Raw genomic sequence first — 115343 nt, forward strand, 5'->3', positions numbered from 1 at the left:
CGAAGGACCTGAGAAGGGGGAGGCCTCGCGGCCTCCCCCTTTTTTGCGCTATATACAGGCTGTGCCTTGTGAACGGACTCTTCCTTTGACTCTCTTACTGTTTGGCTTTTTTTGAACCGTCGCTTTGTATTTGCGCGATAATTACTCGCATTGACGTTAGGGAGGGCTTGATGTTTACCGTTTTCGTTTTGGGCAATATTGCTTCGGGTAAATCGACTGCCTGCCGCTTTCTGGAATCTCGCGGAGCCCTGCTTATCGATTTAGATGTTCTTGCCAAATCGCTGTACGTACCGGGGTCGGATATCGTCAATGCTCTTGCTGAAGAGTTTGGCTGGGATATTTTGGACGAGGATGGCGGTGTTCGACGTAACGTTCTCGCTTCTCGAGCTTTTGTTTCTCCCGATACGGTTGCAAGGCTCAATAGTATTGTTCACCCCGCTCTCATTGAGCAGCTTTCGCTGAGGATTCTCGATCCTGCTTGCTGTACGGTTTCGTCCCCCCGCTATCCCTTTGCGGCGGTCGAAGTATCTGCTCCGACTGGCTTTGAGGACGCCTTTGGCCTTGCGGATGAAATTATGGTTGTTAGCGCTCCTTTAGCGGTCCGTCGCGAACGCGCTATTCACCGTGGTATGGAGCCATCCGATTTTGATGCTCGCTGTGCTTGCCAACCCGATGAGTCTTCGCTTTGCAGTCTCGCCACGACCGTGATTGATAACGCAGCGGGCGACAGATCGCTCTTTGAACAACTGGACGCGTGGCTTGCTCGCCATGGCCTTATGGATGCTATGGATAAGGAGACGACAGATGCCTAAGACGCGTTTCTTTACGTGGTATCGCCTTGTGCCGCTGGTTGTCGTTTTCGTCTTTGGCCTTATCTCGCTCGTTTACTCGTGTGCTCCCGCCGCTTTCTTTAAACCGTTCTATCCGATTGACTATGAGGCGTATGTAAAGCAGTCCAGTATTTCGCATAATCTCGATCCGTATCTGGTGTGTGCCGTCATCAAGTCGGAATCAAACTGGGATCCCGAGGCGGAATCAAATCAGGGCGCCCAAGGTCTCATGCAACTTATGCCCGAAACCGCTCAGGATATGATCGCTAAGGGCCTTGTCGACGGGGACGAGTATTCAGCCGATGACCTGAATGACCCCGCTTCGAATATCGAATTTGGGTGCGCGTACCTCTCATACCTGTTGACGTATTTCAATGGGTCGACGGATAGCGCTATTGCTGCTTACAATGCCGGAATGGGCAATGTCGATGGGTGGGCGCAGCAAAACACATCGTTCCATAACGCGATTGCCTTTCCCGAGACGCAAGCCTATTTGATTCGTGTCAATAATGCCTGGGTTCGCTATAAGACCCTCTATCCCGACCGGTTCGTATAGGACTATGCCTGCCGCCTGCGTATACTGCAGATGTATGAGTTAGGAGTATCCATGGCGGATTTTGAAGTTGAGCGTGTTGGCGGAGAGCTCAAACGTTTTGGCGTTGAGGGCTCCGAGGTACCGTTTGAGGTCGTGTCTCCCTATGAGCCTGCAGGTTCACAGCCTAAGGCCATTGAGTCGCTTGTGCAGGGTGTGAGGGACGGAGACCGCTATCAGGTTTTGCTTGGCGTGACCGGCTCGGGCAAGACCTTTACCATGGCCAAGACCATCGAAGCTCTCGGTAAGCCAACGCTGGTCATGGCCCCCAACAAAACCCTCGCCGCCCAGCTTGCGAGCGAGCTCAAAGAATTCTTTCCCAACAACGCCGTGGTCTACTTCGTCTCGTACTACGATTACTATCAACCCGAAGCGTATGTGCCGCAAAGCGATACGTATATCGAGAAGGATGCTTCGATTAACGAAGAAGTCGAGATGCTTCGACATCAGGCGACCGCCTCGTTGCTTTCTCGACGCGATGTGATCGTCGTTGCTTCGGTGTCCTGCATCTATGGCATCGGCTCTCCTGAGGACTATGCGGGGCTGGCGCCGAATGTCGACAAGAAAGTACCGCTCGAGCGCGATGACTTTATCCATGCGCTCATCGACATTCAGTACGACCGGAACGACTATGACTTGGCGCGTGGCACCTTCCGCGTGCGCGGTGATGTTGTCGATGTGTATCCGCCCTATGCCGAGCATCCGTTGCGATTTGAGTTCTTTGGCGATGAGGTCGAGCTTATCGCCGAAATCGATGAGGTTACCGGTGAGATGCTTCGTGAGTATGAGGCTATTCCCGTGTGGCCGGCATCGCACTATGTGACCGAGAAGCCCAAGGTCAAGGCGGCCTTGAAGTCAATCAGTGAAGAATGCGAAAAACGCGTCGCGGAGCTTAAGGCAACCAATAAGTTGCTCGAGGCGCAACGTCTACAGCAACGGACCGATTATGACCTCGAGATGCTCGAGACCATGGGCTTTTGCAACGGCATCGAGAACTACTCTCGCCATTTGGACGGGCGTAAGCCGGGTGAACCGCCGTTTACCCTAATCGATTACTTTCCCAAGGACATGCTCTGCATCATAGACGAGAGCCATGTGACGGTGCCGCAAATTCGTGGCATGCATGAAGGCGACCGTTCGCGTAAAGTGACCCTGGTGGAGCACGGCTTTCGCCTGCCCTCGGCGCTCGACAATCGCCCGCTTCGTTTCGATGAGTTTGAGGCGAGAATCCCCCAGTTCATCTATGTTTCGGCAACGCCGGGCGACTACGAGCTGCGGGTGAGCCAAAACGACGTGGAGCAGATTATTCGTCCGACCGGCCTGCTCGATCCCAAGATCGACGTGCGTCCCGTTCGCGGTCAGATTGACGATCTTGAGGATGAGATTCGCGAGCGTGTTGCCCGCAAGGAGCGCGTGCTGGTGACCACGTTGACCAAGCGCATGGCCGAGGACCTGACCGACCATCTACTTGATGCGGGCATTAAGGTCAATTACATGCACTCTGATACGGCGACAATGGACCGTGTCGAGATCCTGCGAACGCTGCGCGAGGGCAAGATCGATGTTCTCGTTGGCATCAACCTGCTTCGCGAGGGCTTGGATCTTCCCGAGGTCTCACTGGTGGCAATTCTCGATGCCGATAAGGAAGGCTTCTTGCGCAACCGTCGTTCGCTGATTCAGACGATTGGCCGTGCGGCCCGTAACGCCGATGGCGAAGTCATCATGTATGCAGACGTTGTGACCGATTCGATGAAAGCGGCCATCGAGGAGACGCAGCGTCGTCGCGAGATTCAGATGGCATATAACGAAGAACATGGCATTGTGCCCAAGACAGTGCGCAAGGCCATCAACGACATCTCAAGTTTTATTGCCGAGGCCGAAAAAACTGTGGGCTCCAAGGGACGCTCGAAGGGCGACTCTCTTGGCCATGGCGCATTCTATACGCCCGATGAGTCGGGCGAGGGCGGTGTGCCGGAAACGGTGGCGCCCGAGCAGACACTTGCGGAACAGTTGGAAGAACTACCGCATGACGAGCTTGTGCGGATCGTCGAAACCATGGAAGAGGATATGCGTAACGCTTCTGCCGCCATGGACTTTGAGGAGGCGGCGCGCCTGCGTGATGCTGTCGTTCAGATTCGGGCGATGCTCGAGGGTGCGTCTGAGGACGAGACGATCGAGCGTTTGCGTTCGCAGGCCCGCAAGGGTTCCACGTTCGCATCGGGTAGAAAACGCCAGGGTGCACGGTTTAAGAAATAGCGAACAGGCCCCGAGCTCCATAGGGAGCTCGGGGCCTGTGTCTTTTGCGCGCTGGAATTCGTTCGCTAGAGGTCTGCGATCAGGGCTTCGGCACAACGGATACCGTCGGTGGCCGCGCTCATGATGCCTCCAGCATATCCAGCTCCCTCACCACAAGGGTAGAGGCCCGGGGTCGACACGGCATGGCACGTTCGGTCTCGGGTGACAGTGACCGGTGAGCTCGAACGAGTCTCCACGCCGGTAAGAACGGCATCGGGGCGGTCGTAGCCCCGTAGCTTTTTTCCGAGTAGGGGAAGTCCCAGGCGGAGCGACTCGACGATATGCTGCGGCAGGGCTTCGTCAATTGCCGTCCAGGTCACACCGAGCGGATAGGTGGGCTTTACCTTTCCGGGCGCCTTGCTGGCGCGTCCTGCGAGGAAATCTCCGACGAGTTGTGCCGGTGCGTTCCAGTTGGAACCGCCCAGGCGATAGGCGGCCGCCTCGCAGGCGCGCTGGAGCTCGATGCCGGCGAGCGGGTCATCGTCGGGAAGGTCCTCGGGCGTGACGTTAACGAGCAGGGCGGCATTTGCGTTACGGCCGTCGCGGGCATTGAGGCTGGCGCCGTTGACGCACAGGTGGCCCTGCTCGGAAGAGGCGGCGACAACCTGCCCGCCGGGGCACATGCAAAACGAGAACACACTGCGGCCGTTGGGAAGATGGGCGACGAGTTTGTAGGGGGCTGCTCCGAGGGCAGGATGTCCCGCCGAGGCTCCATATTGGGCTCGGTCGATGTCGCGCTGCGGATGCTCGATGCGAACGCCCATGGCAAAGGTCTTTTGTGCGAGGGCCACGTCGTGGTCCTTAAGGAGTTCAAAAATATCGCGAGCAGAATGCCCGCAGGCGAGGATGAGGTGCTTTGTCTCAATTGGCTCGTAAGCGGCGTCTTGGGATGATTGGACATCAATACCGGTGATGGCGCCAGACGCGTCGATGCGAATGTCGACGAGTTTTGTTCGATAACGGACGACACCTCCGAGTTGCTCGATGCGCTGGGATATAGCGGTAACAACCGTGGGAAGGATGTCGGAGCCAATGTGCGGCTTGGCATCCCACAGAATATCGCGGGGCGCACCTGCCTCGACGAAGGTTTCGAGGATAAGGCGATGGGCGGGATTTTTGGTTCCTGTATTGAGCTTGCCGTCCGAGAAGGTCCCCGCGCCGCCCAGGCCAAACTGAATATTGCTCTCGGGGTCGAGGATGCGCTCCTTTAGAAAGAGGTCGATCGCCTGCGAGCGGCGAAATGCCGGGTCGCCGCGCTCGATGAGCAAGGGCTTCAGACCTGCTTCGGCAAGGGTGAGTGCGGCGAAAAGGCCGGCACATCCGGCACCGACGACGACGGGGCGCTCTTTGGGTGCGCCGGAAACGGGGGAGGGGAATGAAGGCTCATCGTCTTCTATCGCGCGTACGCGCGAGCGGTCACGCTCGGCAACGCTGTCGACCGCTTCTCGCTCGAGGTGGGGACTAGTCAGCTCAACACGAAAGCTCAGGATAAAATGGACGTCTCGTTTTTTGCGAGCGTCGATTGACTTGCGGTGGAGCTCGATGGACTTGATCTCGGAGTCCTTGCAACGCAGGACGCGCTTGGCGAATCGCTTGCCAACAATGAGGCAGGCATTTTCATCGCCGGCTTCATCGAGTGACGCGTTGACTTGGGTGATTTCGATCATCGAGGTCTCCTTAGAGGCAAGAAAGAGGCCGTCCGGTATCCCAGACGGCCCGAATGCGTTTTTGATTATAGACTGTGCGGCTACAGGCTGCTTGCAGCGCGAATGCCCGAGATCCAGGCCCACGCAAGGTTAAAGCCTCCGCAATCGGCGTCGATGTCGAGCGCTTCGCCGCAGACGTAAAGCGGGGCGTCGACAACGCTGCACGCGTGTAGACTGGGTGTTGAGATGCTCTCGACAGATACGCCACCACGCGTGACCTGCGCCGAGCGCTCCTCGGCTGTTCCCTCGACGAGCAACTTAAAGTGCTTGAGGATCGAGACCAGGTGGACGACATCGTTGGAGCCTGGATGGCACTGCTCGAACGCTGTGCAGACGACGCGGGAGAGTTGCGGGGCGAGCATGCCGTCGAGCCAACGGGGATCGCGGGGCGAAAAGCCGCCGAGCAGCTCAACGCGCCGGTTAAGCATATCGAGCAACTCGTCTTTAGAGAGGTCGGGGAAAACGTCGAGCAGGATCGTATCGCCGCGCTGGATACGACGGGAGAGGTTGAAGACAGCGACGCCCGAGATACCGAAGGTTCGAAACAGTACTTCACCGTCTTCGTGCCAGAGCTCACTATGGTTACGGGTGAGCGTCAAGCGGGCGCGGACGCGCAGACCATCCAACGTCTTGAGTGCCGCCCGATCGCCGACGACCGTTGCCGATACGGGGCAGAGGATGGGGCGCAGCGAAGTGAGGGGGAGGCTAAACGTATCGGCGATACCGGTGGGGTTGCCACCCGTGGCGATAATTACGGCATGTGCCTCCAGGGCCTCGTTCTTGCGAGGGACATCGGCGAGTGCTTTCCGAAGCGAGCGGAGCTCCGATTTTCGGTCGTCGTGCTTTTTTGCCTTGAGCGCCCGCGCTGGACGGTTTATTTGGAGTGCCCAGCCTTCGGAAGCTTTGTGCGCCGAGGCAACGTTGGCCCCGCAGATTAAGGTGATACCCAGGCGGTCGCAAACGTTGAGAAGCGCGTCGCGTACCGATTCGGCGCGAAGGGAGCGCGGGTACAGCCGGCCTTCCTCGGAGGTTGTCATGATGCCCAGCGAGGAGAAGAAACCCATAAGCTCTTGCTCGGGCTGGGGGCCCATGACGGATTCGACGAATGCGGGGTGGTTATACCGCTGAGGATCAATCGATTCGTTGGAGAGGTTGCAGCGACCGTTGCCGGTCGCAAGCAGCTTAAGGCCGCAGGCGACATCGCGCTCAACGATGCAGACGCTTTTACCCGCGCGTGCGGCCGTAATGGCGGCGGCGAGGCCTGAAGCCCCGCCGCCGATTACCAGGACGTCATAGAAGGCGCTCGTGTTCACTTAGGCCTCGTCGGTCTCGTGCGGGGCAATGGCCTCGACGGCAGAGACGGCCTGGGGCAACATGCCGTCGGGCAACGCGGTCTCGACCTCGCCCTTATCGCAGGCCTCGGCGAGTGCCGGATTAATGGGAATCGTGCCCAAGATGTCGAGGTTATAGCGCTCTGCGACCTCGGGAAGCTTGCTCTTGCCAAAGACCTCGATCTTCTTGCCGCAGTCGGGGCACTCAATATAGCTCATGTTCTCGACAATGCCCAGAATGGGGACGTTCATCTTCTCGGCCATGTTGACCGCCTTGGCGACGATCATCGAGACCAGATCCTGCGGGCTCGTGACGATGACGATGCCGTCGACGGGCAGCGACTGGAAGACGGTGAGCGCGACGTCGCCTGTTCCCGGAGGCATGTCGACCAGCAGGTAGTCGATGGGGCCCCACGAGGTCTCGCTCCAGAACTGCCTAATGGCGCCTGCGATGACCGGACCGCGCCAAAGGACGGGGTCGGTCTCGTTTTGGAGCAGCAGGTTGGAGCTCATGACCTTAACGCCGTGCTCGGAGATTTCGGGCAGCATAAGGTTGCCAAGGGCATGGACGTGGCGTCCGCTCATACCGAACATCTTGGGGATAGAGGGACCGGTGATGTCGGCATCGAGGACGCCGACCTTGTGGCCGTGACGGGCGAGCTCGGTGGCGATGGCACCGGTGACAAACGACTTGCCGACACCGCCCTTGCCGGAAAGCACGGCGATGACGCGTTTGACCTCGGACAGCGTGTTCTCCTCAAATTGCGACGGCGACGTTTGTCCGCCGGCGGCCTGTGCGTGCTCGCAACCCATGTATGACTCCTTTGTATATGTTGGGGCCGGGGCCCCGTGATGTGACACGAGCGTCATTGTACCCTCGTTTGCGAGCGGGAGTCATTTGTGATGCATTTGGGCCGAGCGTGCTTGCAATGCGATGGGCCCAAGCGAATGAGCGGGCTTACTGAACTTTGCTGGCGAACTCGAGGTATTGCATGCGCTGCAGCTTGTCGATCGTCGAGGCGTATGGGCTGTCTTCAGATTCCAAATCGTAGCGCAGCCCGTCGGCACCAAGATAGCCGGCGACATTGATGGTGGGCACATCTGACCTTGTTGCAAGCAGAGCCTTTTGATAGTCGGTGAGCGGGGCGCCGATCTTATTAAGGGTAATGGCTGCAATCTCGTTTGCCCCGACGGTGTCGTAGACGTTGAGCTCGGTATTGCCGGCGATTTCATAGTTAGCCCAGACGAAATAGGTCGACTGATAGATACGGAAAGCGTGGCTTGCCGTATCTTCCTGAGGGTACAGCTCGTCGTTGAGAGTCGCTGCGGCGCTCGGCTGATGGTCGCCAAAAAAGACAAGAACAACCGGTCTGCCGATATTGCGGAGCTCGTTGATAAAGTACTCGAGGTCCCGGTCGGATGCGTTGATGCAGGTAAGATAGGTGTTGAGCGCGCTATTGGCGCCCTCGCTGGCTCCCTCGACCCAATAGTTTGTCAGCTCTTCGGCGGGAACGGTGCCATAGTCGTAGCCGCCGTGATTTTGCATCGTGACGTCAAAGATGAACTGCGGGGCTTCGTCGGTTCTAAGCAGGTCGAGTATCTTGTCGTAGGTGGCGTAGTCGCATACGCCGGCATGGTAGCAGGGCGCACCTTCGAAATCGCCGATTGAAAGAAAGTCTCCAAAGCCCAGCTGCTGATAGATTTTATCTCGATGGTAGTTGACGGGGTTTTGCGGGTGCATAGCGGTAGCGGTATACCCAAGCTCTTTAAGGTCCTTTGCCAGGCTGTTGACGTCATTCATCTGATACAGCTGATAGGGGATTTTGCCTAATCCGACAAAGGCCGTTGTCGCTCCGGTCAAAAATTCGAATTCGGAGTTCGCCGTTCCGCCACCGGCGACCGAAGCGAACATGGTGCCGCGAACAAGCGTGTCGGGAAGCGAGTTGTAGAATGCGGGGCCGGTGTACCCGGCCGCCTGGAGCTGCTCAAAGCACGAAAGGTCGCTAAAACTCTCGTTCATGACGGCAACAATCGTCGGCTTGATTTCATTGAACTGGGCAACGGCCGCCGCGCGCTGCTCGCTCGAGCCATACGTGCTGTCGTAGGTGGCGGCGAGCTCCTGCTCGATGCTCTGCGCCTCATCGGGCGTATAGTCTTCGGGCTTCTCAATGGGCAACTCGTTGACCATTTCGGTGAACGAAGTGATAAAACCCTGAGACGCATACGTGGTGATGGGCTGCCAACGGTCAAATCCAAAATTCAGCGCCTGCTCCAAGTCGATGCTGGAAAAGCCCGAGAGCCCCACAACGGTCACTAGCAGAAAAGCGCAGAGGTTAGCGGCGATTGCGGGGAAGACATGGGTGGGCGTACGGAGCTTTCTCGGTCGGATAAGCGAAAGAAGCCCCAGGGAAATCTCTAACAGGGCTAGAGAGGTTACGATTCCGGCGGTAAAGGTAAACTCGTATCCCTCGCTCACTTCCATTGCGGTGCCAAGGGCCAAGATATCGCTTGGCAGGATGGCCTCGCCTTTAAACGTTATGACGAAGTGCTCGGCAATGCCAAGGATGCAACAGACGACGGGCACGAGGGCCATGACGCCTCCATGACGCTGTCCCAGCAAATAAAGGGAGAGCAGAACCGTCGCGAGCAGCCCAACGGAAAACCCGAATGAGTTGGCGGGAATGCGATAGAACGTTTCGTTGCAGGCAATTTCGAGTGAAACGAACGAGAGCGCTGAAACAGCGGCGATGACAAGGATGTCACGGCAAATACAGGCAACCGTTCCCGTTGCAAGATCGGTTTGGTCGATAAGTCCCGAAACCAAGGGCTCGACAAGAAGTATGACGGCGGCAGCACCGAGCGCCGAATAAGAAAGGGCCCATAGGGAACTGTCCTCATTTACGAGCAATTGATTCGTAATCCATGCAGCTACCATGCCGAGCGGGATGAGGAGCGTCGCGCACCAAAAGACGCGGGCAATGGGCGGCTTTTCATTGTGTTTGATTGAAAAATACACGCGCACGACGACGGTGGCCACGATAAGGACGGCGATGAATATGGGCAGATTGGCCATGTCGCTCGAAGTGATTTCAAGGGGGATATCTTCGGTCATGGACGTTCCTCTGTTACAGCAAATTAAGCTCAGTATTAGATTACTGTAACCTTTCCACGGCATTTCGAGAAACAAAGCGCCCGATACGCAAAGCTAAAGGTCTGCGAATCTTGTATTACGAACATCTGTGCGCGTCGAGTGCGCTAAACTCATCGGCAGTATGATTCGATGCAATAGGAGGCAAGGAGCTTCCATGTCTGATTCTTCTATCGTTATTCGCGGCGCTCGTGAGCACAACCTCCGTGATATCGATGTTTCCATTCCGCGTGACCAACTCGTGGTCATTACCGGTCTTTCTGGCTCGGGCAAGAGCTCGCTGGCATTTGACACTATCTATGCCGAGGGCCAGCGTCGATACGTCGAGAGCCTTTCGAGCTATGCGCGCCAGTTCTTGGGCCAGATGGACAAACCCGACTTGGATTCAATCGACGGCCTTTCGCCGGCGGTGTCGATCGACCAAAAGACGACGTCTAAAAACCCTCGCTCGACGGTTGGCACCGTAACCGAGATTTATGACTATCTGCGCCTGCTGTTCGCCCGTGTGGGCACCCCGCACTGTCCCGAATGCGGCCGCGTCATTGAGCGCCAGACGACCGACCAGGTTGCCGACAAGGTCTTGGCGGCGGGGGAGGGTCGCCGCGCGTTTGTGCTGGCACCGGTGGTGCGCGGGCGAAAAGGCGAGTACACCAAACTGTTTGAGGACCTTCGCGCCGAGGGCTTTAGCCGCGTGCGTGTTGACGGTGAAGTGCGCTCGCTCGACGATCCAATCGATCTGGACAAGAAGTTCAAGCACGATATCGAGGTCGTGGTCGATCGCATCGTGATCCGTGAGAACTCTCTGGGCCGTATCGCCGAGTCTGTTGAGCAGGCGACCGCGCTGGCTCACGGCAATGTAAATGTGTACATGCTGCCCGATCGTGATGCTCCCGAGGGGACCGAGGGCGAGCTGCTGGAGTATTCGTTGGCCTTGGCGTGCCCGGAGCATGGACACTCCATCGACGATCTTCAGCCGCGTGATTTTTCGTTTAACGCTCCCTATGGCGCATGTCCTGAGTGCGACGGCCTGGGCTTTAAGAAAACCGTTGATGCCGAGGCGCTGATCGAGGACCCCTCGAAGTCCATTGCCGACGGAGTCTTTGGTAGCCTGTTTGGCAATTCGAACTACTACCCGCAGATTTTTGCTGCGGTCTGTAAACACTTTAAGGTAAGCGCCGATACGCCGTGGGAGGACTTGCCCCCTCGCGTGCGTCGTGCATTCTTGGATGGCCTGGGCGATACGAAGATCTCGGTTGACTACCAAAAGCTCGACGGACGTCGTAGCCAGTGGGATACCAAGTTTTCGGGCGTTCGCAACATCCTGTACGAACGCTATACCGAGACGACGAACGAGAACACCAAGGCGCGCTTGGAGAAGTACATTCGCGAGGAACCGTGCTCGAGCTGCCACGGCGCTCGTTTGCGCCCTGAGATGCTCGCCGTCACCGTGGGCGGCAAGTCCATTTACGAGGTTTGTTGCCTGTCGTGCCGTGAGTCGCTCGAGTTTTTTGAGGGCCTGGAGCTCACCGAGCGCCAACAGTTTATCGGCGGGCGCATCGTCAAGGAAATCCTGGAGCGCTTGCGTTTTCTGGTCGATGTTGGACTCGACTATCTGACGCTCGATCGTGCCTCGGCGACGCTTTCTGGTGGCGAGGCGCAGCGTATTCGCCTGGCAACGCAGATCGGCGCGGGTCTCATGGGCGTGCTCTATATTCTAGACGAGCCATCGATCGGCCTTCATCAGCGCGATAACGAGCGCCTGATCAAGACCCTTGAGCGTCTGCGCGATATCGGCAATACCGTCATCGTCGTCGAACACGACGAGGACACGATCCGTGCCGCCGACTACGTGATCGACATGGGGCCCGGCGCCGGCGTCAACGGCGGACACGTAGTCGCGGCGGGAACGCCTGCCGATATCATGGCGTGTCCTGAGTCGATGACGGGCGCTTATCTGACCGGCAAACGAATGATCCGGGTGCCTGATGAACGGCGCAAGCCCGGTCGCGGCTGCCTTAAAATTACGGGCGCTCGAGCTAACAACCTCAAAAACGTTACTGCCAAGATCGAGTTTGGTACGCTTACGGTTGTTACCGGCGTGTCGGGATCGGGCAAGAGCTCCCTGGTTACCGACACCATTGCGCCTGCCCTTACGAATGCTATTCACCGTTCGACGCGCCCTGTGGGTCCGTATAAGAAAATCGAGGGCATCGAGTGTATCGATAAGGTTATCGATATCGACCAGTCGCCGATTGGCCGCACACCGCGTTCCAACCCTGCTACCTATATTGGCCTGTGGGATGATCTTCGCGCGCTGTTTGCGAGTACGCCGGAGTCGAAGGCGCGCGGCTACTCGCCGGGTCGTTTCTCCTTTAATGTGAGTGGCGGGCGCTGTGAGGCGTGCAAGGGCGACGGACAGATCAAGATCGAGATGCACTTCCTTCCCGATATCTACGTTCCCTGCGAAGTTTGCGGCGGTAAACGCTACAACCGCGAGACACTCGAGGTCACCTACCGTGGCAAGACCATCTCGGACGTGCTCGACATGAGCGTCACCGAGGCGCTGGCCTTCTTTGGGAATATCCCGCAGATTAAGCGCAAGCTTCAGACTTTGTATGACGTTGGCTTGGGCTATGTGAGTTTGGGGCAGCCTGCCACGACGCTTTCGGGCGGCGAGGCGCAGCGTGTGAAACTCGCCAAGGAGCTTCATCGACGCCAGACGGGCAAGACGTTCTATATTTTGGACGAGCCGACGACCGGCCTTCATTTTGAGGACGTCCGCCAGCTGCTCGATGTGCTGCAGCGCTTGGTCGATGCGGGCAACACGGTGCTGGTGATTGAACACAACCTTGATGTCATCAAGGTTGCCGACCGCCTGATCGATATGGGTCCCGAGGGCGGCAATGGCGGCGGAACCGTCGTGGTCTCGGGTACGCCGGAGCAGGTCGCGGCATGTTCGCAGAGTTACACGGGCAAGTTCTTGGCACCGCTGCTCAAGCGCGACCGCGAGCGTCAGGCACAACTCGACGCCCAGTAAAGAGACGCCGTCGTACGAGAAGCGCCACCGATTCCTTTCGATTCGGTGGCGCTTCTGTGTGTCGAGATGACGTATGCGGCTAAATTGGACATATACTTAGGCGTTACGTTCGAATGCGAGGGAAGGGACATGCCATGGCAAAGGCTGCAAAGACGCCGAAAACCAATGCGATGCGCGAGCTGGAAAACGCCGGCATCTCCTATATTCTCCATACGTATGAAGACGATGGCGATGAGTCGGTGGGTTTAGGCGTCGCAATTTTGGAACAACTTGGCGAGGAGCCTGGCCAGGGGTTTAAGACCTTGGTTTGCGTGACGCCGTCCAACGAACACGTTGTGTGCTGTATTCCCGTTGCCGACGAGCTTGACCTAAAGGCCGCAGCGCGCGCCGCTGGTGAAAAGTCGCTGACCATGATGCATGTCAAGGACTTGCTTGCCGCGACGGGGTATGTCCGGGGCGGCTGCAGTCCAGTCGGCATGAAAAAACGCTTTCGGACGCTGATCGATGAGACATGCGTCCTTTGGGATACCATTTTTATCTCAGGCGGTAAGCGTGGCTATCAACTTGAGCTTGCCCCCGACGACTTAGTTGCATTTTGCGGGGCGACGGTTGCCCCGATCACGAGAGAGGACTGAGCGATGCCGCAGGAAGAATCGAAGCGCGGAGCTCACTTTGCAAAGGGTTCGGCTTCTCAGACGCCCGCGCCTGAGGCTTCTTCGGTCGATGACCAGATTCGAAACGCTTGGTCCGTTGCTGCAGATCCAGGGGAGACGGCTGTGTATTTGCGTGCCGCCGGTGCCGGTACGGTGCCTCCCCGTACGATTCTCTCTTCGGCTCGCCCCGATGAGACGGCGGTGTTTTTGGCCGCGGCTCAATCCCGTGCCGGACGGATGCCTGACGCCGGGGCGTCTCGTGCGCCGCGTCCCGATGAGACGGCGGTGTTTTTGATGGCGGCTCAGGGAAAGGGCGCACTGCAGGGTGTCCCAGCCGATCGTCCCGCGAGGCCTGCAACCGACGGTGATGGCGAGCAGTTGCTTTTGGATGACGAGTGGTCACCGCTCGGCTCGACCGATCCGGTCGAGGGCGTTGCTGTTGAGGACGATGATTGGGATCTATTGTCGTTTTCTGGTCGAACCGCTGCCGCCAGGGAAGTTGACACGGTGTTTGGTAATAATGCCGTAGCTAACGATGACGCTTCGTTTGACAACGATGTCACGCCTGTTGACGGAGCTTTTTCTGCCGATGATGCCGTTTTGGTCGACGACCCCTTCGCGATAATCGATGAGCCTGATATCGAGGTTGATTCTCGACAACACACTGAAGTCAGCCCCCAATCACAGGACGACGTAGATGATATGGGCTCGTCGGACTACTCTACGGTTGGCCGTTCTGCCGGCCTCATGACTGCACTGACCATTGTGTCGCGCGTCACCGGGTTTATCCGTACTTGGGCTATGGCTGCCGCCATCGGCATGTCGCTGCTTTCGTCTTCCTATCAGGTCGCCAACAACCTGCCCAATATGCTCTATGAGCTCGTGATGGGCGGTATGTTGGTTACCGCCTTTTTGCCGGTGTACATGGGCGTGCGTCGTGAGCAGGGTCGCGACGCCTCAAACGAATACGTAGGTAATCTGCTCGGCATCCTGCTTTTGCTGCTGGGCGGCATTTCGGTGTTGGGCACCGTGTTTGCTCCGGGCTTTATCTGGACGCAGTCGTTCCTTTCGGGCGATGGCGGAAGCATGGATACCGCTGCATTCATGTTCCGTTTCTTTGCCATTCAGATTTTGTTCTACGGCTTGGGCTCGGTGTTCTCGGGCGTTCTTAACGCGCATCGTGACTACTTTTGGTCGACGTTCGCCCCGGTACTCAACAATGTGATTGTCATTGCGAGTTTTATGGGCTTCGCTCCCGTATCTGACTGCTTTGGTGAGCAGGCGGGCGTCGTTTTAATTTCGCTCGGCACGACGCTTGGCGTTTTTGTCCAGATGGCGTGCCAGATTCCCGCACTCGGTAAGCATGGTGTCCGGCCTCATATTCATATCGACTTTAAGGATCCTGCACTGCGACAGACGCTCGCGCTCGGCGTCCCGACGTTGCTCGCTACGGTATGCATGTTCGTGTCGACTTCCATTACCAACGCAGCCGCGCTGGTGGTGCAGCCCGAGACCGGTCCTTCTGTAATTGCCTATGCGCGCCTTTGGTACACACTGCCTTATGCCTTGATAGCCGCCTCGCTCTCGACGGCGCTTTATACCGAGCTTTCGCACGATGCCCAGGAAAAGGATTATGACAGCGTGCGCGTTGGTATCTCGCGCGGCGTGGCCCAGATGCTCTTCTTCCTGATTCCTTTCGCGCTATATCTCATTGTGTTTGCCCGTCCGCTCAACATGATTTATTGCGCCGGCAAGTTCGACGAGTCGGGTGTGGCGCTTGTGTCCGAGTTTCTGGTTTATCTGGCGCTCTCCCTGCCGCTCTACGGCGTGGTCGTGTTGATGCAGAAGAGCTTCTCGGCGCTGCTCGACATGAAGCCCTATAGCCGCTATTGCCTATACTCTGCCATCGGTCAGGCTGGTTCGGTTCTGCTGTTTGGTGTGGTGCTGGGCTATGGCATGCCTGCGATTGCGATGTCGTATGTTGTCGACTATGTGATTCTGGTCGGCTGTTCGCTGTGGTGGCTGCGTCGTCGTCTGCAGGGTCTTCAGGTTAAATCTATTCTGCACGGCTGCTTCTATGGCCTTTTGCTCGGCGGCCTGGGTGCCGCAGCGGGTGCCGGCGTTTTGTGGGCGCTCGAGAGTTTTGTCGGAGCGCTTGGCGGATCGATTCTTATTACCTTGGGCTATGTTTGCATCGCGGGCATGGTTTCACTTGCCGTGACTTTTGGCCTTGCCGTCCTTCTAAAGATGCCTGAGGTCTCCGCGCTTCTTCGCCGCAGGTAGGCAGTCGTGGCAGGTCATGACAACATTCCAACGCTTGCCGAACAGGTTTCGCGTGTGCCCATGCAGCCTGGCTGCTACCTTTGGAAAGATGCCAAGGGCGATGTCATTTACGTTGGCAAGGCTAAAAATCTGCGCTCGCGCATGCGTCAATATGTGACGCTGCAGGACGAGCGCCAAAAGATTCCACTGATGATGCAGCTGGTTGCGAGCTTTGACTATATCGTTGTCGAGAACGAGCACGAGGCGCTGGTGCTCGAGCGCAACCTGATCGGTCAATACCATCCGTACTTTAATGTCGACCTTAAGGACGATAAGAGCTATCCCTTTATCGCTATCACCAAGAGTGATCTGTTCCCAGCTATTAAATATACTCGTGAGCGTCATAAGCCGGGAACGCGTTATTTTGGTCCCTACACCGACAGCCGCGCGGCGCGCGAGACCATTGATACGCTGCGCAAGGTAATCCCGATCTGCTCGGCTTCTTGTGCGGAATGGCGTCGATGCCGCCGTATCGTCGAGTCCCACAAGGGCGAAGAAGATATCGTCAATATGATTTGCGCTCAAAACGGGCGCCCCTGCTTTGACTTCCATGTTGGCCGCGGCCCGGGGGCATGCGTCGGTGCGATCTCTCCAGCCGACTATGCTAAAAACGTTAAACGCGTCGAGCGATTTTTGTCGGGCCATCGTAAAGATGTCGTTGATGAGCTTACATCCGAGATGACGGACGCCGCCGAAGCGCTCGATTTTGAGCGGGCGGCGCGCGTCAAGCGTCGCTTGGAAGTTATTAGGGGCCTGGACGACCGACAGCAGGTCGTTTTTCCGTCGAGTGTCGATCTCGATGTGATTGGTTTCTATCGAGAAGAGACCATTTCGGCCGCCTGCGTGTTTGTTGTGCGCGAGGGGCGAACGGTTCGAACCTGTGAGTTCATTCTCGATAAGGGCCTGGATGTCGATGAAGAGGAGCTTCAGTCGGGCTTTCTCAAGCGCTATTACGACGAGACGGCTGATATTCCAGCAGAGGTGAACCTTTCCGTCGAGCTTGAGGATGCGGAGGCGCTAGGGGAGTGGCTTTCGGACAAGCGCGAGCGTTCCTGTCATCTCCATAGGCCTCAGCGCGGCGAAAAACACCGGTTGCTCGATATGGCATCTAAAAATGCGCGTCATGCCCTCATGCGTTATATGATGCGCACGGGATACGCCGACGATCGCACCAATCGAGCGCTCCTGGAGCTTGAGAGCGCCTTGGCACTACCTGCGCCGCCAATGCGAATCGAGTGCTTCGATATCTCTACGCTTCATGGCACCTTTACGGTTGCCTCGATGGTGGTGTTTACCAACGGCCACGCCGACAAGAGCCAATACCGCCGCTTTAAAATCCAGGCCGAATTGGACGAGGCGAACGACTTCGTTTCGATGTCCGAGGTTTTGGGGCGTCGCTATGCTCCCGAGCGGATGACCGACGAACGTTTTGGCTCGCGCCCCGATTTGCTCGTTGTCGACGGCGGCAAGCCGCAATTGACGGCTGCAATTAAGCAACTTGAGGCCCTTGGGCTCGATATACCAGTTTGTGGTTTGGCAAAGGCCGATGAGGAGGTTTTCGTGCCTTGGGACGAGACTCCTGTCGTACTTCCGACCGGGTCTGCGTCGCTCTATCTCATCAAGCAGGTGCGCGACGAATCGCACCGTTTTGCCATCACGTTCCATCGCGAATTGCGCGATAAAGCCATGACGGTTTCGGTACTCGATGACGTTCCAGGCGTGGGACCCACTAGAAAACGTGCAATTATGCGCCATTTTGGCTCGATGAAGCGGTTGCGCGCGGCGAGTGAGCAAGAGATCGCGGAAGTTCGCGGCATACCTGCCGATGTTGCCAAGGCGGTCCACGAGGCGCTCGTTGCATGGAATGCCGAGCGCGCCGAGGCCGCGGCTGGCCATTCCGATAGCTAAACACGAGCATAAACAACTGATATACATGATTGCGCGATTTTCAACCATTTATTTCGCCATGATTGCCTGCTGGTTTCGGGTTTTATTAACGCTAAAACGTTTGACTAACCCAAGCGAAAACCCTGCTATCCTGCGGGTTGACGAAGACTGATATCTCACCTCGCCGATACATACTGTCTGCTGTATCGTTTGTCAACGAATTCGGTGAACGGTAGTAAATACCGTTCAAGCGTATGTATGTATCGGTCGCCGAGCGCGGCACCTCAGTTGGGTTTGTCGGTAGGTAAGGTATATATCGTCCGCAAGTTGCGCGGGGGCAAGTTTAGGTGCTCCCGGGTAAGATTCTCTATTGATAGGAGAAGACATGGCCATCATCAATAAGGGTATGTCCAGGCGTTCGTTCCTCGGCCTCACCGGCAGCGTCGCTGCTGTCGCCGGCTTTGGTCTCACTGGCTGCGGTGGCAGCTCTAGCGACGAGGGTTCCGCTCCCGCCGATTCCGCCAACCGTGGCGGCGGCGTGATCACCGCCGGTTCCGCTTACGCTCCGTCCAGCTTCGACCCCGCCAGCACCGGCTCCGCCGTGGGCCTGGGCGCTAACTGGCACGTCGTCGAGGGCCTCTACGGCATCGATTACCACGACTACAGCACTTTCAACGAGCTCGCCACCGATGATCCCAAGTCCGTGGACGACACCACCTTCGAGGTCACCATCCGCAAGGGCGCCAAATTCTCCGATGGCACCGAGGTTACCGCTGACGACGTCGTCGCCTCCTACACCGCTTGCGCCGCTTCTGCCACCTACGCTCCGTTCTTCCAGCCTTTCGAGTCCATCGAGGCCAAGGATGCCAGCACCGTGACGGTCAAGACCAAGGTCCCCAACTTCTCCCTGCTCAAGGATCGTCTGGCCATCATTCGCGTTACTCCTGCCGCCCAGAGCGAGGAGGATCGCGCCAAGCAGCCGATCGGCTCCGGCCCCTGGATGTACGATTCTATCTCCGATACCGAGATCACCCTGGTTCCCAACCCCGAGTACAACGGTGAGTATGCTGCCGAGGATAAGAAGATCCAGTACAGCATCCTGACCGACCCCACCGCTCGCGTCACCGCTCAGCAGGAAGGCTCCACGCTCGTCATGGAGCTCGTTACCGCTGACGCCGTCGACCAGCTCGAGGGCGCCGGCTGCAAGATCGACAACGTCCAGGGCTTCGGCACCCGCTTCATCATGTTCAACGTCGCCAAGGAGCCTTGGAACGACGTCAAGGTCCGTCAGGCTGTCATGTATGCGCTCGACACCGAGAAGATGATCAGCAACACCTTCGCCGGCCTTGCTACCGCTGCCAGCTGCTACCTGCCCAAGAGCTTCACCAACTATCATGAGGCCTCCACGGTGTACAAGACCGACGCCAAGAAGGCCAAGAAGCTTATCGAGGAGTCCGGTATCACCCCGGGCGCCATTACCCTGCGCACCACCGATAACGAGCAGATCAAGGGTATGGCTGCCCAGGTCAAGAACGACCTCGACGCTCTCGGCTTCGATGTGACCATCCAGACCGATACTTCGCCGGCCACCTATGCTGCCATCGACGGCGGCGAGGCCTACGATATCCTCCTTGCCCCTGGCGATCCTTCCTGCTTCGGCGCAGACCCCGACCTGCTGCTCAACTGGTGGTACGGCGACAACGTCTGGATGCAGACCCGTTGCCCGTGGAAGGAGTCCGCTGAGTGGCAGAAGCTCCACGGCCTTATGGACGAGGCTCTTGCCGCCGAGGGCGACGAGCAGCAGAAGAAGTGGAACGAGTGCTTCGACATCATCGCCGACAACGCCGTTCTGTACCCCGTTGTCCACGTTAAGACCGTCTCCGCTTCCTGGAACGACCCGTCCACTGCGCCCAACGGCGAGGCCCTCGATGGCTTCAAGGGCATCGGCACGACGAGCATGTCCTTTAAGGGTGTCGCGACCGTCAAGGCGTAAGACTCGCTTGAGTCTATATGCAGGATGTCGGCCGTTGGGACCGTATCCTCATAGTTGAAACAAAGACCCGGGCGGCAACGATGTCGCTCGGGTCTTGTAATGAGTGTCCGTACTCATATACCAGTTGGTCCTACCGACAAAAGAAAGGGGAGAGAACGTGAACAACTTTCTACGTTTGATTGGAAGGCGTCTCGTGGCGCTGCCGATCATGGCATTGGGCGTCACCGTCCTGGTGTTCTTCCTTATGTCGTTCTCCAAGACCGACCCCGCCTACACGGCGTTGGGTGACGGTGCCTCGCCCGAGGCGGTTGCCGAGTACCATGAGAAGTATGGTCTGGACGACCCCTGGCCCGTGCGCTACGTGCGCTATATGGGCAATTTGATCCATGGCGACATGGGCACCTATGGTGCTGCTCGCAACTCCGTTGCCAAGCGCATCTCCACGGCCCTACCCGTCACGATGCAGCTGACCTTCATCGGTCTTGCCATCGGTGCGGTCGTATCGTTTTTGCTCGGCGTCATCGCGGCCCTGTATCGCGATAAATGGCCGGACCAAGTGATCCGCGTCTTTTCCATCGCCGGCTTGGCAACCCCGTCGTTCTGGCTTGCCGTTCTGTTGATCCTGCTGTTCTCTTCCTACCTTAAGGTACTCCCGGCATCGGGTGCCCTGCCGCACTTCACCACGAATCCGGCTGGCTATCTGGGACGCATGATCATGCCCGCCATCGCCTTGGCATTTCCGCTGACGGGTCAGATGACTCGTATCGTGCGTACCGCCATGGTCGAGGAGCTCGACAAGGACTATGTCCGTATGGCTCGCGGCGCCGGCGTTCCCGAGAAGGTCGTCGTCGGCATCAACGTTCTTCGCAACGCGCTGATCACCCCGGTCACCACCCTCGGTCTTAAGATTGGCTATCTCATGGGCGGCGCCGTCGTCATCGAGGTCATCTTCAACCTCCCCGGCATGGGTACTGCGATCCTGCAGGGCGTTCAGGGCAACGAGGCGAACCTGGTTCAGGGCGTCGTCATCGTCGTTGCTCTTGCCTTCATCATCATCAACATCGTGGTTGACATGCTCTACCTGCTCATCAACCCGCGCATCAGGACGGTGTAGATTATGGTAAAGATTCGAGAGAAGCAAACCGAGCAGCTCGAGAAGGCTGCCTCCAAGGGGCTCAAGCTCGGTGGCTGGAAGAAGATGACGCTGTCTTCTAAGATTGCCGCCATCGTGCTGGTGCTGGTCGCCCTGACTGCGATTCTTGCCCCCGTTCTTGCCCCCTATAGCCCGGTCGAGATCTTTACGGCTCGCCAGGCTCCCGGCAACGGGTTTATCTTCGGAACCGACGACAAGGGCCGTGACATCCTTTCGCGTATGCTCTACGGTGGCCGTTACTCGCTGATCATCGGCTTTGGTGCTACCGCTATGGCTCTGGTCTGTGGCTCCGTTGTCGGTGCTCTTGCTGCGGTTTCGCGCAAGGCCGTCTCCGAGACGATTATGCGCATCCTGGACATCATCATGTCTGTCCCGGGTATCGCCCTCGCAGCCGTCTTCGTTTCCATCCTGGGCAACTCCGTGCCGTCGATTATCTTTGCGATCGGCTTTATGTACACCCCGCAGATCGCCCGTATCGTGCGTGCCAACATCGTATCCGAGTACGGTGAGGACTATGTCCGCGCGGTCATCGTCTCCGGCGCCAAGGCTCCGTGGATTCTGATCAAGCACGTTCTTCGTAACTGCATTGCCCCGATCATGGTCTTCACCGTCACCCTGGTCGCCGACGCCATCATCTTCGAGGCTTCGCTGACCTTTATCGGCGCTGGCATCCAGGAGCCCACTGCTACGTGGGGCAACATCCTCGCCGACGCCCGCGGTGGCGTGCTCGCCGGTCGTTGGTGGCAGGCGCTGTTCCCGGGTCTGGCCATCATGATCACCTGCCTGGCGCTCAACATCCTCTCCGAGGGCATTACCGACGCTATGGCCGCTGCTCCTTCCGCCGCTCTGGATCCGACCGATTCCTCCAAGCGCCGCGAGGCCGACCTGCTGGTCTCCGACCCCGTTCGCGCCTACAAGGAGCAGGCCCAGTCCCTGTCCGCCCGTCTTGGCGCCCTGCGCGATGTCGAGCTCAAGCGTAACGACCGCCATGTGCCCGATGAGTCCGTTGAGCCGATTCTTTCGGTCCGCGATTTCTGCATCCAGTTTGAGCACCACGGTGATATCAACGTCGTCGACCATGTCAACTTTGACGTCCGTCCCGGCCAGACCATGGGCCTGGTAGGCGAGTCCGGCTGCGGTAAGTCCATCACCACGCTGGCCATCATGGGCCTGACCGATGAGGACGAGCATCTTTCCGGCGAGGTCCTCTGGGAGGGTCGTGACCTGCTTAAGATGAGCAAGAAGGAGTGGTTCGGCCTGCGCGGTACCGATATCGCCATGGTCTATCAGGACGCTCTGTCCTCGCTCAACCCCTCTATGCTCATCTCCGCCCAGATGAAGCAGCTCACCAAGCGCGGCGGCACCCGCAGCGCCGAGGAGCTCCTGGAGCTCGTCGGCCTCGATCCCAAGCGCACGCTCGAGAGCTATCCGCACGAGCTTTCCGGTGGACAGCGTCAGCGCGTTCTGATCGCTATGGCCCTTACCCGCGACCCCAAGCTGGTCATCTGCGACGAGCCCACGACCGCTCTGGACGTTACCGTCCAAAAGCAGGTCATTAAGCTGCTCAACGATCTTCAGGCCAAGCTCGGCTTTGCCATGATCTTCGTTTCGCATGACCTGGCGTTGGTCGCCGAGGTCGCCCATAACATCACGGTTATGTACGCCGGTCAGGTTATCGAGCAGGCGCCCACCAAGGAGCTGCTCACCAACCCGATTCACGAGTACACCCGCGGTCTTCTGGGTTCCGTTCTGTCCATCGAGAGCGGTTCGGGCCGCCTGCACCAGGTGCCCGGCGCCGTCCCCAGCCCGCGCGATTTCCCCAAGGGCGATCGCTTCGCGCCCCGCTCAAGCCATCCGCACATCGGCCTGGACACCCGTCCGGTCTTCAAGCGCGTGCCCGGCACCGAGCACTTCTATTCCGAGCTCCCCGATGAGGTGCTCAAGGCAAATGGTTTGACCCCTCATGCGGAGGTGATGTAGATGAGCGAGACTGCGGTCAACGGCGTCGAGCCGATTATCTTCCTTGACGATGTCCACGTTACCTTTAGGACCCGTACCGGTTCGATCCTGCACCCCAATCTGGTTCATGCCGTCCAAGGCGTGACCATTAAGCTCATGCCCGGTCAGACGATCGGCATCGTCGGCGAGTCCGGTTGCGGCAAGTCCACCACTGCTAATGTCATGTGCGGCCTGCAGGCCCCCACGAGTGGCAAGGTCTACTTTAAGGGCAAGGACGTCACCAAGCGTACTGCCGAGGATCGTCGTCACATGGGCCGCGTCATCTCGGTCGTGTTCCAGAACCCCGCGACGGCACTCAACCCTCGCATGGTCGTTCGTGAGCAGCTGCTCGACCCCATGCGCGTCCACAACCTGGGTACCGAGGCCGAGCAGGAGAAGCGCGTTAAGGAACTCCTGGAACTCACCGGTCTGCCCAGCTCTGCCGCCGAGGTTCTTCCCGGCCAGCTTTCGGGCGGTCAGCGCCAGCGCGTGGCAATTGCCCGTGCCCTGTCGTTGAACCCTGACGCCATCATCGCCGACGAGCCCACCTCGGCTCTGGACGTTTCGGTCCGCGCGCAGATCCTCAACCTGTTGACCGATCTTAAGAAGGAGCTCGGCCTGGCTATGGTGTTCATTAGCCATGACATCCAGACGGTCCGCTACATCTCTGACGACATCATCGTCATGAACGGCGGCAAGATCGTCGAGCAGGGCGAGGCCAAGCAGGTCTTCCAGAACCCGCAGGACCCCTACACCAAGATGCTGCTCGGTGCTGCGCCGTCGCTGCTGCACCCCAAGCTTGGCGAGTAGGTTCGCTTTCCCTCCTGTGCGCCCGGCTCCCTTGCCGGGCGCACCCTCGTTGCGATTTCGAAAGGTTGGGTTCACGAGCCATGCCAAGCGCTCAGGAGCTACAACAGCAATTTGGTGGTTATCGGGGCGCCATGGCTCGTCCATCAGATTTCGATCTCTTTTGGAACGACCGCATGGCCGAGGCTGACGCCGTCGAGATCGACTATTCGGTCGAGGCGGCATCGATTGCCGATGCTGCGACCTGCCAGTTTTTTGACCTCTGGTATACCGGCATGTGTGGCGCCCGCCTGCATGCCAAGTATCTCAAGCCGGTTTCGGACGAGTCCGTGCCGCTGGTGCTACAGTTCCACGGCTATCCGGGCGCAAGCCGCAGCTGGTTCGAGCAGGCGTCGTTTGCGGGTATGGGCATGGCACTTGTCGCCCTCGACTGCCCCGGTCAGGGTGGCCCCTCCGAGGATATTGGTGGATTTGAAGGCACAACGGTTGCCGGGCATATCGTTGCCGGTATCGACGGCGACCCGGCCAATCTCTACTACGTACGCTTGCATCAGGATATCCGCATTCTGTGCCGCATTGTTCGCGAGCTCGAGGGCATCGATCTTGCCCGTGTTTTTGTGAACGGTGCGTCGCAGGGCGGTGGCTTGGGCATTGCGACCTGCGCGCTTAACAGCGAGCTTATCAATCGTGCCGCCATCCTCTATCCTTTCCTGTCGGATTTCCGCCTGGTCTGGGATTTGGATGCCGACGACATTGCCTACGAGGGCCTGCGCTATTGGTCTCGCTGGTTTGACGAGGACTCGACTCGTATTGACGAGGCCTATGCCAAGCTGGCGTATTTCGATTCCAAGAACTTTGCCCCCATGGTCAAATGCCCCGTGCTGTTTGGCACGGGAACGGCTGATATCGTCTGTCCACCGGCGACGCAGTTTGCGGTCTACAATAACCTGACCTGTGAGAAGCGCCATGAGTTCTTTGAGGGCTTTGGCCACGAGGAGATTCAGGATTTTGACGATCTGATCATTCCGTTTTTCTGCAAGGAAGGGGAGGCTCATGTCTAAGTGCGAGAGCAATGTCAATGAGCTGATTGACCCCGAGCTTGCGGGGATCTCTGGGACGGTTTCGTCAAGGCTCTCCGATTTCCGTGATTGGCGCGGCGATGCCTTGGCGGATGTTTCCGAGTTGGAGGCAGCCGCTTCGGACCTTGAGGTTTGCGGACTGACTGTCACGGCGATTGATTTCGCCAATCCGTGCGCGCGCTACTCCGAGGTTTCCTTTGAACTTGCCGGGGAAGTCGTACACGGCCGTTTGATTGAGCCCTCAGGTTGTGCCCGGGCATCCGAGCTTGTGCCGCTATGCCTGATGTTTCATGACATCGACCGACCCGTACGTGGATGGCATCACATGACGAGGTTTGCCGCCATGGGATATGCCGTGCTTGCGCTGGACGACGATGTGATTGGGCTCAGCGAGCTGAAGCAGGGGGTTACCTCGCCCGTTTTTGTTGAACGCGTCCGCTGGGGCTGTGCAATGGCAAAGGTCGCGCGCAATCTTGACGGCATGGACCCCGACCGCATCTTTGCATGGGGCGAGGGCCTTGGCGGTGGAGTCGCGCTGGCGGTTTCTGCTCTAGACGAGCGGGGCCTTGCCTGCACGGCGGTTGCCAATCCGCTTCCCGGCGGCCTCGAAGCGCTGTCGTCTCGGGTGCGCGGATCGGTACTTATGGGTACATCGCTCATGGATGCCGTGAGCGATCCCAAGGGCCAGTTTGCCGTATTCAACGGTCTTGAGTGTGACCGGAGGCATATTATCTATGCCAAATATGCTCACGAACGCATCAATGCGTTCGAAAACGAAGTCGTCGACTTCTTTAACCAAGCGTTCTACCTGTGTTCTTTGGCCTAGACGGCCTGGACACTGCCAACAAGAGTGGGCGGCATAGGGCCACCCGCCAGACAACTAAGGAGATTCTTGTGGCAACTCAGAAATTCACCGGCGTTATTCCTCCCGTCGTTGTTCCCGATACCGAAGATCACCAGCTCGACGTTGCCTCCTTTGAGCGCAGCATCAACCGCATGATCGACGCCGGCGTCGATGGCCTGTTCTTCCTGGGCTCTTCGGGTGAGGTCGTTTTCTCCACCGACGAGCGTCGTCGACAGATCATCGCCGAGGCCGTTCGAATCGTCGACCACCGCGTTCCTGTTCTGGTCGGCATCATCGATACCGAGACCGAGCGCATGATTGAGCACGGTAAGGTTGCTCAGGAGCTGGGCGCCGATGCGCTCGTTGCCACCTGCCCCTTCTATGCCCTGCAGGGCATGACCGAGGTCGAGGAGCATTTCCGCATCCTGCACGAGGAGCTCGACCTGCCCATCTTTGCCTATGACATTCCCGTGTGCGTTCACACCAAGCTCCCCTGGAAGCTCCTTGCAAAGCTCGGCGCCGAGGGCGTCCTTGCTGGCGTCAAGGATTCCTCGGGTGACGACGTCTCGTTCCGCTACCTCGTTCAGGAGAACGAGAAGAACGGCCATCCGATGAGCATCCTCACCGGCCATGAGGTCGTCGTCGACGGTGCCTACCTTGGTGGCGCCGACGGCTCTGTCCCGGGTCTCGCCAACGTTGAGCCCGAGGGCTACGTGCGTCAGTGGAAGGCCGCCCAGGCTGGTGACTGGGCTACCGTCAAAGCCGAGCAGGATCGCCTCAATGAGATTTCGCACATCTGGGACGTCACCTCGGGCGTCCAGGGCTATGCCGGTGGCGTTGGCGCCTTCAAGACCGCTATGAACCTCATGGGCATTTTCGACAGCCCGACCATGCCGCGCCCGGTGAAGGCCATGACCGGCGAGAATGTCGAGGCGATTAGGAAGGTCCTCCAGGACAACGGTCTCCTGTAAAGCTTTCCCGGGCACCCGATCTTGGGGCTCAAGCGATCGAGCGTGACCCATTAGGTCAATGCCCGACCGCTTTCACCCCAACCCCGGGCACTCGGGAAGCCTTTAGCAAGCTGCGGCGATAACACCGCCTTTATTTCCTGTAGTTGTTTTTATCTCCTAAGGAGAGCGACATGGAGAACAAGTACATCTGCTCCGTTGATATCGGTGGCACCAAGATTGCGACCGCCATTATGGAATATCCGGCTGATGGCGGCGTGCCCCATCCCGTATTTGAGGCTGAGGTTCCCACCGAGGCCCAAGAGGGCGGTGAGGCCGTCTTCCAGCGTATCGAGGCGTCCATCAAGGCCGCTCTCGAGGCGAATCCCGATGTCGAGGTCCTTGGCGTCGGTATCGGTGCCGCTGGCGTCGTCGATCCCAAGACGGGCGCCATCGCGTATGCCAACGAGATCATGCCCGGCTGGTCCGGCGTTCAGTTGGGGCCGCGTCTGCGCGAGGACCTCGGTCTTCCCGTTGCCGTTGTAGGCGACGTGCAGGCTCATGCTCTGGGTGAGGCCCATTGGGGCGTCGGCAAGGGCAAGTTCTCCGTCTTGTGTCTGGGCATCGGTACGGGTATCGGAGGCGCATATGTCGAGAACGGCCGCGTGATGCAGGGCTTCCATGGTGCTGCCGGCCATATGGGCCACATCGAGTGCTCGGCTGCCGCCGGCATTCCCTGCGCCTGCGGGCGTTCCGGCCATCTGGAGTCGGTGGCTTCGGGTACGTCGATTGGGCGCATGTACGACGAGCGCTTCGGTCGTGTTGACCCCAGCCGTCCCTCGGTTGGCCGCGACGTGAACGACCTGTGCCGCGCGGGTGACGCAAAGGCGACCGAGGTCATCCACGATGCCGGCTTTGCATTGGGCGCTAGCTTGGGCTCGCTCGCCAACATTCTGGATCCAGAGGTCATCGTGCTTTCGGGTGGCGTAATTCACCAGGGACCCGATTGGCGTTCGCAGACGTGGAAGGATTCGGTACACGAGGGCTATGCCAGCCAGGCGCTCGATCCGCTTCAGGACACGCCGATCCTCATCGGTTCTCTGGAGGGCGACGCACCGCTTATCGGTGCCGCCGAGCATCTTCTTGCCTCGTTAAAGTAAACGTATCTGCTGTAGGAGCCTCCCGAGACGACACGCCTCGGGAGGCTGTTCTGAGAAAGGTTATAGCCTTATGACCGTCGATCCTTTAATTCAATCCCTGAAGGGTAAGCTCATCGTGAGCGTTCAGGCGTATATGGGCGAGCCGCTTCGTACGCCCGAGACCATGGCTCAAATGTCTCGCGCTTGCGAACTCGGTGGCGCCGCCGCCATTCGTTGCCAGGGCCTTGCCGACATTGCTGCCATTAAGGGTCGTTGTGAGGTTCCTGTTATCGGCCTGTGGAAGGATGGACACGAGGGCGTTTACATCACGCCGACGCTGCGTCACGCCCGCGCCTGCGTTGCTGCCGGTGCCGACATCGTGGCGATTGACGCCACCGATCGTCCGCGCCCCGATGGCAAGTCGCTCGAGGACACTTTTCGTCCGCTGCACGAGGAGGGCGTGCTTCTGATGGCGGACTGCGCCACGATCGAGGATATCCGCCGCGCGGTCGACATGGGCTTCGATTTGGTTTCCACTACGCTTTCGCATGGCGTCGCCGCCATCGATTGCACCATGGCAGACGGCCCCGACCTGCCGCTTTTGCGCCAGGCAACCGAGGAGTTCCCCGGTCTTCCCATTATTTGCGAGGGTCGTGTGCATACGCCCGAGGAGGCTCGCGCCGCGATTGACGCCGGCGCCTGGGCCGTTGTCGTTGGCACTGCCATTACGCACCCCACAAGTATTACGAGTTGGTTCAAGGCTGCGCTTGAGGCGTAAGACGGGCCTCGTATCCGCTTGGGGCGGTATACTCAACTAAGGCAATTGATCGCGCGGGATCCGCTGGCCGGGTCCTGCGCTTATTTTAGGAGGCAGCACATGCAAAAGGGAGATGCCATGGATGTGGCGGAGCGCACGGAGCGCATTCCCGATATCGTCATCATCACCGGAATGTCCGGATCGGGCCGAACGCAAGCCATGCATGTGTTTGAGGACATGGGCTATTTTTGTATCGACAACCTGCCTCCGCGCCTGATTGCGCAGCTCGCAGAGCTTGTTGGCATCAATACGGGTGTGGGTAGACATCTTGCTGTTACCTGTGACCTTCGCAGCCAAGGCCTGTTTGATGAGCTGCTTGACGCCGTTGCCGCCTTGGAAGAGCGCGAGATGAGCTGTGACATTGTGTTTCTCGATGCATCTGATGAGGTGCTGATTCGCCGCTACAGCGAAAACCGCCGCCGCCATCCCATTGCGAAGCCGGGGGAGACCACGGCCGACGCCATCCAGCGCGAGCGTTTACAACTCCAGGGCGTGCGCGACCGAGCCGATATGATCATCGATACGAGCCGCCTTCGTACCTCTGCTTTACGCAATAAGCTGCGTGCGGCTTTTTCAGAGCTGTCCGACCAGCAGCTCATGGACGTCCACGTCTTCTCATTTGGCTTTAAGCATGGTATGCCCGTCGAGGCAGACATCATGATCGATGTTCGCTTCCTGCCTAATCCATTCTACGACCCCGAGATGCGCACGTTGACCGGCCTCGATAAGAAGGTCTCCGACTTTGTCCTGGACCATCCCAAGACGCAGGAGTTCTGGAAGGTTTGGACGCAGTTGCTCGATACGGTCATGCCGGGTTATATCGCGGAGGGCAAGCCGCAGCTTTCCATTGCCATCGGCTGTACGGGCGGCCAGCACCGCAGCGTTGCCATTGCAGAGGCTACGGCCCGATACCTGGAAGGTGCTCAGTATCACGTGAGCATTTCTCACCGCGACTTGTCGCGTGCCAATACGAAAGCATAGGTTTGAATGTCGTTTACCGCCGAGGTGCGTGACGAGCTTGCGCGCTGCGAACCCGAATGTGAATATTGCGATCTGTCGACACTTGCCGCTCTTACACGTGTGAGTGGCACGCTTTCGCTGGCGGGCTCTGGTCGGTACCGTTTGACGGTTGCGACCGAGACGGGTGCCGTTGCGCGCACGATGATTACGCTGACGCACCGCATCCTCAAGCTCAAAACGGAGTTTACCGTCCGCAAGTCGGTCTTGCATAAGGTGCGAAACTATCTCATCACCTTGCCCGACCAGCCCGACCTCGATAAGGCTTTGGTTCTGCTGGGCATTCTCGACCGCAGGGGAGGGCTCGTCGCCGGTGTGCCGCGCCATATCGTCGCCCGGCCCTGCTGCAGGCTCGCCTACATTCGCGGCGCATTGATTGCCGGCGGCTTTGTGGCAGACCCGCGTGGCGATTTTCACCTGGAGATTGCGGTGCAGGGCGAACAATACGCCAAGGGGCTTTGCGACCTGTTGGAGCAGGTCGGGGTTCATGCACGCGTCAACGCCCGGCGAGGATCATATGCCGTGTACATCAAGAGCGCCGAGGAGATTGAGCATTTGCTCAAATTGATTGGTGCCAAGCGCGGCGTTGCCGAAATCGAGGAAGCCCGTGCGGTCAAGTTGGTGAAAAACGACGTAAATCGTCGCGTGAATGCTGAGCTGGCCAACCAGACGAGAAGCGCCGGCGCTGCCCAACATCAGCTCGCGCTTATCGAGGAGCTTGAGCGACGCGGCATGCGCGATGTGCTCCCGGATGCCTTGGCGGCCTTTTGCGACTTACGTGAGCGCTATCCCGATCTCTCACTGCGAGATTTGGGGGAGATGGCCGACCCTCCTTTGTCAAAGTCGGCCCTATATCACCGTGTTTTGCGTCTTGAAAAGCTCATTGAAGCGAACGGGTAGTTTAAAGCGGCAGTTTATATAGTACTTGAACTGCTGTTTTATGCTTTAAAACGTTTTAAAGCAAATTTGATTTTCAATTTCGAGCATTCTCGTGAAATTCAAGTCAAAAAAAAGGTATATTAGGCGAGTGGTTAGTTTGTGGGCCTCAACGGCGGGCGCTGTAGCTTGCGGGGGCCTTACGAAAGGAGACACAATGGCAGTAAAGGTTGCTATTAACGGCTTCGGTCGCATCGGTCGTCTGGCCTTCCGTCAGATGTTCGGTCATGAGGGCTCCGAGATCGTCGCTATCAACGACCTCACCTCTCCCGATATGCTCGCTTACCTGCTGAAGTACGACTCCACGCAGGGCAACTATGCTCGCGATCACGAGGTCGTCGCTGGCGAGGATTCCATCACCGTTGACGGCAAGGAGATCAAGATCTACAAGGAGGCCGACGCCAACAACCTGCCTTGGGGCGACCTCGACGTCGACGTCGTTCTCGAGTGCACTGGCTTCTACACCAGCAAGGCTAAGGCTCAGGCCCACATCAACGCTGGTGCCAAGAAGGTCGTCATCTCCGCTCCGGCCGGCAGCGATCTGCCCACCATCGTGTACAACGTCAACCATGAGACGCTGACCGCTGAGGACAACATCATCTCCGCTGCTTCCTGCACCACCAACTGCCTCGCCCCGATGGCCAAGGGTCTGAACGACTTCGCTCCCATCGTGTCCGGCATCATGACCACCATTCACGCCTGGACTGGCGACCAGATGCCGCTCGACGGCCCGCAGCGCAAGGGCAACAAGCGTCGTAGCCGCGCCTGCGCCGTCAACATCGTCCCCAACACCACCGGTGCTGCCAAGGCTATCGGCCTGGTTCTCCCCGAGCTCAACGGTAAGCTCATCGGTGCCGCCCAGCGCGTCCCGACGCCGACCGGCTCCCTCACCAACCTCTACGCTGTCGTTGACAAGAAGGTTACCGCCGACGAGGTCAACGCCGCTATGAAGGCCTACGCTGCCACCATCTCCGAGACCTTCGCTTACAACGAGGACGACATCGTCTCCACCGATATCATCGGCGAGACCCATGGCTCCATCTTCGACGCCACTCAGACCATGTGCTCTGACCTCGGCAACGGCCAGACCCTCGTTCAGGTTACCTCTTGGTACGACAACGAGAACTCCTACACCTCTCAGATGGTCCGCACCATCAAGTACTTCGAGAAGTTCGTTGCTTAATTTGGCTTTTAGCGAATAGCTCGTTGAGCGTCTAAAAAAGGGCGCGGCCTTATAGGGCTTACACCCTAAGGTCGCGCCCTTTTTATAAGAAATCGTCTGCCGTAATGGGAGGCAGACACGTACGAAAGGTAGAAGCAAACATGGCCTTTACCAAGAAGACCGTCCGCGACATCGATGTCGACGGCAAGCGCGTTCTCGTCCGCGTTGACTTCAACGTGCCCATCAAGGATGGCGTCGTTGGCGACACCACCCGTATCAAGGCTGCCCTGCCCACCATCAACTATCTCGTTGAGCACAATGCTCGCGTTATCCTCATGAGCCACCTCGGCCGTCCCGAGGGCACCGGCTTCCAGCCCGAGCTTTCCCTCGAGCCCGTCGCCAAGAAGCTCGCCGAGCTCTCTGGTCTCGATGTTGCTTTTGTCGCCGACACTTATGGCGAGAAGGCCGCCGAGGCCGTCGCCGCCGTCGAGCCGGGCAAGGTCCTCGTTCTCGAGAACGTCCGTTTTGACAAGCGTGAGAAGAAGAACGATCCCGAGATCGCCAAGACCCTCGCTTCCTATGGCGACGTCTTCGTTCTCGACGCCTTCGGTACCGCTCACCGCGCCCAGGGTTCCGTCGTGGGTCCCGCCGCTTACCTGCCCGCAGTCGCTGGCTTCCTTCTGGAGAAGGAGGTCGACACGCTGACCGGTATCTTCGCCGAGCCCGAGCGTCCCTTCGTCGCCATCGTCGGCGGTTCCAAGGTTTCCTCCAAGATCGGCGTTCTCGATCACCTTATCGACTCCGCCGACACCCTGATTATCGGTGGCGGCATGGCCTATACCTTCTTCCTGGCTCAGGGCATGACCGTCGGTCAGTCCCTCAAGGAAGAGGACTGGGTCGAGCGCGCTGGCGAGATGCTCAAGAAGGCCGAGGAGAAGGGCGTCAAGATCCTGCTCCCCATCGACAACCGTGTTGCCGACCACTTTGGCGAGGACGCTGTCCCCGAGGTTGTCGCTTCCGACGCTATCCCCGACGACCGTGAGGGCATGGACATCGGCCCCAAGACCGAGGAGCTCTACGCCGAGGCCGTCAAGGGCGCCAAGACCGTATTCTGGAATGGCCCCATGGGCGTCTTTGAGTTCGACAACTTCGCTCACGGCACCCAGGCTATCGCCGAGGCTGTCGCCGAGGCTGATTGCACCTCGATCATCGGTGGTGGCGATTCCGTCGCAGCCGTCAACAAGTTTAACCTGGCCGACAAGATGAGCTGGATCTCCACCGGCGGTGGCGCTTCCATGGAGCTCGTCGAGGGTAAGGCCCTGCCCGGAGTGGAGGCGCTTCTCGATGCCTAATCGCACCCTTCTTATCGCTGGTAACTGGAAGATGAACAACGACGTCGCCGAGGCTGCCAAGCTCGCCGACGAGCTGGCCCAGGCTCTGCCCGAGGTGCCGGCTGGCGTCGAGGTGCTCGTCTGCCCTCCGACCATCGACATTACTACGGTTCATGACCGCATTCAGGCTGCCCCCATCGCCCTCGGTGCACAGAACGTGTACTGGGAGGCCAAGGGTGCCTTCACCGGTGAGTCCTCTTGCGACATGCTCAAGTCCGCTGGCTGCACCTACTGCATCATCGGCCACTCCGAGCGTCGTGACTACTTCCACGAGACCGATGAGGACCAGAACAAGAAGGCTAAGGCTCTCGTTGCCGCCGGTCTTGTTCCCGTCTTCTGCTGCGGTGAGTCCCTTGAGGTTCGCGAGGCCGGCACCTATGTCGAGCATGTCGTGAACCAGGTCAAGGCTGGTCTCGAGGGTCTTGAGATCACCTCCCCCCAGCAGGTCGTCGTCGCCTACGAGCCCATCTGGGCCATCGGCACCGGCAAGACCGCTACCGCCGAGGACGCTCAGGAGGTCTGCGGCGCTATCCGTGAGACCCTCAAGGAGATGTTCGGCGAGGAGCTCGCCAACGGCATCCGCGTTCTTTATGGTGGCTCCGCCAAGCCCGCCAACATCGCTGAGCTTGTTGCCAAGCCCGACGTTGACGGCGCCCTCGTGGGCGGCGCTTCGCTCAAGGCTGCCGACTTCGCCTCTATGGTCGTCAAGGCAGGCGAGTAGGGCATATGGCACAGCGTCATCTTCCTGCACTCCTAATCATCATGGATGGCTGCGGCTTGGCTCCGGCCGACGGCGAGAACGCCGTCGCTGCCGCCAAGACGCCCTTCCTCGATAGCCTGTATGAGAAGTATCCTCACACCACGCTCGGTGCTTCGGGCGAGGACGTGGGCCTTCCCGACGGCCAGATGGGCAACTCCGAGGTGGGTCACCTTAACATCGGTGCCGGCCGCATTGTGTTTCAGGAGCTTTCGCGCATCAATAACGCCATCAAGGACGGCTCCATCGCCAAGAACGAGGTTTTCGTCAAGGCTATGGATGACGTCAAGGCCGAGGGCAAGACCCTGCACCTCATGGGCCTCATGAGCCCCGGCGGTGTTCATTCTCACATGAACCATGTCGAGGCCCTGGTCAAGATGGCTGCCCAGTATGGCATTAAGACCGTTCGCGTTCACGCCTTTATGGATGGCCGCGACGTCGATCCGCAGTCCGGTGCCGGCTACATGAGCGAGTTCTGCGCCTTCCTGGCCAAGATCTCCGAGGAGACTGGTTGCGACGCTCGCGTTGCTACCGTCTCGGGCCGTTATTGGGCCATGGACCGCGACAACCGTTGGGAGCGCATCGAGCGCGCCTACGACGTCATGGTCAATGCGTCCGATGCCGATACCGACCCCGTTGCCGGTATCAAGGCCTACTACGAGAAGGATCCGCGCGGCGATGAGTTCGTTGAGCCGTTCGCTGCCCACAACGAGGGTATCCACGAGGGCGACGCGGCCATCTTCTTCAACTTCCGTCCCGACCGCGCTCGTCAGATGACCCGCGTGTTCACGGACAAGGAGTTCGACGGCTTTGAGCGCGAGCAGATCAAGCTCTCGCACTTTGTGACGATGACCGAATACGATCCGACGTTTGACGTCGAGGTCGCCTTCCCCAAGACGTTCCCCGAGAACGTTCTGGCCGACGTAATCGCAGCCAATGGCCTGAAGCAGCTGCACACCGCCGAGACCGAGAAGTACGCCCACGTGACGTTCTTCCTTAACGGCGGCATCGAGGAGCCCAAGGAGGGCGAGGAGCGCGTGCTCGTCGCTTCCCCCAAGGTTGCTACCTATGATTTGCAGCCCGAGATGAGCGCTCCCGAGGTTACCGAGAAGCTCGTCGCTGCCATCAACGAGGACCGCGCTGATTTCTACATCGTGAACTTCGCGAACTGCGACATGGTTGGTCACACCGGTGTCTTCGACGCGGCCGTTAAGGCCGTCGAGGCTGTTGACGATGCCCTGTCCAAGGTTGTCCCGGCGATTCTCGCTAAGGGCGGCTTTGCGCTGATTACCGCCGACCACGGCAACGCCGATCACATGTTTGACGTTGCTTCCGACGGTTCCAAGCATCCGTTTACGGCTCACACCACCAACCGCGTGCCGTTCATCATCGTTGATGAGAAGGCACAGCTCACCGGTATCGAGGACGGTCGACTTTCCGATATCGCTCCGACTATGCTCACTATGGCTGGTCTGGAGCCTTCCGCCGAGATGACGGGCCGTGTACTCGCGACCGAGGCCTAAGAGAAAACGCCAAGCGTTTCTTTGCAAGGGGGTTGACCATATTCGGGCAACCCCCTTTTTTGGTATTTCTGCCATTTCTACCTCGTCCCCAAATGGCAGGTGGGGAGTGTCGGGGGTTGTGGTACAGTACTGGAGTTTGAATTGTTCTATTAAGGAGCTTCTCTATGGGTCCGTTTCAGATTCTGCTGTTTGTAGTTTGGGCTGTCTCTGCCGTGGCGCTGACGATTCTCGTCCTGATGCATTCCGGTAAGGGCACCGGCGTTTCGGATATGATCGCCAGCTCGCTGTATAACTCCAGCTCTGCCACGGGCGTTATGGAGCAGAACCTTGACCGCCTGACCGTCATCATGGCTGTCGTGTTTGCCGTGTGCGTCGTGCTGTGCATGTTCTTCTTCCCGCAGGGCATCGTGGGCTACTAAGCACGAGCCGCATAAAATAATTGAAAAGGGTTCCGCAAGTGCGGGACCCTTTTTGTTTACATATTTGTAACAGAGTCAGAATATCACCACATACTGCGCCCAACTAAAGAAATTCTCGACCGTTAACCGGAATTAGCCCCAAACCGTGCATAAAATGCGCTACTGTATTGAAAACGTTGGCCTGTTGTGCATAACCAGCCATAGCAACGGGCGGCGTTTCGATAGTTCGGATCGGATTGTCTCGACATATGTCCGACTGAACATTTCTTTGTCCTATCTCATAAGGAGGATGGCATGGCTGATTCTATGTTCCACCAGCCCGTTATGGGTCGTCGCGCCTTTGTCGGCGGTACCCTTGCTGCGAGCTCCATGGCTTTTCTTGCCGCATGCGGCAAGAAGGGCGGCGACGCTTCCGGTTCTGAGTCCGGTTCGACGCTGAACTTCTACATCAATAACCCGGTCTGCATCGACCCCTACAATGTCCAGGAGGACCAGGGCACTCAGGTCGAGTACCAGCTCTTTGACGCTCTGACCTCTTATGACGCCGAGAAGGGCGAGATCGTTCCGCTGGCTTGCGAGTCCTTCGAGGCCAACGACGACGCCACCGAGTTTACCTTCAAGATCAAGAAGGCCAAGTTCCACAACGGTGATGACGTTACCTCCAAGTCCTTTAAGCTCGGTTGGGAGCGTCTGGTCAGCACCAAGTCCGCTGTCGCTCAAGAGTATGGTCCTTCCGAGGTCTCCTATCACCTTTCCATGGTCGAGGGCTATGACGATCTGCTTGCCGGTAACACTACCGAGCTCACCGGTGTTACCTGCCCTGACGATGAGACCCTCGTCGTCAAGCTGTCTTCCGCTTACGCCGACTTCCCCTTCGTCGCCACCCACCCGGCTCTGGCCCCGGTTCCCGAGTGCGCCGAGTCCGATGCCAAGAGCTTCTACCTTGCCCCGATTGGTAACGGCCCGTTCATGATGGACGGCAAGTGGGAGGATGGTCAGGAGATCAACCTCAAGAAGTTCGACGATTACTATGGCGACAAGGCCAAGATCGATGGCATCCACTTCCAGGTCATCAAGGACATGGAGACTGCTTACAAGGAGTTCCAGGCCGGTAACCTCGACGTCTGCGACGTTCCCGTTGCTCAGATCGATGCCGCCAAGAAGGACCGTGGCGAGTCCAAGGATGGCTACACCATGAGCGACGGCGAGCGCATGCTGCTCGGTGCCGAGCCTTCCACCTACTATCTGACTTGCAACACCACGGCCGAGCCGTTCAACAACGCCGATCTGCGCAGGGGCATCTCCCTGGCCATCAACCGCGAGGCCATCTGCAAGACCATCTTCAAGGGTACCCGCACCCCCGCTGACGGCATTGTTCCTCCGGGTATCGATGGCTACAAGGAGGGCGCATGGGAGTTCTGCGCCTATGACGTCGACAAGGCTAACGAGTACCTCGACAAGGTTGCTCCTGCCGACGCCAACGGTGACCGTGGCATTAACGTGACTCTGTCCTACAACCAGGACGGTGGCCACAAGGAGATCATGGAGTCCATCATCGGCGACCTCGCCAAGGTTGGCATTACCGCCGTCTCCGATACCCCCGAGTGGTCTGCCCTGCTCGAACAGTATCAGAACCTCAACTATCAGTTCGGTCGTCTGGGCTGGATTGCCGACTACCCGATCATGGACAACTTCCTGTATCCGCTGTTCCACTCCGACTCCCTCGGTGGCGACAACCGTTCTGGTTACAACAACCCCGAGTTCGACGCCAAGGTCGACGAGGCCCGTACCGCGATTGACGGCAAAGAGCGCGTCGCTAAGATGCAGGAGGCCGACGCAATCGTCGCTGCTGACTGCCCGGTCATCCCGCTGATGTTCTACACGCACACCCTCGCTGGTTCCGACCGCATCAAGCACCTCTATGTTGATCCGCAGAAGCATGCTGATCTGGGTACCGCTGAGCTCGCATAAGATTTGCAGCTTTGGTGAGGGTCAAGTTTTTACGTAGACCTCATGGGAAACATACAGTTCCCCCTAACCTGGGGTAAACTGGCTGATGGTAATTTTGGGATGCCGGTCTGGCGATCGGCATCCCATTTAGGTTAATCCCTAGATAGGGGAGTGGTATGGGTAAGTACATCGTTAAACGTGTGCTTCAGTTCATCCCGGTATTTTTGGGCGTTACGCTGATTCTGTTCGCCCTCCAGAATATCGTGCCGGGAGACCCGATCAAGCTGATCGGTGGAGACAAGGCTCTGTCCCCCGAGGTGGAGCTTCAGCTTCGCGTGCGCTATCACCTGGTCCAGTCGGACGAGGACGGCAACGCGATCCTTGACGAGAACGGCGACCCCGTTCAAACGTCGCTCGTGGACCGTTACTTGTATTACATGAACGGCCTGCTTCATGGCGATCTGGGTAATTCCTATCAGCGCAAGCTGCCGGTTACGGATATCTTTGCCCAAAAGTATCCGTATACGGTCAAACTTGCCGCGTGCGCCATCGTACTCGAGGCAATCATGGGTATCGGTGCGGGTATCATTTCGGCGGTAAAGCGTTACTCCTTCTGGGATATTTTGGTAACGCTGACCACGTCGATCCTCGTTGCCGTTCCTGCTTTCTGGCTCGGTATGCTGCTGCAGCTGTTCTTTGGCGTCATCCTCAAGGATGCCACCGGCGGCGCATTCTCCATGCCGATTTCGGGTGCCGGCGGTGCTAGCTCTCAGTATCAGGATTGGATGCACTATGTGCTTCCGACCATCACGCTTGCTTCGGTTTCGACCGCCTATGCTGCCCGCATCATGCGCTCGCAGTTGCTCGATGTCATGAACCAGGATTACATCCGTACGGCAAAGGCCAAGGGCCTCTCCAATCGCGCGATCATCATCAAGCATGCGCTTAAGAATGCACTCATCCCCGTCGTTACCTATATTGGTGTCGACTTTGGCGGTATGCTTTCGGGCGCCATCCTGACCGAGACGGTCTTTAACTGGCCCGGTATCGGCTATGAGGTCTATCGCGCCATTAGCATGCGCGACTGGCCCATCGTTATGGGCGGCGTTACGCTCATCGTCGTCGTCGTCATGGTGATCAACCTGCTCGTCGACATTAGCTATGCATTCCTCGACCCGCGCATCCGCCTTGGCGGTCCGTCGGATAAGGCCTAAGGGAGGTACGTCTCATGCAGGAAACTGATTCTCAGTCTCAGGAGCAGGCTACCGCCACCAAGGCCGCATCTGCTCCCGCCAAGTCCCGCACGCTGTGGGGCGACGCTTTTAAGCGTCTTCGTAAGAACAAGCTCGCCGTTATCGGTGTCTGCTGGATTGTCATCGTCGTTGTGGTTGCCCTGACCGCCGACCTGTGGGCTAAGCCCTGGCTCGGTTCGCCGACGGCTTCCGACTCGACCACCATGGCCGAGACGTCGCTGCTGGCTCCGTGTGCAGAGCACCCGTTTGGCACCGACTCCCTTGGCCGTGACATTCTCGTCCGCGTTATCTACGGTGCACGCGTTTCGCTGTCCGTCGGCATTATGGCCACTGCGATCTCCACGGTGATTGGTCTGGTCATGGGCGCTCTGGCCGGTTTCTACGGCGGCATCTGGGATACGATCATCATGCGCTGTGCGGACATCTTCCTTGCGTTCCCGTACGTGCTGTTCGTTGTCGCCATGATCGCCGTTATCGGCCGTGGTCTTCAGAACGTCTTTATCGCCATCGGTATTCTTGGCTGGCCTTCGATTGCGCGCGTCTTCCGATCCGCGATCTTGACGGTCAAGGAAAACGACTATGTTGACGCCGCGCGCGCGATGGGTGCATCTGATGCTCGTATCGTCGTGCGTCACATCTTCCCGAACTCCGTTGCCTCCATCGTGGTCTACGCGACTATGAACATTGGTGGCGCCATTCTGACCGAGTCCGCTCTGTCCTTCCTCGGCATGGGCGTTATTCCGCCTACGCCTTCGTGGGGCTCCATGATTCAGGACGGCCAGCAGTATCTTCTGACTGCTCCCTGGATGATGATCATGCCCGGTCTGGCAATTCTCTCGACGGTGCTCGCCTTCACCCTGCTGGGTGACGGTCTGCGCGACGCCCTCGACGTCAAGATGAAGGACGCATAAGGATGAAGAAGAACAAGAACTATGTGGACCTGAAGGACCAGCCGGTTCCCGAGGGCCAGCATCTGCTCGAGGTTGATGACCTTAAGATGTATTTCCACACCGAGGATGGCGTCGTTCGCGCTGTCGATGGTGTGTCCTACACGCTCGATCGTGGCGAGACCCTGGGTGTCGTCGGTGAGTCCGGCTCCGGTAAGTCCGTGACCGCCATGACCATCATGGGTCTTATCTCGATGCCTCCGGGAAAGATTGAGGGCGGTGACGTTCGCTATCGCGGACGTTCTATCCTCGAGATGACCGAGGAAGAGATGCAGCACATTCGTGGCAACGATATCGCGATGATCTTCCAGGATCCTATGACTTCCTTGAACCCGGTCTATAAGATCGGCAAGCAGGTGGGTGAGGGCCTTCGTCTGCACCGCGGCTACTCCAAGCAGGAGGCGCTCAAGCGCGCCACCGAGCTTTTGGACCTCGTTGGCATTCCCGAGCCCGAGAAACGCGTCAATGAGTATCCGCACCAGTTTTCTGGTGGTATGCGTCAGCGTGTCATGATTGCCATGGCCCTTGCCTGCGATCCCGATATTCTGATTGCCGACGAGCCCACGACTGCCCTGGACGTTACCATTCAGGCTCAGATTATTGAGCTTATGCAGGAAATGCAGGAGAAGAACGGCAACGCCATCATCATGATTACCCATGACCTGGGTGTTGTCGCCGATATGGCCGACAAGATCATGGTTATGTACGCCGGCCGTCCCGTCGAGTTCGGTACTGCTGAGGAAATCTTCTACGAGAGCCGTCACCCCTATACCTGGGGCCTGATTCGCTCCATCCCGGAGCAGGCCATCGATGAGAAGAAGCCGCTTACGCCGATTCACGGCAACCCGCCTTCGCTCATGAACCTGCCCGAGGGATGCGTGTTCTCGCCTCGTTGCCCCTATGCGACCGATAAGTGCCGCAAGCAGCGCCCCGAGCGTTTTGTCACCGAGTCCGGCCACTATTCTGCGTGTCATTATTCCGGTGACCCCGAGTTTCTCAAGAACGCCCCTGAGACGTCCCGCACGCGTAAGGATTCCAAGAAGGGAGGCGAGGCGTAAATGGCAGACAATAACGAGCGCACTCCGCTGCTGAAGGTCGAGCACCTCTCTAAGGAGTTCCCCGCAGAGTCCGGCATGTTCGCCAAGCGTTTTTCCAAGCGCGTCGTCTCTGCTGTAAACGACATCTCTTTTGAGATTTATCCTGGTGAGACCTTTGGTCTGGTTGGTGAGTCTGGTTGCGGTAAGTCCACTACGGGTCGCACCATCATGCGCCTGACCAAGCCGACCGCCGGTAAGGTGTTCTTCCAGGGTAAAGATGTTGCCGAAATGAGCAAGCATGAGATCAAGGATATGCGTCGCGAGATGCAGTTTATCTTCCAGGATCCTTATGCCTCGCTGAATCCTCGCATGACCATTGGCGAGATCGTCTCCGAACCCATGACCATTCACGGCGTGGGAACCAAGGAGGAGCGCATTGAGCGCGTCCGCGAGCTTCTCGACGTTGTCGGACTGAACCCCGAGCACATCAATCGCTATCCTCATGAGTTCTCGGGTGGCCAGCGTCAGCGTGTCGGCATTGCCCGCGCTTTTGCGCTGAAGCCCAAGCTGATTATCTGTGACGAACCGGTATCCGCTCTGGATGTGTCCATTCAGGCCCAGGTTCTGAACCTGCTTAAGGAACTGCAGGACAAGTTTGGTACGGCGTATCTGTTTATCGCCCACGACCTGTCCGTCGTTCAGCACATCTCCGATCGCGTTGCCGTTATGTATCTGGGTAAGGTGGTCGAGGTTTCTGACTGGAAGACGCTCTATAGTGAGCCTCACCACCCGTATACGCAGTCGCTGCTGTCTGCCGTGCCGGTTCCCGATCCGGATATCCAAAAGTCCCGTAAGCGCATCATCCTCGCCGGCGATCCGCCGTCACCGCTGGATCCGCCGACTGGCTGCCGTTTCCACACGCGCTGCCCGATCGCGCAGGGCATCTGCTCCGAGAAGCTTCCCGAGTTTAGGGAAGTTGCTCCGGGCCACTGCTGCGCCTGCCACTTCGCCGAGCCGTTCCCGATCAAGGAATCGCACATCGACCTGTAGTCGGTTGTTATCGTTCGGGCCTGCCCTGGTGTTGCTTTTCAGAACGTCCTCGGACATGTCGGAAGCCCCGCTGCGCGCTGCGCGCTGCGGGGCTTCCTCCGTCCTGCGGAATGTTCTGAAAAGCAACACCAGGGCAGGCCCTGCGGCAACTCGGCAGGTGGAATGCGGTTCCCTGATCGCTCACTTAATCTAATGGGAAAGATAGCGAGGCCGGAGCTTTAGCTCCGGCCTCCTTATATAAGGGCTCGGCAAAGCCGAGCCACCAAATTTGCATCAGCCCCAGTATATGTTTGAGAATCGTACTTGGAGTATGTGGCTGTAGGGCCGGAATGGGGGCAACTTCCCAACGCATTCCGCAGGGGGCGGTACATTTTGTAGCGCGAAGCGCGAATCAAAATGTACCGCATGCCCGAGGACGCGTTGGGAAGTTGCCCCCATTCCGGCCCGGACATATAGATCTACCTGCGCATTTTCAAATTCGTAAACTTTTTTGAAAAAAGTGCTTGCACAGTTCTCGAATCATAGGTTATTATCTTCCTCGTTGAAAGCGCGGGTCCAACAAAACGAACTGCGAATCAACAATATAGCATGTCGGAGTGGCGGAATTGGCAGACGCGCTAGCTTGAGGTGCTAGTGACCGCTTTTTGGTCATGCGGGTTCAAGTCCCGCCTCCGACACCATCGCATTTGAGAAGCCTCTTCGGAGGCTTTTTTGTTACCGATAGACGGTGAGGTTCACGATGGAAACGCTTGAGCGCAATGAGTGGGTTGACGTTGCCCAATTGGTCGATATTACGAGCGATGCTGTCATTATCTGCGAGCTCGACGGAACCATTTTGCATGTAAACAATCGCTTGCTCGACTTGATCTGCGAGGAACGTTCCGATGTGATCAACGGGGACGTTAAAGATCTCTTGTACTCGTCAGCATTTGAACGCGCGACAGAACATCGTCTTCCTTTTGAGACCAATGGTACCGAGAGCGAGTTGATGCTTAAGCTCAGTGACGGCTCCTTTATTCCCGTCCTAGTTTGTGCCGGCTCGGTTACGCCGCCTCGTATCTTTGGCCGCCGTGCGCCGCGTGTTCTCGTGGCGCTCCATAGTATCGAAGAGCAGTATTCGCATGACCGTCAGCTCAAGCGTGCGCTTTCGGAGCTCAGAGTGGCGAATAAGCGCCTCTCGGGCACGTTGTCGGTCATTATGAGCACGGTGGGCTCCGATGAGCTGCCTAGTTTGTTGGATACCGTTTTGAACCAGCTTGTAGGAACCCTCGATGCCTCGGGTGCTGCCATCTATTTTTCTGAGAGCGGCGGTTTTAAGCTTCGCGGTGTTTCCAAGGAGCTGTATGACAGCTACCTGCCCGAGTTTATGCCGTATGGTGCGGGTATCCCGACGTATGTGCTCCGTGAGTCTCGTGCCTGCCGCCTGTCGATTCAGCAGGACCTTGAGGGCGATAGGATTGCCTCGGGTATGTTCATGGACCTGGACAATCGTTCTAAGCACCTGCTACGCATGCAAGATATGCCTCCATACCGCAGCGAGATATGTCTTCCCGTGTTTTATGGCACTCAGGTGCTCGGTGTGTTGGAGGTCGGTTGGAAACGTCCGCAGGCGCCGCTTGCCTATGATGTCAACGTGCTCGAGGTCATTTGCGATTATCTCTCCATCCAACTAGTCGGCATGGCATCGAGTCTACGTTCACGTCGCACGGCAGAGCTTGGCCGTTCTCTCAACGTGCTGCGCGATGAGTTGTTTGCCTATCTCGATGATCCTATTGCCGCCTCGCGTGCGGTATCGACCGAAATCTGCGCTGTGCTCAGTTGTCATTTCTGCCCCGTGGAGTATGATGCGGGCCTCGAAACCTATGTCATCGATTTTGAAGGCGGCAGTCGTGTGGCATTGCCGGGCGATCCGGAGTCACTCTTCTTTTCTGTCACGACGCCGGCGGCGCGCCTGGGGGCAATTTCCGATGGATTTGAGACATCGGTGCTGGGTGGGACGAGCGCCGACGACCTCAAGCACGTGCGCCTTACGCGCGTGGACGAATCCACGACTATGGGCGCATGGTTGAGAGCCCACGGCCTGCCGTGTCAGGGACTTTATGTCGACTCCGGTATCGAGGCGGGGCGCTGCCACTCGGAGGCGGATGGTACGCGAAGCAACGATGCAATCGTGCCCGCTGATATCGCCAAGGGACCGACGAGGCGCGTTTTGCTGCTCCGTGATGGCAGTCAGGAGCCAATCGACGACCTTGAATACGACTACATGGTGCATTTGGCACACGACTTTGAGCTGATCTATGAGGGCGAGTCTCAAAAGCGTGAAGAGCGTCATATCGCTCAGACGCTTCAGATTGGCATGAGAAATTCGCTAGGCGACGTTCCGGGCATCGCAACCGATTCGGTATACCTGTCGGCAACGAATTCGGCGTTGGTCGGTGGTGACTTCTATACGCTAGTCCGTCTTCCCGACGATTGCGCCGTTATGATATTGGGCGATGTCTCCGGCAAAGGAATTGAGGCGGCGTCGATGTCGGCGCTCGTCAAGACGGCGTTGACGGCTTATGCCTGGGAGGGTGCGGGACCCGCTCGCATGGCCCGCTCGCTCAATAGCATGCTCATGGGCTTTTCGAGGGTCGAGACGTTTGTGACGGCGTTTATCGCCAAGATTGATCTTAAAGCGGGCCGCGCTACCTATTGCTCTGCGGGACATCCTCCCACTATGGTCATTAGGCCGTCGTCGACGCCGCATGGCGGAGGAGAGGCCTGCGGGGGAGAAGTGGAGCTCCTTGGGTGCCAATCGGGCGTGATCGGTGCCTTTGAGAGCATGGTGTACGAGACGGGCGTGTTTACGTTCGATCCTGGTGACATGCTGTTTATGTATACCGACGGAACGATCGAAGCACGCGACCGCTCGGGTGCTTTCTTTGGCGAGCAACGCCTGCGCGACCTTCTACTCTCTGTTTCGGGTGAGGGCGTATCGGGCATCTGCGGTAAGGTCTTGGGCGAGCTTGACCGCTTTACCGACTCGGCGCTGGACGATGACATTGCATTGGTGTCCCTTGAGTTTTTACGGGGTCGATCGTAGGTCGCGACGTTGGGCATACAGAATCCTAACGGTTGCAGAAAAGTGTGCATCGAGCGAGCTCTTTTGGGGAACCATGGTCGCATGAATGAGTGGAATGACATAGCGGTTTTGACGCCACCGGGCGATATCGATATCGCCTCGGTGCCCGAGCTGCGCCGACGGTTGGATAATTTAATCGACCGGGGCGTGCGCCGTGTTGTCATCAATTGCCAGACCGTGGCTTTTATCGACTCGACGGGTTTGGCGTTTTTGCTTACGCGTGCCAGAGAGCTTATGAGACGAGAAGGGCTGCTTTCGCTTGTTAACGCCTCCGATGAGGTCGTTCGCTTTTTGGAGATTGCCCGACTTGTCGACATCCTTCATGTTGCGGGTCCGGTGCGGGAGTCGATTCCCGCCATTCCGGTGGGGGAGTTGCCGCGATGGAGCAAGAGCGTCAAGGTGCAGCGAGGCATCGAGAATCTCCCGTATTATCGGCACCGTGTGGCCGAGCTTCTCGAATCGCTTCCCCTGAGGCGTGATGAGCGCTATGACGTCGCATTAGCGTTGGGGGAGGCATTGGGTAACGCATATGACCATGCGGGCGGTGTTGGCTGCATCCTGACGATTCAGGCCTATGGGGACCGTGTTGTGCTTGAGGTGCTTGATCGAGGCGCTGGCTATTCTATCGATGGGGCGAGCGAACCGATGGCATCCGAGGAACGCGGACGCGGTATCAAGCTTATGCGCATGCTCGTCGATAATGTGGAGGTTGCCCGTCGCACGGATGGTGCCGGCACACGCGTTCGGATGGTGAAGCTGTTTAGCTCGGCATTGGAATCGTGCGCTTAGCGCCTTGGGTTGACATGATTTTCCTGCGTGAACTTGCTTTGGGCAACTTTTTTGAAAAAAGTACTTGCGTCTTTTGGATAACTCGCGTAAATTAATAACCCGCAAGCGGACATGGCTCAGTTGGTAGAGCACAACCTTGCCAAGGTTGGGGTCGCGGGTTCGAGCCCCGTTGTCCGCTCCATTGCATTTCCGGACCGTTCTTAACGGTCCTTTTTCGGCGAAGTGGCCAAGTGGTAAGGCAGAGGCCTGCAAAGCCTTTACCCCCGGTTCGAATCCGGGCTTCGCCTCCAGGCAACATCCGGGCGCTCCGGCGCCCGTTTTGTTTTACATATGCGGACATGGCTCAGTTGGTAGAGCACAACCTTGCCAAGGTTGGGGTCGCGGGTTCGAGCCCCGTTGTCCGCTCCAAGCACAACAGCCCGACTACCACGGTAGCCGGGCTTTTTCGTACCCATTGCAGAGGCTCGAACCCGAGAGGGAGCGAGCGTTAAGCAAACGCGGAGCGTTTGTAGCGAGCTGGCGAGGTCGCCGGCAGGCGGCCGAAGCCGGTGCGGATCCGCGAAGCGGATACGCGGATGCCCCGTTGTCCGCTCCAAGCGCAACAGCCCGACTACCACGGTAGCCGGGCTTTTTCGTACCCATTGCAGAGGCTCGAACCCGAGAGGGAGCGAGCGTCTTGGGGCGTGGCTGTGGCGTTGTTTGCCGCGAATATCAGCTTTGGGCGTATCATCGTGGGCATTACCCAGCAGATGGACTATCTTGAGCGGCTGGGCATCGAGGCCATCTGGTTGAGCCCGTTTTACCCATCGCCTCTTGTCGATGGTGGCTATGATGTGGCGGACTACTGCGATGTCGACCCACGTCTCGGCTCGCTTGACGACTGCGATGACATGGTCGCTGCGGCTCACGCGCGCGGCATCAAGGTCATCGTCGACATCGTGCCCAATCATTCATCCAACCAGCACCCCTGGTTCAAAGCCGCTCTTGCCGCCGGCCCCGGATCGCCCGAGCGCGCCCGTTATATCTTCCGCGATGGTCGCGGCGAACATGGCGAGCTGCCTCCCACCAATTGGAATGCCAACTTTGGCGGCCCCGCCTGGACGCGTGCTGCGGACGGTCAGTGGTAGCTGCATATGTTTACGCCCGAGCGGCCGGACTTTGTCTGGTCATGCCCCGAGGTTCATGCGTTCTTTTGCGACGTCCTGACGTTTTGGAGCGATCGAGGCGTTGATGGCTTTCGCATTGATGTGGCGCACGGTCTCGCCAAGGACCTCGACCGCGATGACCTCGACCGGTGGCATCTCGCCGAGGGCGATGACATGGTTGACGACGGCACCCATCCGCTGTGGGACCGCAACGAGGTCCACGAGATCTATCGCGAGTGGCGACGCGCTATGCCCTGCTGCAAATCAAGGCGACGCGCTACCACCAGATTGCGCTCGACTGGCTCTTACGCGACGGGTCGTCTTATGACGAGGACCGTGAACTCGGCGAGCGCCGCGCGCGGGCGGCCCTTTTGCTTGAGCTGGCGCTTCCGGGCTCGGCATACGTGTATCAGGGTGAGGAGCTCGGCCTTTTTGAGGTGGTTGATGTCTTCGTGAGGTTCGCGAGGGCGTCGCAAAACTTTTCAAAAAAAGTTCTTGCATAGGATGCGGGTATCACGTAAGATTAATCCTCGTAAGCGGACATGGCTCAGTTGGTAGAGCACAACCTTGCCAAGGTTGGGGTCGCGGGTTCGAGCCCCGTTGTCCGCTCCATTTGGGCGTTTAGCTCAGGGGGAGAGCGCTTCCCTGACACGGAAGAGGTCACAAGTTCAAATCTTGTAACGCCCACCAAATGTTTGCAGTCCAGAGGCTTTGCTTCTGGACTGTTTTGTTATAAACACACATAATATGCCGTCAAATTATCGACCTCGGTCGCTTTTTCACGTTGCATTTGCTGCCCAGCATAATTTGTCGTTATTGGCCTCTTGGTCTCGTGGGAGATGATTATTTTGATCATAACCGTGCACGTCGCCCGCGTTTCCATGGTTGACCCCCGTGCAATCTTTTATGGTGATCGGTTTTGGCGAGATTGCCTTCCAGGGAGGATTCGGAACGATTGAAGGCCGTACGTTCTTCGCGCGCTGGGCGGGCCTTGTCACAAAGGGGTGGGCTTTTGTGGTTATCGCCGGCGTGCTGCTCGATCCCTTTACAGCGGCTCTCGGCCGCATGATAGCTCGCGAAGAGAGGTAATAGCTCCTCGCCTATCGAATGCCGGCGGACGGGGTGCCGGGGCTGTAGTCTTCCGAGCGTTTGCAGCCCCGTCGCTCCGTCCGCCGGCATTCGACCGCAACATGTTGGTCAAGCATAATCTTTTGGATTCTTTTCGCGTGAGCGGCTTGGTTTTGGTAGGATTTGTCGGCGGCTTGACTAGGGGGTTTTATAACTGCCTTGCAGGTAGCCGCGTTGGTAACGTTTTACCGACTTGCCGAGAAACCCTCATAATTAATGTGTCTGTAAAATGACCAATTGCTTTGACCTGCTGAAACACTATATGTTGTGTTTGATCTAAAAAAAGAATACAGGATATAGAGGCGTCTTTGTCGTATGATAGATGGCGGACAGAGAACGAAGACCTTGTTCGTCCCATTTGGACACGCCTTTGAGCCGCTTGATCGGCCGCGAGGATTGTCCGCATGAGGACCTATGGTTTATCGAGAGCACAGATTGCGCGACGGCGCCGCAAGACAGGGACAAGCCCTGCCAGGCATCGTTTGGCTCTGAAGCGCAATGGGATTACGACGCGAAAGAGGCAAGAGGATGAAGATCATCAAGCGCAGCGGCACCGAGGTTGCCTTTGACATCGATAAGATCGTCAATGCGATTCGCGCCGCCAACTTGGAGGTCGAGGAGGGCTCTCGTCTTACCGACCGCCAGGTGATCTACGCGGCGCAAAACGTCGCCGAGGCATGTGAGAAGGCCGGCCATACCGTATCGGTCGAGGAGATCCAGGATCTGGTCGAGGACGAGATCATGCGTCTCGACTGCTACGAGGTCGCTCGCCGCTACATCATCTATCGTTATGTTCAGAGCCTGAAGCGCCAAAAGAACACGACCGACGACAAGATCCTGTCGCTGATCGAGTGCAATAACGAAGAGGTTAAGCAGGAGAACTCCAATAAGAATCCGACCGTCAATTCCGTTCAGCGCGACTATATGGCCGGCGAGATTTCCAAGGACCTGACCCAACGCGTGCTGCTGCCCCAGGAGATCGTGGATGCCCATAATGAGGGCCTGATCCATTTCCACGATTCGGATTACTTTGCCCAGCACATGCACAACTGCGATCTGGTGAACCTGGAGGACATGCTCCAGAACGGCACCGTTATCTCGGGCACGCTGATCGAGAAGCCGCACAGCTTCTCGACCGCCTGCAACATCGCGACGCAGATTATCGCCCAGGTTGCTTCCTCCCAGTACGGCGGTCAGTCTATTTCGCTGACCCATCTCGCCCCGTTCGTTGAGGTGAGCCGTCAAAAGATTCGCGGCGAGGTTGCTCGCGAGCTTGAGGAGCTCGGTGTTTCGGCATCTGCCGAGAAGGTTCGCGAGGTCGTTGAGGAACGCCTGCGCGATGAGATTCGTCGCGGCGTCCAGACGATTCAGTATCAGGTCGTGACCCTTATGACCACGAATGGCCAGGCGCCGTTCGTGACGGTCTTTATGTATCTCAATGAGGCCCGTACGCCCCAGGAGAAGCACGACCTTGCCATGATTGTGGAGGAGACGCTTCGTCAACGCTATGAGGGCGTTAAGAACGAAGCCGGCGTGTGGATCACCCCGGCGTTCCCCAAGCTCATCTACGTGCTCGAGGACGATAACATCCGCGAGGATTCGCCGTACTTCTATCTGACCAAGCTCGCCGCCAAGTGCACCGCCAAGCGCATGGTGCCCGACTACATCTCCGAGAAGAAGATGCGCGAGCTCAAGCTGTCTAAGGGCGAGACCGCCGGCAACGGCGATTGCTATACCTGCATGGGTTGCCGCAGTTTCCTGACGCCCGACCGTTCGGGCAACGGCTTTAACAATGTCGCCAACGCTCTGAACTATGACCCGACCAAGCCTAAGTACTATGGTCGCTTTAACCAGGGTGTTGTGACCATCAACCTGCCCGATGTTGCGCTGAGCTCGCATCAGGACATGGACAAGTTCTGGAAGATCTTCGATGAGCGCCTTGAGCTGTGCCACCGCGCCCTGTTGTGCCGTCATGAGCGCCTGATGGGCACGCTTTCGGATGCTGCGCCGATTCTTTGGCAGTACGGTGCCTTGGCGCGCCTTAAGAAGGGCGAGACGATCGACAAGCTGCTCGTGGGCGGTTATTCCACCATTAGCCTGGGTTACGCCGGTCTGTATGAGTGCGTCAAGTACATGACGGGCCACAGCCACACCGAGAAGGAGGGCACACCGTTTGCCATGGCCGTCATGCAGCACATGAACGACAAGTGCGCCGAGTGGAAGGCCGAAAGCGATATCGACTTCTCGCTGTACGGCACCCCGCTTGAGTCGACGACCTACAAGTTCGCCAAATGCCTGCAGCGCCGTTTCGGCATTATCCCGGGCGTGACGGACAAGGGCTACATTACTAACAGCTATCACGTCCACGTGTCCGAGGAGATCGATGCCTTCGACAAGCTTAAGTTTGAGGGCATGTTCCAGCAGCTTTCGCCGGGCGGTGCTATCTCCTACGTTGAGGTTCCCAACATGCAGGACAACCTCAAGGCGGTCATTCGCGTAATGCAGTACATCTACGACAACATCATGTACGCCGAGCTCAACACCAAGAGCGATTACTGCCAGGTGTGCGGCTATGACGGCGAGATTCGCATTGTCGAGGACGATGGCAAACTGGTGTGGGAGTGCCCCAATTGCGGCAATCGTGACCAGGAGAAGATGAATGTCGCCCGTCGCACGTGCGGCTACATCGGTACCCAGTTCTGGAACCAGGGTCGAACCGAGGAGATCCGCGACCGCGTGCTGCATCTCTAATAACCACCCCAGGCTGCCCCGTAGCGAGGCCCCGGACCTTTACTCGCTATTTCGGACAGTCCTGGCTCACGACGGAGGCGCCACTGGCGCCTCCTGTTCGTGCGGAGCTCATATCGAGCAAAGGTCCGGGGCCTCGCTACGGGGCAGCCAAGTTGATGTAGCTGAGATGCAGTATGCGGCCTGCTCACTCCTCGAAGTTCTTAGCGGTAATAATTCGAGCTGCAGCTGCGATTTACTTGCGATGGCGGTTGAGCCACAACCCAGTTTTTATTGGGCCTCGAACCCCATACTCGATGTTCGCTTCGTTCACCGAGTGTCGCTCGCGAGGGATCTGGAGCATATCGTCCCGCCCGCAGTTTCGCAGGCCGAAGGCCGAGAATGTTTGAGGACGGGATGATATGCTCCAGACCCCCAGGAAGGTTACCTATGAACTACGCGAACATTAAGTATTTCGACATTGCTGATGGAGAAGGCGTTCGTACTTCTCTGTTTGTGAGTGGGTGCCGTCGTGGGTGCAAGAATTGTTTTAACTCCGTCGCGTGGGACTTTGCCGCGGGTGAACCGTTCGATCGTGCCGTCGAGGACAAAATCATCGAGAGTCTTGATCATCCCTTTATTGATGGCCTGACGATTCTGGGCGGGGAGCCTATGGAACCCGAGAACCAGGCGGGGCTCGTTGATTTTATCGAACGCGTGCGTGCGACCTATCCTGTGGAGTCTGGGAAGACCATTTGGTGCTTTACCGGTGACGTGCTCGAGGAACTAATGCCGGGCGGCCGTCACCATACCGACGTGACGGACCGTATCCTTGCTTGCCTCGACATGCTGGTAGACGGTCCGTTCGTTCAAGATCTGTACGATATCTCGTTGCGCTTTAGGGGCTCGAGCAATCAGCGCGTGATCGACATGAACGCCACGCGCGCTCGTGCTGCGCGCGAGGGCGTTGCGCTTTGCGACGCTGTGGAGCTTTGGCGGGACGATCCGGTCTATTCGACCCATACTATGTAGCTGGAAGAGGTTGCGTGCCAGCGTGGTACCATAGCGCGAACGCGAAATCGAAAAAAGTGAGGCCCAGATGGTCGATCAGGAAAAAGTCGAGACTGCTATTAAGCTGCTGCTTGAAGGTATAGGCGAGGACCCAACTCGTGAGGGCCTGCTGGAGACCCCGGCACGCGTCGCCCGTATGTATGGCGAGATTGCCGGCGGTATGGGCCGGAGTGCCGAGGAGCACCTGTCCAAAACCTTTGCCGTCGCTTCGAACGATTTGGTTATCGAGCGCGACATTACGTTTTACTCGCTGTGCGAGCACCATCTGCTGCCGTTTTATGGCAAGGCTGCGATCGGCTATATCCCTAACGGTCGCGTGGCGGGTCTGTCTAAGCTTGCTCGCACGGTTGAGGTCTATGCCCGTCGTCTGCAGCTGCAGGAGCAGCTGTGCGCGCAGGTTGCCGATGCCCTCATGGAATATCTTGCTCCCCAAGGGGCGATCGTGCTGATGGAAGCCGAGCATATGTGCATGACCATGCGCGGCGTGCAAAAGCCCGGTACCAAGACCGTAACGCTTGCTCGTCGCGGTGTCTTTGAGACCGATCCCGCGCTCGAGGAGCGATTCTTTAGGATGCTGGGCCGCTAACCATGAGAGTCGTCAACGACTTTACATCGAAGACCGATGAGGGGACGCCGCGTCGCGGCTTTATGGCTTCGGGCCTGACTCCCTTTGGCGCCATGCCTCGCATTGATTACATTTGTGCCAACGGGCTGTTCCGGCGGCACCTGGGCAACATTGCACAGTTGGAATCGGGGCGCATCTTTTGCCGCCACGGTATTGACCATCTGCTGGATGTCGCGCGCATTATGTGGATTAAGAATCTTGAGGAACAGCTCGAATTTGACCGCGAGGTCATCTACGCCACGGCACTTCTTCACGATATCGGCAAAGATGAACAGTATGAATCGGGTATATCCCATGATGTTGCAAGCGAGCGCGTCGCTGATGCGATTCTTGGCGGCATGCCCGATGACGTGGCATTTGATCCGGCCGATGCCGCGGCCATTAAGACGGCCATTTTAGGCCATAGAAAGCTGCGCGTGAACAGCCAACCGCTTGAGCGTCTGCTCTATGCAGCCGACAAAGCGTCGCGCGCCTGCTTTGCATGCCCCGCGCGCAATGCCTGCAACTGGAGCGATGATAAAAAGAACCTGTCGATTCGCGTGTAGTTGGTTTGCGCGGTCGGGGTTCTAAACGAAGGAGACGATCGCGATGGATAACAAGAAACTGCCCGAGAATGCAACCAAGACTGAAGGCGCCGAGCTCGCCCGCCGTGGAAGGGGCGAAATATCCACCGCAACGGCGGTGCCCCACGTGGGCTATGACGATCTGTGCCATGCCGATCGCATCACCGTTGAAGGTCTTGAGATCTTTGCCAACCACGGCGTGTATCCCGAGGAGAACGCCCTGGGCCAGAAGTTCATCGTGTCCTTGGTGCTCTATGCCGACCTGCGTGCAGCAGGGGAGCACGATAACCTGGATGCCTCGATTGATTACGGCTCGGTGTGCCACGATGTCGATGGCTATCTGCGCGAGCATACGTTTAAGCTCATCGAGGCCGCAGCCGAGGGCGTGGCCCAGATGCTGCTACGTCGTTACCCTCTGCTGCTCGGCGTGCGTGTTAAGCTCGATAAGCCTTGGGCGCCCGTCGGTCTTCCCCTGGCAAGCTGCGGTGTCGAGATCGAGCGCGTGCGCTAACCGGTTCTAATACGTCTCTATGGGTGGCTGCTTGAGCCGCTGCGACAGAGCTCTATTGTTGGGGCAGTACGTGTCGAGCAGGGCGTGAAACCGCTGATTGTGGCTTGGCTCGAGCAAATGGACGAGCTCGTGGGCGACAACCATGTCAAGGCACTCGACGGGGTAGGCGGCAAGCTCGCGTGCGATGCGAATGGCACCGGTTTTGGGCGTACACGAGCCCCAGCGCGTTTTCATGCTGCGCACGGAAACGCGGGAAGCGGCGACACCCATTGCGATTTCGTATGTGCGCACCATATCGCGCAGCGCCGTGGTGACCTCGGATGTATAGAGCTGGTCGATGCGGGCTTGGAGCTCATCGGGCGTTAGGCCGTCGAGGGCCGTGCGCTGCTTTGCCTGCGCGCGCCCACTTGGCTCGTCGGTACCCATAAAACTTGCGAAGGTGGCCTGTTTGGGTCGCGGTGCGGGTGATGCAAAGTTGTGATCGAGCGCATCTTGTACCGTGATGGGCTTGCCCCAAAGCGCAATGATGGACGAGGGGCTGAGCGGCTCTCGCTCCGTCGCCTGACGTTGCTCGCGCTGGGCAAGTCGGCTGATAATCCAGGCGCTGTTGCGCTTCACAAATGCTTCGATACGCTCGCGGGTGGCACCGAGCGGTGCGCTTGCGTGGACCTCACCGCTCGATGTGACGCGTAGGTTGAAGTTCTTGACACGCTTTTTGGTAACGACGACGGGGATGGGCATCCTATCCGGTCGGGATACGGAAATCGTAAACTGCTGCGTCAAAAGCGGTCCTTCAGATTGGGGACGGGCCGGCATGTCGACCGTTCGGCATGCCGGCCCGCTCAAGGGATGTGAAATTAATAACGCTCAAAGAAGGCAAGCGCGTTGTCGCTGCAGAGCTTTTGCATCACGGTCTTGCCAAAATGCTTGGAGAGCATGTTCTGGAACTCGGGCATCTTGCTGGCATCGGAGAGGAAAGCGGGCACCGTGGCGCCGTCCCAGTCGCCGCCGAGCGCGATGACGTCCTCGCCGCCCAGGTCGAGCCAGTGCTCGATATGTGCCGCCAGCTGATCGAAGGTGACGTCTGCGGCGGTCTTGTCGGTTGCGTCGTTGGAAAGGAACTCGCTGCAGTAGTTGAGGCCGACGATGCCACCCATGTCGCGAATGGTGCGGAACTGGTCGTCGGTAAGATTGCGTTTGGCGCCGCAAACCGCACGGGAGTTGGAGTGGCTGGCGACGAAGGGACGCGTGGCGCGGGCGGCGACCTCGTCAAAGCACTCATCGTTGAGATGGGAGACGTCAAGCACCATGCCGGCGTGCTCCATCTGCGTAAGTGCCTCGATGCCGGCGGCGGTGAGGCCGGCGTGGGTATCGTGTCCGCTCGCGAGCGGCCCCTGCGCGTTCCAGCTGAGTGATGACATGAGTACGCCCAAGCTCTTGAGCACCTCGATCAGTGCGGGGTCCTCGGCAAAGAACGTGGCGTTTTCGATGGTGTGGATGCAGGCGACCTTGCCGTCCTTGAGCGCGGGGCGAATGTCAGCGGCGCTGCGCACGTTGACCATGCGATCGTGGTTGAGCATGGCCTGGCCGCTCATATGCGCCATGATCTGCGCCTGGAAGCGCGCGGCGTGGGCGGAGGGAATCTCGTCGGGGACAAACGTGGCGAAGCACTGTGCCCACGGTGTGTTGCCGATCTTTGTGAGCGAGATGGCGCAGGCGTTGCCCTCGATGAGGTCGAAATCTTGCGGATGCGTCTCGTCGCCGGGGAAATAACCGTCGGTTCCGGCGGTAAAGCGCAGGTCGAGATCGAGTGTGGCCCAGCCGATGCGGTCGGCGGTGTCGCAGTGCAAGTCAAATACGGGATATGCCATGGTTCCTCCGGTTGCAGCGTTTCTTTGCAAACTGTCTTCGAATTGTATGACTAGGGTATAGTTAGCGCCATACGTTCATGGCGGCCCGCTTTGTGTGCCGCCCTTATCACGGAGGTTTCCATGTCCAACCAGGGCAAGAAGGTCAAGACTCATTATCGCGGCACGCTCGACGACGGCACGCAGTTCGATAGCTCCTACGATCGCGGCGAGCCGCTGGAGTTCACCTGCGGTGCCGGTCAGATGATCAAGGGCTTCGATGCCGCCGTTGTCGACATGCAGGTGGGCGAGAAGAAGACCGTGCACATTCCTGCTGCCGATGCCTACGGCGAGCACAATCCCGAGATGGTTATCACCTTCCCGGCCGAGCAGGTTCCCAACATCGAGCAGATCGAGAAGGGCATGAAGCTCTTCCTGTCCACGCCGAGCGGCATGCCTGTTCCTGCCGTTGTCATCGATGTGACGCCCGAGGCCGTGACGCTCGATGCTAACCACGAGCTGGCCGGCAAGGATCTCAACTTTGATATCGAGCTCGTCGAGGTCGAGGATTAGAGTATGCCTGAACGCTTGGTTTCGACGACATGCTTGGGAAATCTCAACGATCCGTCCTATGAACTCCTGCTTCGTCGGGAGCTGGGTGGCATCTTTGAAGTTGACGAGCTGCTGCTCGATTGGGACCAGGCTGATGTATGCGCGTTTGCGGGCGTGACGGAGCTGGGGCGCACGGTCGATGTTCGGCTAGATGCTGCCGACGGCAGTCGTCTTGCCGACGGCGACGTGCTCGCCATCGACCGTTCGGGCATGGTGCCCGTGGCGGTTGTCGTACGCCTGCGCAGCGCCGAGGTCTATTTGGTCGAAGTCGACCGCATGGATCCGATTGCGCTCGCGCATGCGTGCTGGGAGATCGGCAATATGCACGCGCCGCTTTTCCGAGGCGATTCGGACGAGCATACCGTGCGCATGTATACGCCGGTGCAGCCTGTTTTGGGCCGCATGCTCCGGGGCGTCGAGGGCGTTATGCTCTCGGTGGTTACCCGTGAACTCGATACGGACCGGCGCTTTGCGTCGAGTGCGGCGTATGCCGTTGTGAGCATGGCTCCCGACTTTACGATCGTAAAAAAGGCGCGCGGTTAACGTGCGTATGAGCAAGACGGACTTTGAGAGGCAGCTATTCAAAGTCCGTCTTGCTGTTGATGAGGTGCTGTGGGGGAAAGCATATGGGTCTTGAGGGAATCAAGCTGATTGCATGCGATTTGGACGGCACGTTGCTGCATCCGGGGGAGTGCGAGCCGCGTTCCGAGGCCTTTGAGCTCATCGATGAGCTGCATCGTCGTGGCATCGTGTTTATGCCGGCGAGCGGCCGTCAATATGCGAGCTTGCGCTATCTGTTTGCCCCGGTGGCCGATGAGCTCGCCTATGTATGCGAAAACGGAGCCCTCGTGATGAGCGAGGGGCGTGCCGTTGTCAAGCGTTCCATGGAGCGTAACCTTGCTATGGATATTGCGAATGCCGTGGTTGCGTATCCCCATGCCGACGTGACCCTTTCCTGCGAGGGGCACCTCTACACCATGAGCGGCAACGATGCATTCGTCGACCATTTGCGCTACGAGGTCCATTGCGATGTGGCGGTGGTCGACCGCCCCGAGGACATCGACGAGGACGTCATTAAGATCGCGTTTCAAACGCCCGAGACAGAGCAGCCGGCGGCGCTGGAGTATTTCGTCCGTCGCTTTGGCGACCGGGTCGATGTGATGACGTCGGGAACCGAATGGACCGACTTTATCGGCTTTGATTCGGGCAAGGGGTCCGCGCTTGCCGATTATGGTCGTGCGCTGGGGATCTCACCTAACGAAATGATGGCGTTTGGCGATAATGAAAACGACCGCGACATGCTCAACGTGGTGGGCCATCCCTATCTGATGGAGAGCTGCAATCCCAGCATGCGCGGTATCAACGACCGCGTCCGTTACGTGCGCACGGTCGAAGAAGAGCTGCGTCGCCTACTTGCTGAGTAGACATTTGGGACATGCCTGGAAATCTTCCTTTTGCCGCAATCGGTGAAAAGTTGATTTTAAGGCATGTCCCAAAATCTACCTACAGTTGGGGCAGAGGCCTTCGAAGATGGTGTAGTGCGAGCTGACGCTCCATCCGATTTGTTCGGATGCCCTGGCGTCGAGCTGGGTATTGAAGGGGAGCGGCACATCGATGACGCGGCCACACGAGGTGCAGATGATATGTGCATGCGGCTCGATGGCACGATCGAAGCGGCTGCCGCCCGGCGTTTTAATCGAGAGAATCTCCCCGGCATCGGCCAAGAGATTGAGGTTGCGGTAGACCGTACCGCGGCTGATTTTGTTATCCTGCGCGCGCACAGCGTTGTAGATCTCATCGGCGGTGGGATGGTTGTAGCTTTGGCGCACGGCATCAAGAACTAGCTTTCGCTGCCTAGTATTCCTTCTTTGCACCGCCATGCGCCTCGCCTCTTTTCTATTAACGGACGTAGGTAAATGATACCGTATTTAGCACACAATACTAATAATGAGGAGTGAAACTGTCTTCATTGGTAAGTGGGGCTCGGACCTGGGCGTCTACGAGGCGAAAACGCGTTCCCATGCGCTCGTAGGAGGCATGAAGCGCCTCGAGATGAGATAGGATGTTTGCTGGAGCTCCCTGTATCTCCATCTCGACTGAGCCGTCTTCCATGTTACGCACCCAGCCGGTGAGTGCGCGTGCCTGCGCGAGGTTGGTGTTGGTAAAGCGAAAACCAACGCCTTGGACCTGTCCCTCCCAGCGCAGGAAATAGCGCAGGGGAGTGTCTTGAGTGGCCTCGTCGCTTGCGAGCACAGTAAGCCTGCGGTGCAGCTCGAGCTCGACGCCAGAGGGCTTTTGGGGCTCGCGGCTGCCGCCGGCGACGCCCGAGAAAAGCTTGTCGAAAATACCCATCGCTAGGCCTGCTTGACAGAATCGGCGGGGAAGGTAATGCCGGTCTGTTGGCGCACGGCATCCATGATGCGCAGCGAGACAAGCGTGACATCGCGATAGTGGCCAAGCTCGTGACGTCCCGCCGGGGTCTCCCAAATCTCTTCCTTGACGTTATCGATGCCGCCGATGGCGGTGATAAAGTCTGCGAGTTCGTATTCCATGGTGTTGCTCGATTTGGGCAGGTCGAGCACGCGGCCGTTGTCGCTCTGTTCGCGCGGCGCCTCGGTCGCCGAGCCGCGTACGACATCGCCGCGATAGTCGATGCGGACGTTGCGGGGCGTGGACAGATGGTCAATCTGGATAGTGCCACGCTCGCCTTCGATCTGCGAGGGCAGTAGGTCATTCGTAATTTTGGAGTGCGCGAGCTCGACGGAGATACGGCCACCGCCGTAGCTGGCGAGGATGGAACCGCAGCCATCGATGGGGCCATGGGTTAGCTCTTGCGTGGTGGGGTCGAGCAGAGTAGCCATGCTCGTAAGGCCGGAGGGCATGCCGAAGATCTCGACCATGGGCTCGACGGTGTAGACGCCAATATCCATGAGGGAGCCCGAGGCCATGTGGCAGTCGAAGATGTTGGTGGCGCGTCCCGCGAGAACCTCGTTGTAGCGTGAAGAATACTTGCCAAAGCGCAGTGAGGCGCGACGAATGGGCGCAATCTCGCCCAGGGCGTCCTCGATGGCGTGGAAAGCGGGGTCATGGAGCGGGCGCATGGCCTCGAGGGCTACGACGCCCGCCGCCTCGGCGGCGCGGAAGACTTCCAGCGCCTGCGCCTCGGTGACGCAGAAGGGCTTCTCGACGATGACGTGCTTGCCACTGGCGATGCAGGCAAGGGCCTGCTCGTAGTGAAGTGCGTTTGGGCTGCCGATATAGACGGCGTCGACGTCGGCGGCTGCTGCAAGCTCATCAAGTGAAGTAAAGTTTCGTTCGCCGCCGTGCTCGGCAGTAAAGGCGGCGCCGCGCTCGGCGTTGCGCGAGAGCGTGCCTACGAATACAGCCTGGTCGTTGGCATTGACGACCTGGATAAAGTCGTCGGTGATCATGGATGTGCCGATGGTCGCGATGCGCAGCATACGTCCCCCTTGCGTTGTTTTGGTCTACAGGATGAGTGTAGCGCGTGGGGATATAAAGCTGCGCGAAAACGCTATTACAGGTCGCTCTCGTTAAAGCCGGTGTCGATATCGAGGTTGACTCCATCGGCCGCAGTGGTGGCGAGCTCGTCGCAGCGCTCGTTGAGCTCGTGGCCGGCATGCCCCTTAACCCAGATGAACTCCACCTTATGCTTGCTCTTTGCGGCAAGCAGGCGCTCCCACAGGTCGCGGTTCTTAACGGGCTGCTTGTTGGCAGTTTTCCACCCGCGCTTTTTCCAGCCGTCGATCCAGTGCCTGTTAAAGGCGTTGACGACGTACTGCGAGTCGGAGTGGACCTCGACCTCGCAGGGACGGTTGAGTGCCTCGAGCGCCACGATGACCGCCATGAGCTCCATGCGGTTGTTGGTGGTCTTGGCGTAGCCACGCGAAAGCTCGGAGGTGAAGGTCTTGCCGGCGGGGTTGGTGTATTTGAGCACGGCGCCGTAGCCACCGCGTCCCGGATTGGATCGAGCCGAGCCGTCGGTATAGATGATGACCTTCACAGACTTCCTTTCGTCGAGTTCCTCTCTTGCGGCTGTCTATTGTATCGCCGGTCCATCCTGTTTTATGCGAGGCGCGCCGCTCCACAAGGATGGTGGAGACGTTGTCGCCAAGAAAGATGGGCGACCTGAATTGTCAAGAGCTAGAGGGCTTTTAAATCTGCCATTTCTATCCCGTCCCCAAATGGTTGGTTTTCGTGGATGATGCGATCGAGTTCGTCGAGGTATTGCCGCAGCAGGGGAGAGGGCTTGCGCTCATCGTGCATGATGTAGCCCACGCGCATCGTTGGAGCGTCTGCCAACGGGATCGATGCCATGCCCCATTGCATTTCATTGGAGAGGACACCGGTCGACAAAGTGTAACCGTTCGACGTGATGAGCAGATTGGTGAGCGTGCCACGGTCGGAAACGCGGATGTTGCGGTCGCAGGGGATATAGCTAAACGGCTCCTCGGCGTAATAGAAGGAGTTTGAGGTCCCCTGCTCAAAGCTGTAGCGCGTATAGGGCGTAAGGTCGGCAAGCGATAGCTGGGGGCGGCGTGCGAGCGGATGGCGCTCGCTAACGAAGACGTGGACCGTTGCATCGAAGAGGGGATGGAAGCTTGCGCGGGCGTCGGCGAAGGCCTTCTGCAGGACGCGGGCGTTAAAGTCATCCAGATACAGAATGCCGATATCGCTGCGAAATGCGCGGACGTCGTCGATGATCTGTGATGTGGTGGTCTCGCGCATGATGAACTCAAACTTACTGTCGCGGCAGCGCTCGACGACGTTGACAAAGGCTTCGACCGAAAAAGCGTAGTGCTGGGCCGAGACGGCAAGGCGTGCCTGGGGTGTGCCGCCGTCCTCGTAGCGGGCCTCGAGCATATCGGCCTGCTCTACGACCTGGCGCGCATAGCCTAAAAGCTCGGTGCCGTCGTTGGTGAGTGTGACGCCGCGGCTGGAGCGCGTAAAGATTTCCAGACGGAGCTCCTGCTCTAGGCTTTTGACGGCGTTGGAGATATTGGATTGCGCGGTATAGAGGCGCTGAGCTGCGGCGTTAATTGAGCCGGATTCTGCCACGGCGATAAGAAAACGAAGCTGCTGGAGGGTCATCGGCACCCGTCCTTTCGATAGCTATCTAAAAAACCGATAACAGGTTAGCGCTTTTAAGTGATTGACCGCGCGAAACAATGCTCGTACTATTCAAAACACACAAAGGCGGTAGGTAATTAAGCCGACCACGAGAACGGGATGTCAAAAGGAGGACCGCATATGAACTGCTTACTAAGACGAATGCCGGGCTCCTGCTTGCGCCCGTCGGCGTGATCAGGAGACGGCGACTTACTTCTCTTACTCATATTACTTTTGTTCGATCAAGGAGATCATCATGAGCCAGTTTATCAACAACCCCGAGCACACCTTTGGTTTCGACACCCTGCAGCTGCACGTTGGCCAGGAGAGCGCCGACCCCGCATCCGATTCCCGCGCCGTGCCTATCTACCAGACCACGAGCTATGTGTTCCGCAACTCCCAGCACGCCGCTGACCGCTTTGGCCTTGCCGACGCCGGTAATATCTACGGTCGTCTGACCAACTCCACCCAGGGCGTCTTTGAGGACCGCATTGCCGCGCTCGAGGGCGGCGTTGCAGGTCTTGCCGTCGCCTCTGGCGCCGCCGCCATCACCTATACCCTGCAGGCCCTCGCTCAGGCCGGCGACCATGTGGTGGCCCAAAAGACCATCTACGGTGGTTCCTACAACCTGCTGGAGCACACGCTCTCCCAGTTTGGTGTCGAGACCACCTTCGTCGATGCCCACAACCTGGACGAGGTCGAGGGCGCCATCAGGGACAACACCACGGTCATTTACCTCGAGACGCTCGGCAACCCCAACTCCGATATCCCCAACATCGACGCTATCTCCGAGGTCGCTAAGAAGCATGGTCTTCCGGTTGTTGTCGATAACACCTTCGGCACCCCGTATCTGTTCCGTCCGCTGGAGCACGGCGCCAACATCGTCGTTCACTCTGCAACTAAGTTTATTGGCGGCCACGGCACCTCGTTGGGCGGCGTGATTATCGATGGCGGCAACTTTGACTGGAAGGCGAGCGGCAAGTATGCGCAGATCGCCGAGCCCAATCCCTCCTACCATGGCGTCTCGTTTGCCGAGGCCGCCGGCCCCGCTGCCTTCGCGACCTATGTCCGTGCTATCTTGCTGCGTGACGAGGGCGCCTGCATTAGCCCGTTTAACGCCTGGGTCCTGCTCCAGGGCACCGAGACCCTGTCGCTGCGCGTTGACCGCCATGTCGAGAACACCAAGAAGGTCGTTGAGTTCCTGATCGGTGACGGCCACGTCGCCAAGGTGAACCACCCGAGCCTGCCCGAGCACCCCGACCATGAGCTGTACCAGAAGTATTTCCCCCGTGGCGGCGCCTCGATCTTCACCTTCGAGATCAAGGGCGGCCAGGAGGCTGCTTGGAAGTTCATCGACCACCTGCAGGTGTTCTCGCTGCTCGCCAACGTGGCCGACGTCAAGTCGCTCGTCGTGCACCCGGCTACCACCACGCACTCCCAGCTCTCTTCCGAGGAGCTTGCCGAGCAGAACATTACGCCCTCTACAATCCGTCTTTCCATTGGTACCGAGAACGCCGAGGACATCATTTGGGATCTGAAGCAGGCCTTTGCCGCGCTGGACGAGTAGGGCGACTTGTGCAAGGGCCCCTTGCGACTCGATAGGTATAACTGCATAAAATGCCTGCTCAAGGCGCCTGCGCGAACAATGGTTGCGCAGGCGCCTTTTTTGCATAGGAAGGGCGCTATTACAGGGTTTTTGGCATGCTTTATGCATGCGAGTTGTGGAAAACTCCTGTTGAGAGGATGTGAGTTTTACGCAAATGACGTGCACCTTTTGAGAAAAACCGCAGGTCGCGATTTACTCGGGGTACTATGCAGCGCGATCGAATCACACGCAGCTTAAACGCAGCAAAAACTCACTACGGAGGTTTCCAGCTACATGAGGATCGATTCACGAAAACCGAAGGCCGCCGCCCTTTCTGCCACGCTTGCCGTGGCGCTTTTAGTGGGTGCCGGCGTAACCGATGCCCACGCGGCAACACTGTCCGACGCGGTCGGATCAACGCCGTCCGAGGCGACCCTGATGCAGCCCGTCGACTATCGTAGCGACGGCTTTGGCTCCATGCAGGAGTGGAACGCCTCGATGGGGGCCAAGCGCGATTCCCTAGAGGTCCGCGCGCAGATCATCATGAACATGTACGGTGACTATGCCACCGATGACGAGCGCGCTGTACTGCAGGGTTGTATCGACGGTGCGGGCAGTCTTTTGACGATGGAGGAGGTCGACGCGAAGTCGGCCGAGCTCGACGAGCTTCGCTCCACGCTCGAGGATGCTAAGCGCGAGGCGCTCGAGGCTGCGGCCGTCGAGGCAGAAGCTGCCGAGGCCGTTCAGGCTTCGTATTACAACGCCGGCTCCGGCTCGTCTTACGCGTCTGCTGCGTATTACGCGAACGGCTCGGGCCTGACGCGCTCGAGCGGCGTCAATAACTACAACGGTCGTCGCGAGACCTATTACAGCAGCAACGTGCTGTATCACCACCGCACGGGTGAGTGGACGCTGGATTCCGAGGGCTTTTGGCGTGATTCCGACGGCTACTACGTGGTGGCTGCGAGCGATAAGTCCCAGGGCTCGACCTTTACGGGCTCTAAGGGCGAGTGCAAGGTCTACGATTCGGGTTGCGCAGCCGGAACTACCGATTACTACACCGGTTGGTAATCTGTCGGCATCGATTGCACATGATGGACGGGCGTCTTTACTGAGCTTTCGGGCAATGTAAAGTCGCCCGTTTTTATATGCATCTGGGTTAACAGAGCCCTTACCGTGGCACTACGTTGGGCATATGGGCGCGGGGCACACTAAGTCATGAGAAACAAGGTCTTTCTCGTGGAGGAAGTGATCCCATGAACGCTCGAGATGTCGCTATTGCCGTCGTTGCCCTTTTGATCGGATGTCTTGGTCCGACGGCGGCGTTAGTTGCCGGCTTGCAGTCCACTACGGGTGCCGCTCCTGTGGTTGTGAGCGCCTTGATTGCAGCGGCGCTGTTGGGAAGCGCCGGCGTGGTGCTTTGCCGCGATGACGAGGACGAGGTCCCGGAGTCGCAAAACGAGCCTCAGTTTTAGCCTCGGCCTAAATGCGACAGGCCTTCGCGAGCGATGGGATCCTCGCGAAGGCCTGTCTGCTTACATTGCGCGCGTCGCCGTGCGGGCGAGGCTACCAGCTGCTTTCTATTTCGCGAATCCTCTGGTAGAGCCAATCGTTTTGTGGCACTTGGATATCGTGTTTGGCGGCCAGGCGACAAATGGTGCCCGCGAACTCCTCGACTTCGGTTTTACGTTGTGCGATGCGGTCCTGCGCCATCGAGGGCATGCCGGCGGGGTCGATTCCCTCGATGAGGTGCACCATCTGCGTCAGGTCTGCCTCGGTAAGCTCAACGCCCTCGGCGTTGGCGACCGCAAGTGTCTCGCGCATGGCGGAAACAAAGCAGCGACGCTGCTCGGAGTCCTGTTCCGTGGCGCTCCCGTAGGTCCCGCCATAGGCCATGCAGGTCTGGTTGATGCCATCGTTGAGCATGAGTTTGGCCCACATGCGGTGCGCAATGTCGCTCTCGACGGTATGGGCGATGCCGCAGCGCGTGTAGAGCTCATCGATGGCGGTGACGGTTGCGGGCTCGGTGCCTGCTGCCGCGCCAAAGCGAATCTCGCCCGCATTGGTAAAGGTGAGCGCGCCGTTAAGGAATACGGCGTCCATGCCCTGGCAGATGCCCAGGACGGTGCGCTTCCAGCCAAAGCGCTCGGCTATTTTTTGCTCGCTCGTAATGCCGTTGCACAGCGAGGCGATGAGCGTGTTGGGTCCCACGACGCGCTCCATAGTCTTGAGTGCTTGGTTGAGCCCCGTCGTCTTGACCGTGAGAATGACCAGATCGGCGGGCGTTGCCTCGCTGGCGCGGACGGACTTGAGCGCGCAGGGCTTTCCGTTGACGGTGAGCGCATCGCCCACGTGGCGCTCGAAACGCGCGTCATCCATGACGTATTCGACGGCGTCATTGCCGAGGGCCTTGGCAATCATACTGCCGTAGAGCAGGCCGACGCCGCCCTTGCCGATAAAGGCGACCTTGTTGATCTGCATGTGAATCATCTCCTCACAAAAAGGCGCCCGCATATGGGGCGCCTGATGGATTGTATGCCGCTGGGGCATGTGGCGTACACCGGAGGCTGAATTTAGAAGAACAAATGCATGGGAACTTATGCCGCGGGGCAGATGGCAAAAACGCGCGCGGGATATCCAACGCCATCGCGCACCTTGGGGAAGGTGCAGAAGATGACGGCGCCCGTGGCGGGAAGCTCGTCCAGATGGTCCATGATCTCGATCTGGTAGCGGTCGACCGAGAGGGTGCATTGTTCGCCGGGATAGGGGTAGGCATCCTCGTGTGTGGTCACGCTCGCCTCCTTTCATCGGGCTTTTTGCTGATGTTAAAGCGGTGCCGTGACAGCTCGATTTCTGCTGCGTTACGATACGTTCTCGATTGCGATTCCACGATGTTTCGGCCGCGTGACCCTTGTGTTTCGCCTTGCCGGGGCGCTGATGGCGAAGGGAGGGGCCGTGCAATACCGCGTTGACCCCAAAAGTGGTAACCGAATATCCGCTCTGGGTCTGGGCTGCATGAGATTTCCTGGTGCGCCGGGACGTCCGGATGCGAAGACAGCCGATGCCATCATTTCCCGTGCGGTGGAGCAGGGGATTAATTATCTGGATACCGCGTATCTCTATCCCGGTAACGAGGCGTGCGTGGGCGCCTCGCTTGAGCGCTTGGGGCTGCGTGACCGGGTGTTGCTGGCGACGAAGTTGCCGCACGCTTCGTGCAAGTGCGCGGATGATTTCGACCGCATCTTCGACGAGCAACTGCGTCGGCTGCGGACCGACCATATCGACTACTACCTTATACACAACATCACCTCGCCCGCCCAGTGGGAACGTGTGGTGGCGTTGGGCATCGAGGACTGGATCGCGCGTCAAAAGGCGGCGGGGCGCATTCGCCAGATTGGTTTTTCGTATCACGGCAGCGCGGCGGATTTCCTGACGATGCTTGACGCATATGACTGGGATTTTTGCCAGATACAGTACAACTATGCCGGCGAGCGTTACCAAGCGGGAACGGCGGGGCTCATGGCCGCCGCCGAGCGAGGCCTCGCGGTGTTTGTGATGGAGCCGCTTTTGGGCGGACGCCTGGCGGGCAAGCTGCCGCCGCGGGCCCGCGCTGTGCTCGATAGCGCCCGTGACCCGCATTTGCGCACCCCTGCCGCCTGGGGGCTTTCGTGGGTGTGGAATCATCCTCAGGTGACGATGCTGCTTTCGGGTATGACCGATACCGCGCAGGTGGATGAGAACGCGGCGTTGGCTGATCGGGCCCTGCCGGATTCGATGACGGCTACTCAGCTCGATGCCATCGCGCACGTGCTGACGGAGTTTGAAAAATCGAATCGCGTGCCCTGCACGGGATGCGGCTATTGCATGCCGTGTCCTAAAGGCATCAATATTCCTGGGTGTTTTGCCGCCTACAACGCAAGCTATGCGCACAGCTGGTTTACGGGTCTATCGCAGTACTTTACGGCGAGTGCGGTGCGCACAAGCGAGCCCAAGTTGGTGAGCAATTGCGTCAAATGCGGCAAATGCGCGCGGCACTGCCCGCAGCATATCGATATTCCCGAGCGTCTCGACGATGTGCGCCGACGTTTCCAGCCTGGCCCCGTGACGGCGGCGCTTAAGGCCTTCGGCAAAACGCGCTCCTCATGACCCTTTTATAACTTGCGGTGGAATAGTTCCTGTTTGCGGCAGAATAAGGCATCAACAGGAACTATTTCACCGTAACTGATGAGGGGGAGCTGGGGATGCTGACGATTGGGTGTCACCTATCCACGACGAAGGGCTATCGGGCGATGGGGGAGACGGCGCTATCCATTGGCGCCAATACCTTTGCATTCTTTACGCGCAACCCGCGCGGCGGCAAGGCGAAAGACCTTGACATGGATGACGTGGCGGCCCTGCGCGAGCTTATGGAACAAAACGATTTTGGTCCCCTCGTGGCCCATGCTCCGTATACCTATAACCCCTGCTCGGCCAAAGAGCGGGCGCGCGAGTTTGCCCTGGAGGCCATGGTTGAGGATCTGCAGCGTATGGAAGCGCTGCCCGGTAACTACTACAATTTCCATCCCGGTGCGCATGTGGGACAGGGCTCCGACGCCGGCATTCAGATGATCGTCGACACCCTGTGCCAGGTGATGTTTGAGGGCCAGCAGACGACGGTGCTGTTCGAGACCATGGCCGGCAAGGGCACCGAGGTGGGCCGCAGCTTTGAGGAACTGGCGATCATCATCGAGGGCGTTGCTGACAGGCGCCCCGAGCTGTCGGCCAAGCTGGGCGTTTGCCTGGACACCTGCCATGTAAATGACGCCGGCTATGATATCGTCCAAGATCTTGACGGTGTGCTCGACGAGTTCGATCGTGTGGTGGGTATCGAGCGCCTGCGCGCTGTGCATATCAATGATTCCAAGAATCCCCGCGGTGCCCATAAGGACCGGCATGAGTGCATCGGCAAGGGTTACCTCGGCAGCGAGGAACTTGGCGGTGGAATGCAGGTTATGCAGAATATTGTATCGAATAGCCGCCTGCGATCACTGCCATTCATTTTGGAAACGCCGAACGAACTTGCAGGTTATGCAGCGGAAATTACGCTATTAAGGTCGTTACAGCAGTAATGACTGTCACAAAGCGAGTGTCCCATTCACGTTATGGGTTTGTTTCAATCAGTTTTCTAATTGCAGATTCTCTCACGCGGGTGCATAATAGCCCTCAGTTTTTGCAGGCCCCTGAATCACATGGGGCCATTGGAAGGAGACTGATTATGAAGCTGAAGAAGCTTGGCGCATTTGCCGCCACGGGCGCCATGGCGCTCGCCCTCGCACTGACGGGCTGCGGCTCGTCCAACGCCACCTCTGGTTCTGATGCCGGTTCCAGCAGCTCTGACGACGCTAAGGTCGAGAAGGTCGACGGCTCCAAGGAGTACGCGCTCGTCAAGGACGGTACGCTGACCGTCGGCACCTCTGCCGAGTACGCTCCGTTTGAGTACAAGGATGACAACGGCGATTATCAGGGCTTTGACCTTGAGCTCATCAAGGCTATCGGCGACAAGCTGGGCCTGGATGTCGAGTACGTCAACAACGACTTCGACACGCTCGTCCCCGGCGTCGCTTCGGGCACCAAGTATGACGTCTCCATTGCGGCTATCACCGACACGCCCGAGCGTGAGAAGGAAGTCGCTTTCTCCGATTCCTACTACATGGACGATCAGGCTATCGTGACCAAGGTCGATAACACCGACATCACGGCCGACAATTACAGCGAGAAGCTCAACAACGCCGACGCTACCATTATCGTCCAGTCTGGCTCGACCGCCGAGGCCTTTGCTCAGGAGAACTTCCCCAAGGCCAAGATCATCCCCTACAAGGACGCTACCGATTGCTTCAGCGCCCTGCAGTCCGACAAGGGCGATGCCGTAGTCACCAACCGCTCCGTTGCGAGCCAGCTGACCGCCGAGCAGTTCAATACCTGCCACACGGTTAAACAGATCAGCACCGGCGAGGAGTACGCCATTGCCATCAACCAGGGCAATACCAAGCTCAAGGACGACATCAACCAGGCCATCAAGGACCTGACCGACGACGGTACCGTTGACGCCCTCATGGCTAAGTACAACATCAAGTAAACAGATACTTGATTGCGTGTGGGCCCTTTCCGTTTAGCGGAGAGGGCCTTTGCGCTTCTCTCGACGGAGAGTGTTTCCGTCTCTTTTTGCCGGCAACTTCTACGATAGGAGCCACCTTGTCTCGACTGAACAAAGGGGCCGCGGAGCAGCGTTCTTCACTACCCGCGTTGCTCCAAAAGCTAGCCTGTGTCATGGCCGTGGCGCTCGCGCTGGTGTGTGTGGGGGCATCTGCGCCCTCGACTGCCCAAGCGCTTGAGACCGCAAAGATTACCGCCCGACCCAACACCGGTTCGGGCAGCGATGTGGTCGGCGGCACCGAGACACGCATTACCTGGGAAGTTCAGGCCGATGCCGACGAGGAGCTGAGCGGTCTTTCGCTGACGTTTGTCGACGGCACGACGTTTGGTACCGATGACACGCGATTGACGATGCTCTCGGGCGAGGACCTCATGGATCGCACACCCATGAAGCCCACGTGCACGGCTGATGGCCAGACGCTCAAGATCGACTTTGGCGAGACGGCGCCTGCCGGCGGCTTTTTCCGTGTCGAGGTATACGGCGTGACCTTCCCCGTCGAAGGCGGCGACGAGGCCTTTGGCGGCACCTATACGCTCGCCGACGGTTCGACCAAGAAGATTTCCAAGATTCCTTCCGTCGAGATTAAGGGCGTGACGGCCTTCGATAACTTCCAGGCCGATCTTAAGGAACAGTCGTGGGTCGAGGCTTGGAATTCCAATATGTTCCTGCGCCTGTTCTTGAACCCGGTCATTTTGGTCCAGAGCCTGCCGGTCGTATTTAAGGGCTTCCTTATGTCGCTCTCGATCGTGCTTGTGGCGTTTCCGCTGGCAATCCCCTTTGGCTTTGCCTTGTCGCTCATGCGCATCTCCAAGTCGCGCATCCTGCGCTGTCTTGCCGGCATTTACGTGAATATCATCCGTGGTACGCCGGCGTTCCTGCAGATCTATATCGCGTTCTTTGGCCTGCCACTTGCCGGCGTCAAGGTGGACGACTACGTCTTGGGCGTTATCGTCATGGCCATGAACTCGTCTGCGTACCTGTGCGAGATCTTCCGTGCCGGTATTCAGTCGATTCCCAAGGGCCAAAACGAGGCTGCCCGCTCGCTGGGCATGAATGCCTTCCAGACGTTGCTCTACGTTATGATTCCGCAGACGTTCCGCAATGTCCTGCCTACGCTGACCAGCGAGTTTATCCTGCTTTACAAGGATACGTCACTGCTCGCCGCCGTGGGCGTGGTCGAGATCGTCATGAATGCCCGCACCATCGTGGCGACGACGGGCTCCATCACGCCGTATGTGGTTGCCGCCCTGTTCTATCTGGTCATTACCCTGCCGCTTGCGCGCTTGGTGAGCGGTCTTGAGGCGAGGCTTCTGGGGACGGCCGAAACCAAAAAGAAGCGTCCCACCAAGAGCGCCGGACAGGTTGTCGCGACACCCGCCGATCATATTGCAGGTCTGTAAGGAGGTTCTATTATGAGCGAAACCAATAACTCGAACGAGGTCGTCGTCAGCATCAAGAATCTCCAGAAGGCCTTTGGCGATAACGTGGTCCTGCGCGACATCGATCTGGATGTGCACAAGGGCGAGGTCGTCGTGGTCCTGGGCCCCTCGGGCTCGGGCAAGTCGACGATGCTTCGCTGCATTAACCGTCTTGAGGAGCCCACGAGCGGCTCGATTGTCGTTGAGGGCGTGGATGTGTGCGCCAAGGGCGTCGACCTCAATAAGGTGCGTACGCACTTGGGCATGGTGTTTCAGCAGTTCAATCTGTTTCCGCACCTGTCGGTCAAAAAGAACGTCATGCTTGCGCAACAAAAGGTGCTCAAGCGCAGCAAGGAAGAGGCCGAGAAGATTGCCGTCGAGGAGCTGACCAAGGTCGGTCTGGCGGAGCGCATCGATTTTATGCCGAGCCAGCTTTCGGGCGGTCAACAGCAGCGCGTGGCCATCGCCCGCGCCCTGTCGATGAATCCGCACGTGATGCTCTTTGACGAGGCTACGTCGGCGCTTGACCCCGAGCTCGTCCGCGACGTTCTGGGTGTCATGCGCGATCTTGCGCGTGACGGCATGACGATGATCGTGGTGACGCACGAGATGGGCTTTGCCCGCGACGTCGCCGACCGCGTCGTCTTTATGGACGGCGGCGTTATCGTGGAGGAGGGCACGCCGGGCGAGGTCTTCGACCATCCCAAGAGCGAGCGCACCAAGGCGTTTTTGGGCAATATCTCGTAGCTGCTTTATGTGGCTGACATAGCAGAAAACGGGGCTGGATTTGGATCCAGCCCCGTTTTTGTTGGGATGCGAATGTGTTTTGGTGCAGAGCCGCGTATGGGCGGAGCTTATCGCCGTTAGGCGAGCTCGGCTCCAAGGGCGCGACAGGCGGCCTCTGCCTCGGCGCCGGGGGCGTCGTAACAGATGACGGAATCGACGACGTTGACGCCGGCCTCGTCGGCGTCCGCCTTCCAGTTGTCCATCCATTCGCCCTCGGCCCAAGAATAGGAGCCAAAGAGGACGACCTTCTTGTCGCCGAGGGTCTCCTTGACTTCGTCCCACATCGGCTGAAACTCATCGTACTCGAGCTCCTCGGAGCCCATGGCGGGGCAGCCGAAGGCGATGGCGTCATAGCCGCCGGCTTATTTTTTGGATTCCGGCGTATTGTCGCATCGACGCATGGCACATGCTGTTGCGGCGATGGGGCGGGCAGAAAGAAGATCAAGAGGGTCGCGGTCGCGGACACCGATGTGTCTCACTATCCCTATAGCGATGAACTGCTTATTGGCGGTATGAGCTGCCGCGGCTGCGCGCAAAATGTGACGAACGCCCTCAACGCTCTCGATGGCATTTGGGCCACGGTGACGTATACAGACCACACGGCGTGCATCCGTTCTAAAAACCCGATCGATCGTGAGGTGCTTGAGGCTGCCGTGAGGGATGCGGGCTATTACGTCATAAAGCCGTAGGGCCGGGCGTGCGCTTGCGCCTAGGCTCGGCCGCGCAGCTCGATGTCTTGGATATCGTCGAAGCCGATGGCGATGTCTCGGAGTTTGAGCAGCTTGAACGCGGGGAGCACTTCGTCGAGAATGCCGGTGCGGCTGCGATAGCCGTATGTATCGTAATAAGTAACGCGCACTAAGTCGCCGCGTTTGAGGCCCTCGAGCTTTTTTGAAAGCTCGAGGGCTTTTTCTTCCGTGAGTTCGCATTTGGGCTCAACAGAGATCTCTTGTTTGCGCACGAGCTCATAGTATCCCGTGAGGGCGGCAAAGGGCATAAACTGCGCGGCGCGGTTGGCGCGAACGGCACCGTTGGCGGTGAGCCTGGGGTCGGCGGCGCGACGTCTTCCCTCGGGGTCCGCCAGGCGTTCAAAAGGCGTCGGTGGCCGCATCGGCTGTTGTTGGGCCTTAGGCACGGTGTCCTCCTACCTGATCGTTGCGTTCGCGTGCGGTGGCGCCGGCGGTAAAGCTTAATCCCTTGACCAGGGCATTCTTGCCGTACTTGCCCTTCACGGCCAGAACGGCGCGGGCCAGGTCACGCTCGCGTTCATCGGCCTTAACATCGCTAAACAGATCGATGGTGGCAAATTCCTCGGGCATGAGGTTGCCAAAGCCCAAATTGATGCGCTTGACCGGTCGTTTGGGATCGACGGTCTGCGCCCAGAGCTCATCGAAATGGCCCATGATCTTCTTAAACGAATTGGTGCGCTCGGGCAGCTTGCGCGAAGCGTTAGAGTGCGCAAAGAGCGCGGCATAGCCGCCACGCGGTTTGCCGCCATGCTCTCCCACAAAGATGCCGTCGATTGCCTGTGCTTCGCGCACCAGACGGCGTCGTTCGTCATCGCGCTGGACGGGCTTGGGTGCACGGGGTGCGAGCTCGGGGCCGGCGGTTGCGGCGGGTTCGATGCTCGACGTGCTCGAACGCAAATGCCCGCATCCGTCTACATATTGCGCTGTGCCGCTGGCGTCGAGGCGGCGTATGTCGGCGCGCTCGCTCGCGTAGCCCACAAAGAGCGAGATGCTGTCGCAGACTACATGCTTATCGACCAAGTCCAGTACGGCGGCATCGACCATCTCGCGCAAGATGGTGTAGGCCTGCTCGTAGGCATAACCCTTCGAGAGCACTTGTCCTGTGGTGGTTGAAGTTGCCTGCGGGCGATAGGCCTGAATATCGGCGATAGTTGTCGGCTCGCGCCCAAAGGCGTGGTCGATGAGATACTCGGCATTGACGCCGAGTTCGTCGTAAAGCAGGTTTTCGTCGAGCGCGGCAACGCCCATCAGATCGTATACCCCGTACTTTTCGAGGCGGGCTGCCACGCCGGGGCCGATGCCCCAGATATCGGTGATGGGGCGATGGGGCCAGATCTCCTTGCGAAAGGTCTCGTCGTCGAGTATACCGATGCGGCTGGGTACGTGCTTAGCGGTAATGTCGAGCGCCACCTTGGCCTGGAATAGGTTGGGGCCGATGCCGACTGTCGCCGTGATGCCGGTGCGCGCGAGGACCTCATCGCGCAGCATGCAGGCAAAGCTTTTGGCATTGGTATGGTAGAGCTCTAGATAGGGTGTCACGTCGATAAAGCACTCGTCAATTGAGTAGACGTGAACGTCTTGCGGACTGACGTATTCCAGGTAGATACCGTAGATCTGCGCCGACACCTCCATGTAGTGCTGCATGCGCGGTACGGCCTTGATGTAGTCGATGCCGTCGGGAATCTCAAACAGGCGGCAGCGGTTGTGTATCCCGAGGTCCTTCATGGCCTGGGTAATGGCGAGGCAGATGGTCGTACGCCCGCGTGATTCGTCGGCAACGACCAGGTGGGTGGTGAGCGGATCGAGCCCGCGGTCGACGCACTCGACGCTGGCATAAAACGTCTTGAGGTCGATGCAGATATAGGTGTGACGCCCGTCCCCCACGCGTCCTCCCATCAAACACATGTTCTTATCGAATGCATGTTCGATAATACCCGCTCGTCCGGACATCGTCAAAACCTGCCAAAAAGGGACAGGTTTATTTTGGTAGGTAAAACGCTTGACCGACCAAAACAAACCTGTCCCTTTTTGGCAGGTATGGTCGGGCGGTTGCATCGGGTTTTAACGCAGCGCTAAAGAGCGCGAAACAGCCCGGAAAACCTCGCTTCGTAGCATGAGCCTAACGATCGATACCACCATAAAGCACGGAAGGGTTGTGGGGATAATGGTCAACTATGGGTTTGGTATGCCGACGCGCCTTGTTGCGGATGGAGACGTGGCTCGCTGGTGTGGACGATTGGTCGCTCACTACGGCGGCACCAAGGCGCTGGTGGTGCTGGGTGGCGACAAACATACGCGCGATGAGCTTGTCTCGGCGGCGCTCGGCTCGCTTGACCGAGCTCTGCTCGAGCGCGTGCTTTTTCGTTGCGGCTCGGTTGAGGGCGACGGGGGAGACGAGCTGATCGACGAAGCTGTGGCCCTGGCGACCGACGAAGGCGTGGACTTTGTCCTGGCGATTGGCGATGCCGATACTGCTGGCTTTGCGCGCGAACTCGCGCGTCGCATGGCGGCGCTCGATGCCGGCGAAGACGGTTTTGTCCCTTATGGATGTATTGTCTCGGAGGGCAAAGTGCCTGCCGTCGTGGGGGCCGGCGAGGTTCCCGTTTTTGCCATTATCGCTCCCGAACTGCTTGAGGGCATTGGGTCTCCTCTGCGCGAGCTGCTCGGCAGCGTGTGCGCCGCGGCCTAGTGTCTGCCATAAAGAGATGGGCTATTTTTGGTAGGTAAAGCGTTTGACCTGCCAAAATAAACCTGTCCCTTTTTGGTCGGTCGCCGTTTGGGGGCGGATTGGCAACGCTGGCTGATTACGGTCTTGACCTGCGCTAGAATAGGGGCATCTGATTATCCGGGCGCATGGAGGTTTGCGCCCGTATGTTGAGGAGGACTTTATGGCAACTGTTGCCGCACCTATCGACGCTACGTCGACCGCCGCTTGGAAGGCGCTCGAGGCTCATCAGGAGAAGCTCGAGGCCGAAGGTATCGACCTCAAGGCCTGGTTCGCTGCCGATGCAGAGCGCGTGAACAAGCTGAGCTTTGACGCCGGTGACCTGCACTTCGACCTGTCCAAGAACCTGGTGACCGATGAGACCGTCAAGCTGCTGTGCGATCTTGCCCGCGAGGTGAAGCTCGAGGAGCGCCGCGACGCCATGTTCTCCGGCGAGCACATCAACACCACCGAGGACCGTGCCGTCCTGCACACCGCGCTGCGCCGCCCGGCAACCGAGAAGGGCCAGCTCATCGTCGACGGCCAGGACGTCGTCGCCGACGTGCACGAGGTCCTCGACCGCATGTACGCCTTTGCCGAGCGCGTGCGCTCCGGTGAGTGGAAGGGCGTTACCGGCAAGAAGATCGAGCATCTGGTGTCCATCGGCATCGGCGGCTCCGACCTGGGCCCGGTCATGGCTTACGAGGCTCTGCGCCCCTATGCCGACGCCGGTATCGACTGCCGCTATATCTCCAACATCGACCCCAACGATCAGGCCGAGAAGCTCAAGGGCCTGGATCCCGAGACCACGCTCGTGATTATCGTCTCCAAGACCTTCACCACGCTCGAGACCCTCACCAACGCTCGCGAGGTCAAGACCTGGATGCTCGAGCAGCTCAAGGCTCAGGGTGCCATCGACGGCTCCGAGGAGCAGAACGCCGAGGCCGTGGCAAAGCACTTCGTCGCCGTTTCCACCGCACTCGACAAGGTTGAGGCCTTCGGTATCGACCCCGCCAACGCCTTCGGCTTCTGGAACTGGGTCGGCGGCCGCTACTCCGTCGACTCCGCCGTGGGCCTGTCGCTGATCGTCGTGCTCGGTCCCGAGCGCTTCCAGCAGTTCCTCGAGGGTTTCCACGCCATCGACGAGTACTTCTGCAATACCCCGCTCGAGAACAACGCCGTCGCGCTGATGGGCCTGCTCAACGTCTGGTACGTCAACTTCTTCGGTTCCAAGAGCCACGCCGTGCTGCCGTACTGCCAGTACCTGCACCGCTTCCCGGCCTATCTGCAGCAGCTCACCATGGAGTCCAACGGCAAGCACGTCCGCTGGGACGGCAGCGCCGTGACCTCCGACACCGGTGAGATCTTCTGGGGCGAGCCCGGCACCAACGGTCAGCACGCCTTCTACCAGCTGCTGCACCAGGGCACCGTGGTGGTCCCGGCCGATTTCATCGCCTTCGCCAACACTGCCAACCCCGCAACCGACAGCGGCCAGGATGTTCACGAGCTGTTCCTGGGCAACTTCCTGGCCCAGACCAAGGCACTCGCCTTTGGTAAGACGGCCGATGAGGTGCGCGCCGAGGGCACGCCCGAGCAGATCGTCCCGGCCCGCTGCTTTGAGGGCAACCGTCCGACGACCTCGATCTTCGGCGACACGCTGACCCCGTTCGCACTCGGCGAGCTCATCGCCCTGTACGAGCACATCACGTTTGTCGAGGGCACGGTCTGGGGCATCGACTCCTACGACCAGTGGGGCGTCGAGCTGGGCAAGCAGCTTGCCAAGCAGATTACCCCGGCCTTCCACGACGACGCCGCCAAGGCCGAGCAGGACGCTTCGACCCAGGCGCTCATCGAGTTCTATCGCGCGCATCGTAAGTAGTCGCTGCTGTTAACGCATCGCGCCTTATAGTCAGGGGCCCGTATCCTATCGGATGCGGGCCCCTTTGCTTTGCCGTAGTCCCGGGGCGCACGGCCTTTGTGGAACATCGCCGGGGCGCCGCGCGCCGCGAGAACCCTGCGCCTAGATCTCGGCCTCCGCATGGTCTCGCTGCTCCTCGGGCAGCTCCCCGTAGAGCGGATGGTCTTCGAGCCTAAAGCGCTCGACCTGTTCGGGAGTGTGGCCGCGCACAAAGAGCCACGAGCGATCGATCGGCGTCGCCATGAGCGTGCTGGGCAGCGCGTCGGCGCGTTCGGAAAACACCCGGGCACTCTCGGGATCCTGGAACGCCAGCACCAGATGCGTGTCGCAGTTGCCCATGATGGAGCGTGCGCGTGCCTCGCCATAGAGCGCATCGAGCTGGTTGGTCGACTGCAGCAGCAGCGTTGCCCAGATGTTGCGGCTTCGGATAATCGAGAGCACGTTGTCGATCTGGGGGATCTGCAGATTTGCGAAGTCATCGAGCATAAAGCGCACGGGCACGGGCAGGCTGCCGTCGGGCTGCCTATCGGCCTCACGAATGAGGCCCATAAACGCCTGCGAAATAAAGAGGCCGGTCAGCGGATCGAGATTGCGGTCAATATCGCTCACGGTTACAAATAGGGCGCAGGGGGTGTGTCCCATGGAAGCGAAGTCCACCTGATGGCACTCACGATAGAGCTGTGCCGCACCGTCGAATCCCAGACACATGACCTTTTCGGCAAGGATGCCGACGATGCTCGCGTGCATGCGCTCGGCATTTTGCGTAATGGCGTAGCGCCGCCATAGCGAGAGGGCATAGCTTTGGGGGTCGATCGTGATCAGGTCGTCAAACAATCGACCCGTGGCACCGTCCTGCAGGTGCTCGATCAGCTTGATGACCGAGCTGATCGTCTGCTCGTCGGCGGGTAGCTGTTCGGTGACGTAGGCGATAAGACACGACAGCAGGTTTGCCGCCGCATGATCCCAAAAAGGCTGGTTGTTGTCCTCGATGGGGCAGATGGCCTTTGCCACCGAGAGGATGTCCTGCTGGTTGGGCCTGCCGTCCGCCTTGCGGCGAATGTGCCTCAGGGGGTTGTAGCCGCAGCGCTCGATGCCGGGCGCAAGGGCCGGGACGGTGTTGAGGTCGGCGAAGTTGAGACATTGCACGCGGTAGCCGTGGGCTGCCAGCACGGGTCCCACTTCGCGACAGAGCGTGCCTTTGGTGTCGAGCACGATGTAGCTTGCGTTCATTTGCAGCAGGTTGGGCTTGAGGACGTTTCGGGTCTTGCCGGCTCCCGAGGGGCCGATCACAAGTGCGTTGTTGTTGAGTCCCGTTTGGCGGGTGTCGCAGGAAAGCATTCGATCCTTGGCGAGGATGGTGGACGATGCGGACTCAGATGCGGCGAGGCGGCTGGTGAGGTTAGACATGGGCGACCTCCTTGGTGGTCGAGAGGATTTCGTGGGCAAAGCCGAGCTCGACGGCGCGCTCGGCCGAAAGGTAGGTGTCTTTTGCGGTGAGGGACTGGATGCGCTTGGGCGTGAGGCCGCTGCGGTCCGAGAGGATTTGCGTGAGGGTCTTGCGGGTCTGCATGAGACGCCGGCTGGTTTCCTGCAGCGCAAGTGCCGAGCCGCCTGCCCCCTGGGGGATCAGCGGGTCGTGAATCATGAGCTCTGCATGGGGCGCCATACGGCGATCGTCGCCGCCCATAAAGATCACGGCGCCCATGGACGCGGCGAATTCCAGGCAGACGGTGCGGATGGGGCACGATGCGAGGCGCATGGCGTCATAGATCGCAAGACCCGATCGCACGCTTCCGCCGGCGCTGGCGACAAATATGGTGATGGGGCGGCTGGGGTCGGCGGCATCGAGCAGGCGGATCTGCTGGCATAGGTCGTGGGCCATCGGGGTTTCGATGTTTCCCATGACGGAGAGCTCGCGACGGGCGAGCATCTCATCGTAAATGCTGGTGAGCGTGATACCTCGGGCGGATTCACGCATGGTGAGGGGGCTGATGATGGGGGAATGATTGGTGTCCATGAGGACTCCTTTCTGTTGGTTGTGTTGTGGAATAGGATTGTTGCCCGCGGAGGGGCTGGCGGGCTACAGGGTTCGTCCGAGCCTGAGATCGAGCTCGGTTGTGGGGCAGGCTGCCTGTTCGTACGGCTCGCAAGCGCCAAGGGCTCCAAAGCGATGGAGCGTTGCGACGGGCGTGGTGTAGGCGAGCCGCAGCTGATGCTCGACAGGGGCACATCCGTCATTTTTGTAATGAGCCGCGTAGTACTGCGCGATGCTGGCGTTCATCTCGCTGCCATTGCGATGGCGCTCAAACTGGCGTCTGCAGGTCTCGATGATCTTTGCTACCGACTTGGGTGCCGTCGCGGGAACAAGGGCGAGATAGCCCTCAAATAGCTCGTTGATGCTCAGGAGGCACAGCAGGTCGATCAGCGTCCTTATGGCTGCTCCCTTGGCGGAAAAGTGCGCGGTCATGCGGTTATATCGGTTGCGGTCGACGATGGCCGCATGGGGTCTTGGAGTTTTCTGCCCCGTGGTCCCGGGCTTTTGCCGCGCCTGTGTATTGAGCTCGACGTTGCAGCGCTTGAGGCCGTCCAACGGAAGGAACAGTGCGGTGCGCAGGGTGTTCCGCTTGCTTTCGAGTTCATGACGCTCGTCGGGTTCCCATTCGAGCTTGAGTTTCGTGTCGAGCGCCGTAAGCATATGGGCTAGGCAGCCTACGGCAAGAACGTACGAATCGTTGCCGCGTTTTGGGGCATAGGGGTCTGTCAGCTTGCGAATGTCGGGGTCGCCCATGATCTTTGTGCAGCGCTTCAGCAGTTGAGGGTGGTCGGCCAAGATCGTCGCGAGCGGTAGCGACGCGTAGTTCTTGATGGTCGCGGCGGCAAAGGCGGCGTCATATTCGTTTGCATATGCTCGCTCAATGCGGGCATCCAGAATGCTTTTCTTATCGCCGTCTTCAGCGTGGTGGTTTGTCATAGCTTCTCCAATCGGTTGATGTTCGTGCTGTTTGTTGATGTGTTGGTTGTCGTGAGTGATGTGCTTGCCGTGGGTGATGTGCTGACGTTGGGGTGCTATGCGGTTTTCAATGAGCCCGTGAGACAGTTGCTGCAGGGGCGGGATGGAACGGCCCATGCAAGGCGGAAGGCATCGTGCTCAAAATCGAGACAGCAATGCCCTAGGTGCCTCACATGTGGCAGTTACCTCATTAAGTTGTCATTACGTTTGGGGTTGTACTTTGCCGATCTTCCTTCTCTTACACGCTAAAACTCAAACTTCATATGCTCGATCTACTTAAAACCGCAACGGCGGTCTTTTATCAACTTATATGTCGGAACGCGTCTTTGCAAGTACTTTTTTGCCTTTGTTTCAAATGGGGTGGTTTTGCAACCGTCATACGTGCGCTGTGCGAACGTGCCCCGGCTCGGATAAGATAGTGCGCGATAAAAACGATGCAAGGAGGCGCATATGGCAATCAAAGCCATCGCAATGGATATCGACGGTACGCTCACCAACGACCAAAAGGTCATCAGCCCGCGTACGCGCGAGAAGCTGCTCGCGGCGCAGGAGTCGGGCATTAAGCTCATTTTGGCTTCGGGCCGTCCCGCATGGGGGCTGCACGCCTTGGCGCAGGAGCTCGACCTTCATAACCATGACGGTCTGCTGGTGGCCTTTAATGGCGCGCATGTGGTCGACGCTCAGACCGATGAGGTCCTTTTTGACCAGGCCATGCCGGCTGACGAACTGCACCGTCTGATTGATCATCTGCGTAATTTCGACGTGATTCCTATGATTTCGCTCGGTCGCGATCTGCATGTCGAGGATTCGTACCGCTGCATGATTACGCTGCCGGATGGCTCGCAGAAAAACATCGTCAAATACGAGCGCGACGCGTGCGATCTTAAGATTCGCGAGGTGGAGAGCCTGCATGAGGTCGTGGACACTTATCCCGTGGACAAGCTGCTCACTGCGGGCGACCCGGCCTATCTGCAAGCGCATCACGATGAGATGTACGAGCCCTTTACTCAGACGCTTTCGGGTATGTTTACGGCCGACTGGTATTTTGAGTTTACGGCGCCCGGTATCGACAAGGCCCGCGCGCTCGAGGGTGCCCTGCCCAAGCTCGGCATCGATGCCAGCGAGGTCGTCTCTTTTGGCGACGGCCAGAACGACAAGTCCATGATTGAGTGGGCCGGCACCGGTGTTGCCATGGGTAACGCGGTTGACGAGGTTAAGGCCGTGGCCCAGATGGTGACTGCCAATAACAACGAAGACGGCATTGCGGTGGCGCTGGATAAGCTGCTGGGTTAGAATCGCCGATTAATGCATGGTTCGGGCGCCTGCTTACAGGCGCCCTTTTGTTAGGGAGGGTGCCGTGTCCGCATTTCCGTTCGACGCCGTTATCTTTGACATGGACGGCGTCATTGTCGATACCGAGTATTACTACCTGGGCGAGACTGCCGCGTTTGCCAAGGAGCTTGGGCTTAACCTGACTCAAGAGGAGTTGAACGGGCAGGTCGGTACCTCACATCAGTTCTTCCTGCATATGCTGGTCGATTGGTTTGAGCGCGCTGGTAAGGGGCATTTATCTGGCGAGGAAGCGTTGGCCCGTTGGGACGAGTGGGCGCATAAGCGTCCGCGCGACTATCAGGCTTTGATTAACCCAGGCGCCGTGGATACGATTCGAGAGCTGCCGCGCCGCGGCGTTCGCGTGGCGCTTGCTAGCTCGTCTCCCATGGATAGCATCGAGGAAGTGCTCAATGCGTGCGGGCTGTCGGATGCCTTTGAGTATGTGGTGAGCGGCGAGCAGTTTAAGGAGAGCAAGCCCGAGCCCGACATCTACCTGCATGCGCTGGACCTGCTGGGACTGCCCGCGAATCGCTGCTGCTGCGTTGAGGATTCGGTGCCTGGTATCACTGCCGGCAAGCGAGCCGGCCTGACGGTCATTGCCAAGCGCGAGGAACGCTTCGGCTTTAGCCAAGATGCCGCGGACAAGATTATCGACCAGCTGCCGGAGCTGCTGGAGCTTGCGTAGGACTTGGACGGCACGTCTACCGTCATAATGGTATCGTTGTCGTCTTTTTGCATACAGGGGTTAGCGAAGGCCAAAAATAGAGTGCGCATTTGCTAAAACTGCCGATTCGATGCGCTTTGCGTCACAATTTTTGAGCGAGGCGATGCGCATCGAGGTCCTTGTGAGCGATTTGATGAGCGACTGCGCGCTTGTTTCTGTGTTTGGTTCGGCTGGCGCATCGGTCTCGAGCAGTAAGCGGTCGAGCGGAATCTGTCGTGCGTATTCGCGTCCTCGTTTAGACGCGAGCATGCGTTCGTTGACGGAAAAATAACAGCCCACATTACGTGCGCGGACGAGTTCGTCCGAAGTACCGCTAAACCAGTGGAAGATGATAGCGGGGGAGTCGGGGTTTGGGATGAGTAGACCATGCGATTCGAGGACGTCCAGTACGGCTCCTGCCGAACGAACGGCGTGGATTGATATTACGCGCCCGGCAAGAGGACACTGCACGAGCGCATCGCAGAGCCGGTCAAGTGCCTGTATTTGTAGCGGTTCGCTTCCGGCAAAGCGCGCGGAAAAGTCGAGCCCCACCTCGCCGATGTAGCGCTCTTGGGCAGCAACTTTGCAAAGCAGATTGACTTCGGCAGGACCGCAGCGGCCGTCGGCGAGCCACCAGGGATGGAGGCCGACGCCCGCGATAATGTTTGGGTAGCGGCTGGCCCGCTTTTTTGCTGCCGCGAAGTCGCGTGGGTCGACCCCGCAATCAAAGACCCCCAGCCCTATAGCCGCAGTTTCGTCGGCAACAGCATTCGGGTAAGCCATCAAATCAAGATGGCAGTGTGCATCAATTAACCGGGGCTCCATCTCGGCGCACTCCGCTAGTCCAGGCGCTGGCCATCGGCGCGCACGTGCTCGGTGCCGCGCCCACTGATCTGGCGGATAACCTCGCCGGCAATCATCTGACCCATGATGGGCGGCATAAAGCTGGCGGTTCCCAGCTCGGTACGCTCGTGGATGTTGGAAGGGTCGCGGGGCTGTGTCTTAACCGATTCCTCGCAGCTAAACAATACATGTAGGCTCTTGATTCCGCGCTTCTTACATTCTTTGCGCATAATGCGGCTCATGGGGTCACGTACCGTATCGAAGATGTCGGCAAAGCGGAGGCACTCGGGATGGAGCTTGTTGGCCCCGCCCATGGAGCTAACCAAACGAATGTCGTGGTCCTGAGCATATTTGGCAATGGTGAGCTTGGCCGAGATGGTGTCGATGGCGTCGACGACGTAGTCGAGCTTGCCGCCCGTCTGCTCAAAAACGCTCGCAAAGAACTCGTCGATGTTGTCGCTCAACAGGTATTCGGTGCGCTTGATAACGGTGGCGGCGGGATTGATATCGCGAATCATGGCTTCCATCACGTCTACCTTGCGCTTGCCGACGGTGCTGTGGAAGGCGATGGCCTGGCGATTGATATTGCTGGGCGCGATGATGTCCTTGTCCAGAATGACGAAATGACCGATGCCGCCGCGGGCGAGTGCCTCGCAGCAATTGGAGCCCACACCTCCGCAGCCGAGCACCAGCACCGTAGTATCGGCGAGCTTATCGAGTGCCTCGCGGCCCATGATGATCTCGAGCTTGGTGTCGCGTGTCTCGATGGCGGCTGCGGCAACGGTTTCGGTCATAAATATCCTCCGATGGGGAAGCGAATCGTGTTTTAGCTATCGCCATTATAGGTATTATTGCGATTCCATTTGAGCCCTTGGAGCTTGTTGAAATGGGATCGGGATTCGCATAAGATTGAAGCAGATGGCACCCGTTGCCGCGGGTTGGCCAACTCCCAAACACGTTTGTAGCGTGAGAAGTGGCCGTCTTCGCATTACGCGGGGGCGGCTATTTCATTCGACCTCCAATGTGGATGCCGAGCTCCACAGCCGCGATTACAAGCAATAACAACGTCAGGACATCGTCAATACTCATAGTCCATCTCCTTCTCGGATAGAGGGAGCTGGCCCATCTGCTTCAACTTCCATTGTAGCTAAATACGAACAAATGTTCTATAGATGTTCCTATATTATATAGTTAGACAAACATCTAAATATCGAGTATAGTGTGCGTGTCATGAGAGTTGCTGAGGGGAGGTCCTATGCCGGGAGAGGGTTTTAAAGCGCTGGCCGATCCTACGCGGCGGCGCATTTTGGAACTACTACGCGAGGGCGACCGCACGGCCGGGGAGCTTGCCGAGCATTTTGACATCAGCAAGCCATCGTTGAGCCATCATTTGGCGACGCTCAAAAACGCCGGGTTGGTGACCGACGAACGTCATGGCCAAAACATCGTTTACAGCTTAAACACTACCGTCATGCAGGACTTGATCGGTTGGTTTATGGGCTTTACAAACACTGAAGGTGATAAGGATGAATAACGAAAACAAGGGCATTCACGCCACGGGGGTATCGCCACGCGTGTGGATCGCGCTGGTCGCTCTGTGCGTCGCCAATATCGTAGCGCACCTTATGGTGATGCCGAGCTTACCTGCGCAGATTCCCACACACTGGGGCGCGAACGGCGTTGACGGTTGGGGTCCCAGCTGGAAGGCCTCCGCGCTCGGCGTGCTGCCCCTGGTGCTTCTCGCAATGTTCTGCGTGGTGCCGCGCATCGATCCCAAAGGTGAGGCATATCGAACCTCGGGCAAGTTCTATCAGGGCTTCGTAATCGCCTTCACCCTGTTCATGTGCGCCATAAGCTGGCTGGGAGAGCTTACGGTCTGGGGCGTGGTGCCGGCGGTCGGTTCGGTCAACGCGCTGATTTCTGGTGCTGTCGGTTTGCTGTTCATTGGCGTAGGCAACTACTTGCCGCGTGTGAAGCAGAACTATACGCTCGGTATCAAGACGCCCTGGGCGCTTGCCGATCCCGAGAACTGGCGCCGTACGCAGCGCTTTGGCGGTGCCTGCTTTATGGTGCTGGGTGTTGGTCTGATTGTGATGGGCGTTGCGGGTAGCGTGCTTTCAAGTGAAGTTGTCGCCGCGGTGATTGCGGTTCTGGCGTTTGGTTCGGTCGGAGTCGTCTACGTCTACTCGTATCTGCTGTGGCGCAAATCGCAGCGAGCCGCTCGTTAAGGTTGCGGAAAACTAGCGTACGCAGTTCATAGTATGTTCCGGGGGACTTTTCCCAGGTAGTATTAGGGGGTATGGGCAACCGTGCCCCTTTTTCGTTACGTTTTAGAGCTGGTTTTCTCATCTCGTTTCCACTAAAGCGAAACAAGAATAGGGAAACAGCAGGTAGAAAGGATAAAACAGGTAAATGGCGGAGTTTATCTACCAGATGTATCAGGCTCGCAAGGCTCATGGCGACAAGGTGATCCTTGACGACGTGACCCTGAGTTTCTACCCCGGTGCCAAGATCGGCGTCGTGGGCCCCAATGGTATGGGCAAGTCGACCCTGCTCAAGATCATGGCCGGCATCGAAGAGGTCTCCAACGGCGATGCCAGACTTACCCCTGGCTACACCGTGGGTATCCTGCAGCAGGAGCCGCCGCTCGACGACGACAAGACCGTCATCGAGAACGTGCGCATGGCATTTGGCGACATGATCGCCAAGGTCGATCGCTTCAATAAGATCGGTGAGGAGATGTGCGACCCGGACTGTGACATGGACGCCCTCATGGCCGAGATGGGCAAGCTCCAGGACGAAATCGATGCCGCCGATGGCTGGGATATCGATTCCAAACTCGGCCAGGCTATGGATGCCCTGCAGCTGCCCGATTCCGACATGCCGGTCAACGTGCTTTCCGGCGGCGAGCGCCGTCGCGTGGCCCTGTGCAAGCTGCTGCTCGAAGCTCCCGACCTGCTGCTGCTCGATGAGCCCACCAACCATCTGGACGCCGAGTCGATCCTGTGGCTCGAGCACTTCCTGCACAACTACCAGGGCGCGGTGCTTGCCGTCACACACGATCGCTACTTCCTGGATAACGTTGCCGAGTGGATCTGCGAGGTCGACCGTGGTCACCTCTATCCCTACAAGGGCAACTACTCCACGTATCTGGAGACCAAGGCCGCGCGTATCGAGGCTCAGGGTAACCGCGACGCCAAGCTCGCTAAGCGCATGGAGGCCGAGCTCGAGTGGGTACGCTCCAGCCCCAAGGCCCGTCAGGCCAAGAACAAGGCCCGTCTGGCTCGCTATGAGGAGATGGAGGCCGAGGCCCGCGCAAGCCAGAAGCTCGACTGGACCGATATCCGCATCCCTGTGGGCCCACGTCTGGGCAACAAGGTGCTCGAGGCCCATCACCTGCACAAGGAGTTCGACGGTCGCGTGCTCATCGACGACCTATCGTTCACCCTGCCGCGCAACGGCATCGTGGGCGTCATCGGCCCCAACGGTGTGGGCAAGACCACGCTGTTCAAGACCATCGTGGGCCTGGAGCCGCTGACTTCGGGCGAGCTCGAGGTGGGCGAGACCGTCAAGATTTCTTACGTCGACCAGAACCGCTCCGGCATCGACCCCGACAAGAACCTGTGGGAGGTCGTCTCGGATGGCCTGGACCACATGATGGTCGGCGAGACCGAGGTTCCCAGCCGCGCGTACGTGGCGAGCTTTGGCTTTAAGGGCCAGGACCAGCAGAAGCGCGCTGGCGTACTTTCCGGTGGCGAGCGCAACCGTCTGAACTTGGCGCTTACGCTCAAGCAGGGCGGCAACCTGCTGCTCCTCGACGAGCCCACGAACGACCTCGACGTCGAGACGCTGTCCTCGCTCGAAGCGGCGCTGCTCGAGTTCCCGGGCTGCTCGGTGGTCATTAGCCACGACCGTATGTTCCTGGACCGCGTCGCCACGCACATTCTGGCGTGGGAGGGCACCGACGAGAATCCGGGCAACTGGTATTGGTTTGAGGGCAACTTCGAGGCCTATCAGGCCAACCGCATCGAGCGCCTGGGTGAGGACGCAGCCCAGCCGCATCGTATTCACCGCAAGCTGACGCGTGATTAGTCGAGCTCAGGTGACCTAACGAGAAAGGGACGATAACCTTGAGGGTTATCGTCCCTTTTTTACTTGGTAGAAGGCTCGACTTTATCGATAGTCCAGGTGGCGCCGAGGCCGCCGGTGGTGTTGCGGCGGATGCGCACGGTGACTTCGTGGCGCTCGCCGGCCTGCGTGTAGCGCAGGGGGAAGCTTGCGCGGTTTCGCGCGGCCTCGATGGTACCGCGCTCGCGGGCGATCCAGTAGTACTCGCCGACGATGCCGAGCGTGTCGGCGCCGTAGGGGAGATAGGTCGACAGCTGGTGTAGCAATGGGCCGGGACAGAAGACCTCGGTTGTGAAATCGACGGGGAAGTCCTCGGGGATGGTCGGTGCTGCGGGTGTGGTGACAGGTACTGCAACGGGGAGCGGAGCCGGTGCAGGTGCGGGAATCTGGTCACAGACAGATGCGGATGCGGACTCGATGGCAGGCTCAGGCGCTGTTTCCGGCTTAACTGCGAAATCCGTCGGTTCCACAGAGACGGACGTGTCTGCGGTCTCGGTTTTGGTATCGGCTCGCGGGGCATCCTCTGCCTCGACAGATGGCTTTGCCTCGGCTGGCGTGGAGGCCATGGTGGTGATGCCGGCGTTTGCGTTCTCGGGGTCATAGACGACCGTGAGCGAGATGGCGGGCTGCGGCGTCTCGGGCTCTGGCGTCGACTCGGTAGCGTCTTGATCGTCGGGCTCGTCGGACTGATCGTCCTCGGCCTCGTCGCCAAAGACATCGCTGTTTTGGAACGCAGACGTCTCGGGTTGGTTGGCGGCTTCTTCGGTTGTCGACTTGGGAGCCTCGTCGAGCTCCGCAGTGGCTTCCTGCTCTGATATGACTTCGGGATCGGTCGTGGCGGCGATTTCGGTTTCGGCTCCTGCTGTTACCTCAATAGCGACTTCGATCTCTGTCTCGGGCTCGGGTTCCGGTACGGCTTCAACCATGGCTTCGGGCTCGGGATGCTTAACGTGCTTGGGACGCACGGCCTTGAGGTCCTTCTCGCCTCGCTTTTTCTTTTTGTAGGACTGCTTGGCTCCCTTGGCAGCCTTGGGCTTGTCCTCGCCTTTGGCAAGGGCGGCATCCCATGCTTCGTTGGCGATGACGGTGGCATACAGACGGCCGCCCTTAAAGACGGTCAGCTTAATGCAGTCGTCGAGCTCCTCGAGCAGCTCGCGCGTGGACTCGAAGCCCAGGTCATAAGCGGCCATGTCACCAGCGGCGAGCGCCTCCTCGACCTGCGTCATAAACGTTTGCTTGCCGCACCCAATCGCGTCGCGCAGCAGGCGATACAGATAGATGTGGTTGCCCAGCGATAGTGCGGGCTTAACTATTGTCTTGCTCATGGCAAATCTCCTCTATACACACCAAAGCATCTTACCATCGCATGGGGCTTGCCATCTCGTCGCCCAAGGCAAACGGGCGCGACCGTTGCCGGTTCGCGCCCGTTATGCAGGTCGGTTATCTATGAGAGGCAAACGTGCTTAGTTGCCCGATGCCGTGCCTTGGCTCGAGCTGTCAGATGGCGTGCCGGACGCGGATCCGCTCGAACTGTTCGAACTGTTCGAGCTATTGGTGTTGCTGTTGTCGGTGGAGCTTGTGCCCGATGTATTGCCGTTTGCCTGGTCGCCCGTGCTCGGTTGAGAGCCGTCGGTCGTTTGGCTTGAGTCAGTCGTGCCGGATTGCGTGCCGCTGTTGTTCACAGAGGAATCGGCGCCCTGCGATTGATCGGGGGTGTTCGAGGACGAGTCGGTGGATGCGGAGGTGTCCTGCGAGTCGTCCTGCTGGCTTTGCGATTGACCGGAGCTATCCGCGTCGTGCTCGGTCGTGCGCGACGAAAGGATTGACTCGGGGCGCTCGCCCAGACCTTCACCGGCGGTGGTGATAAGGATGGCGCCGGCGCAGGCGATGACCGCGACGATGGCGATGGCGATCGAGAAGACGATGACCTTCTTTTGCGTCTGGCTGCGCTCTGCCGCCGCCTTGGCACGCAGACTGTTGGGGGCGACGCGCGCCGTGGTCGCGCGCCCCGCAACCTGGCGCATCTCCTGCGTAGTCGCGGCGCCGCCCAGGTGCTCCTCGGCATTAAGGTCAACGGGCTCATAGGCGCCGGCAGGGTAGTCGACGGCGGCGTGCGTACCTTTGAGGGCTTCGGCGCTGGCAGAGATAAAGTGGCGGTAGACCTGCGAGGACACAACGGTGATGACCGAGCTCACGGCGGCACCGATCACCGATCCGGCGATGCCGATCTTGGAAGCAAGTGCGACGCTCGTGGCGGCAGCTGCGGCGCCGGCGATGATTTGGGGAATGGAAATGTCGTCGAACAGGCCCTTTTTGGGCGCGATGGCCATGGTCTGTCCGATGGAATGGTTTTCGTGAACGCCGTTGTTGAGCGCGGCCGGTGTCATGACGCGCGTGCGCGGCGCGTCGGTGTACTTGGTTGTCATACGGGGCCCTCCCGGTGTAAATCTGCTTCGTTTCGTGTAGCCATCAGGGTACCCACCAGATGTGAATCGTACGTGACATTTAACAGATACCATCAACTCATCAATAGCTCACCAAATTGGTGGGATGCGGTTACACCCGGCGGTTGAACTACAATAGGGCTTGCTAATTGTTGTGAATGGCGTCTACGCACGGGAGCATTCTTATGAATCTTCACCTTTCTCAGTCTGATGGCTTTTTGCGTGTGGCGGCGGCCTCGCCGCGAATTCGCGTGGCCGATGTCGAGGGCAATGCCGAGGTTGCGCTGGCGGCTGTTCGCGAGGCGGTCGAGCGCGGTGTCCGTGCTCTGGCACTGCCCGAGCTTAATCTGTGCGGCTATACCGCGGCTGATCTGTTCCATAACCGCACATTACTGCATACCTGCGAGACCGCACTGGCACATATTCTCGATGAAACCCGCGAGCTGCCGATTGTCTTTACCATCGGTCTTCCCGTTGCGGTGGCCGAGAATATCTACAACTGTGCCGCCGTGTGCTGCGCGGGCGAGCTTTTGGGCCTCACGGCCAAGAAGTATCTGCCCAACTATGGCGAGTTCTATGAGCGCCGTTGGTTTGCTCCGGCGCCCGCCGATTCCGTGTGGGTTGAGTTTGCCGGTCAGGGTCCGGTTCCGCTGGGTTCGGGGCTTGTCTACCGCTGCTGTGATGAGGGCGCCGAGGATTTGGTACTCGGTATTGAGGTCTGCGAGGACCTGTGGGTGCCGGCGCCCCCTTCGACCGAGATGGCGCTTGCCGGTGCGACGGTGATCCTCAATCCGTCGGCCTCGGACGAGATTATCGGTAAGGCAGACTATCGCCGCAGCCTCATCTCCAATCAGAGTGCGCGCCTGTACTGTGCCTATGCCTACGCGGACGCGAGCGAGGGCGAGTCCACGACCGATATGGTCTTTGCGGGCGAGAACCTCGTCTACGAAAACGGTTCGAAGCTCGCCGCCACGAAGCTCCTCACCTGCGATATGGCGGTGGCCGACGTTGACCTCGACCGTCTGGTTGCCGAGCGTCGTCGTTCGACCACGTGGACGCGCGCGGACGATGCGCCGGAGGCCACAGCCGTTGAGTTTTCGTTTGAGGGCGTGCTGGCCGAAGAACCTGTCCTGCGCGATGCGCTCGACATCGACCGTGTCTTCCCCCGCGCGCCCTTTGTGCCGGCCGACCATGGTGACCTGGCCGGGCGCTGCGAGACGATCCTCAATCTGCAGACTGCCGGCCTCAAGACTCGCCTTGCCCATACGGGTACCAAGGCTGCAGTCATTGGTCTTTCGGGCGGCCTGGATTCCACGCTGGCACTGCTTGTGACCGTGCGTGCCTTCGATGCACTGGGACTGCCGCGCACGGGTATCACAGCCGTGTCCATGCCCGGCTTTGGCACGACGCGTCGCACCAAGTCCAATGCCGAGTCGCTCGCTCGCGACCTGGGCGTGAGCTTCCGCGAGGTTTCGATCCACACGGCCGTGGAGCAGCACTTCAAGGACATTGAGCATGATCCGGCCGTCCAAGACGTGACCTACGAGAACAGCCAGGCCCGCGAGCGTACGCAGATTCTGATGGATCTGGCCAACCAGGCCGGCGGTTTTGTCATCGGCACGGGCGACCTGTCAGAGCTGGCGCTCGGCTGGGCTACCTATAACGGCGACCACATGAGCATGTACGCCGTCAACGCGAGCGTGCCCAAGACGCTTGTGCGCCATCTGGTACGTTATGCCGCCGATGTCTTTGGCGGGCGTATTGCCGAGGTCTTGCTCGATATCCTCGATACGCCGGTGTCCCCCGAGCTTCTGCCGCCCACGGGCGACGGTGAGATTGCGCAGAAGACCGAGGATTTGGTGGGCCCGTACGAGCTGCACGATTACTTCCTCTATTACCTGCTGCGTTTTGGCTTTGAGCCGGGCAAGATCTACCGTATGGCGCTCAAGAGCTTTGAGGGTGTCTATGACGCCAAGACCGTCCACACGTGGTTGCGTACGTTCTATCGTCGCTTCTTTGCCCAGCAGTTTAAGCGCAGCTGTCTGCCCGATGGTCCCAAGGTGGGCTCGGTGACGCTCAGCCCGCGCGGCGATTGGCGTATGCCGAGTGACGCCAGCTCGCGTCTGTGGCTTGCGCGGATCGACGCGCTCAATCCAATTGACTAAGGTTGGCTAAATTGAACCAATACGGGGGTTGCAAGCGTTACACTTTTGCAATCTGATGGCCCGTATCGCGCGGCGCTCTTGTCGGAGCGCCGTATTTTTTATATCGAAAGGTGGCACCATGCAGGCATCGCAGCGTCTCGACCGCTTTGGCGCGGAGGTCTTCGCCTCGCTCAACAACAAACTTCTTGCGCTGAAGGCTCAGGGCAAGACCATTTACAACATGAGCGTGGGCACGCCCGACTTTAAGCCGTACGACCACGTGGTCGAGGCGCTCACGCAGGCCGCCCAAAATCCCGAGATGTGGAAGTATTCCCTGCGCGACCTGCCCGAGCTTAAGCAGGCCGTGTGCGATTACTATGAGCGTCGCTTTGGCGTTTCGGGCATTACGCCGTCCATGGTGCAGTCGTGCAACGGCACGCAGGAGGGCGTGGGTCATTTGGGCCTGGCCCTGCTCGATCCGGGTGACACCATTCTGGTTCCCGATCCGTGCTATCCGGTCTTTGAGGCGGGCGCCAAGATCGCCGACGCCAAGCTCGAGTACTATCCGCTGGTGGCGGAGCACAATTACCTGCCCTATGTGGCGGGCATCGATCCCGAGGTGGCCGATCGTGCCAAGTACATGATCGTGTCGTTGCCCGCCAACCCGGTGGGCTCGGTGGGCACGCCCGAGGTCTACGAGGAGATTATCGCCTTCGCCCGCGAGCACGACCTGCTGATCGTCCATGACAACGCGTACTCCGACATCGTGTTTGACGGCGAGCCCGGCGGCAGCTTCTTGCAGTATCCCGGCGCACTCGAGGTGGGCGTGGAATTCTTCTCGCTTTCCAAGTCGTTTAACGTCACCGGTGCGCGCATCGGCTTTTTGGTCGGCCGTGAGGATGTGGTCTCTGCCTTTGCCAAGCTGCGCAGCCAGATCGACTTTGGCATGTTCTTCCCGATTCAGAAGGCCGCCATCGCCTGCCTCAATGGTCCGCGCGATGAGGTCGAGGCGCAACGTCTGAAGTACCAGGAGCGCCGCGATGCCCTGTGCGACGGTCTTGAGGACCTGGGCTGGGAGCGTCCCAACGCGCATGGCTCTATGTTTGTGTGGGCCAAGCTTCCCGGTGGTCGCACCGATTCCATGGCGTTTTGCGAGGAGCTTATGGAGAAGGCCGGCGTTGTGGTGACGCCGGGCGCGAGCTTTGGCCCTTCGGGCGAGGGGCACGTGCGCATGGCGCTGGTCCTGCCGCCCGATCAGATCGCTCTGGCTGTCGAGGCCATCCGCGAGGCGGGCCTGTATTAGAAGACTATTCGGGCTCGTCAATAGCTCGAAACCGATTTCGTGCAGTTATTTTACGAATCCTGCAAACAATTTCGGTAAACGGTCGATTTTTGGCTGCGTATAGGAGCATAATCAAAGTCCCGATTGGATGTATTGGGATTACGGCAAGCCGTTCGGGTCGTTCCCGGGCGGCTTGTTTGTGGAGAGAGATGGGAGTTTCTAATGGTTAACGAGAAGAAGGTCGCTATTGTCGGCTGCGGTTTCGTCGGTTCGTCTTCGGCGTTCGCGCTGATGCAGAGTGGTCTGTTCTCCGAGATGGTTCTCATCGACGTGGACAAGAACCGCGCCGAGGGCGAGGCCCTGGATATTGCGCACGGCATGACGTTTGCCGAGCCGATGAAGATCTACGCCGGCGATTATTCTGATGTCGCCGACGCCGCCATGATCGTCGTCACCGCTGGCGCTGCTCAGAAGCCCGGTGAGACCCGCCTGGACCTGGTCAACAAGAACGTCAGCATCTTTAAGTCCATTATTCCCGAGATTAAGAAGTCTGGCTTCGACGGCATTCTGCTCATCGTCTCCAACCCGGTCGACGTTCTGACCTACGCCGCCATCAGGATGTCCGGTCTGCCCGAGGGCCATGTCATCGGCTCCGGCACCGTGCTCGACACCGGCCGTCTACAGCAAATGCTCGGCGCCCACGTCGAGGTTGACCCGCGCGACGTTCAGGCCTATGTCATGGGCGAGCACGGCGACTCCGAGTTTGTCGCCTGGTCCAGCGCTCAGGTTGCCGGCGTGCCGCTGAACACCTTCTGCGAGCTTCATGGCCACCTGGAGCATGAGGCTGCCGAGAAGCGCATTGCCGAGGACGTCAAGAACTCCGCCTACACCATCATCGAGAAGAAGCACGCCACCTACTACGGTGTCGCTATGGCAGTAAAGCGCATCTGCACTGCCGTCATGCGTGACGAGCAGACCGTTCTGCCCGTCTCCTCGCTCATGGTGGGCGAGTACGGCCTGTCCGATCTGGCCATCTCCATGCCGACGGTCGTTGGTCGCGACGGTGTCGTCTGCCGCGTTCCCGTGCCGCTGAACGATGACGAGCAGCATGAGCTCACTGTCTCCGCAAAGGCCCTCAAGGACATTATCGACAGCGTCGACTTTTCCTGCTAAATCAAGCTCGCTAGAGCGAAAAGCTACAACGAAGGCGTCCGGGCCCATGTGACCCGGACGCCTTTTTGATGCATTGGGAACAGGTCGCTTTGCATCAATCTTCGATGCGCCTGGGGCGGACTCGACCGCTATACTGGTTCGTGCCAAAAGCGATCTAGAACGGAATGCCGTATATGAAAATCAATCACGCGATTCTGCATATCCTGGACTTTGACTCTGCCGTCAACGTCATGAGCCAGCGCGAGCTGGATATCGAAAGCTGTACCGTGCGCAGCTTTGTGACCACGCATCTGCGCCGCGCACGTACCTCGGCCGACAATAAGCGCGCCACGTTTGCGGAGAACTCTGCGTTTGGCGGCGAGCTCAAGGGCTATTTCTTTGGTGAGCGTGAGTTCGTGGACTTGTCTCAGCAGATTGCGGAGTTCATCTCTTCCGAACTCACCAAGGCCGAGAAAGCCGAGTCCACTGACGTGCTTGTGGCGGACTTTGACGATGATGAAGATGCCCGCTGGTTTGCCGTGATGCTGCTGGGCTCCAAGCAGGCATTCATGCACGAGGTGGGTCGCGAAGAGGGCGAGGTTCGTAACGACATCGCGCGCCACTACGCCATTTTGCCAAACCCCTCGCAAAAGGTGCCGAGCTATGCCATCGTGCGTGCAAGCACCATGGAGATCGGCTATGTGGATAAGAAGCGCAAGATTGCCGGCGAGGATCGCATGCTCATTCCCGACGGCTTGCTGCAGTGCGACACGGGGGTTTCGGGTAAGGAGGTCATCGACACGGTGACGCGCGTGGTCGAGGAGGTCGCCGAGGAGCACGGCGCCAACACGGCCGTAGCGCTCGCCAAGGTCAAAGCCGCCGTTGCCGAGAAGGTTGAAGACGACGAGGAGCTGCCGCCTTGGGATATCGTCGATGAGGTCTTTGAGGACGAGCCGGTCATCAAGGAGAGCGTGCGTGCGGCGCTGACCGAGGAGAAGGTGCCCGAGCGCGTGCCCGTGGAGCGCAAGCAAGTCGAGCGCGCGGCCGTACGCAATCACAAGATTCGTACCGACACGGGCATCGAGATCAGCTTCCCGGTCGAGATGGGTTCGAACTCCGAGTACATCGAGTTTGTCAACGAGCCCAACGGCCTCATCTCCATCGAGCTCAAAAACATCGGCAGCATCGAGAATCGATAGGTTGCGTTGCGCCTACAGCGGGAAAGCAAAGGCCGAAGCCCTGGATGGGGTTTCGGCCTTTTTTGCTTGGGGCTGAATTGCACTGCAGGTTGAGCATAAGTCAGCGAAAACGACCCAGAGCGAGCAAGGTGACGTGAAAGAGGAGGGCATTGACCTTCTGGCCATGCCCGACGATTGAACGTCAGATTGCCGCTCTGGGTCGTTTGGAGCGTCGAGCCGTTACGCGGTTTGGTAAAACCGCGTAACCCTACAGCTGGCGCAGGCCTTCCTCGAGACCGGTCTTGCTGTCGGTCTTCTCGTCGCGCATCTTGATAACGCGAGCGGGGACACCGGCCACGACGGCGCCGGCGGGGACGTCCTCGACGCACACGGCGCCGGCGGCAACGACAGCACCCTTGCCCACGCGCACGCCTTCCAGGACCACAGCATTGGCGCCGATCATAACGTCGTCCTCGATGATGACGGGGGTGGCGCTGGCGGGCTCCACGACGCCTGCCAGCACGGTGCCGGCGCCGATGTGGCAGTTCTTGCCCACGGTGGCGCGACCGCCCAGCACGGCGCCCATATCGATCATGGAGCCTTCGCCAATGACGGAGCCGATGTTGATGATGGCGCCCATCATGATGACGGCACGGTCGCCGATCTCGACGCGGTCGCGGATGATCGCACCCGGCTCGATGCGGGCGTTGATGCCCTTGAGGTCGAGCATGGGCACGGCGGAGTTGCGGCAGTCGTTCTCCACATCGTAGTAATCGATGGAATCGACGTTGGCGTCGAGGATTGCCTTGAGCTCATCCCAGTCGCCAAATACAGTCTTTCCACGGCGGCCGCCATAGACATGCGCATTGCCCCACTGGACCTTCATGCCCGGCTTTTCGCGCACGTACAGCTTGACGGGCGTCTTCTTGGGCGCGGTGGCGATATAGTTGATAATCTCCTGTGCATCCATTTCGGCTGCGTTGCTCATTTGCGGTCTCTCCTTTGGGTGGATCCGGTTGATACCTGGTTAGGCAAACATGACCTGGTCGAACGTATAGAAGCCGGGTTCGCGGGTGACGAGCTTCTGCGCGGCTGCCAAGGCGCCGTTGACAAAGATCTGACGACTCGTGGCGCGATGCGCGAGCGTGACCTCCTCGTCCTGGCCAAAGAAACTCACTTTGTGCACGCCGGCGACAGTGCCACCGCGCAGCGAGTGCATGCCGATCTCCTTGGGGTCGCGCGCTCCGCACATGCCCTCGCGGCCATAGACGGGGTGGTAGCCTGCCTCGGGCTCGGCTTCGACGACGGCGTCGAGCAGCAACTTGGCAGTGCCGCTGGGGGCGTCGACCTTTTGGTTGTGGTGCGTCTCGACGATTTCGCAGTCAAAGCCGGGCAGCTCTCGCGTGGCCTGTGCCACCAGATGACGCAGGGCTGCGATACCGATGGAGTAATTGCCGGAGTGCATGACGCGGGCGCTCTGACCCAGCTCGCGCAGGCGATCCATCTGCTCGGGCGTATAGCCTGTGGTGCCCGAGACCAACGCCGCGCCCGTGCGCTCGACATAGGCGACGACGGCGTCGAAGGTCGCAACGTTCGAGAAGTCGATGATGACGTCGGCTGCCGGAGCGTTCTCGAGCTCTGACAAGTCGAAGCCGATTTGGGCGACGATGTCAAAAACGGGCTCTCCGTCAGCGTCGACAATACCCTCGGCGGTAGTGCGGATGAGCGAGCCCATGCGGCCCGTTCCCATAATGACGGTCTTAATCAAGCAGACCAGCTCCCTTCAGAGCATCGGTAAGTGCGGAGCGCGTGTCGTCTGCCATGGGACACAGCGGCATGCGGTAGTTTGCCTCGATCATACCCATCTGGGCGAGCGCTTCCTTGACGGGGATGGGGTTGACCTCGCTAAAGAGGGCATTGATGAGCGGCTGGCCGGCAATCTGGATATCGCGGGCACGTGCCACGTCACCGTCCAGATAGGCGCGGCACATGTCATGTACGAGCCGCGGCTGCACGTCGGCCCACACGCTGATGGTGCCCGAAGCACCCAGACTCATGAGCGGCACGGTGAGCGCGTCCTCGCCCGAGTACATGCGGAAGTCGTCGGACAGCAGGTGGGCGATCTTGGCAGCGTAGGCGACGTTGCCCGAGGCTTCCTTAATACCCATGATGTTGGGGTGCGCGGCCAAGCGCTCCACGTTGCGCTCGCTGATGCCGCAGCCACAGCGGCCGGGGATGTTGTACAGGATGCAGGGGATGTCTACGGCATCGGCGACGGTCTTAAAGTGCTGGTAGATACCCTCTTCGTTGGATTTGTTGTAGTAGGGGGTAATGAGCAGCAGGCCGTCGGCTCCCAAGCCCTGGTAAGTGAGCGACTTGGTGAGCATGGTCTGCGTGGAGTTGGAGCCCGAGCCGGCGATGACGGGGACGCGTCCTGCAACCTGCTTGACCACCGCGGCGACAACGGAGTTGTCCTCGTCGTCGGTCATCGTGGCGCTCTCGCCGGTGGTGCCCAGGGCGAGGATGGCGTCGGTGCCATTTTGCAGGTGGAAATCGATAAGGCGCTCGAGCGCATCAAAGTCGACACTGCCGTCCTTTTTAAACGGCGTAACCAGGGCGACGATTGAGCCCTCGAGATTGCGGATGTCCATGTTCTTCTCCTTCGCTTCGGCGATCTGGATGCGCTTGTTCCATTGGGCGGCGACTGCCAGGCGCTCGTCTTGGGCGCGGCGGCGGGCACTTTCGGCGCGCGACTTGGCCAACAGTTCTCGGCCGCACGGCAGCACGTCGAGCGTGGCAAAGTAATCGCCCGGGCGCTCGGCGCGGCGGATGAGGTCGGCCGCGCCGTCGGGGCGCAGCAGGACCTCGGCGGAGCGCAGCCGTCCGTTGTAGTTGTAGCCCATGGAGTAGCCATGCGCACCGGTATCGTGGATTACAAGCAGGTCGCCCATGTCGATATGCGGTAGCTCGCGATCGATGGCGAACTTGTCGTTGTTCTCGCACAGATTGCCCGTGATGTCATAGGTGTTCGTGACGGGCGCTGTGCCCTTGTCGGCGCCGCCCGGCTGACCCATCACCGTAATGTGGTGGTAGGCACCATACATGGCGGGGCGGATCAAATCGACGGCGCTTGCATCGACACCGATATAGTCCTTGTAGATCTGCTTCTCGTGGATGGCCTTGGTGACCAGGCAGCCGTAGGGGCCCATCATAAAGCGGCCCATCTCGGTGTAGATTGCCACATCGCCCATGCCTGCGGGGACCAGGATCTCGTCGTATGCCGCGTGCACTCCCTCGCCGATGGCGTGAATGTCGTTGGCCTGTTGCTCGGGCAGGTAGGGGATGCCGACGCCGCCGGATAGATTGATGAAGGCGACGTGTGCGCCGGTCTCGCGCTCCAGGCGCACGGCAAGCTCAAAGAGGATGCGCGCGAGCTTGGGGTAATAGTCGTTGGTGACGGTGTTGCTGGCAAGGAAGGCGTGGATGCCAAAGTCCTCGGCACCCTTGGTCTTGAGCATACGGAAGGCCTCAAAGAGTTGCTCGGTGGTCATGCCGTATTTGGAGTCGCCGGGGTTGTCCATGATGCCGTTGGAGAGCTGGAACAGGCCGCCCGGATTAAAGCGGCAGCTGACCGTCTTGGGGATGGGCCCCGCAACACGCTCAAAGAACTCGATGTGGCTGATGTCGTCAAAGTTGACGATGGCACCCAGCTTGTCGGCGAGCTCAAAGTCCGCAGCCGGCGTGTCGTTGGACGAGAACATGATGTCGTGTCCCGTGATACCCAGCGAGCGGGCGATCATGAGCTCGGTATAGCTCGAGCAATCGCAGCCGCAGCCGTATTCGTTGAGAATGGAGATGAGTGCCGGGTTGGGGTTGGCCTTGACGGCAAAGTATTCCTTAAAGCCCGGGTTCCACGCAAAGGCGTCGCGCACCTCTTGCATGTTGCGGCGGATGCCCGCCTCGTCGTATAGATGAAACGGCGTGGGAAACTGCTCGATGATATGCTCGAGCGTCTCCTTGTCCACAAACGGCTGCTTGGCCGCATATGCCTCGTTGGGGGTCAATGCCATGTCCCGTAAACCTCGCTATCCAGACGGCGCCATCTGCGCATCGAATCCGCATAGCGTGGACCCAATGTCCGGATAGCGCTCCCGCATTGCTGCAGACAGTCCTGTGGGTGTTTCCCACAGGCCCACCAGGTTGTTCGTGCCCGAAAAACCCAGTTCGGCGGGTTTCGCCTCCCCGCGGGGTCAAAGCCTGCCGGCTCGCCCGCGGCTCTTCGTGCCCGCGCCTCTATCAAGTGGTAAAGACCCTATCACGTTGCACTTTACCAAACAAGAGTATTCGTATATAACGTTTAAAAAATGCAGGGATATGCTGGAAACATGTGCGCCACAATCCTGTATCACAATAAGTTGCAACAAATGTGCCTCACGAAGGGATCCTCTATGACCGAGCTCCAAGAACTCCGTCGCTATCGCCGCGATCTCCATCGCATTCCGGAGCTCGATTTCGATCTTCCGCTAACCATTGCCTATATCGAGGGCGTGCTGGCACCGCTCACCTGCGAAGTGACCCATCCGTGCCCCAGCTGCGTCTGCGCTTTCTTCGACGCCGGCGTTGATGCCGCGCATGCCACGGCGATTCGCGCCGATATGGATGCGCTGCCCATTGAGGAGGCGACAGGGGCGGCCTTTGCCTCGACCCATCCCGGCAAGATGCACGCTTGCGGACATGACGGTCACATGGCCATGGCACTTGCCGCCGCGACGTATGTCGACCGTACGATTCGCGAGCAGCCGGGCGCCATGAGGCGCAACGTGCTCTTTGTGTTCCAGCCGGCCGAGGAAACGACCGGTGGTGCCAAGACGGTATGCGAGAGCGGCGTGTTCGAGCGCTATGGGGTCGACCGCATTTTTGGCTTCCATGTGTGGCCCGATCTGCCTGCCGGCACGTTGGCGAGCTGTTCCGGTCCGCTGCTGGCGCGTTCGAGCGAGACGCATATCTATATTCACGGTACGAGCATCCATATTGCTAAGACCTATGGCGTGCCGGTCGAGGAGTCGCACGATGCCGCGTTGGCGGCAGCGAAGTTTTTGGTTGCCGAGCGCGAGCTGATGGACGAGCTGGGCGGCGACGAGCCCTGTATCGGCAAGTTTGGTCTGCTGCAGGCCGGTACGGTTTGCAACGCGGTGGCGGGGGAGGCCCATGTGGCCGGAAGCCTGCGTGTGTTTACGGACGGCATGTTCGACCGAGCGCGCGAGGGCGTGCGCCGCGTGCTTGATGAGGCATGCGCTGCAACGGGCTGCACGTACGATCTCGACTTTGCCGAGGGCTATCCGCCGGTCGACAACGACCCCGAGTTGTTTGCCAGCGTCGCGCCTGCCTTGCCCGGCCTGCAGCTTGTGGAGGAGCCGCTGTTAATTGCCGAGGACTTTGCGTTCTATCAGCGCCATCTGCCGGGCGTGTTCTTCTTGCTGGGCACGGGTGTGCCGGAGGGTCAAGAAAACCCGAGCGATTCGGATGGCTGTCCCGCCTATGCCACGAGCGCCCTTCACACCGATACCATGCTCTTTGACGAGGAAATCCTACTCAAGGGCCTCGATGTCTACAAACGATTGCTTTTGCTTGGTTAATCGGCGCGGGCGCATGTTCTAGAAAATACGAACAAATGTACGGTATAATAGAGATGTATGTCTGTAGAAACGTTTGACGTTATTAACGTAAGGCGATACTATGATTGCATCGTACAAAGATGAGGATACCGAACGTTTTGCAATGGGTGTGCGGGTCAGGAGGTTCGTGCCCTTTGAGCGGGTCGCATTGAGGAAGATTCGTCAACTGCAGGTTTGTGCTTCACTTGATGACCTTCGCGTTCCTCCGGGCAATCGTCTTGAAGCGTTGAAGGGCGATCGCGCCGGCCAATATAGTATCCGTGTTAATGAGCGCTATCGGGTCTGCTTTGAGTGGAGACAGGGGATGGCTTGGAATGTCGAAATCGTCGATTATCACAAGTGATGAGACCGCGCCCGATTTGCTGTCACCGGTGACTCCTGGTGAACTTCTCAAAGAGGAATTTCTTGTTCCTATGGGCATTTCTCAATATCGTCTTGCTAAGGAGACCGGGATTCCGGCACAGCGTATTGGGCAGATTATTTTGGGGAGGCGTCGTGTTACGGCTGACACCGATCTTCGCCTTTGCCGCTACTTTGGCCTAACGGATGGTTATTGGCTGCGCGCCCAGATAGCGTTTGACCTCGAGGCGGAAAAGAGGCGCATCGAGCCGGAACTGGATAAGATCGTTCCTGTTCAGCAGGCTATCGCATTGTAGTGTTCAAAGATGTTGAGGTTGGAATGACGATGGGGCGACGCCGACAGTCTGCCGTTTATAGTCCCGGTGGGTGTGGATGCGGCTTGTTGTTGCTTCCGGTTATTGCTGTGAGCATTGGCGTTATGTTTGCGCTTGCCGGGTTGGCGGCAGCGGCAGTTTGCTGTTGATCGTGGCTATTGGCGTGACGATTTGGCTCTGCCGCAATCGTGAGCAACGCCGTGCCGACGGTAAAACCAATGTCGGCGGGGGTCGTCTTCCTGATTATTGCGTACCCGCTGAGTGTCAGCTGCCTGGTGTTCTTTGTCCTGTTGATGATCAGTGCCTTTACCGGGGAATCCGTAACGGTGGGGTAGGCTTCGACGAGCTTCTTGAGGATGAAGCGAGGGGGCGGACCCTGAATGAATCGCGCCCCGCATCAACAAGTTTCATTCGTTGTGTAGCAATCCGAATGCGCAAGCGTTTGGCGCGAGAGCACCGCCGCCAGCAACACGGGGATGCAGGCCGCAATCGCCAGCCCCCATGCCAGCCCATCGCAAAAGCGCGTCAACGTCGAGCCTGACCACGGCCATTTCCTGCTCGAGTTTGTAGGCTCGCTCGATGTGAGCTCGTCGATCTTGAGCTCCATAACCGCGCGGCTGCGCGAGTTGGACTCGACCACTCCGATCGGTGTTGCAGTGACGCCGATGAGCGTCACTGCAATAGACTCCACTGGATCTCCTGGCAGGACATAGGTCAACTTGCGAGTGCATTATCCGCTGTGGTCACAAATCAGCTGGCAACTGAGTAATCGGCCTAAAGCACGGGGTAAAATACGCCAAAGAGGAAGGAATGGAGGCTGAAATGGAAGAGTTCGAGTTCAAGGACGAGCAGCAGGAAGAGAGCGTGAAGACAACGCTGACGGAAACCGACCTTGAGCTTGACGATGCGGAAAAGAAGCCTCTCATGCAGGCCACCCGAGAAAAGGTGGAAGCCATTCCCGATATCGTTAAGGAGGGCGCAGCGAAAGCCGTCCAATTCGTCAAAGAACATAAGAAGGGGATTGCCTGGGCGGCTGCCATTGGGGCTGTCGCCTACGTTGCCAACAACTCGCATGAGAAAGATCAGCTGCTGGAAAAGAATACTCGGCTGACGGAAGAAAACGCTCAGCTGTCAGACGATCTCGTAATAGAGCGCGAGGTCTCAGACCGTTTGGCATCGCGAGTGGTGGAGCTCGAGAATCTCTGCGATGAGAAAGACGACTATTTCCGAGAGACGATTTCGGACGGACTGCGTCATGGAAGTTCCCTCGCCGGAAAGCACATGGCCGACCGAAGGCAATATCTCAATGAGGGGTAGGCCGGTTCTTGCTACGCGCCATTACGCCCAACGCCTAGCCTGCAACGCTGGGGCGGCGCACTCATTCCTGGCAGCAGCGCAGGAAAGACGTCTGCGCAGCCGTCAGGGGTGCTATTTGGTTCAGTTCCAAGCCTCATCCAGCCGTCAGCTAACCCGCCTGCCCCTCGCCGTCGTCGCGGCGTATCGCGCCCATCGTCTGCTTTGAGCCGCAGGCCGTGTCATTGCCGCCCACGATGGCCTTGTGGTTGTTGAATGTGGTCGGGCCCATGCGACCCTTGGGCGGTTCTCAGCCCGCATCTACCAGGATTCTGTCGAGCTCGTGCGAGCATCGAGCGTGCAGGGCATGCTCGAGAGCGTCGTCGTCCGTATGGACCACGCCGTGCAGGTTCGCCATGTCGGAAATCGAGGCAAGGCGCTGCAGGCGTAGAACCAGTAGTTCAAATCGATGTTGGCAAGCCTCGAGGTGTCATCGGCGATGGACACGCGCTTCATGCTCTTCTATATGGCAACCTTAGCTCTCAGCTAATGAATTCAAGTTTAATCCTTCCTACGATGTGCTGTGTACCGGCGCGGTAGCCGGATCGTAGGAAGGATGCATAATGAAAAAGCTCGAAAACGAAGTGCTGCTGAGCCGTCGCGCTGCACTTGGCGCATTCGCCACCGTCGCCTTGGGGACTGCCGGTCTTCTTGCCGGTTGTGGTAGCGATAAGGCGACCGTCACCGAGGACGCTGGCGATGGCGACAAGAAGGAAGAGGCGAAGAAGGAAGAGCAGCCTACGACTGACCTGGCGGTTGGCACGACGGTGACCACAGCTGCCGGTCTTTCCGTCGTTGTCGATTCCGTCCAGCCCGGCCTTACAAATTATGACGGTTCGACCATGACGGGCATTCACGTCACGTACGTCAACAATGGCGATGAGGGCGCAGATTACAATATCTACGACTGGAAGGGCGAGGACGCCAACGGCGCCCAACAGAATCAGGGTTACTACAGCGAGGGCTCCGATGAGCTGCAGTCTGGTACCCTTTCCGCCGGTGGCTCCGTGGCGGGCAATATCTACTTTGATGGCGATATCAAGAAGGCACTGTATTTTGCCAACATGTTTGATAAGTCTGCCACTGCAAGCTGGGTGCTGGCCTAGCATGTCGCTACCGTTGCGCCGGATGGGAGGTGAAGTCGTATGCCCGATAAAAAGCTGACCGAGGAGCTGCTCAATGAGCTTCTCGATGCGCCGAACATCGATGGCTATATCAGGGAGCACGACTTTGCCGCCCCGTCGCTTTCGGATTACCTGAAGCAGCTACTGCAGGAAAAGGGCTTGGAGCGCTCGCGCGTGGTTCGTATGGCCGATCTCAATGAGACCTTTGGCTATCAGATCTTTACCGGTGCGCGTCATCCGAGTCGCAATAAGGTGCTGCAGATTGCCTTTGCGATGGCGCTGACGCTCAAAGAGACCAACCGTGCGCTGACGGCTGCCGGGGTAAGCGTCCTTAACTGCAAGGACCGCCGCGATGCGATTATCATCTTTTGCATCGATCGCGGGTGCAGCCTCCAAAAGGTCAACGAGGAGCTGTATCGCTTTGGCGAGGAGACGGTGAATTAGCCGCTGATATCTGAGCCGGCGGAGCTGTCGAACAACGATGCAAACGAACGGGGCGCGGATGCCATGGGGTGTCTGCGCCCTGCGCTATGATGGAGGCTATGGATACTCAGACCCCAACATATTCCAATGACGAGCTGACCGCAGCGCTTGCCGAGCACCTGGCGTCGCTCGATCGCGACGACAGCTATCGCGTGGAGCGTGTACTTAAGCGCTCGTCCGTTGAAACAACCGAGCTCGTGTACTTTGAAGGAACCGGCGGTGGTTCGCTCGGTCCCTTTGTCCGTAAACGTATCGATGCTTCGGCTCAAATCGGCGGGGCATACGAGCGTCTGTTTGCCGCTCAGCGGGCAGGCAGGCGTTTTGAGCACCTGCCCAGAATCGTCGATTGTCGTCGTGCGGGCGACGAGCTCAACGTGGTTATGGAATACATCGAAGGGGAGACACTCGGGGCACTGGTGGACCGTCTGGGATCCGCTCCCGATTATGCGCGTGAATTGTATCCTGTCCTTTGCGACGCCGTTGGCGAGCTCCATGCCGGTTTTGCAATGGCGGGAGAGGCTTCGGCGCCGGTGATCCATCGCGACCTCAAGCCGTCGAATATCATCGTGACAGGTGCCAACTATACGCCTGATGACGGCCTGACGCTTTCATCGCTGGTGATTATCGACTTGGGGATCGCGCGCGTGTGGCGCGATGGCGCCGATGCCGATACTGTCAAGTTTGGGACACGGCCCTATGCGCCGCCCGAGCAGTATGGGTTTGGGCAGACGAGCGTGCGAAGCGACGTCTACGCGCTCGGTGCCCTGCTGTTCTTTTGTTTGACGGGAGTCGACCCTAAACCAGGGCTCGACATGCGCGAGCAATGCGAGGTGCGCGGCATTCCCACTCCACTTGCCGATGTCGTTTGCATGGCGATGGCGCTCGATCCGGCCAAGCGTTTTGCGAGTGCGGAAGCATTGGGACGGGCGACGCGCGCGGCATACGATCTGAGTCGCCCCGTGCGGCCTCCTGCGCCTGCGCCTGTCCGTACTCCGGCCTCGGAGACGTTGTTGACGCCCCAAGGGCTCCAGAACCCCGCAAGGCTTCCTAGGCCTGCCACCTCCGCTGCATGCGGTCTGCTCTCTCGCGTTCCGGAGTCCCTGGGGCGCATTTGGAATACGCTCGTCTGCTTCTCGCTGCTTGTGTTCTTTGCCGGAAGTCACTTTGCCGTCTTTCAACCCACGGGAGCAAACCAAAGCTACCCGACGTGGCTTCTCATAATCGAGTATTTTTTCTTTGTCGATGGCCTTATGGCGCTTACGCATTTTGCGCTGCTCGATAAGCGCCGTCTTCGTCGGCGATTCGCACTGCTCGACAGCTATCGCGGCAAGAAACTCGCGAAACTCTGGCTCAAGGCATTGGGTGTGCTGCTCCTATGCATGATCGTCATAGTCGCGGTTGCCAATGCGACCGGCGTCGTCGATACCTCCGCTGCCTAAAAGAAAAGGGCCCCATTGGGGCCCTTTGCAGTTGCACTTAGATGCGGTTCATCTGAGCGGCGACTTTGTTGTACCAGTCCTGCCACGTGGGTGGGCAGTACTTTTTGGCCGCAGCCGGGGTAAGGGTGGAGCCGTAGTTGGCGCCCAGATAGGCAACGTGAGCGAAGATGCCCTCGCTCCAGCTGCCAAAGCTGCGCCAACCGCCGCCACGTGCACTCCAGCCCCAGGCGTTGTAAGAATTGGCGCAATAAGCACCCTTGGTGCTCTCGATGCAGGCGATGGCGGGGGACCAACGGGGGTCGACACCGGTATTCCAAGCGGCGACGGCAAAGTTATAGCCCTGGCCTGCCATAGGGGAGCCGGCGAGGTAATTGTCGATGCGGCTCGTCCACTCATTAATGAACGAATCGTAATCGGAACTACCGGTGTTGGCGTTGTTCACCGTGGTGTCGATGGTGGTGTTGGCGTTGGTGGCCTGGCTGCTGGAATTGCTGCCGCTCACGCCCTCGCCCGAGAGCTTCTCGGCGGCAGCGGCCTTATCGGCCTCAAGCTTGGCAAGCTCGGCGGCATTTTCCTGCTCGGCTTTTGCCTGTGCCTCGCTGCGGAGCTGCTGGGCCTGCGCCAGCGCATCCTCGGCGTTTTTCTGCTCTGCCTCAAGCTGAGACTTGGCCTGCTGGAGCTCGGCCTTGTTCTGCTCGAGTTCGGTTTGCATGTTATTGAGCTCTTCGATCTCGTCGACGCTCGAGCTTGTGATCTGGTTGGTGTATTTGCAGGTCGTGATGAACTCACCCAGGCTCTGTGCGTTGACCAGGAAGCTCACGATGGGGTTGGTGCCCTTCTGGTACTTGTACAGATCGCGCATGGCGGTGCATGCCTTTTCCTGCTGATCGGGAAGCTTCGCCTCGATCTTTTCGATACTTGCCTCGTTGGCGTCAATCTGCTTCTGCAGATCGCCGAGCTTGGTACGGGCATCGTTGTAGGCGCTCGTGGCGGCTTCGATCTTCTGCTGGGCGGCGGCAAGCTGATCCTGCGTTGCCTGCGAGGCGGCATACGCCGCGACGGGGGAGAGCATCGGCGTGGCCGTCAACGCAACGGCGAGCGCGGCGCTCGTGATGATACGAGCCGGCTTCGACGCGATGAGCGCTGCGGTGCGATGATTCGAATGCTGCATCCAGTCCCTCTGCAATCAATCGTAGGTTATTGTTCCTCAGGTATTCTACTACTGCTTTCGACCTCAACTTGAACCTTAAAGGTTTTAAAGGGTCAAGTTGAACTTGAGACTTTGGCCTTGACCTGCGGGAATGGTGAATTGTTGAGAAACCATAGAGTTCAACTTTAACGTTACGGGGGCCTGTTTGGGACGGGCTTTGGACTGTGAAGGCTATCTCAACGTTGGGGTTTGTGGCTATAAGGCCCCATTGCGGCGAGCTTGCCCTACTTCGTTGAGCGCCTGGGCGGGGGGGTGAACGAACAGGTGCCGTCGCCGAGTTTGATTACCCTGATGTTGTCCCCGGCGTGGGCATCGGAGACGAGGCCAAACTGCTCGATGGCGGTATCGTGTCCGCCGGCGACGGGCGTCTTGCGCGTGCCTTTGTGCGCCGATGTATTGATGGAGGTGATGTAGGCAGCACCGTCGTAAGCGTCGTTTGCGGTGCGCAGAGGAGCAGTCGCTTGCGCGCGCTGCGCCAACTCGCATTTTGCGGCATCGAGGATGGGGTTATCGGTTGGAAGTTCCTGGATCACGCGTGCGCCTTTCACTCGGGGGTATCAATATGCTGAACCCTACAACAACGGTGGGTTCATTACCGTTTGTCATACGGCGGTGAGCACGGCCTTCATGCTGGATAATTGCGTTGATTGTCATAGATACAGTGGAGCTTTAGGAGGAAACGGTCCGGCACGCTAAAATAAACAGGTTGCATAAAGACCGCCCGTCGTGGGCAGTTCTAGATAGGAAGTTTCCATGGCATTGCAGTTTACAGAGCGCGAGTTTATCCCCGTGCTGCTCGGCGGCGACATCAACGCCTATTCGGTGGCGCGCGCCTTTTACGAGGAGTATCAGGTCAAGAGCCTGGTCTTTGGCAAGTACCAGACCGGTCCTGCGTACCGCAGCCAGATTATCGACTACACGCCCAACGTGGATATCGACACCATGCCGGTCATGATCGAGACCATTAACGGTGTCGCGCAGGCCAATCCCGATAAGAAGATTATTCTCATGGGCTGCGGCGACAACTATGTCGCGCTTGCCGCACAGGCTCAGGATGCCGGCGAGCTTGCCTCAAACGTCATCGCGCCCTATGCGCCCTACAGCATGCTCGAACAGTGCCAGAAGAAGGAAATCTTCTACGAGCTGTGCGAGAAGCACGGTGTTCCCTATCCGCATACGTTTACCTTTACCATGGCCATGCTCAACGCCCAGGGCGAGGCTCCTGCCGAGGTGCTCGACCAGATTGATTTTCCTTTCCCAATGATCCTGAAGCCTTCCGACGGCATCATGTGGTGGGAGCACGAGTTCGAGGGCCAGAAGAAGGCCTACGAGATCGCCGATCGCGCCGAGCTGGAGCAGGTCATTCGCGATGTATATGCGAGTGGCTACACCGATGATCTGATCCTGCAGGATCGCGTGCCCGGCAACGACGAGTACATGCGCGTGCTTACCAGCTATTCCGACCGCAACGGCAAGGTGCGCATGATGTGCCTGGGCCACGTGCTGCTCGAGGAGCACCAGCCTCACGGCGTTGGCAACCACGCCTGCATCATCACCGAGCCCAATGACGAGCTCATGGGCGGCGTGCGCAAGTTGCTCGAGGACCTCAAGTTTACGGGCTTCTCCAACTTTGACGTCAAATACGACGAGCGCGACGGTTCGTTTAAGTTCTTCGACTTCAACACTCGTCAGGGCCGCAGTAACTACTACGTCACCAACAGTGGCTTTAACGTTGCCAAGTACGTAGTGGACGAGTATGTGTACAACCGCCCGTTTGAGCCCGAGTTTGTGACGGCGCAGAACGAGGCGCTGTGGATGGTTGTCCCCATGGGCGTGGTCGATAAATACGTCAAGGATCCCGAGCTGCGCGCTAAGGCGCATCGCCTGGTCAAGGAGGGTAAGGCCGCCGACCCCTCGTTTATGAAGGGCGACTTTGTCTTTAACCGCTGGCTGCGCATGTGGCACACCAAGCTGCGTCACTTTAAGCTGTTTAAGACGTATTACAAATAGGATGAACGTCGCGCCCGCCCGGTTTGTATCGGACGGGCGCGGGTATGATACGCGCAATGCTGCGAGCGTCACCAAGGAGGCGGCGATGGAAAAGCTGGGAGTTATCGGCGGTATGGGCGCCGAGGCCACGTCGTATTACTACGACCAGGTGGTGCGTCACACGGCGGCCGCCCGCGATCAGGAACATATCGACATGGTGGTGCTCTCTAAGTCGACCATGCCCGACCGCACGCTGGCCATTAAGACCGGCGACCATACCGAGCTGCTGGCGACCATGAAGGAATGTGCGCAGGCGCTCGAGACGCTGGGCTGCGCGCACATTGCCATTCCCTGCAACACGTCGCACTACTTCTACGATCAGATTCAGTCGTTTACCTCGGTCCCCATCATCCATATGCCGCGCGAGTCGGTGCGCTATGCGCTTGCCGGCGTGGTGATGGGGGAGTGTGAGTTCGACCCCAACTTGAGCATGCCGGCCGAGCCGGTGCGCAAGATCGGCATCATGGGTACCGATGGCACCGTGGGTGCCGGCGTCTACGGTCGCGAGTGCGAGGCGGCGGGCGTCGAAGTCGTTTATCCCAGCGAGAAGCGCCAGGCCGATGTGATGTCGCTGATTTACGATGACGTGAAGGCAGGACGCGAGCCCGATATGGATAAGTTTGACCGAGTGATGTGGGAGTTTGCCCGCAGCGGCTGCGACCGCGTCATTCTGGCCTGCACGGAGCTTTCGGTGCTGCAAAAGTATCGCGAGATGCCCGAGATCACCCTCGACGCCATGGACGTTTTGGTACGCGAATCCATCATCCGCAGCGGCGCCCCCTACCGCCTGTAGCTCTCGACCTGCCAAAAAGGGACAGGTTGATTTTGGTAGGTTTTATCTGGGAAAACAGTAAAGGCCTCGGCTCGTTTGTGCGAGCCGAGGCCTTTTGCATTTGTCGGTTGCTGCTTGGTGCTGGAGCTTAAAGGACGAGACTGACATTTGCCCATATAAAACCGACCAAAATAAACCTGTCCCTTTTTGGCAGGTTAGAACAAGAATCCGAGGACGATGAGGGCAATGCTGGCAATAAGTATGGCAATGTCCATGCCCTTAATGGGATAGCGCTTGTACGAGCTCGCGCGCGTACGCAGATAAAAGCCACGTTGCTCGGCCGCCAGGGCAGTGGCATCGGTCTTGCCCACGGAGCTCACCAGCAGCGGCACGCAGAGCGGTAGCATGAGCTGGATCTTCTTGAGGGGGTTCTTGGTGTCGTATTCAACGCCGCGTGCGGTCTGCGCCTCCATGATGGCGTTCATCTCCTGGCTAAAGACCGGTACAAAGCGCAGTGCCGTGGTAAACGTGAACGCATAGCGGTACGGCACGTGCAGCACCTCCACGCAAGCGTTAGCGAGATCGCCGAGCTGCGTGATGGTGAGCATGAGGATGAGCGGCAGCGCCACGCCGAGCAGGCGAAGCGCCGCCTTGGTGCCGGTGATAAGACCATCTGTGGTAATCCAGGCAAAGATGGGGGCTCCGGTGCGGATAAAGGCGGTCTGCAGGACCAGCATGATTAGTGAGAGCGGCACCATGAGCTTGACGAGCGAGACTAGGCCTGCGGTCGATTTGGCGTAGATGCCCAAGATAAAAGTCAGCACAAGCAGGGCGATCAGGAGCACATAAGTGTCGCCGAGGAAGGTCGCCAAGATAATAGCCGCGGCCAGGGCTAGCTTGGTCACGGGGTTCAGCCGGTGCAGCAGTGAGTCTCCGGGCACGTAGTCGATCACGTTAGTCATGCTTGAGCATCTCCTTTACCAGGTCGACCAGATCGGAGACCTGACTGATTCCGGCGAATCGGGGCGAAACGTCGCGCGCGAGTTCTTTGGACAGGGCCACAACCTGCGGTGGCTCCACGTAGGCGGCGCGCATGAGGGCATCGTCGGCGAAGATCCGGTTCGCGTCGCCGCGCTCGAGGATGCGTCCGTCTGCCATGACTACCAGGCGCTGGGCAAAGTCCGAGACGACCTCCATGTCGTGGCACACCATGATCACGGCGCAGCCGCGCTCGGCCATCTCGCTCACCGTCTCCATCACGGTCATACACTCGCGGTAATCGAGGCCGCTCGTGGGCTCATCGAGCAGAACCACCTGTGGGTCGAGCACAACCACGGACGCTAGGGCGACCATCTGTCGCTGTCCGCGCGAAAGCGAGAACGGCGATTCGCCCAAGGGGAGCCCAAAGCGCTCCGCCGCCACCCGTGCACGCTGGCGGGCCTCGTCGGTGCCGACACCGTGCAGTTCAAGACCAAAGGCAACCTCGTCGAGTACGGTGTCGCGGCAGAGCTGGCGGTCGGGGTTCTGGAACAGCGTCGCGCATTTTGCAGCGATCGCGCTGGTGGGGACGTCGGCGGTGTTCATCCCCGCCATACGCACGGTCCCCGACGCTGGATGCAGAAGGCCGTTCAACAGCTTGGTGAGCGTGGTCTTGCCAGCACCGTTCTGGCCGATGATGCCTACGAGCTCGCCGGGATAGACGCACATGTTGAGGTTGCTGACCGAGGCACCGCCATGGGGGTAGGCAAAGGTCACATCGGTGAGTTCGACTACTGGCTCCTGATTGACGCCGCGGGGAACCGCCGGGATATGGGGAGAGGTCTCGGGCACATCGGCGGGCGCGTCCTTGCTCGTTGCATCCGCAAGTAAGGACGAGATAAGCTGGTGCGCTTCGGAAACATTGAGGCAGGGCGCCTGATCGCTCGGCAACAGACCCACTTCTGCCAGGCTGTTCGCGATGCGCGCGACGCGGGGACTGTCGACGCCCATCTGGCGCAGCTCGCTTGCGTGGGCAAAGACCTGGTGGGGTTCGCCGTCAAACGCGAGCTTGCCGTCTGCCATGACGAGGACGCGGCTGCAGTATTTCGACAACAGCGCGACCTTCTGCTCGATAACAACCACGGTGATGCCGTGTTCGCGGTTGATCTGGCGCAGCGTGTCAAAAACGAGCGTGGAGCTTGCCGGGTCGAGCGCTGCCGTGGGCTCGTCGAGCACGAGCACGTTGGGCGCCATGGCGATGATCGCGGCGATTGCGACTTTCTGCTTCTGCCCGCCCGAAAGCGTGGCAATCTCGCGGTGGCGCAGGTCGCTAATGCCGACGGTCGTCAGCGTCTGGCTGATGCGCTCCTCGATTTGATCGTGCGGTATGCCAAAGTTCTCGAGGCCAAAGAGCATCTCGTCTTCAACGATGGGCGCAACCATCTGGGCATCGATGTCCTGCAGCACGCTTCCCACCACGCGCGAGATATCCGTGAGGGTGATCTCGCAGGTGTCGCGGTCATCGACGAGCGTGGCTCCAAAGAGCTGGCCGGTGTAATGGTGGGGGATGGCTCCGCTCATAACGGCGGCAAGCGTCGATTTGCCGGCGCCTGAGGGGCCGATGACGCCCACAAACTCACCCTTTTCGATGGCGAGTGAGACGTGATCGAGGGCATTCTGCGCCTCGTGCCCATAGGAAAATGAGACGTCATCGAGCTTGATGATGGTATTGCTGGAGCTCATGGGGGCCTTTCTATCGTAAAAGAGCACCGGCCGCAAAACGACCGGCGGTCTACATGGTAGCAAGTATTACTACTTGGAGAAGACCTTCTTGAACGGAATGCTGAGGGCCTGGACCAGGATGGCGTTGAAGACGGCGGTGCCTGCGTGTGGCCTGTCAGCTACTTAGTCGTTAAGCTTGAGGGCCTTCTTAATGGGGATGTAGAGGGCGGTCACGATGATGGCGTTGGCAACACCGGTGGCGACGACGACAGGAGCCATGACGCCCATGAAAGCCGGGTTGTTCATGACGCCAAAGGAGAAGATCGCCGCGTAGATCATGCCGGAGATGAAGGTGACAACAAAGGTGCTGACGAGCGGGAGCAGGCCCTTGACCTTGGAGTCGGCGAGCACGGAGACGAGCAGAGCCATGACCATGGCGGCGACGGGCTCGGCGATCAGGTCGGGGCCCTTGACGGAGGCGGTGATTTGGATTACCACGCCGGCGAGGAGGCCGATAATCGCGGATTGGCCGATGTTGGGCTTGACGATGAGAATCTCGAGGCAGAAAGCCGCGATGATGAACTCGGGCGAGAGGAAGCCTCCGGTGAGGCCGCTAAAGAACTTGGAGACGGTCATGTTGAGGACGAAACCGGCGGCGAGGAGGATGGCATAGAGAGTGAGTGCCTTGAGGTCGAGTTTGCCGCGGTCAGTGGTCTGGACGGTGCGGGGCTGGGCGGTGGTGTTCTGAGACATGTTGAAAATCCTTTCGGAAGGGGAGTGCAAGGGAAAAGCGGAGGCGCGTGATGCGAATGCGATCGGGCTCGAGATAGAAAAAGGCCCCCGGTCGAAACCGGAGGCCTTTCAATCACCTAGAGCGCAAAAACAGGCGTGAGGGACTCACTGTCGACCGATCGTATTCGCATCACGCCACCACCAGTTGTTGAGGGACTTCATCGCGTTCTTCATCTTGGTGGCTCCTTTCGTGATGCCATGGCGCAGTCGCACCTTGTTTCAGTTGCGTTGCACTATAGCACAGCAAAGTGTTTGCGGGGAATCTTTTTTGAAAGATTTCAGCGACGTTTCCCGCCGGTCGAAGGGGCGGGCTGAGCGGGGGGCGACCTTGGCCATCCCGCCCGCGCCTTAAGGTGTGGGGTTCTTAGGCCTTCTTGCGACGATAGATCACGAAGCCACAGACACCGATGATGATGGCGCCAACACCCATGGCGGCCATGTTGTTGCCCTTGGACTTCTCCTCGGTGATTGGATGAATATCATACCAATGTGGATTTACTTCTTTCGGCGGTGAATCAGGTTGATGGCGTAGCCCACGAGCAGGGCCAGAACGATGACGATAAAGCCAAGGATAGGGTTGTCGTTCACGGGGTTCTCCTATTTTCCGAGTGGTGAGAATTCGTCGACGATGAGGTCGAGGCATTGCGGAAGCGCGCGGGCGCCAAAGACACCGGAGTTGCTGGAGATGATCTCGCCATCGAACTGCATGCCCAGCGACGGCGTGCAGGTAATCTTGGCTTCCTTGGTCTGGATAATCTTAAACTGCGGGCGGCCGAGCACCTTGCCGGCGGGGTCGAGCGCGGCGGTGATTACCGTGGGGAGCAGCTGCACCGTGCGCACGGGTTCAATAACGACGATGTCGACCATGCCGTCGTTCATGCGGCAGTTGGGGAACAGGTTGATGTCGTTTTGGATGACTGAGGTATTGCCCGCCATGCAGCAGATGCCGTCGAGCTCCTCGACCATGCCGTCGTGTTCAATGGTAAAGTGCGCCACCGTGGGGTTGGGCGTGGCGAGCGCGGAGAGGAAGTAGGCGATCTCGCCAATGTCGTTTTTGGTGGGAGCGGCCTTCATCATGATCTCGGCGTCGAAGCCCGAGCCGGCGATGATGATAAAGCCGTGGCGCTTCTCGTTACCGTTCTCGTCGATCCAAAAGAGCTCACCCATGTCCACCTTGACCGTGCGGCCGGCGCGGCAAGCCTTGGCAAGCGCCGCCGCCTCGGGGGCATTACCGATGTTGTTAAAGAACAGGCAGGCTGTGCCGGAGGGGAAGATGAGCGTAGGGACACCGCACCCGCGCATCTGGTCGAGCACGTTGGAGACGGTGCCGTCGCCGCCCGAAACGACTACGCGGTCGAACTCCCGAACGTCCGCTACCGCGTCCTCGGGCTCCATGCCATCGCCGATAAAGCGCATTACGACCTCGTCGCCGCCCTGTGCAAGAGCGTGCGTGAATGCATAGATTTCATCGGAGCTGGGACCCGATGCCGGGTTGTGGATGATAAGGCAGCGCATACTTACGTTCCCGTTCTGTGACTAACCGAGTATAGTTGTAGGGCAATGCCGATATCCTACCCGTGTTTTTCGGGCCTAACCTTATTCGATGGGTTGATATGTACATTTCCACACATCAGGCTCTACTCGACTTTTGTCAGCGCGCTCGTGAGTTCGATGCGATTGCCGTCGATACCGAGTTTTTGCGCGAGCGCACGTTTCATCCGCGCCTGTGCCTGGTTCAGATTGCCACCCCTGCCGAGAGCGTCGCGGTCGATCCTTTGGTGATCGACGACTTATCGCCGCTGGCCGAGCTTATGGCCGACGAGAGCGTGGTCAAGGTCTTCCACGCCTGCTCGCAGGATATGGAGGTCATGCTCCACACCGTGGGCGCGCTGCCGCGACCGATTTTTGACACACAGGTCGCCGCCGCCTTTTTGGGCGAGCGCCAGCAGATTTCCTACGGCGCGCTCGTTCAGACGTTCTGCGGCGTATCGCTGCCCAAGACCGAGTCGCTGACCGATTGGTCGCGCCGCCCGCTGAGCGATAAGCAGATTGAGTACGCGATCGATGACGTCAAGTATCTGATCGTCGCCTATACCGAGATGATGAGCCGCCTGCGTGAGCTGGGCCGCGTGGATTGGGTGCTCGACGAGTTGCGCCCGCTGGCCGACGAGTCGCACTACCGCGCCGACCGCCATGAGGCATTCCGCAAGGTCA

The 115343-nt window shown here is 58.9% G+C and carries 103 protein-coding genes, 6 tRNA genes, 1 pseudogene and 1 riboswitch (1 of these 111 running past the window's edge); of the genes and pseudogenes, 77 read left to right on the forward strand and 33 right to left on the reverse strand.

Translation table 11 applies throughout. From position 1 onward, the window contains the following. The first annotated feature begins 170 nt into the window (after window positions 1–170). Genes coaE through uvrB form a run of 3 tightly spaced genes read left to right on the forward strand, consistent with a single transcriptional unit; the run spans window position 171 to window position 3678 of the window. Window positions 171–812: a dephospho-CoA kinase gene (coaE, locus tag ACQRAP_RS02570; RefSeq protein ID WP_427794369.1), complete on the forward strand. Its 642-nt coding sequence runs from the start codon at window positions 171–173 to the stop codon at window positions 810–812. Beyond that, window positions 805–1386, forward strand: a complete 582-nt coding sequence (locus ACQRAP_RS02575; protein WP_427794370.1) for a lytic transglycosylase domain-containing protein — start codon at window positions 805–807, stop codon at window positions 1384–1386. The genes coaE and ACQRAP_RS02575 overlap by 8 nt, the downstream gene beginning before the upstream one ends. A 51-nt stretch (window positions 1387–1437) precedes the next feature. After that, window positions 1438–3678, forward strand: coding sequence for an excinuclease ABC subunit UvrB (gene uvrB, locus ACQRAP_RS02580; protein ID WP_427748191.1), 2241 nt, complete (start codon window positions 1438–1440; stop codon window positions 3676–3678). A gap of 65 nt (window positions 3679–3743) precedes the next feature. On the opposite strand, the gene ACQRAP_RS02585 is transcribed toward uvrB, so the two are convergent. The 4 genes from ACQRAP_RS02585 to ACQRAP_RS02600 form a co-directional block, all read right to left on the reverse strand. Next, window positions 3744–5384 carry an NAD(P)/FAD-dependent oxidoreductase gene (locus ACQRAP_RS02585; protein ID WP_427748190.1) on the reverse strand — a complete coding sequence of 547 codons (1641 nt, stop codon included), beginning with the start codon at window positions 5382–5384 and terminating at the stop codon, window positions 3744–3746. Window positions 5385–5464: 80 nt separating this feature from the next. Beyond that, complete coding sequence (locus tag ACQRAP_RS02590) at window positions 5465–6736, reverse strand: NAD(P)/FAD-dependent oxidoreductase (protein ID WP_427748188.1); 1272 nt, start codon at window positions 6734–6736, stop codon at window positions 5465–5467. Further along, window positions 6737–7567 (reverse strand): Mrp/NBP35 family ATP-binding protein, encoded by an 831-nt coding sequence (locus ACQRAP_RS02595; RefSeq protein WP_427794829.1) that lies wholly within the window; start codon window positions 7565–7567, stop codon window positions 6737–6739. Window positions 7568–7712: 145 nt separating this feature from the next. Then, window positions 7713–9866, reverse strand: coding sequence for an LTA synthase family protein (locus ACQRAP_RS02600; protein ID WP_427794830.1), 2154 nt, complete (start codon window positions 9864–9866; stop codon window positions 7713–7715). Window positions 9867–10059: 193 nt separating this feature from the next. Here ACQRAP_RS02600 and uvrA point away from each other — a divergent pair, with 193 nt between their 5' ends. From uvrA to folB, 41 genes and pseudogenes are all read left to right on the forward strand, one after another. Beyond that, entirely contained in the window at window positions 10060–12939 is a 2880-nt protein-coding gene (uvrA, locus tag ACQRAP_RS02605) for an excinuclease ABC subunit UvrA (protein ID WP_427728763.1), read from the forward strand. A gap of 134 nt (window positions 12940–13073) precedes the next feature. Next, on the forward strand, window positions 13074–13574 hold the full coding sequence (ybaK, locus tag ACQRAP_RS02610; RefSeq protein WP_427718664.1) for a Cys-tRNA(Pro) deacylase: 501 nt from the start codon (window positions 13074–13076) through the stop codon (window positions 13572–13574). 3 nt (window positions 13575–13577) lie between these two features. Continuing rightward, the gene (gene murJ / locus ACQRAP_RS02615) at window positions 13578–15875 is read left to right on the forward strand and encodes a murein biosynthesis integral membrane protein MurJ (protein ID WP_427794832.1); all 2298 of its coding nucleotides are present in this window, start codon (window positions 13578–13580) and stop codon (window positions 15873–15875) included. A 60-nt stretch (window positions 15876–15935) separates the two neighbouring features. Further along, window positions 15936–17822, forward strand: a complete 1887-nt coding sequence (gene uvrC, locus ACQRAP_RS02620; protein WP_154517564.1) for an excinuclease ABC subunit UvrC — start codon at window positions 15936–15938, stop codon at window positions 17820–17822. A 364-nt stretch (window positions 17823–18186) separates the two neighbouring features. After that, on the forward strand, window positions 18187–19794 hold the full coding sequence (locus ACQRAP_RS02625; protein ID WP_427718660.1) for an ABC transporter substrate-binding protein: 1608 nt from the start codon (window positions 18187–18189) through the stop codon (window positions 19792–19794). Between the two features lie 157 nt (window positions 19795–19951). Further along, window positions 19952–20908 (forward strand): ABC transporter permease, encoded by a 957-nt coding sequence (locus ACQRAP_RS02630; protein ID WP_370450641.1) that lies wholly within the window; start codon window positions 19952–19954, stop codon window positions 20906–20908. Window positions 20909–20911: 3 nt separating this feature from the next. Beyond that, window positions 20912–22927, forward strand: coding sequence for a dipeptide/oligopeptide/nickel ABC transporter permease/ATP-binding protein (locus ACQRAP_RS02635; protein ID WP_427728769.1), 2016 nt, complete (start codon window positions 20912–20914; stop codon window positions 22925–22927). After that, window positions 22928–23755, forward strand: coding sequence for an ABC transporter ATP-binding protein (locus ACQRAP_RS02640; protein WP_154517508.1), 828 nt, complete (start codon window positions 22928–22930; stop codon window positions 23753–23755). 80 nt (window positions 23756–23835) lie between these two features. Continuing rightward, window positions 23836–24813, forward strand: a complete 978-nt coding sequence (locus tag ACQRAP_RS02645) for an acetylxylan esterase (RefSeq protein WP_154517505.1) — start codon at window positions 23836–23838, stop codon at window positions 24811–24813. Further along, window positions 24806–25657, forward strand: coding sequence for an acetylxylan esterase (locus tag ACQRAP_RS02650; protein WP_154517502.1), 852 nt, complete (start codon window positions 24806–24808; stop codon window positions 25655–25657). Before ACQRAP_RS02645 ends, ACQRAP_RS02650 begins: the two co-directional genes overlap by 8 nt. 68 nt (window positions 25658–25725) lie before the next feature. Beyond that, window positions 25726–26646: a dihydrodipicolinate synthase family protein gene (locus ACQRAP_RS02655; protein ID WP_427718650.1), complete on the forward strand. Its 921-nt coding sequence runs from the start codon at window positions 25726–25728 to the stop codon at window positions 26644–26646. Window positions 26647–26816: 170 nt separating this feature from the next. After that, window positions 26817–27782: an ROK family protein gene (locus tag ACQRAP_RS02660; RefSeq protein ID WP_427728775.1), complete on the forward strand. Its 966-nt coding sequence runs from the start codon at window positions 26817–26819 to the stop codon at window positions 27780–27782. 70 nt (window positions 27783–27852) lie between these two features. Then, window positions 27853–28539 (forward strand): N-acetylmannosamine-6-phosphate 2-epimerase, encoded by a 687-nt coding sequence (locus tag ACQRAP_RS02665; RefSeq protein ID WP_154517496.1) that lies wholly within the window; start codon window positions 27853–27855, stop codon window positions 28537–28539. A gap of 99 nt (window positions 28540–28638) precedes the next feature. After that, window positions 28639–29559, forward strand: coding sequence for an RNase adapter RapZ (rapZ, locus tag ACQRAP_RS02670; protein WP_427794376.1), 921 nt, complete (start codon window positions 28639–28641; stop codon window positions 29557–29559). 6 nt (window positions 29560–29565) lie between these two features. Further along, window positions 29566–30495 (forward strand): DNA-binding protein WhiA, encoded by a 930-nt coding sequence (whiA, locus tag ACQRAP_RS02675; RefSeq protein ID WP_427794833.1) that lies wholly within the window; start codon window positions 29566–29568, stop codon window positions 30493–30495. A gap of 193 nt (window positions 30496–30688) precedes the next feature. Continuing rightward, the gene (gene gap / locus ACQRAP_RS02680) at window positions 30689–31714 is read left to right on the forward strand and encodes a type I glyceraldehyde-3-phosphate dehydrogenase (protein ID WP_154517458.1); all 1026 of its coding nucleotides are present in this window, start codon (window positions 30689–30691) and stop codon (window positions 31712–31714) included. 140 nt (window positions 31715–31854) lie between these two features. After that, window positions 31855–33045 (forward strand): phosphoglycerate kinase, encoded by a 1191-nt coding sequence (locus tag ACQRAP_RS02685; RefSeq protein WP_304212190.1) that lies wholly within the window; start codon window positions 31855–31857, stop codon window positions 33043–33045. Further along, on the forward strand, window positions 33038–33805 hold the full coding sequence (gene tpiA, locus ACQRAP_RS02690; RefSeq protein ID WP_427794834.1) for a triose-phosphate isomerase: 768 nt from the start codon (window positions 33038–33040) through the stop codon (window positions 33803–33805). Before ACQRAP_RS02685 ends, tpiA begins: the two co-directional genes overlap by 8 nt. Window positions 33806–33810: 5 nt before the next feature. Continuing rightward, complete coding sequence (gene gpmI / locus ACQRAP_RS02695; protein WP_304212185.1) at window positions 33811–35364, forward strand: 2,3-bisphosphoglycerate-independent phosphoglycerate mutase; 1554 nt, start codon at window positions 33811–33813, stop codon at window positions 35362–35364. Between the two features lie 164 nt (window positions 35365–35528). Further along, entirely contained in the window at window positions 35529–35783 is a 255-nt protein-coding gene (secG, locus tag ACQRAP_RS02700; RefSeq protein WP_006236144.1) for a preprotein translocase subunit SecG, read from the forward strand. A gap of 294 nt (window positions 35784–36077) precedes the next feature. Continuing rightward, window positions 36078–37754 carry a peptide ABC transporter substrate-binding protein gene (locus tag ACQRAP_RS02705; RefSeq protein WP_427794836.1) on the forward strand — a complete coding sequence of 559 codons (1677 nt, stop codon included), beginning with the start codon at window positions 36078–36080 and terminating at the stop codon, window positions 37752–37754. Between the two features lie 155 nt (window positions 37755–37909). Further along, a complete protein-coding gene (locus ACQRAP_RS02710; protein WP_427728782.1) occupies window positions 37910–38947 on the forward strand; it encodes an ABC transporter permease in 1038 nt (345 codons plus the stop codon). Window positions 38948–38961: 14 nt separating this feature from the next. Then, window positions 38962–39897, forward strand: coding sequence for an ABC transporter permease (locus ACQRAP_RS02715; protein WP_427718631.1), 936 nt, complete (start codon window positions 38962–38964; stop codon window positions 39895–39897). 2 nt (window positions 39898–39899) lie between these two features. Further along, window positions 39900–40991, forward strand: a complete 1092-nt coding sequence (locus ACQRAP_RS02720) for an ABC transporter ATP-binding protein (protein ID WP_154517437.1) — start codon at window positions 39900–39902, stop codon at window positions 40989–40991. Next, window positions 40992–42020 (forward strand): ABC transporter ATP-binding protein, encoded by a 1029-nt coding sequence (locus ACQRAP_RS02725; protein WP_154517434.1) that lies wholly within the window; start codon window positions 40992–40994, stop codon window positions 42018–42020. 590 nt (window positions 42021–42610) lie between these two features. Continuing rightward, window positions 42611–42700 (forward strand) — tRNA-Leu (locus ACQRAP_RS02730). A gap of 59 nt (window positions 42701–42759) precedes the next feature. Continuing rightward, window positions 42760–45105, forward strand: coding sequence for a GAF domain-containing SpoIIE family protein phosphatase (locus ACQRAP_RS02735; protein ID WP_427747981.1), 2346 nt, complete (start codon window positions 42760–42762; stop codon window positions 45103–45105). 81 nt (window positions 45106–45186) lie between these two features. Next, window positions 45187–45933, forward strand: coding sequence for an anti-sigma factor antagonist (locus ACQRAP_RS02740; protein ID WP_154517428.1), 747 nt, complete (start codon window positions 45187–45189; stop codon window positions 45931–45933). 105 nt (window positions 45934–46038) lie between these two features. Then, window positions 46039–46114, forward strand: a tRNA-Gly gene (locus ACQRAP_RS02745). Between the two features lie 35 nt (window positions 46115–46149). Next, a tRNA-Cys gene (locus ACQRAP_RS02750) sits at window positions 46150–46223 on the forward strand. A 42-nt stretch (window positions 46224–46265) separates the two neighbouring features. Then, a tRNA-Gly gene (locus ACQRAP_RS02755) sits at window positions 46266–46341 on the forward strand. Window positions 46342–46682: 341 nt separating this feature from the next. Then, window positions 46683–47213 (forward strand): annotated as a pseudogene (locus ACQRAP_RS02760) (alpha-amylase family glycosyl hydrolase); the annotation flags it as partial. Between the two features lie 101 nt (window positions 47214–47314). Then, complete coding sequence (locus ACQRAP_RS02765) at window positions 47315–47581, forward strand: hypothetical protein (RefSeq protein ID WP_427794878.1); 267 nt, start codon at window positions 47315–47317, stop codon at window positions 47579–47581. A gap of 33 nt (window positions 47582–47614) precedes the next feature. Further along, window positions 47615–47690: transfer RNA gene (locus ACQRAP_RS02770), tRNA-Gly, on the forward strand. A gap of 3 nt (window positions 47691–47693) precedes the next feature. Next, window positions 47694–47768 (forward strand) — tRNA-Val (locus ACQRAP_RS02775). A gap of 204 nt (window positions 47769–47972) precedes the next feature. Then, on the forward strand, window positions 47973–48167 hold the full coding sequence (locus ACQRAP_RS02780) for a hypothetical protein (protein ID WP_427794838.1): 195 nt from the start codon (window positions 47973–47975) through the stop codon (window positions 48165–48167). 567 nt (window positions 48168–48734) lie between these two features. Further along, entirely contained in the window at window positions 48735–50957 is a 2223-nt protein-coding gene (nrdD, locus tag ACQRAP_RS02785) for an anaerobic ribonucleoside-triphosphate reductase (protein WP_427718616.1), read from the forward strand. A 426-nt stretch (window positions 50958–51383) separates the two neighbouring features. After that, window positions 51384–51965 carry an anaerobic ribonucleoside-triphosphate reductase activating protein gene (nrdG, locus tag ACQRAP_RS02790; protein ID WP_427727760.1) on the forward strand — a complete coding sequence of 194 codons (582 nt, stop codon included), beginning with the start codon at window positions 51384–51386 and terminating at the stop codon, window positions 51963–51965. A gap of 67 nt (window positions 51966–52032) precedes the next feature. Beyond that, the gene (gene folE, locus ACQRAP_RS02795; RefSeq protein WP_427718613.1) at window positions 52033–52590 is read left to right on the forward strand and encodes a GTP cyclohydrolase I FolE; all 558 of its coding nucleotides are present in this window, start codon (window positions 52033–52035) and stop codon (window positions 52588–52590) included. Window positions 52591–52592: 2 nt separating this feature from the next. After that, window positions 52593–53174 carry an HD domain-containing protein gene (locus ACQRAP_RS02800; RefSeq protein ID WP_195838586.1) on the forward strand — a complete coding sequence of 194 codons (582 nt, stop codon included), beginning with the start codon at window positions 52593–52595 and terminating at the stop codon, window positions 53172–53174. A 43-nt stretch (window positions 53175–53217) separates the two neighbouring features. Then, window positions 53218–53703, forward strand: a complete 486-nt coding sequence (folB, locus tag ACQRAP_RS02805; RefSeq protein WP_427727762.1) for a dihydroneopterin aldolase — start codon at window positions 53218–53220, stop codon at window positions 53701–53703. Between the two features lie 6 nt (window positions 53704–53709). Here folB and ACQRAP_RS02810 read toward each other — a convergent pair whose 3' ends face one another. Both ACQRAP_RS02810 and ACQRAP_RS02815 read right to left on the reverse strand, forming a co-directional pair. Then, window positions 53710–54486 (reverse strand): M48 family metallopeptidase, encoded by a 777-nt coding sequence (locus ACQRAP_RS02810; RefSeq protein ID WP_427794839.1) that lies wholly within the window; start codon window positions 54484–54486, stop codon window positions 53710–53712. A 74-nt stretch (window positions 54487–54560) separates the two neighbouring features. Beyond that, entirely contained in the window at window positions 54561–55574 is a 1014-nt protein-coding gene (locus tag ACQRAP_RS02815) for a dipeptidase (protein ID WP_427794840.1), read from the reverse strand. Between the two features lie 120 nt (window positions 55575–55694). Between ACQRAP_RS02815 and ACQRAP_RS02820 the strand changes: the two genes are divergently transcribed. The 3 genes from ACQRAP_RS02820 (at window position 55695) to ACQRAP_RS02830 (ending at window position 57586) form a co-directional block, all read left to right on the forward strand. After that, window positions 55695–56123: an FKBP-type peptidyl-prolyl cis-trans isomerase gene (locus ACQRAP_RS02820; RefSeq protein WP_117640821.1), complete on the forward strand. Its 429-nt coding sequence runs from the start codon at window positions 55695–55697 to the stop codon at window positions 56121–56123. Window positions 56124–56126: 3 nt separating this feature from the next. After that, on the forward strand, window positions 56127–56705 hold the full coding sequence (locus ACQRAP_RS02825; RefSeq protein ID WP_427794841.1) for an urease accessory protein UreE: 579 nt from the start codon (window positions 56127–56129) through the stop codon (window positions 56703–56705). Between the two features lie 83 nt (window positions 56706–56788). Further along, a complete protein-coding gene (locus ACQRAP_RS02830) occupies window positions 56789–57586 on the forward strand; it encodes an HAD-IIB family hydrolase (protein ID WP_427747975.1) in 798 nt (265 codons plus the stop codon). Window positions 57587–57661: 75 nt separating this feature from the next. On the opposite strand, the gene ACQRAP_RS02835 is transcribed toward ACQRAP_RS02830, so the two are convergent. The 5 genes from ACQRAP_RS02835 to ACQRAP_RS02855 form a co-directional block, all read right to left on the reverse strand. Continuing rightward, complete coding sequence (locus tag ACQRAP_RS02835) at window positions 57662–58042, reverse strand: Fur family transcriptional regulator (RefSeq protein ID WP_427794842.1); 381 nt, start codon at window positions 58040–58042, stop codon at window positions 57662–57664. A gap of 61 nt (window positions 58043–58103) precedes the next feature. Then, complete coding sequence (locus tag ACQRAP_RS02840) at window positions 58104–58514, reverse strand: acylphosphatase (protein ID WP_427794843.1); 411 nt, start codon at window positions 58512–58514, stop codon at window positions 58104–58106. 2 nt (window positions 58515–58516) lie between these two features. Next, window positions 58517–59623 (reverse strand): Gfo/Idh/MocA family protein, encoded by a 1107-nt coding sequence (locus ACQRAP_RS02845; RefSeq protein ID WP_427794844.1) that lies wholly within the window; start codon window positions 59621–59623, stop codon window positions 58517–58519. A gap of 74 nt (window positions 59624–59697) precedes the next feature. Beyond that, on the reverse strand, window positions 59698–60183 hold the full coding sequence (gene rnhA / locus ACQRAP_RS02850) for a ribonuclease HI (protein WP_370450639.1): 486 nt from the start codon (window positions 60181–60183) through the stop codon (window positions 59698–59700). 140 nt (window positions 60184–60323) lie between these two features. Continuing rightward, complete coding sequence (locus tag ACQRAP_RS02855; RefSeq protein ID WP_427747969.1) at window positions 60324–61271, reverse strand: LysR family transcriptional regulator; 948 nt, start codon at window positions 61269–61271, stop codon at window positions 60324–60326. Window positions 61272–61545: 274 nt separating this feature from the next. On the opposite strand from ACQRAP_RS02855, the gene ACQRAP_RS02860 reads away from it, so the two are divergent. The 3 genes from ACQRAP_RS02860 to ACQRAP_RS02870 all read left to right on the forward strand — a co-directional run bounded on the left by ACQRAP_RS02860 (window position 61546) and on the right by ACQRAP_RS02870 (window position 64349). After that, window positions 61546–62856: an O-acetylhomoserine aminocarboxypropyltransferase/cysteine synthase family protein gene (locus tag ACQRAP_RS02860; protein WP_427747968.1), complete on the forward strand. Its 1311-nt coding sequence runs from the start codon at window positions 61546–61548 to the stop codon at window positions 62854–62856. Between the two features lie 312 nt (window positions 62857–63168). Beyond that, window positions 63169–63945 carry a hypothetical protein gene (locus tag ACQRAP_RS02865; RefSeq protein WP_427793856.1) on the forward strand — a complete coding sequence of 259 codons (777 nt, stop codon included), beginning with the start codon at window positions 63169–63171 and terminating at the stop codon, window positions 63943–63945. Between the two features lie 185 nt (window positions 63946–64130). Next, a complete protein-coding gene (locus ACQRAP_RS02870) occupies window positions 64131–64349 on the forward strand; it encodes a hypothetical protein (protein ID WP_154517389.1) in 219 nt (72 codons plus the stop codon). 91 nt (window positions 64350–64440) lie between these two features. Here ACQRAP_RS02870 and ACQRAP_RS02875 read toward each other — a convergent pair whose 3' ends face one another. Together ACQRAP_RS02875 and ACQRAP_RS02880 are read right to left on the reverse strand one after the other, a co-directional pair. After that, entirely contained in the window at window positions 64441–65355 is a 915-nt protein-coding gene (locus ACQRAP_RS02875) for a ketopantoate reductase family protein (RefSeq protein WP_427794845.1), read from the reverse strand. A gap of 116 nt (window positions 65356–65471) precedes the next feature. Next, window positions 65472–65666 (reverse strand): hypothetical protein, encoded by a 195-nt coding sequence (locus tag ACQRAP_RS02880; RefSeq protein ID WP_427793860.1) that lies wholly within the window; start codon window positions 65664–65666, stop codon window positions 65472–65474. A 163-nt stretch (window positions 65667–65829) separates the two neighbouring features. On the opposite strand from ACQRAP_RS02880, the gene ACQRAP_RS02885 reads away from it, so the two are divergent. The 5 genes from ACQRAP_RS02885 (at window position 65830) to ACQRAP_RS02905 (ending at window position 71232) form a co-directional block, all read left to right on the forward strand. Continuing rightward, window positions 65830–67020 (forward strand): aldo/keto reductase, encoded by a 1191-nt coding sequence (locus ACQRAP_RS02885; RefSeq protein ID WP_427793862.1) that lies wholly within the window; start codon window positions 65830–65832, stop codon window positions 67018–67020. Between the two features lie 95 nt (window positions 67021–67115). Then, the gene (locus tag ACQRAP_RS02890) at window positions 67116–67982 is read left to right on the forward strand and encodes a deoxyribonuclease IV (protein ID WP_427793864.1); all 867 of its coding nucleotides are present in this window, start codon (window positions 67116–67118) and stop codon (window positions 67980–67982) included. 146 nt (window positions 67983–68128) lie between these two features. Next, window positions 68129–68989 carry an ABC transporter substrate-binding protein gene (locus ACQRAP_RS02895; RefSeq protein ID WP_427793865.1) on the forward strand — a complete coding sequence of 287 codons (861 nt, stop codon included), beginning with the start codon at window positions 68129–68131 and terminating at the stop codon, window positions 68987–68989. Between the two features lie 116 nt (window positions 68990–69105). Continuing rightward, window positions 69106–70467, forward strand: coding sequence for an ABC transporter permease subunit (locus tag ACQRAP_RS02900; protein WP_427793867.1), 1362 nt, complete (start codon window positions 69106–69108; stop codon window positions 70465–70467). A 12-nt stretch (window positions 70468–70479) separates the two neighbouring features. Beyond that, window positions 70480–71232 carry an amino acid ABC transporter ATP-binding protein gene (locus ACQRAP_RS02905; RefSeq protein ID WP_427794846.1) on the forward strand — a complete coding sequence of 251 codons (753 nt, stop codon included), beginning with the start codon at window positions 70480–70482 and terminating at the stop codon, window positions 71230–71232. Between the two features lie 116 nt (window positions 71233–71348). On the opposite strand, the gene ACQRAP_RS02910 is transcribed toward ACQRAP_RS02905, so the two are convergent. Continuing rightward, on the reverse strand, window positions 71349–71594 hold the full coding sequence (locus ACQRAP_RS02910) for a hypothetical protein (protein ID WP_427794847.1): 246 nt from the start codon (window positions 71592–71594) through the stop codon (window positions 71349–71351). A gap of 147 nt (window positions 71595–71741) precedes the next feature. Here ACQRAP_RS02910 and ACQRAP_RS02915 point away from each other — a divergent pair, with 147 nt between their 5' ends. Continuing rightward, window positions 71742–71960 carry a heavy-metal-associated domain-containing protein gene (locus tag ACQRAP_RS02915; RefSeq protein WP_427718562.1) on the forward strand — a complete coding sequence of 73 codons (219 nt, stop codon included), beginning with the start codon at window positions 71742–71744 and terminating at the stop codon, window positions 71958–71960. Window positions 71961–71980: 20 nt separating this feature from the next. Here the strand turns inward: ACQRAP_RS02915 and ACQRAP_RS02920 are convergent, their stop codons facing one another. Together ACQRAP_RS02920 and ACQRAP_RS02925 are read right to left on the reverse strand one after the other, a co-directional pair. After that, window positions 71981–72406, reverse strand: coding sequence for a hypothetical protein (locus ACQRAP_RS02920; RefSeq protein WP_427727796.1), 426 nt, complete (start codon window positions 72404–72406; stop codon window positions 71981–71983). Then, window positions 72399–73970: a DNA repair protein gene (locus ACQRAP_RS02925; protein WP_427794848.1), complete on the reverse strand. Its 1572-nt coding sequence runs from the start codon at window positions 73968–73970 to the stop codon at window positions 72399–72401. The genes ACQRAP_RS02920 and ACQRAP_RS02925 overlap by 8 nt, the downstream gene beginning before the upstream one ends. Before the next feature lie 235 nt (window positions 73971–74205). Between ACQRAP_RS02925 and ACQRAP_RS02930 the strand changes: the two genes are divergently transcribed. After that, window positions 74206–74709 (forward strand): iron-containing alcohol dehydrogenase, encoded by a 504-nt coding sequence (locus tag ACQRAP_RS02930; protein WP_427718555.1) that lies wholly within the window; start codon window positions 74206–74208, stop codon window positions 74707–74709. 199 nt (window positions 74710–74908) lie between these two features. Continuing rightward, window positions 74909–76603: a glucose-6-phosphate isomerase gene (pgi, locus tag ACQRAP_RS02935; protein WP_427727819.1), complete on the forward strand. Its 1695-nt coding sequence runs from the start codon at window positions 74909–74911 to the stop codon at window positions 76601–76603. 141 nt (window positions 76604–76744) lie between these two features. Here pgi and ACQRAP_RS02940 read toward each other — a convergent pair whose 3' ends face one another. From ACQRAP_RS02940 to ACQRAP_RS02950, 3 genes are all read right to left on the reverse strand, one after another. Then, the gene (locus ACQRAP_RS02940) at window positions 76745–78049 is read right to left on the reverse strand and encodes a VirD4-like conjugal transfer protein, CD1115 family (RefSeq protein WP_427794849.1); all 1305 of its coding nucleotides are present in this window, start codon (window positions 78047–78049) and stop codon (window positions 76745–76747) included. Next, window positions 78042–78659, reverse strand: coding sequence for an ATP-dependent Clp protease proteolytic subunit (locus ACQRAP_RS02945; RefSeq protein WP_427718549.1), 618 nt, complete (start codon window positions 78657–78659; stop codon window positions 78042–78044). Before ACQRAP_RS02945 ends, ACQRAP_RS02940 begins: the two co-directional genes overlap by 8 nt. 63 nt (window positions 78660–78722) lie before the next feature. Further along, window positions 78723–79613, reverse strand: a complete 891-nt coding sequence (locus tag ACQRAP_RS02950) for a hypothetical protein (RefSeq protein WP_427794850.1) — start codon at window positions 79611–79613, stop codon at window positions 78723–78725. 489 nt (window positions 79614–80102) lie between these two features. Here ACQRAP_RS02950 and ACQRAP_RS02955 point away from each other — a divergent pair, with 489 nt between their 5' ends. Continuing rightward, window positions 80103–80945 carry a Cof-type HAD-IIB family hydrolase gene (locus ACQRAP_RS02955; protein ID WP_427794851.1) on the forward strand — a complete coding sequence of 281 codons (843 nt, stop codon included), beginning with the start codon at window positions 80103–80105 and terminating at the stop codon, window positions 80943–80945. Window positions 80946–81009: 64 nt separating this feature from the next. Beyond that, window positions 81010–81669: an HAD family hydrolase gene (locus ACQRAP_RS02960; RefSeq protein ID WP_427794852.1), complete on the forward strand. Its 660-nt coding sequence runs from the start codon at window positions 81010–81012 to the stop codon at window positions 81667–81669. 60 nt (window positions 81670–81729) lie between these two features. On the opposite strand, the gene ACQRAP_RS02965 is transcribed toward ACQRAP_RS02960, so the two are convergent. Together ACQRAP_RS02965 and ACQRAP_RS02970 are read right to left on the reverse strand one after the other, a co-directional pair. Next, on the reverse strand, window positions 81730–82512 hold the full coding sequence (locus ACQRAP_RS02965) for a TatD family hydrolase (RefSeq protein ID WP_427794853.1): 783 nt from the start codon (window positions 82510–82512) through the stop codon (window positions 81730–81732). A gap of 14 nt (window positions 82513–82526) precedes the next feature. Beyond that, window positions 82527–83324, reverse strand: a complete 798-nt coding sequence (locus ACQRAP_RS02970) for a tRNA threonylcarbamoyladenosine dehydratase (protein ID WP_427794854.1) — start codon at window positions 83322–83324, stop codon at window positions 82527–82529. Between the two features lie 461 nt (window positions 83325–83785). Between ACQRAP_RS02970 and ACQRAP_RS02975 the strand changes: the two genes are divergently transcribed. The 3 genes from ACQRAP_RS02975 (at window position 83786) to ettA (ending at window position 86622) form a co-directional block, all read left to right on the forward strand. Further along, window positions 83786–84064: an autorepressor SdpR family transcription factor gene (locus ACQRAP_RS02975; protein ID WP_154517353.1), complete on the forward strand. Its 279-nt coding sequence runs from the start codon at window positions 83786–83788 to the stop codon at window positions 84062–84064. Beyond that, window positions 84057–84758, forward strand: a complete 702-nt coding sequence (locus ACQRAP_RS02980) for an SdpI family protein (RefSeq protein ID WP_427727826.1) — start codon at window positions 84057–84059, stop codon at window positions 84756–84758. The genes ACQRAP_RS02975 and ACQRAP_RS02980 overlap by 8 nt, the downstream gene beginning before the upstream one ends. Before the next feature lie 184 nt (window positions 84759–84942). Beyond that, window positions 84943–86622 carry an energy-dependent translational throttle protein EttA gene (gene ettA / locus ACQRAP_RS02985; protein ID WP_055251458.1) on the forward strand — a complete coding sequence of 560 codons (1680 nt, stop codon included), beginning with the start codon at window positions 84943–84945 and terminating at the stop codon, window positions 86620–86622. A gap of 59 nt (window positions 86623–86681) precedes the next feature. On the opposite strand, the gene ACQRAP_RS02990 is transcribed toward ettA, so the two are convergent. After that, window positions 86682–87983: a hypothetical protein gene (locus ACQRAP_RS02990; RefSeq protein ID WP_427794855.1), complete on the reverse strand. Its 1302-nt coding sequence runs from the start codon at window positions 87981–87983 to the stop codon at window positions 86682–86684. A gap of 138 nt (window positions 87984–88121) precedes the next feature. Then, window positions 88122–89084 carry a hypothetical protein gene (locus ACQRAP_RS02995; protein WP_427794856.1) on the reverse strand — a complete coding sequence of 321 codons (963 nt, stop codon included), beginning with the start codon at window positions 89082–89084 and terminating at the stop codon, window positions 88122–88124. A gap of 203 nt (window positions 89085–89287) precedes the next feature. Here ACQRAP_RS02995 and ACQRAP_RS03000 point away from each other — a divergent pair, with 203 nt between their 5' ends. From ACQRAP_RS03000 to ACQRAP_RS03015, 4 genes are all read left to right on the forward strand, one after another. Beyond that, window positions 89288–91267 carry an NAD(+) synthase gene (locus ACQRAP_RS03000; protein WP_427794857.1) on the forward strand — a complete coding sequence of 660 codons (1980 nt, stop codon included), beginning with the start codon at window positions 89288–89290 and terminating at the stop codon, window positions 91265–91267. 118 nt (window positions 91268–91385) lie between these two features. Beyond that, window positions 91386–92549: a pyridoxal phosphate-dependent aminotransferase gene (locus ACQRAP_RS03005; RefSeq protein ID WP_154517336.1), complete on the forward strand. Its 1164-nt coding sequence runs from the start codon at window positions 91386–91388 to the stop codon at window positions 92547–92549. 201 nt (window positions 92550–92750) lie between these two features. Further along, on the forward strand, window positions 92751–93701 hold the full coding sequence (locus ACQRAP_RS03010) for an L-lactate dehydrogenase (RefSeq protein WP_427793888.1): 951 nt from the start codon (window positions 92751–92753) through the stop codon (window positions 93699–93701). 173 nt (window positions 93702–93874) lie between these two features. Then, window positions 93875–94879, forward strand: coding sequence for a nucleoid-associated protein (locus tag ACQRAP_RS03015; protein WP_427794858.1), 1005 nt, complete (start codon window positions 93875–93877; stop codon window positions 94877–94879). Between the two features lie 247 nt (window positions 94880–95126). On the opposite strand, the gene dapD is transcribed toward ACQRAP_RS03015, so the two are convergent. Genes dapD through dapA form a run of 3 tightly spaced genes read right to left on the reverse strand, consistent with a single transcriptional unit; the run spans window position 95127 to window position 98928 of the window. Beyond that, complete coding sequence (gene dapD, locus ACQRAP_RS03020; RefSeq protein WP_154517324.1) at window positions 95127–95846, reverse strand: 2,3,4,5-tetrahydropyridine-2,6-dicarboxylate N-acetyltransferase; 720 nt, start codon at window positions 95844–95846, stop codon at window positions 95127–95129. Window positions 95847–95885: 39 nt separating this feature from the next. Continuing rightward, on the reverse strand, window positions 95886–96626 hold the full coding sequence (dapB, locus tag ACQRAP_RS03025; RefSeq protein WP_427794859.1) for a 4-hydroxy-tetrahydrodipicolinate reductase: 741 nt from the start codon (window positions 96624–96626) through the stop codon (window positions 95886–95888). Then, window positions 96619–98928 (reverse strand): 4-hydroxy-tetrahydrodipicolinate synthase, encoded by a 2310-nt coding sequence (gene dapA / locus ACQRAP_RS03030; protein ID WP_427794861.1) that lies wholly within the window; start codon window positions 98926–98928, stop codon window positions 96619–96621. The genes dapB and dapA overlap by 8 nt, the downstream gene beginning before the upstream one ends. 65 nt (window positions 98929–98993) lie before the next feature. Then, window positions 98994–99162, reverse strand: a riboswitch (Lysine riboswitch). Between the two features lie 144 nt (window positions 99163–99306). On the opposite strand from dapA, the gene ACQRAP_RS03035 reads away from it, so the two are divergent. From ACQRAP_RS03035 to ACQRAP_RS03045, 3 genes are all read left to right on the forward strand, one after another. Further along, window positions 99307–100494, forward strand: a complete 1188-nt coding sequence (locus tag ACQRAP_RS03035) for an N-acetyldiaminopimelate deacetylase (protein ID WP_427794862.1) — start codon at window positions 99307–99309, stop codon at window positions 100492–100494. Between the two features lie 100 nt (window positions 100495–100594). Then, window positions 100595–100876 carry a type II toxin-antitoxin system RelE/ParE family toxin gene (locus ACQRAP_RS03040; RefSeq protein WP_427747940.1) on the forward strand — a complete coding sequence of 94 codons (282 nt, stop codon included), beginning with the start codon at window positions 100595–100597 and terminating at the stop codon, window positions 100874–100876. Beyond that, window positions 100848–101189, forward strand: a complete 342-nt coding sequence (locus tag ACQRAP_RS03045) for a HigA family addiction module antitoxin (protein WP_427727846.1) — start codon at window positions 100848–100850, stop codon at window positions 101187–101189. Before ACQRAP_RS03040 ends, ACQRAP_RS03045 begins: the two co-directional genes overlap by 29 nt. 415 nt (window positions 101190–101604) lie before the next feature. On the opposite strand, the gene ACQRAP_RS03050 is transcribed toward ACQRAP_RS03045, so the two are convergent. Further along, window positions 101605–101898 carry a hypothetical protein gene (locus tag ACQRAP_RS03050; RefSeq protein WP_427794863.1) on the reverse strand — a complete coding sequence of 98 codons (294 nt, stop codon included), beginning with the start codon at window positions 101896–101898 and terminating at the stop codon, window positions 101605–101607. Between the two features lie 131 nt (window positions 101899–102029). Here ACQRAP_RS03050 and ACQRAP_RS03055 point away from each other — a divergent pair, with 131 nt between their 5' ends. The 4 genes from ACQRAP_RS03055 (at window position 102030) to ACQRAP_RS03070 (ending at window position 105606) form a co-directional block, all read left to right on the forward strand. Next, window positions 102030–102524, forward strand: a complete 495-nt coding sequence (locus ACQRAP_RS03055) for a hypothetical protein (RefSeq protein WP_427794864.1) — start codon at window positions 102030–102032, stop codon at window positions 102522–102524. A 599-nt stretch (window positions 102525–103123) separates the two neighbouring features. Then, on the forward strand, window positions 103124–103666 hold the full coding sequence (locus ACQRAP_RS03060) for a DUF4352 domain-containing protein (protein ID WP_154517316.1): 543 nt from the start codon (window positions 103124–103126) through the stop codon (window positions 103664–103666). A 39-nt stretch (window positions 103667–103705) separates the two neighbouring features. Continuing rightward, window positions 103706–104128: an XRE family transcriptional regulator gene (locus tag ACQRAP_RS03065; protein ID WP_154517313.1), complete on the forward strand. Its 423-nt coding sequence runs from the start codon at window positions 103706–103708 to the stop codon at window positions 104126–104128. Between the two features lie 98 nt (window positions 104129–104226). After that, window positions 104227–105606 carry a serine/threonine protein kinase gene (locus ACQRAP_RS03070; RefSeq protein WP_427794865.1) on the forward strand — a complete coding sequence of 460 codons (1380 nt, stop codon included), beginning with the start codon at window positions 104227–104229 and terminating at the stop codon, window positions 105604–105606. A 37-nt stretch (window positions 105607–105643) separates the two neighbouring features. Here ACQRAP_RS03070 and ACQRAP_RS03075 read toward each other — a convergent pair whose 3' ends face one another. Both ACQRAP_RS03075 and ACQRAP_RS03080 read right to left on the reverse strand, forming a co-directional pair. Further along, a complete protein-coding gene (locus tag ACQRAP_RS03075) occupies window positions 105644–106777 on the reverse strand; it encodes a coiled-coil domain-containing protein (RefSeq protein WP_427718477.1) in 1134 nt (377 codons plus the stop codon). A 263-nt stretch (window positions 106778–107040) separates the two neighbouring features. Further along, window positions 107041–107349 carry a hypothetical protein gene (locus ACQRAP_RS03080; RefSeq protein ID WP_427794866.1) on the reverse strand — a complete coding sequence of 103 codons (309 nt, stop codon included), beginning with the start codon at window positions 107347–107349 and terminating at the stop codon, window positions 107041–107043. 220 nt (window positions 107350–107569) lie between these two features. Here ACQRAP_RS03080 and ACQRAP_RS03085 point away from each other — a divergent pair, with 220 nt between their 5' ends. Together ACQRAP_RS03085 and ACQRAP_RS03090 are read left to right on the forward strand one after the other, a co-directional pair. Next, on the forward strand, window positions 107570–108826 hold the full coding sequence (locus ACQRAP_RS03085) for an ATP-grasp domain-containing protein (protein WP_427748222.1): 1257 nt from the start codon (window positions 107570–107572) through the stop codon (window positions 108824–108826). An 85-nt stretch (window positions 108827–108911) separates the two neighbouring features. Then, window positions 108912–109658 (forward strand): aspartate/glutamate racemase family protein, encoded by a 747-nt coding sequence (locus ACQRAP_RS03090; protein WP_229770678.1) that lies wholly within the window; start codon window positions 108912–108914, stop codon window positions 109656–109658. Window positions 109659–109852: 194 nt separating this feature from the next. Here the strand turns inward: ACQRAP_RS03090 and ACQRAP_RS03095 are convergent, their stop codons facing one another. The 4 genes from ACQRAP_RS03095 to ACQRAP_RS03110 all read right to left on the reverse strand — a co-directional run bounded on the left by ACQRAP_RS03095 (window position 109853) and on the right by ACQRAP_RS03110 (window position 114644). Then, on the reverse strand, window positions 109853–110599 hold the full coding sequence (locus ACQRAP_RS03095) for an energy-coupling factor transporter transmembrane component T family protein (RefSeq protein ID WP_427727867.1): 747 nt from the start codon (window positions 110597–110599) through the stop codon (window positions 109853–109855). Further along, a complete protein-coding gene (locus ACQRAP_RS03100) occupies window positions 110592–112358 on the reverse strand; it encodes an ABC transporter ATP-binding protein (RefSeq protein ID WP_427794868.1) in 1767 nt (588 codons plus the stop codon). Before ACQRAP_RS03100 ends, ACQRAP_RS03095 begins: the two co-directional genes overlap by 8 nt. Window positions 112359–112520: 162 nt before the next feature. After that, window positions 112521–113090, reverse strand: coding sequence for a tryptophan transporter (locus tag ACQRAP_RS03105; protein ID WP_427794869.1), 570 nt, complete (start codon window positions 113088–113090; stop codon window positions 112521–112523). Window positions 113091–113726: 636 nt separating this feature from the next. Next, window positions 113727–114644, reverse strand: a complete 918-nt coding sequence (locus ACQRAP_RS03110) for a diacylglycerol/lipid kinase family protein (protein WP_427727874.1) — start codon at window positions 114642–114644, stop codon at window positions 113727–113729. Between the two features lie 98 nt (window positions 114645–114742). On the opposite strand from ACQRAP_RS03110, the gene rnd reads away from it, so the two are divergent. Then, on the forward strand, window positions 114743–115343 hold the 5' portion of the coding sequence (gene rnd, locus ACQRAP_RS03115) for a ribonuclease D (protein WP_154517283.1). Its footprint extends 533 nt past the window's final position; 601 of the gene's 1134 nt are visible here — the first part of the coding sequence; the start codon lies at window positions 114743–114745; the stop codon falls past the right edge of the window.

Origin of the sequence: Collinsella sp. SGI.180 (assembly GCF_050313455.1) — a bacterium.
GTDB lineage: Bacteria > Actinomycetota > Coriobacteriia > Coriobacteriales > Coriobacteriaceae > Collinsella.

Coding starts and splice junctions, on each gene's coding strand:
- coaE (WP_427794369.1), top strand. CDS start 171: ATGTTTACCGTTTTCGTTTTGGGCAATATTGCTTCGGGTAAATCGACT.
- ACQRAP_RS02575 (WP_427794370.1), top strand. CDS start 805: ATGCCTAAGACGCGTTTCTTTACGTGGTATCGCCTTGTGCCGCTGGTT.
- uvrB (WP_427748191.1), top strand. CDS start 1,438: ATGGCGGATTTTGAAGTTGAGCGTGTTGGCGGAGAGCTCAAACGTTTT.
- ACQRAP_RS02585 (WP_427748190.1), bottom strand. CDS start 5,384: ATGATCGAAATCACCCAAGTCAACGCGTCACTCGATGAAGCCGGCGAT.
- ACQRAP_RS02595 (WP_427794829.1), bottom strand. CDS start 7,567: ATGGGTTGCGAGCACGCACAGGCCGCCGGCGGACAAACGTCGCCGTCG.
- ACQRAP_RS02600 (WP_427794830.1), bottom strand. CDS start 9,866: ATGACCGAAGATATCCCCCTTGAAATCACTTCGAGCGACATGGCCAAT.
- uvrA (WP_427728763.1), top strand. CDS start 10,060: ATGTCTGATTCTTCTATCGTTATTCGCGGCGCTCGTGAGCACAACCTC.
- ybaK (WP_427718664.1), top strand. CDS start 13,074: ATGGCAAAGGCTGCAAAGACGCCGAAAACCAATGCGATGCGCGAGCTG.
- murJ (WP_427794832.1), top strand. CDS start 13,578: ATGCCGCAGGAAGAATCGAAGCGCGGAGCTCACTTTGCAAAGGGTTCG.
- uvrC (WP_154517564.1), top strand. CDS start 15,936: ATGCAGCCTGGCTGCTACCTTTGGAAAGATGCCAAGGGCGATGTCATT.
- ACQRAP_RS02625 (WP_427718660.1), top strand. CDS start 18,187: ATGGCCATCATCAATAAGGGTATGTCCAGGCGTTCGTTCCTCGGCCTC.
- ACQRAP_RS02635 (WP_427728769.1), top strand. CDS start 20,912: ATGGTAAAGATTCGAGAGAAGCAAACCGAGCAGCTCGAGAAGGCTGCC.
- ACQRAP_RS02640 (WP_154517508.1), top strand. CDS start 22,928: ATGAGCGAGACTGCGGTCAACGGCGTCGAGCCGATTATCTTCCTTGAC.
- ACQRAP_RS02645 (WP_154517505.1), top strand. CDS start 23,836: ATGCCAAGCGCTCAGGAGCTACAACAGCAATTTGGTGGTTATCGGGGC.
- ACQRAP_RS02650 (WP_154517502.1), top strand. CDS start 24,806: ATGTCTAAGTGCGAGAGCAATGTCAATGAGCTGATTGACCCCGAGCTT.
- ACQRAP_RS02660 (WP_427728775.1), top strand. CDS start 26,817: ATGGAGAACAAGTACATCTGCTCCGTTGATATCGGTGGCACCAAGATT.
- ACQRAP_RS02665 (WP_154517496.1), top strand. CDS start 27,853: ATGACCGTCGATCCTTTAATTCAATCCCTGAAGGGTAAGCTCATCGTG.
- rapZ (WP_427794376.1), top strand. CDS start 28,639: ATGCAAAAGGGAGATGCCATGGATGTGGCGGAGCGCACGGAGCGCATT.
- whiA (WP_427794833.1), top strand. CDS start 29,566: ATGTCGTTTACCGCCGAGGTGCGTGACGAGCTTGCGCGCTGCGAACCC.
- gap (WP_154517458.1), top strand. CDS start 30,689: ATGGCAGTAAAGGTTGCTATTAACGGCTTCGGTCGCATCGGTCGTCTG.
- ACQRAP_RS02685 (WP_304212190.1), top strand. CDS start 31,855: ATGGCCTTTACCAAGAAGACCGTCCGCGACATCGATGTCGACGGCAAG.
- tpiA (WP_427794834.1), top strand. CDS start 33,038: ATGCCTAATCGCACCCTTCTTATCGCTGGTAACTGGAAGATGAACAAC.
- gpmI (WP_304212185.1), top strand. CDS start 33,811: ATGGCACAGCGTCATCTTCCTGCACTCCTAATCATCATGGATGGCTGC.
- secG (WP_006236144.1), top strand. CDS start 35,529: ATGGGTCCGTTTCAGATTCTGCTGTTTGTAGTTTGGGCTGTCTCTGCC.
- ACQRAP_RS02705 (WP_427794836.1), top strand. CDS start 36,078: ATGGCTGATTCTATGTTCCACCAGCCCGTTATGGGTCGTCGCGCCTTT.
- ACQRAP_RS02710 (WP_427728782.1), top strand. CDS start 37,910: ATGGGTAAGTACATCGTTAAACGTGTGCTTCAGTTCATCCCGGTATTT.
- ACQRAP_RS02715 (WP_427718631.1), top strand. CDS start 38,962: ATGCAGGAAACTGATTCTCAGTCTCAGGAGCAGGCTACCGCCACCAAG.
- ACQRAP_RS02720 (WP_154517437.1), top strand. CDS start 39,900: ATGAAGAAGAACAAGAACTATGTGGACCTGAAGGACCAGCCGGTTCCC.
- ACQRAP_RS02725 (WP_154517434.1), top strand. CDS start 40,992: ATGGCAGACAATAACGAGCGCACTCCGCTGCTGAAGGTCGAGCACCTC.
- ACQRAP_RS02735 (WP_427747981.1), top strand. CDS start 42,760: ATGGAAACGCTTGAGCGCAATGAGTGGGTTGACGTTGCCCAATTGGTC.
- ACQRAP_RS02740 (WP_154517428.1), top strand. CDS start 45,187: ATGAATGAGTGGAATGACATAGCGGTTTTGACGCCACCGGGCGATATC.
- nrdD (WP_427718616.1), top strand. CDS start 48,735: ATGAAGATCATCAAGCGCAGCGGCACCGAGGTTGCCTTTGACATCGAT.
- nrdG (WP_427727760.1), top strand. CDS start 51,384: ATGAACTACGCGAACATTAAGTATTTCGACATTGCTGATGGAGAAGGC.
- folE (WP_427718613.1), top strand. CDS start 52,033: ATGGTCGATCAGGAAAAAGTCGAGACTGCTATTAAGCTGCTGCTTGAA.
- ACQRAP_RS02800 (WP_195838586.1), top strand. CDS start 52,593: ATGAGAGTCGTCAACGACTTTACATCGAAGACCGATGAGGGGACGCCG.
- folB (WP_427727762.1), top strand. CDS start 53,218: ATGGATAACAAGAAACTGCCCGAGAATGCAACCAAGACTGAAGGCGCC.
- ACQRAP_RS02815 (WP_427794840.1), bottom strand. CDS start 55,574: ATGGCATATCCCGTATTTGACTTGCACTGCGACACCGCCGACCGCATC.
- ACQRAP_RS02820 (WP_117640821.1), top strand. CDS start 55,695: ATGTCCAACCAGGGCAAGAAGGTCAAGACTCATTATCGCGGCACGCTC.
- ACQRAP_RS02825 (WP_427794841.1), top strand. CDS start 56,127: ATGCCTGAACGCTTGGTTTCGACGACATGCTTGGGAAATCTCAACGAT.
- ACQRAP_RS02830 (WP_427747975.1), top strand. CDS start 56,789: ATGGGTCTTGAGGGAATCAAGCTGATTGCATGCGATTTGGACGGCACG.
- ACQRAP_RS02835 (WP_427794842.1), bottom strand. CDS start 58,042: ATGGCGGTGCAAAGAAGGAATACTAGGCAGCGAAAGCTAGTTCTTGAT.
- ACQRAP_RS02840 (WP_427794843.1), bottom strand. CDS start 58,514: ATGGGTATTTTCGACAAGCTTTTCTCGGGCGTCGCCGGCGGCAGCCGC.
- ACQRAP_RS02845 (WP_427794844.1), bottom strand. CDS start 59,623: ATGCTGCGCATCGCGACCATCGGCACATCCATGATCACCGACGACTTT.
- ACQRAP_RS02855 (WP_427747969.1), bottom strand. CDS start 61,271: ATGACCCTCCAGCAGCTTCGTTTTCTTATCGCCGTGGCAGAATCCGGC.
- ACQRAP_RS02860 (WP_427747968.1), top strand. CDS start 61,546: ATGAGCCAGTTTATCAACAACCCCGAGCACACCTTTGGTTTCGACACC.
- ACQRAP_RS02865 (WP_427793856.1), top strand. CDS start 63,169: ATGAGGATCGATTCACGAAAACCGAAGGCCGCCGCCCTTTCTGCCACG.
- ACQRAP_RS02870 (WP_154517389.1), top strand. CDS start 64,131: ATGAACGCTCGAGATGTCGCTATTGCCGTCGTTGCCCTTTTGATCGGA.
- ACQRAP_RS02875 (WP_427794845.1), bottom strand. CDS start 65,355: ATGCAGATCAACAAGGTCGCCTTTATCGGCAAGGGCGGCGTCGGCCTG.
- ACQRAP_RS02890 (WP_427793864.1), top strand. CDS start 67,116: ATGCTGACGATTGGGTGTCACCTATCCACGACGAAGGGCTATCGGGCG.
- ACQRAP_RS02895 (WP_427793865.1), top strand. CDS start 68,129: ATGAAGCTGAAGAAGCTTGGCGCATTTGCCGCCACGGGCGCCATGGCG.
- ACQRAP_RS02905 (WP_427794846.1), top strand. CDS start 70,480: ATGAGCGAAACCAATAACTCGAACGAGGTCGTCGTCAGCATCAAGAAT.
- ACQRAP_RS02910 (WP_427794847.1), bottom strand. CDS start 71,594: ATGGGCTCCGAGGAGCTCGAGTACGATGAGTTTCAGCCGATGTGGGAC.
- ACQRAP_RS02925 (WP_427794848.1), bottom strand. CDS start 73,970: ATGTCCGGACGAGCGGGTATTATCGAACATGCATTCGATAAGAACATG.
- ACQRAP_RS02930 (WP_427718555.1), top strand. CDS start 74,206: ATGCCGACGCGCCTTGTTGCGGATGGAGACGTGGCTCGCTGGTGTGGA.
- pgi (WP_427727819.1), top strand. CDS start 74,909: ATGGCAACTGTTGCCGCACCTATCGACGCTACGTCGACCGCCGCTTGG.
- ACQRAP_RS02940 (WP_427794849.1), bottom strand. CDS start 78,049: ATGTCTAACCTCACCAGCCGCCTCGCCGCATCTGAGTCCGCATCGTCC.
- ACQRAP_RS02945 (WP_427718549.1), bottom strand. CDS start 78,659: ATGGACACCAATCATTCCCCCATCATCAGCCCCCTCACCATGCGTGAA.
- ACQRAP_RS02950 (WP_427794850.1), bottom strand. CDS start 79,613: ATGACAAACCACCACGCTGAAGACGGCGATAAGAAAAGCATTCTGGAT.
- ACQRAP_RS02955 (WP_427794851.1), top strand. CDS start 80,103: ATGGCAATCAAAGCCATCGCAATGGATATCGACGGTACGCTCACCAAC.
- ACQRAP_RS02965 (WP_427794853.1), bottom strand. CDS start 82,512: ATGGAGCCCCGGTTAATTGATGCACACTGCCATCTTGATTTGATGGCT.
- ACQRAP_RS02970 (WP_427794854.1), bottom strand. CDS start 83,324: ATGACCGAAACCGTTGCCGCAGCCGCCATCGAGACACGCGACACCAAG.
- ACQRAP_RS02975 (WP_154517353.1), top strand. CDS start 83,786: ATGCCGGGAGAGGGTTTTAAAGCGCTGGCCGATCCTACGCGGCGGCGC.
- ACQRAP_RS02980 (WP_427727826.1), top strand. CDS start 84,057: ATGAATAACGAAAACAAGGGCATTCACGCCACGGGGGTATCGCCACGC.
- ettA (WP_055251458.1), top strand. CDS start 84,943: ATGGCGGAGTTTATCTACCAGATGTATCAGGCTCGCAAGGCTCATGGC.
- ACQRAP_RS02990 (WP_427794855.1), bottom strand. CDS start 87,983: ATGAGCAAGACAATAGTTAAGCCCGCACTATCGCTGGGCAACCACATC.
- ACQRAP_RS02995 (WP_427794856.1), bottom strand. CDS start 89,084: ATGACAACCAAGTACACCGACGCGCCGCGCACGCGCGTCATGACACCG.
- ACQRAP_RS03000 (WP_427794857.1), top strand. CDS start 89,288: ATGAATCTTCACCTTTCTCAGTCTGATGGCTTTTTGCGTGTGGCGGCG.
- ACQRAP_RS03005 (WP_154517336.1), top strand. CDS start 91,386: ATGCAGGCATCGCAGCGTCTCGACCGCTTTGGCGCGGAGGTCTTCGCC.
- ACQRAP_RS03010 (WP_427793888.1), top strand. CDS start 92,751: ATGGTTAACGAGAAGAAGGTCGCTATTGTCGGCTGCGGTTTCGTCGGT.
- ACQRAP_RS03015 (WP_427794858.1), top strand. CDS start 93,875: ATGAAAATCAATCACGCGATTCTGCATATCCTGGACTTTGACTCTGCC.
- dapD (WP_154517324.1), bottom strand. CDS start 95,846: ATGAGCAACGCAGCCGAAATGGATGCACAGGAGATTATCAACTATATC.
- dapA (WP_427794861.1), bottom strand. CDS start 98,928: ATGGCATTGACCCCCAACGAGGCATATGCGGCCAAGCAGCCGTTTGTG.
- ACQRAP_RS03035 (WP_427794862.1), top strand. CDS start 99,307: ATGACCGAGCTCCAAGAACTCCGTCGCTATCGCCGCGATCTCCATCGC.
- ACQRAP_RS03040 (WP_427747940.1), top strand. CDS start 100,595: ATGATTGCATCGTACAAAGATGAGGATACCGAACGTTTTGCAATGGGT.
- ACQRAP_RS03045 (WP_427727846.1), top strand. CDS start 100,848: ATGTCGAAATCGTCGATTATCACAAGTGATGAGACCGCGCCCGATTTG.
- ACQRAP_RS03055 (WP_427794864.1), top strand. CDS start 102,030: ATGGAAGAGTTCGAGTTCAAGGACGAGCAGCAGGAAGAGAGCGTGAAG.
- ACQRAP_RS03060 (WP_154517316.1), top strand. CDS start 103,124: ATGAAAAAGCTCGAAAACGAAGTGCTGCTGAGCCGTCGCGCTGCACTT.
- ACQRAP_RS03065 (WP_154517313.1), top strand. CDS start 103,706: ATGCCCGATAAAAAGCTGACCGAGGAGCTGCTCAATGAGCTTCTCGAT.
- ACQRAP_RS03070 (WP_427794865.1), top strand. CDS start 104,227: ATGGATACTCAGACCCCAACATATTCCAATGACGAGCTGACCGCAGCG.
- ACQRAP_RS03075 (WP_427718477.1), bottom strand. CDS start 106,777: ATGCAGCATTCGAATCATCGCACCGCAGCGCTCATCGCGTCGAAGCCG.
- ACQRAP_RS03085 (WP_427748222.1), top strand. CDS start 107,570: ATGGCATTGCAGTTTACAGAGCGCGAGTTTATCCCCGTGCTGCTCGGC.
- ACQRAP_RS03090 (WP_229770678.1), top strand. CDS start 108,912: ATGGAAAAGCTGGGAGTTATCGGCGGTATGGGCGCCGAGGCCACGTCG.
- ACQRAP_RS03095 (WP_427727867.1), bottom strand. CDS start 110,599: ATGACTAACGTGATCGACTACGTGCCCGGAGACTCACTGCTGCACCGG.
- ACQRAP_RS03100 (WP_427794868.1), bottom strand. CDS start 112,358: ATGAGCTCCAGCAATACCATCATCAAGCTCGATGACGTCTCATTTTCC.
- ACQRAP_RS03105 (WP_427794869.1), bottom strand. CDS start 113,090: ATGTCTCAGAACACCACCGCCCAGCCCCGCACCGTCCAGACCACTGAC.
- ACQRAP_RS03110 (WP_427727874.1), bottom strand. CDS start 114,644: ATGCGCTGCCTTATCATCCACAACCCGGCATCGGGTCCCAGCTCCGAT.